General features: G+C 69.8%; 69 protein-coding genes. 23 read left to right on the plus strand and 46 right to left on the minus strand.

Annotation, left to right across the window (positions count from 1 at the left end; genetic code table 11):
* On the minus strand, positions 1-2479 hold a 2479-nt coding region (locus NCC78_RS00440), incomplete at its 3' end, for an ATP-binding protein (RefSeq protein ID WP_250791009.1).
* A 136-nt stretch (positions 2480-2615) separates the two neighbouring features.
* Here NCC78_RS00440 and NCC78_RS00445 point away from each other — a divergent pair.
* Both NCC78_RS00445 and NCC78_RS00450 read left to right on the plus strand, forming a co-directional pair.
* Positions 2616-2837: a hypothetical protein gene (locus NCC78_RS00445; protein WP_250791010.1), complete on the plus strand. Its 222-nt coding sequence runs from the start codon at positions 2616-2618 to the stop codon at positions 2835-2837.
* A 39-nt stretch (positions 2838-2876) separates the two neighbouring features.
* Positions 2877-3197 (plus strand): GYD domain-containing protein, encoded by a 321-nt coding sequence (locus NCC78_RS00450; protein ID WP_372495021.1) that lies wholly within the window; start codon positions 2877-2879, stop codon positions 3195-3197.
* A 115-nt stretch (positions 3198-3312) separates the two neighbouring features.
* Here NCC78_RS00450 and NCC78_RS00455 read toward each other — a convergent pair whose 3' ends face one another.
* Entirely contained in the window at positions 3313-4218 is a 906-nt protein-coding gene (locus NCC78_RS00455) for a hypothetical protein (RefSeq protein WP_250791011.1), read from the minus strand.
* Between the two features lie 137 nt (positions 4219-4355).
* Positions 4356-4592: a hypothetical protein gene (locus tag NCC78_RS00460; protein ID WP_250791012.1), complete on the minus strand. Its 237-nt coding sequence runs from the start codon at positions 4590-4592 to the stop codon at positions 4356-4358.
* Positions 4593-4957: 365 nt separating this feature from the next.
* On the opposite strand from NCC78_RS00460, the gene NCC78_RS00465 reads away from it, so the two are divergent.
* The gene (locus NCC78_RS00465) at positions 4958-8104 is read left to right on the plus strand and encodes an NACHT domain-containing protein (RefSeq protein WP_250791013.1); all 3147 of its coding nucleotides are present in this window, start codon (positions 4958-4960) and stop codon (positions 8102-8104) included.
* A 397-nt stretch (positions 8105-8501) separates the two neighbouring features.
* On the opposite strand, the gene NCC78_RS00470 is transcribed toward NCC78_RS00465, so the two are convergent.
* The 5 genes from NCC78_RS00470 to NCC78_RS00490 all read right to left on the minus strand — a co-directional run bounded on the left by NCC78_RS00470 (position 8502) and on the right by NCC78_RS00490 (position 12811).
* Positions 8502-10010, minus strand: a complete 1509-nt coding sequence (locus tag NCC78_RS00470) for a hypothetical protein (RefSeq protein ID WP_250791014.1) — start codon at positions 10008-10010, stop codon at positions 8502-8504.
* A 106-nt stretch (positions 10011-10116) separates the two neighbouring features.
* On the minus strand, positions 10117-11538 hold the full coding sequence (locus NCC78_RS00475; protein WP_250791015.1) for a hypothetical protein: 1422 nt from the start codon (positions 11536-11538) through the stop codon (positions 10117-10119).
* 202 nt (positions 11539-11740) lie between these two features.
* Positions 11741-12472, minus strand: a complete 732-nt coding sequence (locus NCC78_RS00480; protein ID WP_250791016.1) for a ComEA family DNA-binding protein — start codon at positions 12470-12472, stop codon at positions 11741-11743.
* A gap of 22 nt (positions 12473-12494) precedes the next feature.
* Positions 12495-12632 (minus strand): hypothetical protein, encoded by a 138-nt coding sequence (locus NCC78_RS00485; protein ID WP_250791018.1) that lies wholly within the window; start codon positions 12630-12632, stop codon positions 12495-12497.
* The gene (locus tag NCC78_RS00490; RefSeq protein WP_250791020.1) at positions 12629-12811 is read right to left on the minus strand and encodes a hypothetical protein; all 183 of its coding nucleotides are present in this window, start codon (positions 12809-12811) and stop codon (positions 12629-12631) included. The genes NCC78_RS00485 and NCC78_RS00490 overlap by 4 nt, the downstream gene beginning before the upstream one ends.
* Before the next feature lie 309 nt (positions 12812-13120).
* Between NCC78_RS00490 and NCC78_RS00495 the strand changes: the two genes are divergently transcribed.
* The 4 genes from NCC78_RS00495 to NCC78_RS00510 all read left to right on the plus strand — a co-directional run bounded on the left by NCC78_RS00495 (position 13121) and on the right by NCC78_RS00510 (position 18358).
* The gene (locus NCC78_RS00495) at positions 13121-15472 is read left to right on the plus strand and encodes a HelD family protein (RefSeq protein WP_250791021.1); all 2352 of its coding nucleotides are present in this window, start codon (positions 13121-13123) and stop codon (positions 15470-15472) included.
* Positions 15473-15603: 131 nt separating this feature from the next.
* On the plus strand, positions 15604-16572 hold the full coding sequence (locus NCC78_RS00500) for a DUF4268 domain-containing protein (RefSeq protein ID WP_250791023.1): 969 nt from the start codon (positions 15604-15606) through the stop codon (positions 16570-16572).
* An 18-nt stretch (positions 16573-16590) separates the two neighbouring features.
* Positions 16591-17640, plus strand: a complete 1050-nt coding sequence (locus tag NCC78_RS00505) for a PDDEXK family nuclease (RefSeq protein WP_250791025.1) — start codon at positions 16591-16593, stop codon at positions 17638-17640.
* 40 nt (positions 17641-17680) lie between these two features.
* Positions 17681-18358, plus strand: coding sequence for a DUF6308 family protein (locus NCC78_RS00510; RefSeq protein WP_250791028.1), 678 nt, complete (start codon positions 17681-17683; stop codon positions 18356-18358).
* A 50-nt stretch (positions 18359-18408) separates the two neighbouring features.
* Here the strand turns inward: NCC78_RS00510 and NCC78_RS00515 are convergent, their stop codons facing one another.
* The 6 genes from NCC78_RS00515 to NCC78_RS00540 form a co-directional block, all read right to left on the minus strand.
* Positions 18409-21528: a sacsin N-terminal ATP-binding-like domain-containing protein gene (locus NCC78_RS00515; protein WP_250791030.1), complete on the minus strand. Its 3120-nt coding sequence runs from the start codon at positions 21526-21528 to the stop codon at positions 18409-18411.
* The gene (locus tag NCC78_RS00520; protein WP_250791031.1) at positions 21518-24460 is read right to left on the minus strand and encodes an SNF2-related protein; all 2943 of its coding nucleotides are present in this window, start codon (positions 24458-24460) and stop codon (positions 21518-21520) included. The genes NCC78_RS00515 and NCC78_RS00520 overlap by 11 nt, the downstream gene beginning before the upstream one ends.
* Before the next feature lie 307 nt (positions 24461-24767).
* The gene (locus tag NCC78_RS00525; protein WP_250791032.1) at positions 24768-25175 is read right to left on the minus strand and encodes a GIY-YIG nuclease family protein; all 408 of its coding nucleotides are present in this window, start codon (positions 25173-25175) and stop codon (positions 24768-24770) included.
* Positions 25176-25185: 10 nt separating this feature from the next.
* Entirely contained in the window at positions 25186-25449 is a 264-nt protein-coding gene (locus NCC78_RS00530; RefSeq protein ID WP_250791034.1) for a hypothetical protein, read from the minus strand.
* Positions 25446-25709 (minus strand): DivIVA domain-containing protein, encoded by a 264-nt coding sequence (locus NCC78_RS00535; protein WP_250791036.1) that lies wholly within the window; start codon positions 25707-25709, stop codon positions 25446-25448. Before NCC78_RS00535 ends, NCC78_RS00530 begins: the two co-directional genes overlap by 4 nt.
* On the minus strand, positions 25706-25960 hold the full coding sequence (locus NCC78_RS00540; RefSeq protein ID WP_250791038.1) for a hypothetical protein: 255 nt from the start codon (positions 25958-25960) through the stop codon (positions 25706-25708). The genes NCC78_RS00535 and NCC78_RS00540 overlap by 4 nt, the downstream gene beginning before the upstream one ends.
* Positions 25961-26487: 527 nt before the next feature.
* On the opposite strand from NCC78_RS00540, the gene NCC78_RS00545 reads away from it, so the two are divergent.
* Together NCC78_RS00545 and NCC78_RS00550 are read left to right on the plus strand one after the other, a co-directional pair.
* Positions 26488-27831 carry an NsdA family TPR-like regulatory protein gene (locus NCC78_RS00545; protein ID WP_250791040.1) on the plus strand — a complete coding sequence of 448 codons (1344 nt, stop codon included), beginning with the start codon at positions 26488-26490 and terminating at the stop codon, positions 27829-27831.
* Positions 27828-28757 carry an aminoglycoside phosphotransferase family protein gene (locus tag NCC78_RS00550; protein WP_250791042.1) on the plus strand — a complete coding sequence of 310 codons (930 nt, stop codon included), beginning with the start codon at positions 27828-27830 and terminating at the stop codon, positions 28755-28757. The genes NCC78_RS00545 and NCC78_RS00550 overlap by 4 nt, the downstream gene beginning before the upstream one ends.
* A 21-nt stretch (positions 28758-28778) precedes the next feature.
* Here NCC78_RS00550 and NCC78_RS00555 read toward each other — a convergent pair whose 3' ends face one another.
* The 15 genes from NCC78_RS00555 to NCC78_RS00625 all read right to left on the minus strand — a co-directional run bounded on the left by NCC78_RS00555 (position 28779) and on the right by NCC78_RS00625 (position 53566).
* Complete coding sequence (locus NCC78_RS00555; RefSeq protein WP_250791044.1) at positions 28779-31550, minus strand: DEAD/DEAH box helicase; 2772 nt, start codon at positions 31548-31550, stop codon at positions 28779-28781.
* A complete protein-coding gene (gene brxD / locus NCC78_RS00560; RefSeq protein WP_250791046.1) occupies positions 31547-32872 on the minus strand; it encodes a BREX system ATP-binding protein BrxD in 1326 nt (441 codons plus the stop codon). Before brxD ends, NCC78_RS00555 begins: the two co-directional genes overlap by 4 nt.
* Entirely contained in the window at positions 32869-35796 is a 2928-nt protein-coding gene (gene pglZ / locus NCC78_RS00565) for a BREX-6 system phosphatase PglZ (RefSeq protein ID WP_250791048.1), read from the minus strand. Before pglZ ends, brxD begins: the two co-directional genes overlap by 4 nt.
* Positions 35793-40103 carry a BREX-6 system adenine-specific DNA-methyltransferase PglX gene (gene pglX, locus NCC78_RS00570; RefSeq protein WP_250791049.1) on the minus strand — a complete coding sequence of 1437 codons (4311 nt, stop codon included), beginning with the start codon at positions 40101-40103 and terminating at the stop codon, positions 35793-35795. Before pglX ends, pglZ begins: the two co-directional genes overlap by 4 nt.
* A gap of 16 nt (positions 40104-40119) precedes the next feature.
* Positions 40120-43752, minus strand: a complete 3633-nt coding sequence (brxC, locus tag NCC78_RS00575) for a BREX system P-loop protein BrxC (RefSeq protein ID WP_250791051.1) — start codon at positions 43750-43752, stop codon at positions 40120-40122.
* A complete protein-coding gene (locus NCC78_RS00580) occupies positions 43749-44387 on the minus strand; it encodes a DUF1788 domain-containing protein (RefSeq protein ID WP_250791053.1) in 639 nt (212 codons plus the stop codon). The genes brxC and NCC78_RS00580 overlap by 4 nt, the downstream gene beginning before the upstream one ends.
* Complete coding sequence (locus tag NCC78_RS00585) at positions 44384-45139, minus strand: hypothetical protein (protein ID WP_250791055.1); 756 nt, start codon at positions 45137-45139, stop codon at positions 44384-44386. Before NCC78_RS00585 ends, NCC78_RS00580 begins: the two co-directional genes overlap by 4 nt.
* A gap of 26 nt (positions 45140-45165) precedes the next feature.
* Entirely contained in the window at positions 45166-45774 is a 609-nt protein-coding gene (brxE, locus tag NCC78_RS00590) for a BREX-6 system BrxE protein (RefSeq protein ID WP_250791057.1), read from the minus strand.
* Positions 45771-45977 carry a helix-turn-helix domain-containing protein gene (locus NCC78_RS00595; protein WP_250791059.1) on the minus strand — a complete coding sequence of 69 codons (207 nt, stop codon included), beginning with the start codon at positions 45975-45977 and terminating at the stop codon, positions 45771-45773. The genes brxE and NCC78_RS00595 overlap by 4 nt, the downstream gene beginning before the upstream one ends.
* Entirely contained in the window at positions 45964-46533 is a 570-nt protein-coding gene (locus tag NCC78_RS00600; protein ID WP_250791061.1) for a hypothetical protein, read from the minus strand. Before NCC78_RS00600 ends, NCC78_RS00595 begins: the two co-directional genes overlap by 14 nt.
* A gap of 49 nt (positions 46534-46582) precedes the next feature.
* Positions 46583-47929, minus strand: a complete 1347-nt coding sequence (locus NCC78_RS00605) for an AAA domain-containing protein (RefSeq protein WP_250791063.1) — start codon at positions 47927-47929, stop codon at positions 46583-46585.
* Positions 47930-47934: 5 nt separating this feature from the next.
* Positions 47935-50271 (minus strand): GmrSD restriction endonuclease domain-containing protein, encoded by a 2337-nt coding sequence (locus NCC78_RS00610; RefSeq protein ID WP_250791065.1) that lies wholly within the window; start codon positions 50269-50271, stop codon positions 47935-47937.
* Positions 50272-50334: 63 nt separating this feature from the next.
* Entirely contained in the window at positions 50335-51849 is a 1515-nt protein-coding gene (locus NCC78_RS00615) for a hypothetical protein (protein ID WP_250791068.1), read from the minus strand.
* Positions 51846-52976 (minus strand): hypothetical protein, encoded by a 1131-nt coding sequence (locus NCC78_RS00620; protein WP_250791069.1) that lies wholly within the window; start codon positions 52974-52976, stop codon positions 51846-51848. Before NCC78_RS00620 ends, NCC78_RS00615 begins: the two co-directional genes overlap by 4 nt.
* Complete coding sequence (locus tag NCC78_RS00625) at positions 52973-53566, minus strand: hypothetical protein (RefSeq protein WP_250791070.1); 594 nt, start codon at positions 53564-53566, stop codon at positions 52973-52975. The genes NCC78_RS00620 and NCC78_RS00625 overlap by 4 nt, the downstream gene beginning before the upstream one ends.
* On the opposite strand from NCC78_RS00625, the gene NCC78_RS00630 reads away from it, so the two are divergent.
* From NCC78_RS00630 to NCC78_RS00640, 3 genes are read left to right on the plus strand one after another with little or no spacing between them, the layout of a single operon-like run.
* Complete coding sequence (locus tag NCC78_RS00630) at positions 53540-56338, plus strand: AAA family ATPase (RefSeq protein WP_250791071.1); 2799 nt, start codon at positions 53540-53542, stop codon at positions 56336-56338. The two genes, NCC78_RS00625 and NCC78_RS00630, sit on opposite strands and share 27 nt — an antisense overlap.
* Positions 56335-56751, plus strand: a complete 417-nt coding sequence (locus tag NCC78_RS00635) for a hypothetical protein (RefSeq protein ID WP_250791072.1) — start codon at positions 56335-56337, stop codon at positions 56749-56751. The genes NCC78_RS00630 and NCC78_RS00635 overlap by 4 nt, the downstream gene beginning before the upstream one ends.
* Entirely contained in the window at positions 56738-60739 is a 4002-nt protein-coding gene (locus tag NCC78_RS00640; RefSeq protein WP_250791073.1) for a PDDEXK-like endonuclease domain-containing protein, read from the plus strand. The genes NCC78_RS00635 and NCC78_RS00640 overlap by 14 nt, the downstream gene beginning before the upstream one ends.
* Before the next feature lie 100 nt (positions 60740-60839).
* Here NCC78_RS00640 and NCC78_RS00645 read toward each other — a convergent pair whose 3' ends face one another.
* Together NCC78_RS00645 and NCC78_RS00650 are read right to left on the minus strand one after the other, a co-directional pair.
* Positions 60840-61139 carry a helix-turn-helix domain-containing protein gene (locus tag NCC78_RS00645; protein WP_250791074.1) on the minus strand — a complete coding sequence of 100 codons (300 nt, stop codon included), beginning with the start codon at positions 61137-61139 and terminating at the stop codon, positions 60840-60842.
* Entirely contained in the window at positions 61136-61489 is a 354-nt protein-coding gene (locus tag NCC78_RS00650) for a type II toxin-antitoxin system RelE/ParE family toxin (protein ID WP_250791075.1), read from the minus strand. Before NCC78_RS00650 ends, NCC78_RS00645 begins: the two co-directional genes overlap by 4 nt.
* Positions 61490-61595: 106 nt before the next feature.
* On the opposite strand from NCC78_RS00650, the gene NCC78_RS00655 reads away from it, so the two are divergent.
* Complete coding sequence (locus NCC78_RS00655; RefSeq protein WP_250791076.1) at positions 61596-64670, plus strand: DEAD/DEAH box helicase; 3075 nt, start codon at positions 61596-61598, stop codon at positions 64668-64670.
* 150 nt (positions 64671-64820) lie between these two features.
* On the plus strand, positions 64821-65546 hold the full coding sequence (locus NCC78_RS00660) for a DivIVA domain-containing protein (RefSeq protein ID WP_250791077.1): 726 nt from the start codon (positions 64821-64823) through the stop codon (positions 65544-65546).
* 322 nt (positions 65547-65868) lie between these two features.
* Here NCC78_RS00660 and NCC78_RS00665 read toward each other — a convergent pair whose 3' ends face one another.
* Both NCC78_RS00665 and NCC78_RS00670 read right to left on the minus strand, forming a co-directional pair.
* Positions 65869-66807 (minus strand): replication-relaxation family protein, encoded by a 939-nt coding sequence (locus tag NCC78_RS00665; RefSeq protein WP_250791078.1) that lies wholly within the window; start codon positions 66805-66807, stop codon positions 65869-65871.
* Between the two features lie 465 nt (positions 66808-67272).
* Positions 67273-68130, minus strand: coding sequence for a DUF2637 domain-containing protein (locus tag NCC78_RS00670; protein WP_250791079.1), 858 nt, complete (start codon positions 68128-68130; stop codon positions 67273-67275).
* A gap of 700 nt (positions 68131-68830) precedes the next feature.
* On the opposite strand from NCC78_RS00670, the gene NCC78_RS00675 reads away from it, so the two are divergent.
* The 3 genes from NCC78_RS00675 to NCC78_RS00685 all read left to right on the plus strand — a co-directional run bounded on the left by NCC78_RS00675 (position 68831) and on the right by NCC78_RS00685 (position 72312).
* Positions 68831-70363, plus strand: a complete 1533-nt coding sequence (locus NCC78_RS00675) for a SagB family peptide dehydrogenase (protein ID WP_250791080.1) — start codon at positions 68831-68833, stop codon at positions 70361-70363.
* Between the two features lie 447 nt (positions 70364-70810).
* Positions 70811-71356, plus strand: a complete 546-nt coding sequence (locus NCC78_RS00680) for an RNA polymerase sigma factor (RefSeq protein ID WP_250791081.1) — start codon at positions 70811-70813, stop codon at positions 71354-71356.
* Positions 71353-72312 carry a CU044_5270 family protein gene (locus NCC78_RS00685; RefSeq protein ID WP_250791082.1) on the plus strand — a complete coding sequence of 320 codons (960 nt, stop codon included), beginning with the start codon at positions 71353-71355 and terminating at the stop codon, positions 72310-72312. The genes NCC78_RS00680 and NCC78_RS00685 overlap by 4 nt, the downstream gene beginning before the upstream one ends.
* Positions 72313-72451: 139 nt before the next feature.
* Here the strand turns inward: NCC78_RS00685 and NCC78_RS00690 are convergent, their stop codons facing one another.
* Entirely contained in the window at positions 72452-73771 is a 1320-nt protein-coding gene (locus NCC78_RS00690) for a hypothetical protein (protein WP_250791083.1), read from the minus strand.
* Between the two features lie 588 nt (positions 73772-74359).
* Here NCC78_RS00690 and NCC78_RS00695 point away from each other — a divergent pair.
* On the plus strand, positions 74360-74695 hold the full coding sequence (locus NCC78_RS00695; RefSeq protein WP_250791084.1) for a hypothetical protein: 336 nt from the start codon (positions 74360-74362) through the stop codon (positions 74693-74695).
* 304 nt (positions 74696-74999) lie between these two features.
* Here the strand turns inward: NCC78_RS00695 and NCC78_RS00700 are convergent, their stop codons facing one another.
* The 3 genes from NCC78_RS00700 to NCC78_RS00710 all read right to left on the minus strand — a co-directional run bounded on the left by NCC78_RS00700 (position 75000) and on the right by NCC78_RS00710 (position 78140).
* Positions 75000-75767: a sterol desaturase family protein gene (locus tag NCC78_RS00700; RefSeq protein WP_250791085.1), complete on the minus strand. Its 768-nt coding sequence runs from the start codon at positions 75765-75767 to the stop codon at positions 75000-75002.
* A gap of 270 nt (positions 75768-76037) precedes the next feature.
* Positions 76038-77363 (minus strand): AAA domain-containing protein, encoded by a 1326-nt coding sequence (locus tag NCC78_RS00705; RefSeq protein WP_250791086.1) that lies wholly within the window; start codon positions 77361-77363, stop codon positions 76038-76040.
* A gap of 219 nt (positions 77364-77582) precedes the next feature.
* Positions 77583-78140 carry a class IV adenylate cyclase gene (locus tag NCC78_RS00710; RefSeq protein ID WP_250791087.1) on the minus strand — a complete coding sequence of 186 codons (558 nt, stop codon included), beginning with the start codon at positions 78138-78140 and terminating at the stop codon, positions 77583-77585.
* Between the two features lie 308 nt (positions 78141-78448).
* Here NCC78_RS00710 and NCC78_RS00715 point away from each other — a divergent pair, with 308 nt between their 5' ends.
* Positions 78449-79624 (plus strand): alkaline phosphatase PhoX, encoded by a 1176-nt coding sequence (locus tag NCC78_RS00715; protein WP_250791088.1) that lies wholly within the window; start codon positions 78449-78451, stop codon positions 79622-79624.
* Positions 79625-79661: 37 nt separating this feature from the next.
* Here NCC78_RS00715 and NCC78_RS00720 read toward each other — a convergent pair whose 3' ends face one another.
* Positions 79662-80447: a PPOX class F420-dependent oxidoreductase gene (locus tag NCC78_RS00720; protein WP_250791089.1), complete on the minus strand. Its 786-nt coding sequence runs from the start codon at positions 80445-80447 to the stop codon at positions 79662-79664.
* Positions 80448-80749: 302 nt separating this feature from the next.
* Between NCC78_RS00720 and NCC78_RS00725 the strand changes: the two genes are divergently transcribed.
* On the plus strand, positions 80750-81244 hold the full coding sequence (locus NCC78_RS00725) for a hypothetical protein (RefSeq protein ID WP_250791090.1): 495 nt from the start codon (positions 80750-80752) through the stop codon (positions 81242-81244).
* A 53-nt stretch (positions 81245-81297) separates the two neighbouring features.
* On the opposite strand, the gene NCC78_RS00730 is transcribed toward NCC78_RS00725, so the two are convergent.
* Together NCC78_RS00730 and NCC78_RS00735 are read right to left on the minus strand one after the other, a co-directional pair.
* Positions 81298-83436: a hypothetical protein gene (locus NCC78_RS00730; RefSeq protein ID WP_250791091.1), complete on the minus strand. Its 2139-nt coding sequence runs from the start codon at positions 83434-83436 to the stop codon at positions 81298-81300.
* 336 nt (positions 83437-83772) lie between these two features.
* Positions 83773-84981: an aminoglycoside phosphotransferase family protein gene (locus NCC78_RS00735; RefSeq protein ID WP_250791092.1), complete on the minus strand. Its 1209-nt coding sequence runs from the start codon at positions 84979-84981 to the stop codon at positions 83773-83775.
* 86 nt (positions 84982-85067) lie between these two features.
* On the opposite strand from NCC78_RS00735, the gene NCC78_RS00740 reads away from it, so the two are divergent.
* The gene (locus NCC78_RS00740) at positions 85068-85730 is read left to right on the plus strand and encodes a hypothetical protein (protein ID WP_250791093.1); all 663 of its coding nucleotides are present in this window, start codon (positions 85068-85070) and stop codon (positions 85728-85730) included.
* 37 nt (positions 85731-85767) lie between these two features.
* Here the strand turns inward: NCC78_RS00740 and NCC78_RS00745 are convergent, their stop codons facing one another.
* From NCC78_RS00745 to NCC78_RS00760, 4 genes are all read right to left on the minus strand, one after another.
* Positions 85768-86067, minus strand: a complete 300-nt coding sequence (locus NCC78_RS00745; RefSeq protein WP_250791094.1) for a helix-turn-helix domain-containing protein — start codon at positions 86065-86067, stop codon at positions 85768-85770.
* A gap of 228 nt (positions 86068-86295) precedes the next feature.
* Entirely contained in the window at positions 86296-86667 is a 372-nt protein-coding gene (locus tag NCC78_RS00750; protein ID WP_250791101.1) for a YciI family protein, read from the minus strand.
* 66 nt (positions 86668-86733) lie between these two features.
* Positions 86734-87417, minus strand: coding sequence for a DUF998 domain-containing protein (locus tag NCC78_RS00755; RefSeq protein WP_250791095.1), 684 nt, complete (start codon positions 87415-87417; stop codon positions 86734-86736).
* 123 nt (positions 87418-87540) lie between these two features.
* Positions 87541-88815 carry an RNA polymerase sigma factor gene (locus NCC78_RS00760; protein ID WP_250791096.1) on the minus strand — a complete coding sequence of 425 codons (1275 nt, stop codon included), beginning with the start codon at positions 88813-88815 and terminating at the stop codon, positions 87541-87543.
* 73 nt (positions 88816-88888) lie between these two features.
* Here NCC78_RS00760 and NCC78_RS00765 point away from each other — a divergent pair, with 73 nt between their 5' ends.
* Positions 88889-89326, plus strand: coding sequence for a VOC family protein (locus tag NCC78_RS00765; RefSeq protein WP_250791097.1), 438 nt, complete (start codon positions 88889-88891; stop codon positions 89324-89326).
* A gap of 114 nt (positions 89327-89440) precedes the next feature.
* Here NCC78_RS00765 and NCC78_RS00770 read toward each other — a convergent pair whose 3' ends face one another.
* Positions 89441-89929: a WapI family immunity protein gene (locus NCC78_RS00770; RefSeq protein WP_250791098.1), complete on the minus strand. Its 489-nt coding sequence runs from the start codon at positions 89927-89929 to the stop codon at positions 89441-89443.
* Between the two features lie 186 nt (positions 89930-90115).
* Between NCC78_RS00770 and NCC78_RS00775 the strand changes: the two genes are divergently transcribed.
* On the plus strand, positions 90116-90673 hold the full coding sequence (locus NCC78_RS00775) for a hypothetical protein (protein WP_250791099.1): 558 nt from the start codon (positions 90116-90118) through the stop codon (positions 90671-90673).
* 22 nt (positions 90674-90695) lie between these two features.
* Here NCC78_RS00775 and NCC78_RS00780 read toward each other — a convergent pair.
* Positions 90696-90977, minus strand: a 282-nt coding sequence (locus NCC78_RS00780; protein ID WP_504919250.1) for a DUF3761 domain-containing protein, incomplete at its 5' end; no start/stop codon positions are given.

The raw sequence follows: 90977 nt of genomic DNA on the forward strand, positions 1-90977 counted from the left end.
AGGGTCGGGCGCCCATCCGGTCGGCGGCGGCTCGGGCCGCCTCGAAGCCCGTTACCGCGTCGTTCCAGCGCTGCTGCGCGGCGTCGACGGCGGCCAGCCAGTGGTCGACCGGGCCGCCGATGTCGCAGCCGAACATCGCGGCCATCCACTGGCCGCGATGGGGGTCCAGCGCCTCGCGCGCCTCGGCGCAGCGGCGTGGATCGCCGGTCGCGGCGGCGACCTGCGCGCGGAGCCGCAGCCACAGTGGCGACACCGGCCGGGGGTACGCCGTGCCGGCGGCCTCGATGCCGGCGGTCAGCCGTACGGTCGCCTCGTCGTCGCCGCGTTCCACGGCGGTGATCGCCCGGAGGAGCTCCAGGTAGGGGTGGCCGGTCGGGTCCAGCCCGTCGAGCAGCGCGCCGGCCTCGGCGAAGCGGCCCTGCAGGAGCAGCCACGACCAGCGCAGGTGGTGGCCCATGAACGCATGGTCGGAGTGTTCCCACTCGCCGAGGTCGGTGAGCTCGGCGAACAACTCGTCGGCTGCGGCGAAGTCGCCCCGAAAGGCGGCGATGATGCCGCCGTCGATGGCCGCTCCCATCCGGTGGCGGGCGATGTCGCTCTCCCGGCACCCGGTGACGAAGGCGTCGAGCTCGTGCAGGTAGCGCGGGTCGCCGAGTTCCAGCAGCGCAACCCAGCGCAGCGAGGTCGCCCACAGCTCGGTCTCCCGGTCGCCGCTGCGCCGGGCCACCTCGCGGATCTCGGCGGTGAGCGCGGCCCGTTCGGCGGCCGTGCCCAGCCCCCACGTGGTGTCGTGGCGGGCCCAGAGGCTGAAGCTGAGCGCCTCGTCGTCCTGACCGCGGCGGGCGAGCGTCTCGGAGGCGGTGATGAGGTCGGCGACGAGCGTGCTGACCGGCACGGCGTCGACGGGTTCGCCGAGAAGGCGGCGGTGCGCCTCGCGCAGCAACTCCTCCGTTTCGGCGGATCGCCCGGAGGTGGTCTGGTGGTGGCGGTGGACGCTGATCGCCACCCGGGCCAGCACCGCCGGCTCGTCGAGGTCGAGCGCCAGCGCGGCGGCCTGGGCGAGCAACTGGCGGGCTTCCTCGCGGTCGCCGCAGTAGTGCAGCAGATGGACGAGTTCCACCATGATCTTGGCCCGTTGCGCCTGGTCCTCGGAGACGTCCAGCGCGCGGCGCAGGTGGACCGTCGCCTCCTCCATCGCCAGCCGGCCGCCGGCCTCCCGGGCGGCGGCGACCAGCAGGTCCGCGGAGCGCGACGGGTCGAGGGCGCTGCCGGCGAGCCAGGCGTGGCGGGCCAGGTCGGCGGGGATCAGCCGCTCCGCGAGCGACGCCGATGGGTCGACCGCCCGGACGACCGCGGCGTGGCGGGCCCGACGGTCGTCGTCGGGGAGCCCGTCGTAGAGCGTCTCCCGGACCAGGTCGTGGACGAACGCGAACCGGCCGCCGCCGCGGGAGACCACCAGCCGGGCGGTCACCGCGTGGTCGAGGAGCCGGTCGACCTGCGCCGCGGGCGTGGCCGCGCACGCGGCGAGGACCAGTCGATGGAACTCCCGGCCCAGCACGGCGGCGACGGTGAGCGCCTCGACCACCGCCGCAGGCAACTGGTCGAGCCGCCGCCGCACCGCCTCCCGTACGCCGGGGGCGATGGTGGTGACGAGACCGTCGGTGCGCCACAGCCGGGCGGCCTGTTCGACGAAGAACGGATTGCCGCCGGTGCGCCGGTGCACCTCGTCGAGGAGTTCGGCGTCGGGTGCACGGCCGGCGGTGCGGGTCATCAGCGCGCCCACCTCGGCGCGCGACAGGCCGGTGAGCGTGACCATGGTCGCCTTCGCCACCAGCGGCATCAGCAGCGGACGCAGCGGATGGTCGTCCGACTCGGCCTCCGCGTCTCTGTAGGTGCCGAGCAGCAGCAGGCGTTCGAACCAGGTGTGCTGGGCGGCGAACTGCAACAGTCGCATCGAGGCGGGGTCGGCCCAGTGCAGGTCGTCGAGGACCACCACGACCGGACGGCGCTGCGAGACCGCGACCAGCGCGGTCGTCACCGCGTCGTAGATCGCGAAAGCCTCCTCGCCGCCGTCGCGGTCGCCGGCGCGGCCACCGCCGCCGCCGTCATCGTCGCCGCCGGCCGCGGGGTCCGTCGCAGGGCGGGTCGTCTCGCCGAGCAGGGTCGCGAGACCCGATTCGGCAGCCTCCCACGCCAGCGCCCAGTCGTCCGGCGAGCGCCGCAGCGCGCGCAGCACCTGCACCCACGGCCAGTAGCCGGGTGCGCTGTCGGAATCCCAGCAGGCCGCGCCGAGCACCAGCGCACCCCGCTGGCGGGCCTCCTCGGCCACCGCCGTCACGAGTGTCGTCTTGCCGATGCCCGGCTCACCGGTGACGAGGACCAGGCCGCCGTGGCTGGCGGTCGCCCGCTCCACCTCGGCGCGCAGCAGACCGGCGGGGTGGTCCCGCCCGATGAGCGTCTCGCCGTATCGCGGATCCATGACCCCCGGACCGTAGCGGAACCCTCCGACACCGTGCGACCGATCGACGTCGCGCGTACACCGGCTGACCCGGCGCGGCGGGCGGCGCCCCCGGCCCCGATGAATAGCCCCCCGGCGGACCGGGTACGCGCGGCGCATGGGTAGCCACAAGGAGAACAAGCACGATCCCGGCGGCGAGTCGGCGCGCGCGGGACGGCATTCCGGCAGCGGCGCTCCGGGCCGGCAGGGCTCGGAGGTCGAGCGCTCACCGAAGCGCCGGCATCTGCGGGCGGCGACCGGGACGTCCGGCACCGAACGCGACCACGGCCGGTCGAAGCTCGCGCACGGGGACCGCGTACACCGCCAGGGCGGCTCCTGAGCCTGCCCGCACCCGGACACCTGGGAGGAGATGGTCGACGTGGCGCGATTCCTGCTGATGTCGACGTATACCGTCGACGGGGTGAAGGGGCTGGTCGACGATGGTGGCACGAAACGCGCCGACGTCGTCCGCACGATGATCGAGGACGCCGGCGGGCGGATGGAGTCGATGTACTTCGGGTTCGGCGAGGACGACACGTACGTGTTGTGCGAGCTGCCGGACCACAAGACGGCGGCGGGGCTGGCGATCGCCATCCGGGCGAAGGGCGGGCTGGACGTGCGCGTCACGCCGGTGCTGACGCCGGCGGAGGTCGACGAGGCGACCCGGGTGAAGGCGGAGTACCAGCCACCGGGGGCGTGACCGGAGTCAGCGGCGGGGCTTGGCCCCCACCGCCATCACCTCGGAAGCTCGGTCGGCTCGGTGCCGGTCGAGCCGCCTCGCGAAGCGAAGCGGCTCGACCCACCACCGTGGACGGTTACGCCGTCGCGCAGACGGCGTACGACGTGTTGGACCAGTTGCCGGCGAACGCGTCCTCCTCGTACGCCCCGGCGGTGTCGAGCGTCGGGGCCGCCGCAGCGCCACCGTTGGGGCGGAAGTCGTCGACGACCACCTCACCGGTCGCCCCGTTCAGCTCGAAGCCGGCGCCGGTGAGCACCTTCCCGACCGGGCAGGACGCGGTGACACTGCGGAAGTCGACCGAGTTGTTGGCGCTCACCGCGCTGATGCGCACCAGGCCCGCCAGCGGGTTGGCGCAGATCGCGTACGCGGTCGCGTCCCAGTTGAGGGCGGTGGCGTCCGCCTCGTAGGCGCCGACGTTGACCGAGGTCGGCGCTGCGGCGGGTCCGCCGTTGGGGCGGAAGTCATCCACGACGGCCTCCCCGGTCACCCCGTTCAGCTCGTAGCCGGTGCCGGTCAGCACCTTGCCGGCGGGGCAGGCCGCGGTGATCGTGCGGAAGTTGTTGGAGTTGTTGACGCTGGTGGCGGAGATGCGCACCAGTCCCGCCACCGGGTTGGCGCAGATCGCGTACGCGGTCACCGACCAGATGCCGGCGAAGGCGTCCGCCTCGTAGGCGGTGACGGTGACGGCCGTCGGCACGACGGCGGGACCGCCGTTGGGGCGCAGGTCGTCGACGACCGCCTCGCCCAACGCCCCGTTCAGCTCGTAGCCGGTGCCGGTGAGCACCTTGCCGGCCGGGCAGACGGCGGTGACGGTGTGGAAGTCGTTGGAGTTCACGCCGCTGGTCGCCGAGACCCGCACCAGGCCGGGGACCGCGGCGGACGCCGGGCTCGCCGGGGCGACCACCGCGCCTGCGACCGCGAGACCGAGCACGAGTACGGACGCACGAGCGCCGAACCAGCGGGAATCCTTCAGATCACGCATGTTCTCTCCCGTCTCTGGCCCGGCGACGGTGACGGGCGTCCAGCCAGGAGGCGATCGACCGTCATCGGCGCCGAGGCCGAATCTGACAACGGATTCACGCTAGGTAGTCGCCCGACCAGGCAATATCTCCAACTTGACTACGTCGCGTAATCGACTCGACGCGGTAGCTGGTGCTGAACTGCGACTGGGCGGCGCTGGGGCTGCGACCGGATCCGGCGTCGGTCGGCCCGTCCACTGCGCGCCGGCTTGCCGACCCGGCCGCCGCGCGCCGACATTCCGACGCCGCGGTGCTGGCCGGAGCGCAGGTCGGCCAGCACGGCGGTGATCACCCGCTCCGCTTCGACCGCGGGCGGCACCTCCAGCCCAGCAGACACCGACCGCACCTCCCGACACGGCATCTCCGGGACCTGACTGGCAATTCTCGGCTGTCTCACGCCCGCTCGCGCTCTCGGCGCAGCGCCAGCGTGCCGTCAGGGGGGCCGGCCGCCGCGAGAATTGCCGGATCCGACGCTGGCCTGCGGAAACCGGCACTAGCGTTGGCGGGGAAGGGGAGCCAGGCGCCTCCGTCCGGTAGCCGACCATGTCGATCATGGGGGTGTCCATGCGCGGGCCGAGACGTGGTGCGGTCTGGGTCGCTGGGCTGTGGCTACGCCAGCGCCGGCGCAGGTGGCGCACCCGACGCGAACGCCGGATCGAGCGAAGCCGCCGCCGACGGACGGACCAGCGCCCCGATCACCGGATGGACTGGCGGCACCACCGCGGGCTGCGGTGGGCGATCATCGGCACCGCCTCGATACTCGTGGTGTGGATCATCTACTCGCTGTTCCTGATGGTCCTCAACACCGAGCCCGGTTTCCTCAGGATGTCCCAGTGGTGCGCGGGAGAGCCGCCGAGGTCGTACTACTGCGGGCAGGTGGAGGGCTTCGTCAAGGGCCCGCTGGTCCTGGCGCTGGGCCTCGCGGTCTTCCTCTTCTGGCGGTATCTCCGGGTCCGCCGCTGGTACGACCGCAATGCCCTGCGCAACCGCCGGATGGTGATACCCACCGCCGAACGCGACATCAGCCGCGTCGACGTCGTCGGTCGGGACGAACTGTGCGAACTGATGATCCAACGGCTGCGCGACGAGGGCAGCCGCCGTCCGCTGCTGCTGGTGGGCGGCATCGGCACCGGCAAGACGACCACGCTGGTCCGCCTGGCGGAGATGCTGATGGCCACCAACGTGGTACCGATCGGCATCGACCTGCGCACCGTCACGGATCCGGAGAAGCTGAACTTCCACCAGCTCGCCCAGGCCCAGTTCGAGCGCACCATCGACACCCAGCTGCACGCCGCGGGCGAGGCCGACAAGATGTGGCGGCGGCTCTGGCTGGAGAACCGCATCGTGGTGCTCGCCGACGGCCTGGAGGAGGTGCTCGCCGACACCGCCCAGCCCGCCGACCGGGACAGCCTGCTGAGGGAGGCCGTCCGGGGTGCGGTTCGCGAGCGTCTCCCCCTGGTGGTCGCGTCGCGCCCCGCCGATCCGCTGCGCGGGCTGGATGCGCTGCTGGTGCAACTGGAGCCGCTCGCCCAGGGCGCCGCCCTGGAGTATGTGCAGAGCCACAGCCGCCGCTCGGACGCGGGACAGCGGTCGGACCGCATCGTCGGGCTGGTCAGGGACGCCGACGTCGCCGACTCACCGTTCTACCTGCGGATCATCGGCCAGCTCCACGAGGTCGACCGCCTCGACCGGGTGGAGCCGGCGGGCCAGGACAGATCCGCGCTGCGGTGGAGCCTGCTGGAGGAGTGGTACGACGCCACCGTCGCCGGGGACCTGTACGAGGACTACGGCATGCCGCAGACCGAACGAGCCGACGCGATCGAGGTGCTCTCCGCGCTTGCCTGCATCGGGTTGCGCGACAACCAGCCGTCGGTGCGCACCACCGAACTTACCGGCGCCAACGGCAAGGAGGACGCCGGCCGCCAGTGGATCCTGGCCGAGCTCCGGGCCCGGCTGCACAAGCTCAGCGCCGACAACCCGCAGGACATCGGGCTCGCCGAGACCACCGGGGACGCGCTGAACATCGTGGTGAAGCGGCAGGACGGGGTGCGCTTCCAGAACGGGGTGATCCAGGCGTACCTCGGCTCGCGCTTCCTCACCGCCGCCCTGCGCGACGACGCCTTCCTCGAGCGCGCCTTCACCCGCCACCACGGGCCCGGACGGGAGCTGCTCTCGGCCCTCACTTTCTACAGCCGCAGCGGCGGGGTGTTCGAACGGCTGGACGGGCGGCGCAAGCCCCCCGCCCCTGAAGGAACGCTGCGCCGCCTCGGTGACGTCATCCGGCAGACCGCGGGACTCCGCACGGACGACGTCCAGGACGCGGAGGTCACCCGGAACCGGTCGATCACCCTGGTACGGCGGCTGTATGAGGCGGCAACCGAAACGCGGAACCGCACGCGGGCGCTGGAGATGTTCGCGGCCGCGCTGGAGATGGACGCCGCTACCGGGCACACGGTGCACCGGCAACTGGCCGACGCCATCCGGGATGCCTGGCCCCGCTACCAGGGGGACGGCTCGGTCACCGACCGCCCCCTCGAAGACGCCAAGATCGCCATCGTGCACCGGTACGGCGACGCCGCCCGGCAGCTCAGGGACCGGCCCCCGGAGGCCACCGGGCGCCGGAGGCAGCAGCCCGAGGCGCAGTACCGGCAGCTGTTCCAGATGATGGCTGACGAGTCCTCGTACCTGCCCCGGCTGAGCGCGGCCCGCGAGATCGCCAGCGGCGGCAACGCGGCCGTCCGCGCGCTGCGCGACCTGCTCGACGCGCCGGCCGAGGCGGCCGACGCCACGGGCCGGGAACGCCTGGAGGAGCTGCGGACCTGGATCGCGCCGCCGCTGTTCCTCTTCGCCGAGTGCGAGCACGCCCCCGACGAACCGGACTGGCTCGGCGTGGCCCGGGAGAGCATGCGGCGTTGGGTGCACCGCCTGGCCACCGACGCCTCGGACGGAGCCCGCGTCTACGAACTCACGCTCGCGCAGGGCTTCCGGCTGGCGGCCAACTGCCGCACGTACCCGGCGCACCGCAGCATCCTGATCGAGGAAGCCGAGAAGGCGTTGCGGCACTCCCGCTTCTGGTACTCGCACCTGGTGCTCATCCAGGCCCTCACCCTGCTGGCCCTGCCCCGGGATCCCGGTGAGACGTTGCGCGAGCGGGGTCACGGTTCGGACCCGCGCGGGCTGGTCAACTTCTGGACCTCGATCGCCGGGGGCGGGCACCGCGCCCCGCAACCCGGCAGCGGTACGGCCCACCCGCTCGTCCTCGAGGTAGCGGACCTGTGCGTCGAGGCGCTCCTCGACCGCCATCCGGAACGGCACTGCTGGGCGGACGAGCGGGAGATCGTCGGGCGGGTGGGGGCGGTCAGCCCTGACCCCGCCGTCCGCCGGCTCCAGAACTCCTGGCTGCCGCCGTCGCACGGCTGGGGGGTGCTGCAACCACGGGCCCAACGGCTGCTGGCCGACGTGATGCTGCTGCTCAACCTCGCCGACCGGGGAGAGGACAATTCGGAGCGGGCGCGTCGGCTCAGCCGGGCCAGCCGGGCCGAACTGCCCCCGTGCCTCACCATCGACCGCAGCGCCATGCGGGTCACCCTGAGCCGCCGCCAGGCCCACGACGTCCAACCGGGCTCCACCTGCATCGACGACTGCCCGTTCCGGCTGTGCCCGCTGCCGCCGAAGGGGGACGAGTTGCCGTACCAGATGGACGAGGTTTTCTGCGCCCACCAGATCGACCTCGTCGGGCGCTGGTTCCGGTCGCCGGGGCGGGCGGACTGGCAGGCGGTCAACCGGGAGGATCTGCGGACGTTCTGGCGGGAGATGTCCGAGCGGATGGCACCTGCCTGGCGGAAGTGAGCGGCGCTGCCAGGGGGCCGCTCGCCCGGGCTCGACCTGGGCCGACAGCGACGAGGCGCCAGCCGACGGGCTGATGTCGCGCGGCATCCTCCCGGCTCGTCTGGTGCCGCACGGGCTGACATCGACCGGAGCGGTCGCTGTCGAGCTGAATCGTCTGCGACATCACCGGTCGATGTTGCTCGTCGTCGCCGCCACCGACTAGCCAGCAGGCAGGACAGGGCCCGATAGTCGCGCTCGGTCGCTGCCGCTTCAGGCACGGCGGCACAACCCACAGGGAAACTCTGTACACGTTGCCGCCACGTATAGCGGATTTCCTTGTCAAGGTCCCGCGCAGGCCCAGGGCGAACCACGCCCTGGAGGCCGCCCATCCGCGGCGATGGTCGTCGGGTGCGCCGGTTCAGGCGTACGTCAGGGCGAGCCGGCGGTGCTCGGCGTCGTCGGTGCGCTCGGCCAGCGCGCGCAACTCCGACGATGCGGTGGCGGTGTTGCGTGCGCACCAGGCGTGCATCAGGACGGTGGCGGTGTCCGGCGGGCTCCCGGTGGCGGTGGCGACCACCACCTCCGCGGTCTCCTCGAGCAGTTGCTGGATGGTCGGCACGGTCACGCCCTGCTCACGCAGGTGCCCGGCGAGCAGACCGAGGCCCAAGGGGGTCAGTGCGGCGGCAGCGACGTTCTTCTCGATCGCGCCGAGCCTGGCCAACTGGTCAAGCAGGCGGTCCGTGTCGTTGTCGGCGGACTGGCGCCAGCCTCGCTCCTGCTCCTCGGTGCCGGGGTAGAACCCCAGTCCGTCGCAGGCCGCCTGGTAGGCGAGCTGCCGCAGCTCGTCGAGTTTCAGAGGTTCCGGCGCGATGAACAGCGCCATGGTCACGGCGAACCCGGCATCGTCGAACCGCCACCGCAGGACTGACTCGGCCCACCCACCGCCGCAGACCGCCTCGCCGAGGTCGAACAATGCGGTGAACGCCCGACGGGACAGCGCGAGCGGGTCCGCCAGCACCTTCGCCGCGCTCTTGACCGGCACCAGCCGCCCCTTCACCACCCGTACGACGCGGGCGGCCCGGGCCCAGGCGACCAGCACGGTGAGTACATACAGCTCGTCGCTGCTGCGCGTGGCGAAGACCCGGTCGCCGATCATCGGGTCGACGATGTCGCCGGTGTCGAGCACCGTGACGAGTTCCCGCGCGTCGGCCAGCCGCAGCCGGCCGGTGGTGGTCAGCGTCCGCCCATCACCGAGCCACTGCAGGAGTTCCCGCAGCCGGCGTACGACAACCGACTCGGCGGCCAGCCCGCGGAGCGTGTCGTCGTCGGGCACAGCCACCAGCGGTAGCGGCGGATGCCGGTCGGGATCCTCGCCGAGCAGGTGGTTGGCCATCACCTGGTTCAGCAGGTCCTTGTCGACGGCGACGCGACCGGCGTGCAGGTCGGCGATGAACCGCTCGGCGGCCACCTGATCGCCGGGGTCGATACCCTCGTCCAGCATCCGGGTGGTCCAGAACTTCGCGAGCCCGTACCGGCTCTGGTCCGCCATCGCGTCGGCGAACGGCGCGGCGAGCTTGTCCAGGGCGGCGTGCAGCAGTTGCCGGTCGGCGCAGCGCCGGTCGGCGAGGTCCTGGTCGAAGAGGAAGTCGACGAACGCGCCCACGGTCGGCACGACGGAGGCCCACTGGTCCGGCGGCAACGTCACCTTGCGGGGAAACCAGTCGAGCAGGGCCTCTTCGACATCCTCGGGCTGCCATCGTCCGAGCAGGCCGTCACCGTCGGACCAGCGGTGGTCGAGCAGCGCCTCGATGACGAACAGGTCGACCGGCCGGCGATGCCGTCGGGCCCAACGGTCGAACCGCCGCATCAGCCGCTGGCGGGCGGAGAAGAAGAGGTCGTCCGGTGCCGAGGTGTAGACCATCCGCATGACGGCCGACTCTACCGGCAGAGCCGCCGCGGCTGTCACCGCGGAAGGATCGCCATACCAGCGCCGGCAGACGGTATCCGCGGCGGCACTCGCCGACCTCGGCTGGCTAGCGGAGCAGGTGCCCGACGAGGCTGTCCGGGTCGCTAGCGCCGATCGCCGTCAGTGCCACCGCGAGCAACAGTCCGATGATGGTGGCAAGGCCGCCGAGCAGCAGCACCGCCCGTTCGAGGCCGGTGGTCGCCCGGATGAGCAGCGTCGAGAGCCGGCCCGGCTGCTGGGCGGCCGGTTCCACGGCAGGGGCACCCCGGTCGTCGAAGGCGGCGACCGCGCCGGCCAGCTCGGTGAGCAGCTCGGGCCGAGCCGGCCCGGCGAGCACCCCGAGGGTCAGCGTGAGCACCCGGGTCAACGGCTCCGGCAACTCCCGGGCCAGTGCCCGCTCGCTGAGCAAATGCGTCTGCATCGCTGCCGCGCTGGCCCGCAGCGACGTGGCGACCGGGTGCGGCGTGAAGCCGCGTCGCTGCCGGGCATCGACCCGTCGAGCCACTTCGGTCAGTCCCTCGGCGACCCCGCTGAGCCGCTGCCGGGTCGCCCCGAGAGGGTCGGGCAGGCCGTCGACGAGCCGTTCAGCCAGTTCGGGGCGGACCGGCGGCTCGGGTGCGAGCAGGCCGGCGATCGCCACCGCCGTCGTGCTCACTGCCTGTCGCCGCCGCAGCGCCCGCGCCGTCGCCCGGACGGCGAGCGCCGTCGGCAGGATGAAAAGCGCCATGTAACCGAGCCCGACGAGCGGGGAGATGTCCAGCCCCGGCGGGTCACTCGACTCCTCCGGCGGCAGCGCGGGCAGATTGGCGGTGGCGACGAAGAGCAACAGCCACGGGTAGCAGAAGGCCAGTACGGCGAGCCGCCCGGTCTGGGCATGCAGGTAGGCGTTGAACGCGATCCGGAGGCGTCCCTCGACGAGGGTGCCAGCGGGGAAGCTCAACCGGGGCAATGGGCCGCGGCGGTGTCGCTGCGGGTGGGCGAGGTATCCCAAACCGCGCACCCAGATGAGGACCGCGAAGGCCGCCCCGGCGAGCCCGGCGGAGACCGCAGCAGCATGCAGCCCCGCATCGAGGAGGCGGGTCTTCGAGGGCAGCGCGAGGGACAGCATCGCGGGAAGGGCCGCGCCGGCCATGAACCCCGTCCAGGGCACCATGGCGAGGTACCCGGCGTCGTGCCACATGCGCACCAGGTGCGTCGGCAGGGAGTGGCCGGCATGGCGGGCGCAAGCATGCCGCAGGGCCGCAGCCAGGCCACGGCGACGGGCCAGTACGAATGACCGGTCCCCGAGAACCCGGGCGTACACCAGGCGGAACGTGCCCGTCGCGTACGCCGCCGCGATCATCAGCCAGACGGCGATCAGCGGAAAGACCAGACCGACCATCGCCAGTACCTGAAGCACAACGCCCTTGATAGCAACCTGGCGCTCGTGCAGGTCCGCCGGTCCCGCCGGGCAGCCGCCCCGCAGCTCCGGGGCAGCTGCACCAGCCACCGTGGACGGTTACGCTGTCTCGCAGACCGCGTATGACGTGTTGTACCAGTTGCCGGCGAAGGCGTCCGCCTCGTACGCGCTCACGGTGACGGCCGTCGGGCCAATTCGTCGGCAACTTCGCTCAGGTAGGCGTAGACCTTGGCGGGTTCGAGGCCTCATCGAGTGCGCGGCTCGGTGGCGGCGGCTGGCCCGCGGACAGCCCCTACTGCGGTACGCAGGTCACCAGGGTTTTGAGGCGAGCGAACTCATGCGGCGCGAGGTTCGCGACGGCGGCGAACTCCTCCACGCTGCCGAACCCACGGCGCACCTGCCGTTCGGCCACCACCCGCTGCGCGCGCTCCGGATCAAAGTGAGCAAGAGCGGCGAGCTGTTCGAGCGTGGCCGCGTTGACATCCACGACCCCTGGGCGCGCGGCGACCGGCGGTTGCGGCGACGGCTGAGTGGGCGCGGACGCCACCGGGGCCGCGACACCGGAGTAGGCGCCGGGCTGCGGCAACACCTCGTCGACGGCGGGCGGAGCGGATGTGGGCAGGGAAGGCGGCCCTGCCTGAGCTGGCGGGTATGGGCTGCCGGGCGAATCGGGCGGCGGTGCCTGGGGCCGGGCGTACCAGGGAACGTGGCCGGCCCGCCAGCGCAGCCACGACGAGTTGATCAGGCAGCCGTGCAGGATGCTCGTCACCCACATCGCCATGAGCGCAACCGTTGCCACCGTACTCAGGATGCCCGTCTTGTCCGACTCGCCGATGGTGGCGAAGAGCGTCCAACCGACCACCAGGTAGACGATGCCAGCGATCCACCAGGCCGGGCGCCGGGAGCGCACCCCGATGTAGAGGAATCCGGCCCCGGCGAGGAACCCGCAGCCGGCGACGGGCAGCAGCAGCCAGAGGCTGTGCCGGATCCGCCAGCCGAGGCTCGCTCCCGGGCTCGGGGGCACCGGTGGAGGCTGCCATCCTCCGTCAGCCACGCTCGACATCTCGCTCCTCCTGCAGGCAGTGCATGCGCACCTTGGCGCTCGCGTCTCGACCGTTCAGCGGGCTCTGCGCCACCGTCACGGCGGCTACGGCCAGCGGTAGGAGGATCAGCGGGACGCTCACCGCGCCCCGTCGATCATGCCGCCCACCAGAACTTGATGATCTTCCACCAGGGCGGGCAGCGACACATCGCCGGGGCGGATCGCGCAGGTGGACGGAACGGCGGGTCCGGGCCAGCCACCCGGTCCGATCTTGGCCTTGCCGACGCTCCAACCGCTGAATCTGATCTTGTGGCCGGTCAACGGTCTCGGTAAGCTCGCCCGCCGCGACACCGCGAACGCCTCCAGCGCACCCCGTCGCCTGAAGACCTGCTGCCTGTGACCCATGCTGATCGTCCTCGTCCATGGACCCGACCGGTCGTCCGCAGCGCCGAAAGGTTGAGCGGGCAAACATGCGCTCGACCGAGCGACAGAACCCTTGACCGACCGTACGGTCAGGGGATCTTGAGCGCACCTGCTGAACCGGCCTGAACGTCCTCGGCTCTGCGCGACGAGGGTCGAGTTGTCGCAGGGAGGCGCTACGGTGCGCGCCAGGTCAGCGGGAGGTCCAGGATGGATGCGGTCTCGGCAGAGTTGAGTCGCGAGCAGAACTACTTCGACGCGGCTTGGGACCACCGGGAGCGCATGCGTACGACTCTGGGTCTCGCCGCAGGCGCTGCCGCCAACAGCGGCGCCGCCGCGAGGATCAGGCAGGACACCCAAGCACGGCTCGAACGCATAGGCGGATCGGACGAACCGGTCGCCTTCGGCCGGATGGATTACGAGGACGGCGAAGTCTTCTACATCGGCCATCACGCGATCTTTGATGACCACGCTGAGCTGCTCGTCATGAACTGGCAGGCGCCTGCCGCCGCCCGCTACTACGAGGCAAGTCACGCCGAGCCGTTCGGGCTGCGGCTCAAGCGCAATTTCGAGTGCTCGAGCAACACGATCAAGTCGTTCAGCGACACGGTGTTCGCCCAATTGGCCGCTGACGTCGCCGAGCTGGAGGCGCACGAGGAGGTCGACGACGCGCTCCTCGCAGACCTCAACAGCAACCGCACCGGCACGATGCAGGACATCGTCCGGACGATCCAGGCAGCGCAGTTCGATCTCATCCGCGCCCCGATCGACCAACTGATGGTCATCCAGGGCGGGCCGGGCACCGGGAAGACAGCAGTTGCGCTGCACCGAGTCTCGTGGCTGCTGTTCAACAATCAGGGCCGGCTCTCCGCCCAGGATGTGCTCATCATCGGGCCGAGCCCCACCTTCACGCGCTACACCCGCACGGTGCTGCCCAGCCTGGGTGATACGAGCATCGAGCAACGCGACATCAACCAGCTGCATCCACCGGTGAAACGCCATCGCCAAGAAGAACACGACGTCGTGAAGCTGAAGGGCGACGACAGGATGGCGGGGCTCGTGCGGCGGGCGCTCTACGCCCGGGTCGGGCCGCCCGAGGGACAGCACTGGGTCGAGGCGCAGATCGAGGGCCGCCCCGTACCGATCGCCGCCGAGGAGCTCAAACCGCTGATCATGCGGTGCCGTGCCAGCGCCGGCACATACTCCGAGCGCCGGCACCTGTTCCGGGACCTGCTGACCGACCTCGTCTCCCCCCGGGTCCGCGTGAACCCGCAACGACTGCGGACGGCACTCGATCCCGTCATGGACCGGCTCTGGCCGTCGTTCACCGCCGCATCGTTCCTGCGTGAGCTCTACGGCTCCCGCGACAGACTGATGGCGGCGGCAGGCGACGAATTCACGGCCCGGGAGGTGTCACTGTTGCACCGGCGGCCCGCCGATCGGCTCTCGGAAGAAACGTGGAGCGACGCCGACCTCGCGGTGCTCGACGAGGCCGAGCACCTGATCAACAGCGTGGAGGCCCGTTTCACGCACATCGTCGTCGACGAGGCCCAGGACCTCTCCCCCATGCAACTGCGAGCCATCGCCCGCCGCTCCGCCAACGGGTCCATGACCATCGTCGGAGACATCGCCCAGTCGACCGGCCACTGGGCGCGCGACGACTGGGACGAGCTCCTCGATCACCTACCCGCCGACCTTCCCCAGGTCCGCGAGGAACTGCGTTACGGCTACCGCGTACCTCGACAGGTCTTCGAACTTGCGGCCCAGCTCCTGCCCCTCGCCGCACCCACTGTGCAGGCACCGCAGATCGTGCGGGACGGTCCGGCCGAACCTCTCATCCACCGAATCGACGGGGACGACCGCGCGGCGGAGGCCGTCCGCGTCGCGATGGGGCACGCCGCCCACGGCCGCTCCGTAGCCATCATCTGCCCCACTTCCTGCCGCCCCGACACCGAACGAGAGCTGAAGGCCAAAGACGTGGCCTGGCGTGCCGCGTCCGCCGGTGAGCTCGGCCCAGGAATCAACCTGGTCGGTCCGCAGGAAGCCAAGGGCCTCGAGTTCGACGCGGTCGTCGTCATGGAGCCGGAAGACATCGTCGCCGAGGACGACCGGGGCCACCGCTTGCTGTACGTCGCACTGACCAGAACAACGAGGTATCTCGACATCGTCTGCGTCGGAGACCCGCTCGCGATGAACGACGACGACGGCGAATCGGGCGAACCGACGACGGACGGCGAATTCTTCGCTGCGGGAACCGGCGATGCGGAGGACGGGTCGGAGTTCGAACCGGACCCGTGGGGAGAAGTCCTCGACGAGTTGCTCGGTTCGAAGTCGGACACAGCCGACGGGTCAGTTGCGGAGGAGGTCAACGGCGGCCCGCACGTCGGTCCGCGCGCAGTGGTCGAGCCTTTCCACGCCCCGCCACCGCGAGGACACGTCTCTCAGCGGTTCGTCGACCTGGCGGCGGAGGAGGTGGTCGCACTACTCCGCGAAACTGTCGCGCCGAATTTATGGAAGTCCGTACTAGCCAGAGCGGGCGAGATCCTCGACGCAGAGGGCTGATCCACGGCCTCGTGAAGATCGGTCCAACCATCCGACCAGCGGGGGCGGCACGCGATGGGATTGACCGGCGGTTCGGGAACAGCCCCGGCCAAGGGCAGCGTCCGCCGACCAGGCCCGATACGGTCGGCGACATGACGACAGTGGACACGACAAACGGCCTACCCGCGTTGGGCAAGCTCGACAGCGTCGAGGTTCGCGACGTCTGGAAGCACGAGGCGCACACCTTCACGCCGTGGCTGCTCGCCAACGCCGAGGTCCTCGGTGAGGTGCTGGGAATGGACTTGGCACTCTCGGCCGCGGAGCACCCGGTGGGTGGCTTTTCGCTGGACCTCATCGGCATCGACGAGGCGACCAACGAGACGGTCATCATCGAGAACCAGCTGGAGAGAACGGACCACAACCATCTGGGCCAACTCCTCACCTACGCGGGCGGGACCGACCCGGTGAACGTGGTGTGGATCGCGACCAGCTTCCGGGAGGAGCATCGCGCGGCCCTGGACTGGTTGAACACCAGGACCGATGAGAACACCCGCTTCTTCGGCATCGAGATCAGCGCCGTACGGATCGGGCAGTCCGTTCCCGCACCGCTCATGCGCTTGGTCGTGCAGCCCAACGACTGGGGCAAGAGGGTAAGGGCGAGCACCCACGACGCCACGGCGAGCGGCCGCAACCAGGCCTACCAGTCGTTCTGGACGATGTTGCTGGCGGCTATCCAGCAGCGCCAGCTCCAGTGGACGACCTCAACCAAGGGGTACCCGCAGAACTGGTACTCGTTGCCGAGCGGTATGAGCGGGGTGTCCTACGCCTGCACGTTCAGTCGCTCCGGGTTGTCCAGCGAGATCTTCTTCCAGCACCCCGATCCGGCCGTAAATGACACTCGCTTCGCGGCGGCACAATCGAAGCTCGAACCGGCATACCCGGCGACCCTGTCCTTCGAACCACTGACCGGCAGGAAGGGGTGCCGCATCGCCGAATACCGAAAAGGCGACATCGTGAACACCGACGAGTGGAACGACTACGTCGAGTGGTTCATCGCTGCTCAGCTTCGCCTCCGCCAGGCGGTGGCCGCCGCTGGCGGTTTGCCCTCCCTCATTTCCTAGCCACGCCAAGGAAGACGCATGCCGCTGTACGAGATCCATGGGGACCGGCTACGCCGGCATGACGCCGCGCGGTTCGCGGCTCTCGGCATCTACGAGCGCAACGATCTGCAGCAGCTTCTCCGCGACGACATCGCTGTGCTCAGTCCAGATTTGCTCGTCATCGCCGAGGAATTCGGGAACTGGGAGGACTCCCGGCGTCGCATCGACCTACTCGCGGTGGACAAAGCCGGACACCTGGTGGTCATCGAGCTGAAGCGTACCGACGACGGTGGCCACATGGAGCTGCAAGCTCTGCGGTACGCCGCGATGGTGTCCGCGATGAGCTTCGACGAGGTTGTCGCCGCCTTTGAGGTGCACCTGTCGAAGGTACGACCGGATGCGGATGTCGACGCGCGGACCGAGCTCATCAGCTGGCTGGACCTGAGCGACAGCGACGACGCGCCCATCATCTCCTCCGACGTGCGGATCCTGCTCGTCTCGGCGGACTTCGGCCGGGAACTCACCACCGCGGTGCTGTGGCTGAACCGCTTCGAGGGCATGGACGTGCGTTGTGTCCGGCTGATCCCCTACGAGATCGACGGGCGGGTCCTACTGGACATCCAGCAGGTCATCCCGCTCCCCGAGGCCGCCGATTATCAGATCCGAGTGGGCCGGAAGGTCACCGAACAGGAGCGGCGCAGCACCGACGGCCGGGACTGGACGCGCTACCACATCATCGTCGACGGCCAGCTCCTGCCGGACGAGAACAAGCGCCGTACGGTGCGGCTGATGATCGAGAAGTTGGTAGATCGCGGGGTGACTGCCGCGGCCATCGGGAAGGTCCTCACTCCCGGGCGCTTCCGGCCACTCGAGGGAGAGCACCACAGTGACGAAGAGGTCCAGGCCGCGCTGGCTGAGCAGTACCCCGGGGTGGAGGTCAGCCGCTGGTTCACCGGTCAGGCGCTGGTCGAGGACGGCAGGACCTGGGTGGTCCGCAAAATGTGGGGACGCAACACCGAGCCAACCCTCTCTGCCCTGCGGGACGCATTCCCCGCGGCCGGAGTCAGCTTCCAGCGAGCAAACCCTTGATCCGGCTGCGGACAAGGGCGCAGGCAGGAGGAACCGCCAGATGACGCCAGAAGTTCCTCCAATTCAGGTCGCCGGTCGAATCATCGAAGATCCTCTCATCCCCTTCACCGCTTACTGTCAGCGGAACGGCGGCACCATCCGCAACTACGACTGGCTTGCCGGCTCGAGCTCGGTTCTGACGCCCCAGCTCATCAAGGCCACCAGGTCTCCATGGATGGGCAGCAGGATCAGTCGCACGCAGGAGCTGCACCTGCTCGACTTGAGCGAGACCGCCCCTTGGTCAGATGTCGCCGGCGATGCCCACCTGAAAGACGCTGAACCAGTAGAGGCTGAGGGTCTCTACGCCCGCGCTGTGCGTCTCTACCAACACTTCTACCACCCTCGCGTGAGGGGCATCGCCGTTGCCAAGGTGAGCAAGTCGCTGTACCTCATGCGTCCAGCGCTGTTCCCTATCCTCGACAGTCGCCTGCTTAACCTGTACCGGGAGTCAGCGGAGCAGGCGGCACGAGACCTGGGGTGGCTGCAGGGGCGCCAGGCCCCGCCACGGCGTGCCTACTGGGCGGCGTACCGGCTTGATGTGGTTCGGGCCAGGGACGGGCTCGCGATCCTTCGTGAGGTCGCTGGCCGGCACCAGGATCCGCTTGTTGTCGTGGCAGCGAGCCGCCTCACCGACGTGCGGATCATGGATATTCTTGCGTGGTCTTTAGACCAGCCCTGATTGCCGCAGGAGCCCTCACCCGTTAACAACTATCGACTGACGATTGCCTGCTACCCCCGCAGTGCGACGTCATCGGTCCGGATCATCTCCTGCAGGTCGAGCAGGTGCTTCTCCGTGTAGCCAATCGTCACAGGCTCGCCGCAGAGCTCGACCCGCAGGCTGTTGCCGAGCCCACCCTCCACACTCGTCCTCCATTGCTGGATCTGCGACAGAAGTTCCTCGGATCGGACCTCGCCGTAAAGGAATTTGCTGGCGCAGGTCGGACAGAGGCACAGCGTGTTTCCCGGGCGACCGATCCAAGCGGCAGCCGTGTGCGAGACAAGGTGAATAACTTCGAAGTAGGGCACCCCGTCTCGCTTTGGAAAAGTCGCGGTGCAGACCTGACAGCGGCCGGCGTACTGCTCGAGCAGGAACTGGCGGACGGCGGGATCCTTCCCGTCCCAGACCTTGCGCCCGATGACGCGGAACCGGTCCTGCGGCGTGGGCTCGTCCGCCAGGCCTTCCCGGATGTCGTCCCGGGTCCGCTGCCGACGGACCGCAGGGGCTACCACTCGCTCGCCGGCGGCCAGCCGGCCATCCTCCGACTCGCCGTGCTCTGCGGGCTTGTCGAACGCATCTTCCACAGCAGCGGCGTACGCCTCGGGACTGAGACCGGTGCCGGCCGTAGCCTCGCCGCCGTCCTGATCCTTGTGCTCGCGGCGTTGACGCCACTGGTTCAGTTCGGCGATCACATCCGGGTTGTCGGCTACGAAGCGCAGCGTCTCCACCGGAACGTTCAGTTCTGCGCTCACCTGCACGATCGCGGACGAGACCATGCCGAGCACGTCGGCAAGGGCCTGGCTGGATTCGAAGTCGTCAGGTAGATCGTCCAGCGAAAGCTTGGCCGGCTCCATAAACTCGCCCGCGCCCGTCGAGAGCCACGCGTGAGAGACGGCGAGTTCCAGGGCCTTGGACATCGTCTCGACGGACTTGCTGTTCGAGTAGTCCTGCCGGCCTGCGGACTCCAGGATTCCTCGCAGCCGGCTCGCGTACGGCAGCAGCAGCCGATTCCACACGTACGCCGATCGCCGGCGATCAGGATGAGTCACGGCAGCTTCGAGGCCAGCGAAGCGTAGGTTCGGGTCGAACCCGTGCAGTCCGCGGCTGTGGTCGCCCCAGTCGGCGCGGAGGACGACGTGCCCGAGTGGGTTAGGCGGCGACGACAGCACCCGGACCGCCTGCGCCACCCCGAGAACGCTGAGCTCCTGTTGGTAAGGCCGATAGCGCTCGTGCAGAAACCAGCAGTGCGGGCTTGGCAGGAAGTAGTGCTCCAGATCCTCCTCCGACCAGTAGGCGACGGCGGGAGACCGAAACGAAAAGGCCGAAGCATGTGCTGGACGGCACTGCAGGAACGGCGTGCCGCGTAGCACCTCGACCAAGGTGTCCCTGCGTCTCCTCGTCGCAGCCTGCATGGCGCGGAAGATCTTCGCTAGATCGTCGTCGTGCTGCTCGTCGGCGATGGCACTGGACGGATTGCCGTACTTCGGCACGACGTACTCGAGAACCTCGTCCACGGCGTCGGGCTCGGACAGGCCCAGTTCTTCGAGGAAGGCCCGCGCCTCTGAATTGGCAGCGACCTCCGCCCGCACCGTCGGGAAGCTCGACGACACCGGGCCGGGCAGGTACGCCTGGGGACGTCCGTCGGCATCGAATGGCACCACCTGTCGACCGTCGTTTAGCCGGATCAGCGGTAGCTCCCGCGCGGGTCCCGGCCGGTTCCACGGCGGCCGCGGCCTGCGCCACAGTGCGGGGCTCTGGGCGAGAAATCGGTACAGCTGAACGAGCCACGCGTCCTCAGCTGACTCCAGAAACGTCCTGTCGAGTTGGTCGACGAGCCACTCGGCGTCGAGCTCGTCGATGTCCACGACGTCGTGGAGGTAGTCCCACAGGTCGCGATTCCGCTCCCGGGTGAGCCGCACCGGCTGCCATTGCAGCGGCTCGCCCGTCCCCTCCAGCGCACCGAGTTGCTCCGGCGTCAACAACTCACGCAGCCCTGCGCTCCGCGCAAGACGCATCCGTGTGGCGGGAGCGTGTCCCAACGGTCCGGCGACCGGCAGAAGCGGTCGAGTCCGCACAGCCTCGAGAAGTGCGTCGAACAACGGCCGCAACAGGGAACCTTCGGGGAAATCCACCGCCGTGATGGGCAGGACGTCGAGCACGTCGATCCCAAGACGCCCCTTACGGCGCAGCTCCTCGAGAGCCTCGATCAGCAGGTGGCCGGCTTCCACGATGACTCGGGCGTTGTCCGGATCCCGCTCCGGGATGTTGTCCCGTGCCGGGGTCGTTCGCAGCGGCGCCTGCAACAGGAACCCCAGGCCGCTCGGCTTGTCGGTGGGGAAGTACACGACCAGTGGCGCGTGGGGGATGCGTTCGACGGGAGCATATGGCGCCCCACTCGTCCGCTTGAAGGCCATCTCGACTCGCCGGCCGGGGTGCCCGATGCTGTCCAAACTTCGGCGGAAGACCTCCCAGTACTGGTGGTTGATCACCCGATCGTTCTGCCAAGCCACCAGCTCCACGTCCGACGACAACTCGCCGCGCTCCAGCCGGGTGAAGGTGACCGCTCCGCTGCCTCCCACCACCGTGACCCGCCTGACGTGCTGAAGGAACAGCAGAGTCACCGGATCAAACCTCGTCAGACCGCTGCCGATCTCGGAGTACGCCCGCTCGCTCGGCACATCCTCACGGTCGAAGGGGAACTCGAACCGGGTAAGGCGTTCGGGCCGGTCCAGCGGGGCGGCGGTGGCCTCGGGGCGGACGTAGTGGCGGATGCGGAAATGCTCAGCGCCGGAGTGCACCACGGGCGCCAGGGTGTAGGCGTAGACAGACTTGAAGCCGATGCCGAATTTGCCGATGCTGGTCAGCTCGCTGGATTTGGTGGAGGCGTCAACCCCGCAGATACCCCGGACGTCCCGCTCGTTGAACGGGCGGCCGTCGTGCTCGACGACGAGTCGGTCCGGGTGCAGGGTGAACGTGACATGCGACGCCCGAGCATCCTCGGCGTTCTGAAGCAGCTCAAGGATGAAATGAGTGCGGTCGGCGTACAGCCGTTGCAGAAAGTCCAGGTGGCGGGTGCCCTCGCCGTACTCCCGGATGTTGTCCTCGCGGATGCGGGTGTAGTCACTCGGCATGGCTGATCGTCAGCACTCCCTCTGCGATCCGATGGCTGACGATGTCGACCCTGCGGCGTTCCTCCAGCTGCGCATGGCGCTGCTCGAACTTCCGGACGGCGCGGGCTCGTTGTCCCGTCAGCATCGTCCGGATTCGAGGCTCGGTCTCGCCGGTGAGGCGGTCGTCGATTCGCCGCAGGCCTCGCTGGTGGTGGGCTTCTAGGCTTCCGGTTCGGCGGGCCAGCAACACCTGGTTGAGGGCGTGAGCGTCCCTCGCGGCGTCTCGGCGGCGATGCTCGGCGTAACGGTCAAGTGCCGCTCCCGCCTCCCGGAGGTCGGCGGCGGGTCCGGCCTCCCCGGGCAGCGCGTTGGCGAGCAGCGCGAAGAGGCGGCGCTCCACGAGCCGGTTGGCCGTCAGCCGGGTTGCGTCCACGACGAACGACACGGTGCGGAACTCCGGCCGCACCGCGATCGTCTCCCAGGTGTCACAGGCAAAGACGTAGCGGCCTTCCGGCAGATCCGTATCGATGACGCGAAGCTGCGCGCGCAGCTGCTGGTCCTGAGCGGGGGCGAGGGCAGACACCGCGAGGCGAACGAGCGGATGGGTGGCGGTCAAGAAGGTGATCGACCGATCCCGGCTGGCTGCCTCGTCGGAGAAGGTCAGCCGCAGGCCGCTGTCCTTCCCGTTGAGCCAGTGGCGCAGCTGCTGGACGGGCCGGCCGCCGCCGAGCCTCGCCTCGTTCCGGCTGATGGCGTCGAGCAGTTCTGACCGAGCGGACTGAGGCAGTCGGAGCCGCAGCTCGTCCTCGGACAGCCGGTCCAGGTGCCCGGAGAGAGGGGGCCGTGTCAGGTACGCGCGGACCAGTTCCTCCAGCTGCTGTTCGGTGACCGCCCGGCCCTCTTCGACGAGGGCGTCGAGGTCCTGGGTGAGGCTGTCGTCCAAGCCAAGCAGGTCCTGGCTCGCGTCCTCGACGCCTCGGGTCTCGGCGACCAGCCGGACGGCGTTGTCGGCGAGCTGTCGAGCCCGCTCCTCCATCTGCTCGGGCGTCAGGTCCGGGCTGGTGGCGATGGCCGCCAGGTCCTGCGTCATCTCGCCGAGCACACCTTCGAGGTCACCGACGGTGTCCCGGAAGAGGTCCAGCCGGTCCCAGCAGCGGTAGAACACCCGCTCCTCGACGGTGTCGGGGGTCACGAAGTTGAGGATCAGCACCTTCGGGCTGCGCTGCCCAAACCGGTCGATGCGGCCGATGCGCTGCTCGATCCGCATCGGGTTCCAGGGGATGTCGTAGTTGACGAGCCGATCACAGAACTCGTAGTCGAGGCCCTCGCAGCCGACCTCGCTGGAGAGCAGGACGTCGATGGCCTCCGCATCTCCGCGGTCGAGGCGGAACCGGTCGCGCAAGCGCTGCCGGTCGGGCTCGGCCACTCGCCCGGTGACGACCCCGACGCGGACGCCGGCCGCCGTCAGGTGCTCGGCGAGGTAATCGAGGGTGCCGAGGAAGAACGAGAAGACCAGGAGCTTTCCGGGGCCATCCACCGCGCGGGCTTCGCGGACGGCCTGGAGGAGCCGCTGGAGTTTCGGATCGTCCGGCGGCAGTCGACGGGCCAGCTCACGGAGGTCCGGGTCCGTCGGAAGGGGAAGCCTCGGCGGAGCTTCGTCCGGATGGGCCTCGGGGGCGTCGGTCAGATCCGTGATGGCCGGCTCGCCGGCCGCCACGATGCGTCGAGCGAGGACGGGCAGGCAGCTCGACGCCTGACGCTCGAGAGTGTCGAGAATCAGGCGGACCACGACCGGGTTGTAGCGGGTGAGCAGCTGGTCGCGGCGGGCTTCCAGCAGGCGGTCGTAGAACTGGCGCTGCACCGGTGTGAACGGCACCGACACGGTGTGGGGCTCACGGATGGTGAACCCTCCGATGTCCCGTCGGCGGGTGCGGTTCACCAGTGGCGCGAGAGTGTTCAGCTCCTCGATCTCGCGCACGCAGCGGACCCGGTCGTCGGTGGTCAAGGTGGCTGCGTCCAGACGCCTGCGCACGTCGTCGTACCGGGGGTCGATCGCGATGGCCTGCCGGCCCCAGCTGGTGTACGCCGCGGTGTCCAGCGCCTTGAGCGCCTCCTTGGCGGCCTCGGGCGCACCGCTGCGCAGTGCCCGTACGGCGGCGTTGAGGTGTCGATTGGGCTCGACGACCTCGAAGAACGTCTGCCGATCGGGAAACAGGTCCGGGCGGAGGAGGTTGAGCAGGGTGAACAGGTCCCGGGCCTGCGTCTGCACCGGTGTGGCCGAGAGCAGGACGAGGGCAGTGCTGATCTCGCTCAAGTACTCGGCGAGCTCGTGCGAGTTCGTGCCCGGCGTACGCAGATGGTGTGCCTCGTCGGCGATCACCAGGTCGAAGGCGGGCGGCGGGTCCAGCTCGCGCAGGCCCTTGTCCTTCTTCCGCTTGGCACCTCCCTTCAGGTATGCCGTGCGGGCGAAGAGCTCGTAGTGCACGATCGCCCGCCGGTACTCCTCGGGCCAGGCACCGTCAAGGTGGGCCTCGTTGAGGCAGTAGCGCAGGCTCGCCGAGTCGAGCACCCGGAAGTCCTCGTCGAAGCGGCGCATCTCCTCGCGCCACTTAACCGTGAGCGCCTTGGGGCAGAGGACCAGCACGTGGTCCAGCGGCTGGCGGGCAGCCAACTCCTTCATGATCAAGCCAGCTTCGATGGTCTTACCGACGCCGACGTCGTCAGCGATGAGCAGCCGCGGCTCGTCGGCGCGGGCGAGGCGCAGGAGCGGCCGGAACTGAAACGGCACGTACTTGATCCGCGCTGCCCGCAGCGAATAGACGTGATCGGTGAGCGGGTGGCTGAGCCGGGCAGCGACCAGGCGGGCTCGGAACTCCTCGGGAGACAGGCCGCCAGTCGTTGCCTCCTGTTGCGCCGCCGCGAGCACCAGCTGGTCCTCCGCGTACTCGCGCATGCTTCCGGCCTCATGGAAGACGCGATAGCGGCCGAACCCATCGACGCTCTGAAGAATCTGGATGACCGGTCCGACTCGACTGGGGTCGGCTTGAACGGCAACGATGTCACCGACGTTGAATGCCACGCGCGCCCCTCGAACTCGCCCCACGCGACTGGCCCTCAACCGCAGCCTCGCCCGATGCGCAGAGCATAGGCACGCTTCGACAGTCTCGACGGACCCGCTCAGCCGTATGGAGATCGATCTGCGCCGAAGGTCGGAAGACGGAGCCGATCCGGCCTGGGGCAGTCGCCCACGCGCCGCTCCGCTATTCGCCACCCTCGGCGTCACGTGGCTTCGGCACCTGCCGGTTGAACCGCGGCTTGAAGGCGACGACGAGGGCTTCCTTCGCACCCTCCGGGTTGTCGGTCTCCTGCCAGCGGACCTCGCACCGACCCAGCCAGCCGGCGATGTCGGCAGCCGACGCCGCGTTGCCCGGGGTGTCGAGGAGCTGTCCGACCTGGTCGTGCAGCACCGACGAGTCGCGGTTGCCGTTCAGGTGCTGCCGGAGGCGATCCCGCATGCCCCGCCTGGTCCGGCCGACGTAGATGACCACCCCGCCGTCGAGGACCACGTGCACGCCAGGGGCGCGGGGAGCGTCGGCGACAGTCTCCATGGTGTGCGGCTGGGGAGCCGTGAAGCCGGCCAGCAGGTCGTCGTGCGCGGTGTCGGGCATCCCCGGGACGCTACCGCCGTGGACCCTCATCCGCGGCCCCGCACGGGCCGTCGTGGTCGTCGCGGCGTCGGCAGCGGCCGGCCCCGTCGAGCTTGGCGTCACACCAGATTCGGGTCCGCAGGAACTGGCGATCCTCCTCGCTGAGGGTGGTTTCGCCGAAGTCGATGGCGGTGACGTGACCGAGCGAGTCGCGTAGGGCTACGGCCAGGGTGATGGCCCCGTCGAGGTTGGTCAGGGTGGTGGGGAGGTGAATGATCCAGCGGGGTGCGGTCATCGCTGCCACCGGCTGTTCGATGAAGGTGAATCTGTGTGGCGACAGCCGGTGTACCGAGACTGCCACTGCCGCAGCGCCTGGCGGATGCGTTCGGCCTCGGTGTTCGCCGTGGTCAGCTCGCGATGCAGACGCTCGAGTTCGTCGGCCAGCCGGTTGACGTAGTCGTGCACCTGGGCGGGGTCGAGGCCGCGCCAGCGGGTGTCGAAAGAGGCGATGCGGGCGTGGTGCGGGTGCAAGCGCTCTCCGGTCACGTAGATCATTGCTGCCGCGTCTCCTGCTCGGCGATCAGCGCGCGGATCTGCCGATCGGTGAGGCCGCGTTGGTCGAGGATTCGACGGCTCCAGCGGTGCAGGCGGCAGGGGTGGGGTGCGCGGTCGTTGCGACACCGCAGGCCGTCGGGCCACTGCTCGGCGGCCTGCACGGTGAAGGGTTTGACGGCAAAGGTGATGTCTTCGGCGGTGACGTGGGGCGGCAGGGGTAGTTCGCCGAGGATCTCGTCGGTCGAGTCCATGTCCCTCCTTAATCGGTTGGTGGCGGCGCCGAGGCGGGCGGGGTCGGTCGGTACGACCGCGCGTCCGTACCGACCGGAGCCCAGCACCCGCCCCGGGCCTCCATCGCAGGGTTGTGGATCAGTCAGGCAGGCCGTATGACATGCGCGAGGTAGCCGGTATGCACCGTTCGTATGCGGTGGTCTACCGACTGCTGACGCTTTCCAGATGGGCCCGGGGGTTGCCTTACAAGGCAGGGTCTGGCGGACCGACACCGATTGGCATGACGCTGCGAGGATCGTCGATATACGTGGTGCGTATACCGCGAGCCCGCGAAACGGTTTGAATGGTTAGGCTCGACGGAGCGCAATGGACACAGCCACCCCCGCGAACGGCGAGGTTGCCGGTGACACCTACGAACTGCCCACGCTGTGGGGGACGCTTGGCCCGGGACAACGACAGCGGGCGCTGCGCGCCCTGCCAGGCCGCCGAACGCGACCGGCTAAGCGCGCCCCCGGTGGTGCCGGCGTCATTCTGGGAACACGAGCCGGTGCGGATCGCACTCGCGGAGCGGCACCTCGGGCGGGTGATCCGGGCGTACCGGCACCACCCGTACCACGGGCGGACGGCGTTGCCGCAGGCCGTGATAGCGGGATGGTTCAGCATCACGCAGGCGCAGCTGAGTCGTGTGGAAAAGGGGCCGCGACTGGTGCACCTTGATCGACTCACACACTGGGCGCGGCTCCTGCGCATCCCCGCCGAACGCCTGTGGTTCACGCTCCCCGATTCGGATCAGGAAGCAGCCAACGGCGCGACGCAAGGAGATCAGCTTGCTTTTCGCGGCTCGGAGGGACGATCCGCCCACGAACTTGGTCGGCAGGCTGACGAAGGGCGGCGTGCCTTGCTCGCCGGGATCGCGGCCGTCGCCGCCGGAGCGGGCCTGCTGGGCTGTGCTGACTCCACACGTCATCGGCGGATCGGTAGCGCCGACATCGTTCGCCTAAACGCCATCCTTGAGCTCTACCGATCAGTCGATTACGAGTGCGGCGGCGGACTCCTCTACCGAGAGGTCGACCGATTCGCCCACGCGGTGTTCGCGCTGCTCGACTCGTCACACTCGGAAGCGTTGACGCCGGGACTGGTCGCCTCCGTCGCCGCCGCGCGGCAGTTGGCTGGCTGGACTGCTCTCGACGCGGGTCGACACCCGGATGCCCAGCGCCACTTCATGGCCGCGGAGCGGGCGGCTCAGACGGCCGGCCAGGCTCTACTACTGGCTCGAATTCGCTACTGCCAGGCCCGGCAGTTGCAGCATCAGAAGCAGAATCGGGACGCGCTGGCCACACTGCAGCTTGCCCGCGCCCAGCTCGGGGCGGCGGGGACGCCGGGAGTGGCAGCCATGCTGTTCGGTGCGGAGGCCGCTTCGCTCGCCGCGCTCGGCAACCGGCCGGCCGCCCTGTCGGCGCTCGGCAGGGCGAGCGAGGAGTTCGACCGCATTATCGCGGACCGGGAACCGGAGTGGATGCGCTTCTACGACCGAGGCGAGTTGCTGGCGCAGTACGGCCGCGTCTACCGGGACTTCGCTCGGAATGACCGGAAGTACGCCGCCGAGGCGGTGCACTGGGTGGACGAAGCCGTGGCGGCACTCGGTCCGCAAAACGTCCGCAGCGCTCTGCTGAACAAGATCGGCCTGTGTAGTGCCCTGTTCCTCGCCGACGAGCCGCAACGGGCCTTGCCCGTGGGCGCCCATGTAGTCAAGCACGCCGGGAGACTCAGCTCCCGAAGGGTCATCGACCGCGTCCGGAACCTGCGGCGAGACCTCGCCCAGCACCACAGGAATCCTGAGGTCGCAGACTTCGCGCGCGTCGTCGCCACCATCGCGCCTACTGCCGCATGAGTGAGACGGGCCGCTTCACGCAAGCGGCGATGACGGCTGCCTTGCACCAGATCGCCGATGACCTGAGGGTGCCGGCAGACGACGCACATCTGCTGCGGCTGACCAACAATGCGGTCTTCGCTCTCCCTGCCGCGGGGATCGTCATCCGGATCGCCCGCTCACATCGGCTCCACGACCGCGTACCCAAAGTTGTTCAGCTCGCGCAGTGGTTCGCCCAGGTCGACGCCCCGACCATCCGACTCGCACCGGGCCTCGGGCGGCCGGTACAAGTAGGTGATCTGATGGCCTCAACCTGGCAGTACGTGCCGCCGACAGTGCCGGCACCAAGCGTTGAGGATCTTGGCCGGGCGCTGCGAGAGTTCCATGCCCTTGGCGCTCCGCCGTTTCCGCTGCCCTCGTGGGACCCGGTCGGAGACGCTCGCCGGCGACTCGCCGATGCGGAAGGGCTCGCCGAAAACGACCGCGACTACCTGCTCGACTGGTGCAACCGCCTCGAACCACGAGTCAGCTACCTCAGGCAGCATGCGGCAGGAGGACTTGTTCACGGCGATGCCCACGTAGGCAACCTGCTACGCGCACCATCGGGTCGTATCCTGCTCTGCGACTTCGATGCCACGTGTGTCGGCCCCTGGCAGGTCGACCTCGCCGCGGTCGCAGTCGGTGAAGTTCGCTTCGGTCGGGCCGGATCACACGGAGCGCTGGCAGCCGCATACGGCCACGACGTCACCACCGACCCGGACTGGCCACTACTACGTGACGCACGCGAGCTAAAGATGATCGCGGCTGCCGCACCGCTCCTAGCCAGCTCGGCGAACGTGGTGGGTGAATTTGCGACCCGACTCCTGTCAATCAGGAACAACAATCCTCACGCCCGGTGGACACCCTTCGCCGAGCTGACACAGCCAACGGCCATCGGCGGACGGTGAAACTCCTGCTCTTTGACAAGATTAGAAGCAGAATCCTGCTGCGGGGCGACGAGCTGCAGGACTGCGTGCAACCTCCTCGAAGCGCGAGTGCAAACGAAGCAGCACCTCGGCGTCGAGGGCGGCGTAGGTCACCTGGCTCTCGGTGAGAGGTCGCCGGGTCCAATCCCCGGCCTGCTCCCTCTTATCGAGCTCCACGCCGAGCTCACGCGCGCAGACGTCGCGAAGGCTGTGGCCACTAGCGGCGCGGCGGAGCCGGCGCGACACGTCGCGCGTATCCAGCACGGCATCCAGGGCGAAACCGTGCCGGCCGAGGACTTCGCGCTCGAATGAGGCGTAGTGGATCAGCTTCGTCGTCTCGGCGCTCGCGAACAACCGGCCGAGAGGCTCCAAATCGGGAAGCTCGAGCGCGTCGATGAGGTAGGTCGCTTCCCGACCCGCCACCTGAATCAGGCAGAGCGTGCGATTCGCGAGTGTGGTTTCGACGTCGAGGCCTACGACGGGTTCGGACACCAACGCGGCGACCGCTGCCTCGAGCTGCGGCTGCGTGCGCACCCAGAGCAGCGGTCGACCATTCTCTCGACGCAGGAGGGGCAGGTCCGCGAGGGTCCCCTCGAACTGGGCGATGCGCTCCGCGTCGCCACGGGTTAGCGTCCGAACGCCATCAGGCAAGCGAGCTAGACTGGTTTCGGTCCCCGAAAGCCACCGCCAGGCACCTCCGACGTCGAGCAGGTAGCCGGCGACTACCTCGCGCTCGACCCACGGCGGCATCAGCGGTTGGAACTTGCTGAGGCGATAGCTCGGGAGCGATTCGCCGACCTGTGACCAGAGGCGGTGGTTCTCCCAGAATTCGGGCTCCGCCAGCTTGGTGAGCGCATCCCGGAACCGGCGCCTATCAATATCCTCACCCCGCACCTTGATCAAGAAGTTGTCAGGGATGACCTTCCAATCTCCCCCGACCGCTTCGAGCGCGTATCGAAGCGTCGCATTGATGCGCCCTCCGGCGAAGGTCCACCAGCGAATCTCCCCCTCGTCGAACTCGATGCCTCCGCGCTGGGAGTCGATGATTTCGCGCATGGAATCGCGATGCTCGGCGAGCACCGCCCACGCCGCGTCGTCGAGGTAGGGAAAGCGCTCATCGCTCAGGAGCACCGACAGAATGCGCTGGCAGACGTCGAAGCCGAGGAACTGCGGAAGAAAGCCGCCCCACGTGGGCTGGCGTCCACGGGGGGCCGCTTCGACGACCACGCGGCGATCCTCGTGCCGCACTTGAAGGACGGCCCATGCGCGTCCCCCGAGCAGGAAGCTGCTGACGCCATCGACGAGTCGGTCGACGAAGGCCTGGTTCAACGAGCCGAGAGGCTGGCCGCCGGCGGTTTGTACCGTGTAGGTTTGCGGGCTTGAGAAGACCGCAAAGAGCTCCATGAAGTTCTTGCGCCCGAAACGGCGTTCCGCTTTCGGCCCGAGGACCAGCCGGCCCCCTACGAGCCGTAATGCGCCGTCGCGTACCATCCATTTCAGTAGACGATCATATTCGGCCCGGTGAATGCCCTGGAAGTCCGATACGCCCGCCAGGTGCTCCCAGGCGTCGTCGGCGGCGATCCCGTCACTCGCCAGCGCCATAGCAAGCAGCTGGTGGATAAGCACCGGCCAGCAGCGACGCTCTACCTCGACCGCTTCGACCCAGCCGGCCTTGGCCAGCTCGACCAAGGCGATGGCCTGCAGTACGCCCTCGGTCGTCTGACAGAAGAACGTGGTGTTGGCTGCTTGCCCCGCTCGCCGCCCCGTTCGCCCCATGCGCTGCAGGAACGAACTCACGGTGTCAGGCGCTTCCGCCTGCAGGACCCGATCGAGGTCGCCGACGTCGATGCCCAGCTCCAGGGTGGAGGTGCACACGATGCAGGCGTCGCTGCCGTGATGAAAGCGCTCCTCAGCGAGCTGGCGCTCTTCTCGAGACACTGCGCTGTGGTGGACGAACACGGCGGTGCCGTCGCGCCTCATGTACTCGGCGACCGCCTCCGTGGTGGAGCGGGACTGGCAGAAGAACAGGCTCTTCTGCCCCGTCGCGACGCGCGCCGCGTCACGGGAAAGCTCTGCGAGATTCCGGCGATGGGCAACCAGGACCTGCCGACGCCCCGGTTGCTTCGGAGGGCTGACCACGCGTCCCGGCCGATTCGATGTGCCCTGGAGCCATGTGAGAATCGCCTCTGGGTTGCCAACGGTCGCGGACAGCCCCACGCGCTGGACGTCATGCTTGGAGATGCGCGCCAGGCGTTCGAGCACGCTCATCAAGTGGGCGCCCCGGTCGGAACCTGCCAACGCGTGGACCTCATCGATGACCACGGTCCGCAGATCGGCGAAGAGCTTGTTCTCGTCCACACGCGGCGACACCAGCATCACTTCGAGCGATTCCGGCGTCGTCATCAGGAGCTCGGCAGGTTCCCTGAGAAACTGACGGCGGGGGTGGTCCGGCGTGTCGCCGTGCCATACGAAGCGCCGTAGGCCGACCATCTCGGTGTAGAGCCCGAGTCGGTCAGCCTGGTTGTTCAGCAGCGCCTTGATGGGCGCGACGTAGAGTGCGCCTACCCCTTCCGGCTCGTTCTCGACCATTTGTGAAAGGGTCGGGAACATCGACGCTTCGGTCTTGCCGCCGGCGGTGGGTGCCAAGATGACCGCGTTGTCGCCAGCAAGCAGCGCCTCGCCCGCCTCTTCCTGCACCGGACGCAGGCTCGACCAACCGAGCCGGGAAACGATCGCCTGTTGCAGGCGCGGTGCGAAGCGGGCAAAGACGCTCACCACACATCCTCGGTCGGCACCAACCCGTCCGCCTCGTCATCGAGGTCGACGAGGCGAGCACCGGAAAGGACATACTGCTCCTCGGTGCTGAGCTCCTTGGCCTGAAACCCGTGCTCAGACATGGGCTCGTAGTCCGCATGTTCCTCGACCAGGTCGAGCTGGGTGACGAACTCGCGCAGGAACTGGCGCGGCACCACGCCGACGTCACCCTTGAAGCCCGCGGTCACCTCCGCCACCAGCCGCTCCACGAAGGCCGTGCTGATCTTCTGGTCGAGGCGGCCACGGTCCGACGTGGGGAATAGCTCCCGAAGACGAAGGGCGACCGACCGAAGCCGATCGGCGTCGAAGGGGACGAGCTCGAGCTGGGCCTGTCGCAAGCTAGCGAAGCGGCCCTGCTTCAGGAAACGGATCCGGTCGTGAAGCGGCGCGAGGCCAGCGACGCCATGCCGCGTGTCGAAGAATTCCGGCGTGCCCGTGAAGACCCACGCCATGCCGGGATAGCTGCCCGCTGCGTCGGCAATCTGCCGAATCCCGTTCAGCGACTTGTGCCGCGAATCCGAACGCATGCGGAGGATGGTTTCGGCCTCGTCGATGACGATGATGAGCCCCGCGTAACCGGCAGCCTTCACGATCTCGAGCACTCCCCGCAGGTAGTCGAGGGCATCGCGGCTCTCAATGTCCCCCTTGATGCCGGCGGCCTTCTTGGCCGATGCGGCGACGTTGCCGCTGCCGCACAGCCAGGAGATGAGAGCTCCTGCCTCCGCGACTTCTCCCTTCTGCTTCAGCTCGAAGATGGTCTGAATGACGCGAACGAAGTCCTGGGGCGCTTGACCGCCCGTCATGGCCGCGAGGTCTTCGGCGAGGCGCTTCTGCACCTTGGCGTCGAAGGCTGGGTCCGAGTCGTCCTCTCCGGCCGCGACGAGGCTTTCCTCCACGCGGCCGATCCACCGGTCGAGGACGTCGCTCAGGGCTCCTCGTGAGCATGACGCGGTCCCGAGCTCCGTCAGCACCTTGCGATACACATCGTCGAAGCGGTGGAACTTTAGATCATTGTCGGAGACCACGACGAAGCTGGTCGCGAACCCCCGAGCCTGCGCATCCAGCAGCGCGAGGCGCGCCATGAAGGTTTTGCCGCAACCGTAGCCGCCGCGGAGGAACTTGACGGTGCCCTCGCCGCTCCTCGCGAAGTCGAGCTGTCGATGCAGTTCTCCGCGTTGCTTTTCGATGCCGACGGCGAACGCGTCGATACCCCGCTCGGGCACGAGGCCTTTGCGTAGCGACTCGAAGACGTGCTCGACGTCCTTCTGGGTCAGAATGCTCATCCGCTTCCCTCACGTACGTATCGCTTCACTCCGGCCACGACGGCGATGCGCACGTCGAAGGGGGCCTTCTGGGCATACGCCTCGAACTGGATGGCGAAGCGCCGCAGGCCACGCGGGCCGCCCAGCATCGCGGCGGCCTCGTTCTCCGTGACCGTGCCGTGCGCCGCCAAGTGCTCGAACACCTGCCGGACCCCCGACTCGGGGAACTGCTCGAGCCAGCTCGCACTGCTCGCCCCGACGCTCGCTGCTGGTGCGGGCGGTGGTGACGATGGCCCCCGCGTCGCCGTGACCGCGAAGCGCGCATCCGGTACGCACGGCACCACGTCCGCCACAGCGCTCGGGTGGTGGATCTCGATGAGCGCACGCGCGTCGACGGCTCCGGAGAGTCGGAAGAAGAGCTCGAAGCGTTCACCGACGGTCGCGACGACCATGCCGCCCGCGATCCGCGCCTTGCCGCGGGTCTGGCAAAGCTCGACCTGCACGCCCTCGGCGTCAGGGACGCGCAGCGCGAGCTCGACATCCCTTGGACTTCCGAAGTCCAACGACCGCTGCGCGAGGACCTCGACCTTGGCTTCGATGCAGTGCATCCCACCCACGCCCTCGCTGGCCTCGGCTTTTATGCCGTACTGCACACTGCTCCCGCCGGCCGCCGTGCGATGCAGCACGGTCAGCACCGGTATGACGCGCTCCTGCAAGCTGTTGCCGCCGTGGACAAAACTCATGGACCGCCGACCGGTATCGAAGACCGCCGTGGTCTCCGGGAACATCACGTGCCCGTTCACCCCCTCGTAGCGGAGGTCCGCCAGCGCGACCCTGACCTCTCCCGCGTGATCCGCCGCCACCGGCGAGAAGACATGCCTTCGTTTTGGATCGATGCGACGACCATGGGCCTGGGCGGATGCGGCACTGTCGTCCAGCAAGAGAAAGCCGTGGTCGCTGGTGAAGACGAAACGACGCACGCCCGCGTCTCGAAGCAGACGCCAAGCGGCGCGCAGCTTCTGCATGACGTGGTCGAACACGGCGGGGCCGACGCCTTTCTCGCCGGCGTTGTCGATCTCCTGGCTGTGGACGACGACCAGGCGTGCCTGGGCGACCGAGCGCTTGAGCGAGGTGCTGTCGCGGCTGACCACCTCTTCGAGGGTGAGCCATGGACACGTGCCACCGCCGACCCGGTCGTGGATGGCACGCTTGCGGGTTTCGGGGTCAGACACACGAAACTCGCCTGTCTGAAAGCCCTGAATCCCCCCGGTGTCGCTCGCCATTGAAACGCGCAGACGCCCGTTCTTTTCGACAGGCGCGAGCACGTTCATGCCCACCTCAGTCACGGTGGGGAGCTCGGCAAGCCGGGGTTTGAGCAGCACGGTGGTGGCCGGGGTGCCTTCCATCTGGCGGTAGAGCTCCTCGCCCATCTCGAACCGCAGGGCGTCGACGACGAAGTATGCGGTCGTTCCGGCTTCCTGGGTCAGCGGCTTGACCACCTCATCGAAGAGCGTCCGCTGCTGTTGCGAAGCGCCTGTGAGGAAGCCATGTGCCTTGCAGAGCGCATTGAATTCGCGCGCCCAGGCATCGGCCCACACGCGCCAGGCACGGCGCATCCCGTCGAGGCGCGTCCGCAGGGTCTCGAACTCGGGCAGCTGCGGGTAAAGCAAGGCCACCCGCCGTTGCTCGAGCTGCCGATGCGCTTGATCGGCGGCGGCGCCGCGCTGGACGTAGACGCTCACGGCGGCTTCCAGGCCGCTGCCAGCGCTGGTGCTGACCCCCAATCGCTCGCCCGCACGCGCGATGGCCTGACCGAGACGGGCCGCGTCGCGGACGAGCTGCCAGGCGGACTGTCTCGTGGGATCGTCTCGAAGCCAGAACGAGGCGCTTGTGGGCTTGGTGTCCACGCGCAGCTCGGCCCACTCGGCAGCGAGGTCATAGTTCGCGCGCTCGAGGGCTGCCAACGCAGCCTTGAGGACTTTGTCCTCTTCGAACCGGAACGTGTCGATCTTGCCGAGGTCTTCGGCCCGGGCCGCCTCGACCTCATCGGCGAGCAATGCCTCGGTCTCATCTGCCGTCCGCTGGTAAAAGCCCGCGTGGCGCTCCCGGAGGTGGGCCGCGACGGCGCGGCAGCTCTCGATGACCGGGCGCGGCAGGTCCGCGGCGTGGGCGAGATGTGTGTCAACGGGCGCGCGGTTCAGGTCGTCCACATACTCCACGCAGAGCGCCCAGCTTGCTGCGGCGAACGCTACATCCTCGGCGCGCGGTCGCGAGGGCGGAAGCGTGGTATCGCGCCAGTAGCCCGGGAGGCCGACCCACGCCGCGAGACGTTCCCAGAGGGCATCCTCGTCGTCGAGTTGGCGTATGCGTTCCGCGACGAATCCCCCGGTGAGCAGATCGTCGAAAACGGCCGTTGGTTTCATCGCCCGGAGCTGTGCTGCGGTGCCGCCTTCGGCGTCGTCCATCAGTGCACTCAGCCAAGCGTCGGCCCCCGCGAGCGTCATGTCGGGCTGCGCCTTGAACGAGGCGATCTGATCGGGGCGCACCCGTCCCGCGGCGGCCTCGGTAATGAGGGTGTCGAGCGCCTTCCGGTACCGCACGCCGGCCGCGTAGAGCTCGAAGAGCGGTGTGCTGCGCACGGTCTCCTCGGTGAAGCCCGGCAGGTGGATGACCAGCGGCACCTTCTCGGTTCCGGCAGCGACCCCGTCAAGCGCCATCATCAGCGACAGGTGGCTGCCTCGGAAGGCGTGGACCTCGTAGGGCAGCGCCCCGGAGCCACGCAGTGCCCTGAGGCGGTCGACGAACCCTCCGTAGTGCCCAGTCTGGTCAAGCCACACGACCACGCCCTGCCGGCGCACCCACGAGCGCAGGTCCGCCTCGAGGCTCGCGGACACAGGGCCGCCGAGCTCTGCGGTCGATGGCTGTGGTGCTGCTGCCGTCGTCACGTAACGTCTTCCTCGCTCTGCTCAGCGTCTCCGTAGGCGTCCTCGTCCTGAGCGTCCTTGTCATCGAATAGCTCGGCGGGCGGGACGAGATTGGCGAGGAAGCCCTGGCGCTCGCGCACCTTCTCGGGGTGCAGCCCTTCGAACGCCGCGCGGGCCTCGGGCTCATCGGGGGCGAGGATGCGCAGCTCGGCGCCCTGCTTCTCGGCCAGGCGCAGCTCCATCTCCCACAGCTCGCCCGGGTAGTCGGTCCACAGGCCGCGCTCGAGCACGAGCATCTCGGGGACAAGTTTTCGGCCCTTGCCGCGGCCCATGCGGCGCGTTGCCTCCTTCTCGATGGCGGCGAGGGCTTCTGCGGGGTGGTCGCGCAAGAAGGCGTCGCGGTGGGGGCCGTCACCGCCGTCGCCGAGGTCGCGGCCACCCGGGCGATACGGCGCCTCCCTAATCTTAAAATCGGGGCCGATCTCGTCCTGAAGCCGGAGTTCCCAGGCCCAGGCGCGCGCCGGGTGGTAGCGCCAGAAGCAGCCGTGGGCGACGCCAAGGCTCGGGTCCCCCTTGCACTTCTTGTCAACTCGTGTGGGCCAGTAATGCATAACCAGGTGGGCCCAGTCGTAGTCCTTGCGGCCGCTCGCGGTGGCGAGCTCCTTCCACCACTTCTTCGGGTCTTTCCACTGCGGCTCGAGGAGCGGCCACAGGGCGGCGGAGTTGATCATCACGCCGTCGTCGAGGTCAAGGATGTAGCGGGCGTCCTGCTCGCGGGAAGGACACTTGTTGTCGGTCGGCGGCGCGCCCCGGTCGGCGCACTGCTCGACGTCGGCGATGAATGCCTGCAGCTCGTCCCGGGCTCTGAGCAGCCAGCTAAGCTGCTTCTCAGCGGCCCGGGTGGCCTTCTTATCGGCGCCGTTGCAGGCGGCGCGTAGGTCGGCCAGTTCGCCGTCGAGGCGGGCGAACGTCGGCACCAGGTGGTCGGCGAGCAGCACCTGCATGGTTTGCTCGTTCATTCGGTGGATGTTCACCCAAGCCACGAAGGTCTTGCCTGACGACGAGAGCGGCCAGTGGATGGGCCGGTTCTCGTACATGCCCTTGTGGACGTCCTTGAAAAAGTCGAGGGCCAGCCAATCGCGCAGGCTTCCCTTTGTGCCGTTCGCCGGGCGGTGCTGGGTCCAGGCAGAGTGCAGCGGCGCGGCCGCGGGATGACCGAGGCCGTCGCGGCGATCCTCGGCGTCGAGCGTGGTGTCGAGGAAGAGGATGCCGTGCGGGAGCGCGTGCGAGAGGTTCGCGGTGGCCGGGTCGAGGATGCCTTCGGCGGCGCTGCCGGCAGGGCCGAAGCGGCCGAGAGCGACGCCAAGGGCGAAGCTCAAGTGGTCCGTGGGGGACTCGGGGTCGAGCTGCTCAACGTACTCGGGGAGCGGCGCGCCGTCGGGACGGTCGACGGCGGCCTGGGCCCAATGCTGTGCGTGGCGCCAGGGGGAGGGGCCGGGTCGACGGAACTCGACGGAGGGTTCGCGGATGCTCTCGCGTACCTTGAACGCGTTGACGACGTGCTTCCAGATGGTGTCGGCGTCTGGCACGGGGAACAAGCCAATCCTGTCGATATCCCCAGGCTGGACGTTCACCGTCGGATTCACATCATGGACGAAGACCGCCGTTGCAGTCTTATTCAGCAGAGCAACCGTTTGCCCGACGTCAGCGGGAAAGACGCTGGGCGAAGCGCAGTCGAAGACGCTCCGGTACATAGTCGCCCGAGCGCGGAAGTTGGTCCCGATTTTTGGAAGCGCAACCAGGGGTCGGAAGTAATACTCTGTCGCCTGAGGATAAGCTCCATAGGCCCGCTCAAGGGTGACACAGACCTCAAGGCCGTTGAAGCTCCAGTCGATGATGTCGCACACATCCTCGAGCCAGGCGCGGCCTGCGGCCCCCATCACATGAGGAACGAAATGCAGCTGGGCTGCCGACGGCGGTGAGCTGTCGATTGGACAAAGGAGGATCGCAGAGGGCTGGACCTCCCAGGGGCGGCGGATGAATCGAGCATTGTTCGACGTGCGCACTCCAACCCGGGACTCCATTTCTGACTTTAGCTTGGGGGTCGCCGTGTAGCGTTCGATGAAGTCTGACGTCCACCAGTATGCGAGTGGCCAGTCTTGAACTGCGCGTAGCGCGGCTGGGTCGAAGGTGCGCCGGCCCTCGTGGCAGAGGGCGGCCGCACGCTTGCGTTGGGTTCGCTCCGCGTCCCGCGACTTGTCCTCCCGTGGCGTCGGACAGAGTGCCTTCGATTCCTTGGTCGAGTTAGCCCGCGCAAACGTCGACACGGCGACACTCACAACCTCGTCCGGCACGTCCTCGAAGGCTCCGCGGTCGAAGTCGCCGAGCGCCCGCAACCCGTGCGTCCCCAGCAGATGCTCTCGCAGCCCGGAGTACTGCTTGATGAACATCCAGTTCCGCATCGTAAGCATCGCCGAAACGCCGCCGTTGCGCACAAGCTCCAGCCCACGCAGCAGGAACGCCGCAAACAGGTCGGCCTTGCCGAGCGGGTACGTCTTCTCGACATACTTCGCGTCCGCCATCTTGCTCGTGCCCTGGTACGGCGGGTTCGCCACCACCAGGTCGTAGGCCCCCTCACGCACCAGCCGCACGAAGCGCACGCCCGCCGCGAGCTGCTCACCGCGCAGCCGCAGACCGAGGTCATCGCCGCCGGTGTGCTTTGCCAGGAAGCTCTCCAGCAGGTCGAGCAGGGTGGCCTTGGCCTCGTCGCGACCGATGGCGACGCGCTCGGGCTGAGGCTTGAAGCCGCTGAACAGGTCACCCTGCTCGGCGATCACCCGCCCAAGCACCGCCTCGTGTCGCTCCAGGGCCTCATCGACCGCCGCGTCTACCTTGAGCAGGCTGCCAAGATGGTCGGCGCCGCGCAGGGCGTGGATCAGCTTGTCGGTTAGTCCGCCCGGGATGCCTGTCTCGCGCTCGACCTCCCGGCGCAGCTCGACTAGCGCCGGATCGTCGTCGGCCAAGCTCGCAAGGCGTAGGTTCGACGCGACCAGGTTCAGCCGCTCGGGCCGGGCGTCGGGGGTCACCTGCCGGGCCTTGAGCCACAGGGCCGCCGCCGCGATCTGCACCGCCCGCGGGTCCAGGTCGATGCCGTGCAGGTTGTGGGACAAGATGTGTTCGACAATGGCCCGGTCGGACCAGCGCTCCCCACCGGCCTCGCCCCGATGCCGGGCTTCCTCGCGGTAGAGCGCCACCAGCAGGTCGAGCGCCACGACCAGGAAGTGCCCCGAGCCGGCCGCAGGATCGAGCAGCTTCAGCTCGCGCACGGTCTCGGGCGCCTGCGCTACGGCGTCCTCGGGAATCGACTGCGGCACATAGTAGGCCCAGCGGCGCTCGGCCTCGGTGTGCAGCGGCATCAGGTCGGTAAGCACGACCTCGCGCGACGTGCGCTTGGCCCGCCACTCCACCCGCCGCTCCTCCAGACGGTCCAGCGTGCCGTCCGCTTGCACCTCGGACTTCCACCCGTGCTTCTGGCATATGGCCAGCCACATCGGCCCCAGGCTGTTCTGGAGCAGCCAGTCCACCATGTAGCGCTCGGTGAACATCTGCGTTTTACTGGCGATCTCGTGCGGTTCGACTTTGCCGCCGCCATTGAGCTTGTCGTCGAGCGCCTCGCGCTCGGGGTCGTTCCAGTATTGGTAGACCCACCCGAGCGTCATGTCGTCGGTCCAGCAGGTTTCGAGCGCCTCGGCGTTGAGGGCGTCGACGACATGCCGGAGCGTCGCCGCCGGGATCGAAACGAGGTCGGCCACACCCGCGGGCCCGTAGAGGCCGGGCAGCTCGGTGGCGAGATCCTCGAAGGTCAGGCGCAACAGAAAGGCATAGCCCTCGGTCTCATCGCCACGCACGAGCCCCGGCGCGAGCTGCCGGAAGTCCTTGTAGGCGCGGCTCTCCCAGCCACCGGTCACCACGGCGGGCGCACGAAGTGGTTCGCCCGAGCGGCCCGGCGCCTCCATGAGCCGCAGCAGCACCAGCCGGTTCAGCAGCGTGTAGGCGGCCTGCTTCTCAACCTCGCGGCGGAAATCCTCCGCTGACCGGCTGGACTTAGACCTGGCCTTGGTGGCGCCCTGTGCTCGCAGCTGCTCGGCCACCCACGCCTCCAGGCGGCCCCGCCGGGTGCGCGCAGCCTCGTCGAGTCCTGCGTCGCGGGCGTGCACCGAAAGCCGGTAGGCCATCTCGGTGGCGGCGTGGAGGTCCTCCAGCAAGCGAGCACGCAGGGAACGGATGGTTATCGAGAGCGCGCGCTTGGCGTCGGAAGTCATGGACATGGTCGTCGTCCTCCGGTCACAGCAGCCGCACGCGCGCACCGGCGCGGACCTGCTCAAGCAGGCGTTTCTTGATCTCGTCCACGAGCGCCTGCACGTCGGCCTCCGTCGCCACCTCTCGATTGCGGAGTTGCAGGTCGACCCGGGCAATGAGCGGCTTCTCGCCCTCGCTCAAGATCTCGTCGAGGAGGTCGTTCGCCTGGTCCTCGGCACGCCGAAGCTCGAGCACGAACGGGTCCTTCAGGGAGACGAGCGGTGGTGCGATTGCGTCGGAGGTAGTGTCGATCACCGCCAGCGCGAAGGGTCGGAGCACGCGGTGTGATTGCTCGCCTGTAAGGGTGCTGAAGCCGTCCCGCGTCTTTAGGTGGGCGCGGGCGGTCTCCGCCTGCTGCTCTTGCCACTGGAGCAGCCGCTGCCTCTCGGCGAGGTAGCAGTTGCGAATCTCGGCGAGGTCCTCATCAAGCGCACCGATGTCGCGCCAGGGCCGCTCGGCCTTGAGCTGAGCAGCGACGCGCTTCGCGGCTGCCTCGACCTTGGTGGACTCGACGCCGAGGTCTTTAAGCTGGGTCGCCTGATATGCGAGCACACCATGGGCGGCTGCGACGGCCCGGATGGCATCGGCCGCCAGCTCCGCGTCGTAGAGCTGCAGGAGCTGGACGCCGTCTTGCAGCGTGTCGAGGTGCTTCTTGACCAGCTTCACGGTCGGCTTGGTCTGCCGGCAGGTGCGGATGCATTGCTCGAGCGCCTCGCCGAGCTTGCCAAACACCGCGGGCCCCTCAGGCGATCCTGGGAGCTGGTTGAGCCGGCCCTGTACGCTGCGGAGCTTCTGCGCGAGCTGCGGGAAGTGCTGGGCGACCGCGTCGGCGATGGCGTGGTCTTCGCGATCCATGCGGTGCCTGAGGCGTTCTTCGAAGAACTTGCAGATGCGCGCACGCGCCTGGAAGCCGATGTCGTCTTCGCCGGCCGGGAAGATCGTTGCGCGTCGGAAGGAGCGGTCCTTGTCGAAGAGGTCGCGCACTCCCGCGTCACGAATGGCGGTGATTTCATTGCCGGCATCGGGCTGCAGACGCACCTTGCTGGCGCGGAGCAGGCCCGCGACACAGGCCTTCACGACGTTCGCCGTGTAGCCGTAAGGTGGACCGCCGAAGTGGGCAAGGAGTGTCGTCCCGCCGAGACCCCCCTCGGATTCGATGTGCTCCTGGATGCGGCGTGCCACGACGCCGCTGCACGAGGGGACGTAGCGTCCGGAGTCGAGCTCGAGGATGCCAAGGTCGCCTGTGAGGAACTTAGGTGATGGGCCCGAGAGCTCGGCCTCGACGAGCTGAAGCAGTTCGGAGGGCTGGACCTGCGTGGCTATGAAGTGCGGGAACAGGTCTGGCAGCACCCGGTTGGCCATCGCGTGGAGCGCTACGGCGAACGACGCGCCTTGCTCCTGGGGCGAGATGCTCCGACCTCGAAAGTACATCTTTCCGGCCATCCACGCCGCCGCGATGGCGTCCCGCGCGAGCTTCTCGAGGTCCTCCGCACGGTTCTCCTCCTGCTGGAGCAGGATCTTGCGGGCGGGATTCAAGGACTCGCGGCGCGGCTTGTACTTCTTCACCATGGCTCGCGAGCGGTAGAGCTCGCGCGTGTGGTGGTCCACGTTGTCGCTGTCGCCGCACAGCCAGACGAGGCGGTCGTGAAGGGCGCTCTCGCCGCTCTTCTTCACCCAAGTGCTCTCAGTGCGCTCGTCGTGGGCTAGGAAGCGGAAGTCGACACGGGCGGCAGCGTCGTCGCGTGGGTCGACGAGGTTGACGTCGTCCGCGCGGCGGCCGTCGGAGAACTGTCCCGCCCAAGGGAATGGCCGTCCTTGAAGCCGCGGGCGCTCCGGAGCGGCGAGGAGAAAGGTGAGCCTGTCCTGCACGATCTCGCTGATGGCTTCGCGCGGGACGCCGATGTCGCGGCGCTCACGCTCCCACTCTTCGCCGGCTGAGGACTGGACCTTGTAGCCGTGCTTTTCCGAGTACCCGAGGAGGTTCCTGCGGCGCAGCTCCTCGAGCGCCTCGGTCACGGCAGCCAGATGGTTGCCGCGGTCGACTCGGTCGTAGAGACACTGCGCCACGAGTTTCGCATCGGTGGCCTGGGTGTCCTGAATGAGCTCGAGCAGTGCCACCGCCTTGGCCGCGCGCACCATGAGCCCGTCCGCATCATCGCTGCACTGGCTCAGCACGCGGGCCATCGACGCTTGCACGTCGGAATCGAGCGCAGTGTGCTGAACTTCGTAGATCCGGTCGAGGGTCACGAGCGCGCCCACCGGCTGTTCGGCGAGCTTCTGGTCGCGGAACAGCTCACCGAGAAGCTGGAGCAGGCCGCGGATGGCCTGGTCATCGCCCTGGGCTCGGGCGGAGCGTGTGCGCAGTGCGCTAGTGATTTGCAGGATCAGGTCGATCTGCCCGGGGAGCATCGGGTAGACCTCGACGAACTCCTCGGGGGTCACCGACTCACAACCGTAGGCATACAGCTTGAGGTCGGGCCGGTGGCTCTCGAAGAGCGCGCGCAGCTGTCCCTCGGCGGCGGGTCGCTTCTGGAGGAGTCGCTTGTGGACGACATCCCGGATGTTCGTGACCCCCAGATGGACGCGGAGCTTTGGAGGGAAGCGGTCTTTCGCCCACACCAGGAAGGAGTCGTCCGCCTCCTCGTCGAGCTTCTGCTGCCCGAGCGCCAGCAGCCAGGCTTTGCCGCGGAGCGTCGAGCCGATGGCGGTCGCGAAGGCGCGCAGTCGGTCCACGCGGTCTTTGTTGGATAGTACGTATTGGGAGACTTCGTCGACAACGAGGAACAGCGTCGCGCGCGGGCGGCGGAACTGAAGCATGTCGCGAATGGCCGCGACGGCCTCCTCGGGCGACTCGGCGCGCGCATGGGTGCCGCCGCGGCTGGTGAACCAGCTCATAGGGTCGGTGTACCGGTTGGGATACATCACGCTCATGACGAGCGAGAAGTCCTCCTCGGCCAGCGCCTTGTCCTTAACGCCGGCCCATGGCGTGCCGAGCGTCTCCTGGGCCGTCTTCTCGAAGCGAGCCCACTCGCCGTCGCGCTCAAGGCGCAGCTCGAAGTCCGCCACGAGGGGCTCGGCGCTGCAGTAGCCGAGCCGGCGCTGGACCTGCCGAACGGTCGCGGCGTGGATGTGCTCGTTGTCGCGCGCGATGCCTCCGATGTCGAACACGACAGCCAGCGGATCGATCTTCTGGCGAAGAACACGCCATGCCTCGCGGAGCTCGGCCGACTTCGGCGACGTGTCCCGCTGAAGCCACGCCTCCGCGAGCGAGCCTCCGTCCGGCAATGCGACGCCATCGAGGGAGAGCCCGAGTAGCTTGGCGAAGCTCGACTTACCGGAGCCGTAGAAACCTGAGATCCAGGCGTTGGGGAGTTCGGGCCCACCTGCCTTGTCGAGCTCCGCGGCGATGTTCGTGAGCAGCCGGACGTACTGCTCGTGGATGCCGCTCGGCACACGACGATGGTTCGGGTGGTACTCGGGCCAGCCGCCGGTGATGATGTACTCGGAAACCTCGGCGGCGAGCTTGTCCGCGCCCTGCTCGTGGAAATACACGACCGGCGGGATATCCCGCGTGACGTCAGAGAGAAAGAGGTCGCGAATCAGCATGTCGTCCCTCATGGATAGATCCGAGGCCGGTAGTCGTTGTCCGGATTGAGAATGCCCATAAACGAGAGCCCCGTCGGACCTCGTCGTTCGCCCGGATAGAGCAGGACAACCGGCACATTTCGCGTCCTGCCGTCGAGGTGACGAAGAAGGGCTGATGATCGAATGAAGGGATACAGCGCCCCAGCGCGCCCGATGAGGGCCACCGTCCGGTCAATGGTGTCCTGGTGCTTGTCGGCGTACTCGCAGATCAGGCGGCTGCAGTCCGCCGCGATCCCGTCCGGCCCTTCGATGAGGGGCGAGAGCTTCGACTTCAGGTAGTTCAACCCGCGCTCCGGTTCGATGCCGGCCATGCGCTCTTCCATCTGCACGACGCGGTCGACCCACTCCAAGCCCTGCGCTCTGACACGCTCGAGAAGGAGCGTTTGGAGGCTGATCGAGATGACCATCCAGCCGTTCGCAACGATGTCTGTAGTCAAGCGCTGCACTTCGGCACGGAGCTTGAACTCATCGGGCGGGTCGTACTGCATGATCGCGAAGCGGTAGTTGCGCATTGTGCTGATGCGCGGGCCGTCCTCGTGGATGAGATCTCGGCGCAGCGCGGCGAACGCCTCTTGTAGGGAAGTCTGTTGGAACAGGGGAAGGCTCACAGTGCGGCTCCAGCCAGGCGGGACTCGTCACTGCGTAGGTTGACGTCGGCCCACATCCGCAGGTCGCGATGCCTCCAGCCGAAGTCGATGAGGTCGCCCTGCCGCATGAAAGCGAGCCCAGGGAGCCCGCGCAAGCGCTCCTCAAGGATGGAGCCCTCCAGGCCGACCGAACTCGTGTACGGGTTGTCGAGGAGACTTCCCTCAAACTCCGTCTCACGCAGCAAGTACATGAGGTATTCGAGCGCTTCATCGGGCACGCGCGGCAGACCAATGGGGCGAGGGTCGCGGTTCGTGGTGACCAAACCAGCCGAGTACGCCGCGGAGAGCAGCTTGCTGGCGAACTGGATGCGCATCGACATCGTCCAGCGGCCGGGCCTTTGCTGTCCGACCCAGGCGACGACGAGATCGCGAGTCACCTCGGGCCGGTGCCCAGAGCGACGCTCCACCAGATAGGCGCCCGTGAAGCGCCGATAGAGAGGGTCGGTGAGTTGCAGGTGCCAGTGGCAGATGGCTCTGCGTGTTTCCGGCGACATGTGTTGCCAGCTGTGGAGGGCGGCGAGCGCAGACGGAAACACACCGAATCGGGCACGCATGTTAGTGAGAAGCACCTCGACGCGCGCCAGACTCCGAGCGCCAAACCAGTACTCGTCGAAGGCCCGCTGGGCATTCACGTTGGTAGTCTCGTCGGCGTGAGTCCAGAAGGCGCGCGAGTCATCGAGCTCGAGGGCACACTTCGAGAGGCGCGTGTGCACCTCCGTCGCCTCTCGTTGGCGGCCCGTCATGATGCTCTCATGTAGTGGGGAAGCGGGTAGGTATCGGCCGCTGGGGCAAGCCCGGCGACGAGCTTCCGCACGCGTAGATCCAGAGCGATCGGAGGGCTCCCCTTAAGTCGCCGTCCGATCGGTGAAGCCGCCGCATCAGCCTCACCATGTCCCATGACCCAGTCCCAGAACTGATCCCGGCACCAGCCGTCACTGACAATCGTCAGGCCCGGTAGCGCCTCGTCCGGCGCGCGGCCCGAGCGCTTCAGATCCTGGAAGCGCTCGTCGATTCGCTCGTCCAGCTCGAAGCCCAGACTGAAGAGTGAGACGACTCGGTCTGGGTCGTGGTCCTGGCGCCGTAACTCCGCGTCCTTCCTGCAGGCAGCCTCTCTCGCCCCCTGAAGCACGGCCCAGCGCCACGTGCCGGGCAACAGCCGGCGGAACAGATCCTCGCCGCCGTACTCAGAAACCAGGTCGGAGCGCCACCAACCAAGCCGGCGTTCTTCCCCGGTCTCGCCGGCCCACGCCACCACGAGCTGCGAGGTAAGCGCCGTGTCAATGTCCGACATCGGATGTGGTGTTCGTTCGCTCCGGATCGGGACATCCTCGACATCGAACATGCTCATGGCGCGACCTTCTCGTTGTCCGACTCGGCCGCTCCACCAGCCTCGATCCAGGCGTCGACCTGCGAGAGCTTGAACTTCCACAACCGGCCCACCCGGTGCGCGGGGAGGGACTTTGACTCGATCCAGCGGTAGACCGTGTCCTTGGCGATGCCAAGGTGCTTCGCGACCTCTTCCACCGATACCCAGGGCTCATGCTCGTGCATTGTCCGGCTCCCACAGGTCGTAAGACGCGGCTCCCGCTCGCGCCCTCGTCGGACGCGGCAAGAAGGTATCACGATCATCAGGGAGCGTTGAAGCTCGGCCCAGATCGACGAGACTCTGCCAGACTCGGTCAGAACATCTTGGCCTCTCCGGACGTCGGCCAGGAATATCGCGGTCGCGACGGCTTCTCGCTGGCAGAAGAGCACCAGTCATCGCGATGCACACCCGGGGGGCCCAGTGCAGCAGCAGCTTGCGTGTGTGCGGCGTGACACCGTTCCAGTTGTTCGCCGGCCACCGCTCGACAGCACGCCGAATGTCGTTGATCAGCGAGTTCGTTTCCCGCCGTTCCCCGGTGATATCGAAGTCGAACACCTGCTGGACCCCGCCCCTGCGGCCCTTCTTGCTGACCGACACGGGGATGAAGGACTCGCTCGGGCGGCGCCCGGGCAGGAGCTTCCCGGTCTGGCCGTACTCGCCGACCTCGAAGTACTGCGCGGGTGGGCAGTAGAGCGAATTGATGATCAGGTTGCTTAGAACCGCGACGGAGGGGCTGGTCATATCAACCTTCGGTCGGGTGTTTCAGGCCGGCAGACGAGTCGGGCAGCGGTCAACGAGCCGGAACGCGGCGACGGGACAGGTGTGCCAGCACGGCTTGGTTCGCCTCCCAGCCGTCGGGGAACTTCACCGGCACATTGATATGGACCGGCTCGGTCGAAGGGTGAGCGTCGAGTAGCTCGGGAATCCCGGCACGAGCCACCACGACGCAGGCCTGGCGGTGCCGGGACGTCAGCACGCAGAGCCGCCCCGACTCCAGATGGAACGCGGTCGCATCGCGCCGCCCCGACAGCGGATGCAGCACGATCGTCACGTCGTACTCCCGACCCTGGAGCCGGTTGGCGGTATCGACGGTAATGGCCGCTCCGGCCTCGCCAAGCTGCGCGCGGATAGCCGCCACCTGGTCCCGGTGCGCGGCTCCGATAGCGATCCGCTCCGCGGTAACCGGCGCTCCCCCCGGTTCGCGCTCCGAGGCCGCGACCGCTCCCCGCTCCAACACCCGCCGCGCCAGGGCCGCACATGCCGCAGCCGCCTCCGCGTCAGTCCTTAGCGTGTGCCGGGCCGGCAGCTCATAGAGCGCCCACCCAGTCGCCGCCGCCGTCTCCACGGCCGCATCGACCGGCCCATGCCCGAACCCAGCCGTAGTGAACGACAGTGACCTCTCACCAGCGGTTGTGCCAGCCTGGAACCCGGTGAAGGGGTAGAACGCTTGGGCCACCACCGGTGCTGCCGAGGGAGGCAGTCGCCACGACACTGGCAGCCGGTGCACCGGCAGGTCGGGGTTGTGCCGCAGCAGCGCCGCCACCGCGGACTGCATCGGGTCCCAGGTCAGCCCGGTCCACCGCTCGGTGTCGACGATGGAGAACGGGTCGAGCTGACCGGGATCACCGACGAACAGGGCCTGCTCGAACCGGCCGGCCACGCGCAGCAGCGCGTCCGACCGCATCTGGTACGCCTCGTCGACGATCGCCCACGGCCAGCAGCCCTCGGACACCATGGCCCACTTCGCTGCCGTACCGATGATGACGGACGGACCACCGAGGTCCGCGACCTTGGCGGCGACCCGGACCGTGGCGTACTGCTTGATCCGCTCAGTCGCGGCGTAGTCGGTCGCGGAGAGCCGCCCGATGTGCAGCTCCGGCGCCTTCTGCGCCAGCCGGTCGATCAGATCGTCGACCTGCTCGTTGGTCTGCGCGATCACGATCAGCGGCTCGCCGGAGCGGGCCAGTTCGGCAGCGGCACGGACGACGAGGGTCGACTTGCCGGCCCCGGGAGGCGAGTCGACCACGACGCCGCGGTGCAGGCCGGAACGCAGGTCGGCCAGCACCTCGGTGATGACGCGCTCGGCCTGAACCGCCGGCGGGTCCACCGGCGCGTCGGGCAGGAGCAGGGTGGTCATGGTGCTCACCGCCGTGCCGCGGTGTCGAAGTCGAACTGCCGCAGTCGGTGCCGGGCGATGTCGAGCTCGTGGGGCGTGAAGAGCGACTCGTACTCGTCCTTGACCACCAGGGCCTCCACCGTGAGGTCGAGTCGCCCCCGCTCCCACAGCGCCGCGAACCCGTCGGACACCACCGGGCTGCCGAGCAGCTTCTTGGCGGTGGCGAGCCCACCGTGCTCCGCGACCATGCCAAGGAAGTAGGTGGCGTTGTAGCCAGCCTCGCGCCGCGCCGCCTCGTACACCCCGCGCATCGCCCGCTCGAAGTCCGCGACCGTCCCCTGACCGCCACCGGCCTGGGCCGGCAAAACCGGCGCATCCTCCGAACCGTTGGTCGTCTCGACGTCGGCGTCCAGCTCCTCGACGAGCGGCTCAGCGTCGGCGAGACCCGCCGCCTGCTCGTTGCGCCGGGCGACATAACCGCGCAGGGCGTCAACCGAGGTGAAGACCTCGTAGCCGAGCTCCTCCATCCGAGCCAGCTCCGGGTTGGCGTCCAGCTCCAGCACGACCGGGTTACCCAGCCCCGGCTGCAGGCCGTCCGGCCAGTACGCCTCCGCGACGCCCAGCAGACGACCGGTGGCGGGGTCGGCGATCTCACTGTCGAGGGCTGGCTCGGCGCAGCCCGCGGCGGTCAGCTCCTCGATGAGGGCCTTCACCTGCCCCGCGCGGACGTCGTCGACCTCCTCGGCGACCACGACCACCGGCCGCAGCGGCTCGGCGGCCTGCTTCGTGCCGTTCCGGAGGCCGGCGAGGAAGCCGTTAGCGGCGTTGGCCAGCAGCTCTCGGCGGGCGGCCAGGAAGTCCAGGTAGCAATCGGGACGCCAGAGCTGCGGATCGGTCGGGATCCACTGGGATTCGAGCGCGCCCGGGTGCTTCTGCTCGGTCTCGGCGAAGTAGTCCTCCGGCGGCCGCTTGCCGATCGCCAGGTTGGTCTGCTGGGTCAGGAACGAGAAATTGGCAACGGCGTTGACCTCGGACCGACCGTAGCCGTGCTTGTAGAGCAGCGCCTTGGGGAAGATGTGGTGCACCTGCAGCGAGGTGAGGTGGCCCAGCATCTCGCTCTTGAGTTCCAGGCCCGAGCCGAAGTCACGGGCGCCGAGCACCCGGGTGAGCAGGTAGAGCAGGGGGTAGAAGCGGGAGCCGCGGCCGAAGCCCTCGAAGTCCTGGCCGTCAATCACCAGGTTGCCGCCGCGCCAGCGGGTCAGGCTGGTGATCAGGCCGTCGATGCCGCTGCGGGCGACCGTGTCGTAGTCCTGGGTCAGGATCGTCTCAGTGGAGCCGGCGAAGCGTCCCCACAGGGCGGCGTGGATGTACCAGAAGAGCATCCGGTCGCGCTGGGTGGCGTCGGTGAACGTGCCGCCGTTGAGGTGCAGGAAGCGGGAGACCACCGGGAAGGCGTAGCGGCCCATCAGCACCCGGTCGTGGTCCAGGCCGAGCCGGCCGGAGATCACATCGAGGAAGCCGCTGATGTAGCGCTCGCTGGAGGTGAGCGCCTGTGCGAAGTCGCCCGAGCCGACTCCCTCCAGGGACTCGAACTGCGCCCGGCCCGTCGCTACCGCGTTGACGTTGCGCAGCAGCCAGTCAAGGTTGAACTGGAATCCGGCGGTCGACCAGGTGCCAAGGTGCTTGCGCATCGTCGAGCGGGCCTCGGGCCAGTCGGCGCAGATCTTCGCCAGTGCCAGGTCACCCTTGGAGAGCTTGGTGCCGCCCGAGTTGACCCGGTTGAAGATGTCGACGACGACCTCGACACCCTTGTCCGCGCCGGTGATCTTCTCCTGGTGGAACTCGCGCTCGAGGATGTTGCGCAGCCGGATGAGCCGCCCCATGTACGTCGCGAAGTGCGGCATGGTGTCCGGGTGCGCCGTCAGGTTGCCGATCTGCGGTTCGATGCCGTCGATGAAAAGCTCGGTGACGTCGACCCAGGTGGGGTCGTCCCTCATCTTCGCCGGCGCGTAGAACTCGAAGGTCTCCTCCTCGACGTTGAACCGCAGGCCGGTGAAGGCGGCCGGGTCACCCTCGAAGAACGCCGGCGGCTTGCCACGGACCACCCCGTAGAGGGAGGTGATCCGCTGCTGCCCGTCGAGGAGCAGCTGCTTCACGCCACCGCCGACGTGGTCGCTGCCCCGGACCGAGCCGTGGTCGGCTTCCGTCTCCCACACCAGCAGCCCGCCGACGGGGAAGCCGAGGTAGAGCGAGCGCATTAGGCCGCGTACCTGATCCCGGTTCCATACGTAGCCGCGCTGAAACTCGGGCAGCAGCACGGTGCCGGAATCAATCTGGTCGAGGATCGTGCCCAACTTGCTCATGTCAGCTCCCCCACGGATCTGAACGTTTGGTCATCGAGTGCTGGTGTGGCGGGCGGGAGTAGATCACGACCACTCCTCGCGGGCGTCCTCGGCGGTCGGTGCGCTGTCCTCGTACGGCGCCGGCGGGCCGCCGTGAGTCCACGGCGTCTCCTCCCGAGACGGGAAGGCTCCCGGCGGCATGAAGGAGTCACTGAGCGTGGTGTAGCAGATCCTCTTCCCCACCTCCGGCACAGTGCCGGGGGCCGGGGTGAGCGAGCGCCCCATCCCGCCGGTCAGCTCCAACACGACCCCGGTCGTCCCGTCGTCGCGCTGAGCCACCGACATCACCCGCGCTTTCTGCCCGTTGGGTTGCTCGGGCGAGAACAGCGTCGTGCCCGGTGTGACCAGCACCGGGTCGCCGGTGGTCACCGCGATCCACGGCCGCAGCGCGCGCCGCTTCCCGCTGTCGTCAATCCGCGTCGGGTGGGCGGCGGTCACCTCCCCAACGAACGCCTCACCGGTGAGCCGGTAGTCGGCCATCACCATCGGGTCGTCGTAGGCCCGCTGTACGTCGTACGAGGTCAGCGCCCGCTCCATGCGGTGCAGCTTCCGGGCCGCGACGACAGCTCCGTCACGGCGCGGCTGCGGGAACCCGCCCTCGTCGAGGTACGCGGTGAAGTTGGTGAAGGCGTCCCGGTCTTCCGCCCAGCGTTTGGGCACGTGCGCTCCGGCAGGCAGGTCCTGCAGCAGCGAGATGGCCTGCCACATCTGTCGCCAGGTCGGCTCGAGCTGCGAGCGCAGGATGTCCTCCAGCTCGTCGCGGCGCCGGGCCACCTGCGAGTCGGTGGCCACCGCCCGGTCGTAAGCGGCCATGGCCGGGGCCAGCACCTCGTTGTCGAAGGTCGGGTCGGTGGCCGGACCGGCCGGCGGCCAGGTCACCGGATCCTCGGCCGCGGCGGCCGCTTCGGCGCCGGTCATGCCCGGCGGGGGCGCAATCCAGGCCAGAAACGCGGCCAGCTGAGCGTCCTCGAGCGGGCTCTGCCCGGTGGCCCAGTGCATCGACAGCGCCTGCGTCATCGCCACCAGCGCCGACGAGCCCGGGTGCTCGGCGCGCTCGAAGAAATACGTGAGCCACCGCCCGAGCAGCGGGACCGACGGGTCGACCGGGTAGTCACCGTCGGTGCGGCGGAACCGGGTGGATCGGCCGAAGAGCCGGGTGAAGCCGACGCCGCCGGGGTTCGGCACGAGCAGCTGCGGCGCGTCGGCGTACCGGTGGCGTACGTCCTTGCCCTTGTTCGTCCGCACCTCTTCTATATCGCTGCGGAAGCTATCGATGTAACAGACGAGGATGTTCGCCAGCTCGGCGGCGAAGGCGAAGCGCTGGTCGCGGTTCCGGGGCTGCGGCACGATCAGCAGCGTCGCGTCGTCCGGGTCATCGCCCACCATCGCCGCGAGCGGCGCGTTGGCCTCGCCGGCCATGGTGAGCGGGATGAAGACGAGGGGCCGCTCGGCGAGGTGCACGTGGCGGACGGTGGTGATGCGCTGGGCGACGCCTTCGACGACGGCCTCGGCCCTTGCCAGGGTCGTCAGGGTGCTCATCCGGCTACCCCGCTCATCAGCTCAGCCCGCAACCGCGCGGCGGCGCGTAGCAGCTCGGCGGCTTCCTGCTGATCGTCGGCCGGGGCGAGCTGGTTGCGCGCGATGGCGAGTGCCGTTTCCACCCGCTCGATGCCGCCCATCTCGTCCCGCGCGGATTTGCCCAGCGCCGCCGTGCAGCCTCGGGCCTCGTGCCGGCAGAAGTACGCGAGCTCGCAGCTGGCCAGGCACTCCGGCGAGTACCGGGCCTCAACGGCTTCGAGGGCGGCGACCAGCGCGGCCGGCGAGCGGGTGGGCACCCCGTTGTCGTCGGGCGCGAAGTCGAAGCTGAGGGTGGCCGGCAGGTCAGCGAGCAGCGCGTCGATCCGGGTCATTCGGGACAGCTGCCGACGCAGCACGGCGAGCTGCTTGCGGACGTCGATCCGGACCGCCATCGGCTGGTTGGAGAAGTCGCGGGGGCAGACCAGCACGACGTCGTGCGAGACGATCTCCGGGTCGAACCCGGCCTCGCCGAGCAGCTCGCGCATGGCCAGCACGTAGACGGCCGCCTGGATCGCCGCGGACGCCACCTTGCCCGAGTCGGCCTGCCCGTCGATGACCGCGAACGACTTGATCTCCACGACGTGGAACTGCCCGTCGTGCTGAAAAGCGATCAGGTCCGGCTCCAGGTAAGCCTGCTGACCGGCGACCTCGAGCCGCAGCAGCGGGTGGTCGAAGAGCGTGCCGGCCCCCTCGGCCTGGGCGGCGGCCCGGGTGAGCAGGGCACGCGAGCGGGCGTACCGGAGATCCTGGCTCTCGCGGCCGGCGACCGACTCCAGGTCGTCGTACGAGACCTCGGGGATCTCGAGGTCGAGCCGCTCCCGCAGCAGCCGCAGCAGCTCGGCGCAGCCGTTGGCCTTCACCTGCGCCTCGAAGGCGTTGCCGCGGGTGATCGCGAACCGCGACTGGCCGAAGCGGGCCGGGTAGTCGACGTAGGCGGCCAGCCGCTGCTTGTCGACGCCGGCGCAGTCGAGCACTGCCCGGCGGGCGCAGCCCGGGTTGGTGGTCAGGGCGGCGATGGTCCGGGCGTTGTGCCGGCTGGCGGCGCCCCCACCGCGAATCGCGGCCAGGCGCTGGCCAACGTTGGTCATGCCGTCCCCCTGAGTACGCGCAGCTTGCTACCGAAGAGCTGCTCGGCCTCGTCCATCTGCCGGCGGGCACGCTCGGCCGCCGCTTCCCGCTGCGACTGGTCGGCCGCCACGTGCACGTCGAGTTCGGCCTGGGCGGCCTTGATGACGGTCGCTGCGTCTACCGCCCCGTGTGGTTCGGCTGCTCCCGGGATGGTGGTGCCGAACCGCCAGAGCAGCCGGGTAACGCCCGAATCTTCCTCAGGCATCCTGCTCGCCCGTTCCGCGACCTTGATGGCGGCTGTCAGAAAGTCGACACGTAGGCTCAGCGGCCCGATGATGCGCCGCTCGAGTGGCCAGGTGGAGATGGCGAGCAGGCCCCGAGCCGGGGCCAGGTGCTCGGCGGTGAGCGCGGAGCAGAGGTAGTACGGCCGGGAGTGCCGGGCCGTCCGGAAGGATCGCTCCTCGTCCCGACGCAGGTGGGTGAGCTTGCTCGCCGCGATCCCGGTGGCACTCGCGCCGTAGAACGCGGCGTGGACCTCGGCGATCAGCTTCGGCGCGGCCGGCACCGACAGCAGGGTGAGCGCGTGGTGGACCTGTTCGCGTATCGGCACCAGCGGCGCTTCCAGCTTCGCCGGCTCGGTGTTGACCTCGACCTCGTCGGCGAGCTCAGTCAGGGCCTGCTCCCATTTCCGTTCGGCGGTGCGCAGCTCAGCCCGCATCGCCTTGGCTCGGGCGGGGTCGCGGGCAATCACCGCCCGACGGACTGCTGCTCGCAGGTCTTCGATCCGGCGCTCGAGGTTCTCTATGGACTCGGCCACGGAAGGCATGGTACAAGTTCCAGTGTTTTCCAGCAATCCCCCGCGAGCGGGTTGTTTGTTGACGCAACAATACTTAGCGTCGTGCCTGGAAGGGAGACCCGTATGGCCCCGGACCAGTCCCTACTCGACCAGGTTTTTGACCGGTTGGCCGAGGACAACGTCGTCGACGACGTCGTGGATCTTGTGCTCGCCGCATACGTCGGGGACGACCAGCTCGCCGCCGTCCTCGCCGGAGAGCCAGTCGATCTGCCAGAGCGAGACCCCTCCACTCGGCCGCGTCCACAGCCGCTCTACCTGGAGTCCATCACCGTCGCGGGTTTCCGGGGCGTCGGTCCACAGCAGAGTCTCCGGTTGCAGCCGCACGCGGGCCTTACCCTCGTCGTCGGTCGAAACGGCTCCGGCAAGTCGAGCTATGCGGAGGCCATCGAGCTCGCCCTCACCGGTGACAGCGCGCGCTGGGCCGACCGCAACAGCGTTTTCAAAGACGGCTGGCGCAACCTGCACTGCGGCTCGCCCTGCGAGATCGAGGTCGTGCTCCGGGCCGAAGGAGCCGCGAAACCCATTCGAGTACGCCGTTCCTGGCGCGATGATTACACCGAGGCGCATCAAGGGGTCGGCCACGTCCTGGCAGATGACGGGAACCGCTACGCGGACACCGCGGAACTGGGGTGGCAGCAGCCCCTCGAGGCCTACCGTCCGTTCCTCACCGCGAGCGACCTCGCTCGGCTCGTCACCTCCACGCCCAGCGGGCTCTTCGACGCCATGGCCCCGATCCTCGGCATGGACCCGATCGTCGAGGCCGACAAACGGCTGATGCGAATGCGCAAGGATCTGAGTGACCAGGTCTCGGCCGTCAAGACGGCGCGCGAGGCGCTGCGTACCGCGCTCGTCGGCGTCGACGACCAGCGAGCGCAGGCGGCGGTCGCGCTCCTCGCGAAGCGGGCTCCCGACCTCGAAGCACTCGACCAGCTGCTCGCCGACGCCGGTAGCGACACCAACGACCCGGTCGCCGTCGCGGCCCGCCGCCTAGTCGCCGTCGCGCTGCCAGACGCGGCATACGCCACCGAGGTGGCCGATGAACTCACCGCAGCGGCGGCGCACGTCGCCGACCTTTCCGCCACCCGCGCCGGCACGGCCGAGCAGGCAGCACAGCTGCTCCGGATGGCGGTCACATTTCACGACGAACACGGCGACCGCCCGTGCCCCGTCTGCGGCACCGGCACCCTGAACGCCGCCTGGCGCACTCGCGCCGGCGACACGATCCATCAGATCCAGCGCGAAACCGTCGCTGTCGAGGAGGGGCACCGGCGGCTCCAGGAGGCGCAGGCCCGCGCCGCGCGCCTGCTCGACCTGGACCGGCGAATCAGTACCGACGACCTCGAGGCGTTGGCCAGCGCGCTCGACCAGCCCGATGTGGTGAAGCGGTTCCGCGCGAAAGCGGACGACCTGCGCTCCGCCGCAGCCCAGCTCTCCCCCGACCAGCTCGCCGCGCACCTCCGCGCCAGCTATCCGCCGCTGCTCGAGGCGTTCACCGAACTGCAGGACGAGACGAGCGCCTGGCTGCGGCAGCGCCACGACGCCTGGCGCGAGCATGCCGTCTCTCTGCAGGACTGGCTGAACCGGGCACGGATCGGCGTGCAGAACGACGCGAAGCTCAAGCGAGTCACCGCCGCCCGAGACTGGCTGAAGACCGCCATCGCCACGCTGCGAGACCAGCGGTTCGAACCCTTCGCCCAACGCTCGCAGGAAATCTGGGACGAGCTCCGCCAGGAGAGCAACGTCGAGCTAAGCGGGATGCGGCTCGACGGCACCAACACCCGCCGCAAAATCTCCTTCCCCGCCCGGGTCGACGGCACCACCACCTCCGCGATGGCCGTCATGAGCCAGGGCGAGCTCCAAGCCCTCGGCCTCTCGGTGTTCCTGCCCCGCGCCTGCGCCGACGACAGCCCGTTCCGGTTCCTCATCATCGACGACCCGGTCCAGAGCATGGACCCGTCGAAGGTCGACGGCCTGGCCCAGGTGCTCGCCAGCCTGGCCCAGACCCGGCAGGTCGTGGTCTTCACCCACGACAACCGGCTGCCCGAGGCGGTACGCCGGCTGCGCATCGAGGCCACCATCTGGGCGGTCACCCGACGCGACGAGTCGGTGGTGGAGATCCGCAAGAACAGCGACCCGATCGAGCGGTACCTCAACGACGCCACCTCGATCCTCAAGGCCGAGGAGCTGGCCGACAACGCCCGCTACCCCCTGGTGTCCGGCTTCTGCCGCTCGGCCCTGGAGGCGGCATGCCACGAGCGGATCCGGCGCGAGCGCATCGCCCGCGGCGAGCGCCACGGCGAGGTCGAAGAGCTCATCGAGAAGGCGCTGACGCTCAACCAGGTGACCGCACTGGCTCTCCTCGGCGACATGCACCAGGGCGGCAAGGTGCTCGGCAGAATCAACCAGTTCGGCAGGTGGGCCGGTGACGCGTTCCAGGCCTGCAAGCAGGGCGTACATGGACCGGGCACGTTCGATCTTGAGGTGCTGGTCCGGGATGCGCGTCGACTCGCGGAGAACCTCCGATGACCGCCGGCCCGCTGGTGACGATGCCGCAGAGTTGCCTGGACGCCGCAGATCAACTGCTGTCCAGCGTCGTACGAGGTACCCGCGGCGCCTGGCCGCGCGCCTGCGCCTGGCTGCTCCGGCTCGCCCTCGAGGCCGCCATGGACGACTACTGGCGGCGCTGCCACCCCGAGGTGTTGCCGATGCGCGCCCGCTCGCCGCAATTCCTGATCCTCGACCGCTACGCTGGCCGGCGCATCGCCGCACGGGCCGGATATACCTGGTCGGCGCTGTCCCGCGCCGGCCACCACCACTGCTACGAGCTCGGTCTCACGGCAGGGGAACTGCGCCGGCTGCGGGCGATGGTGGCGACAATCATCAGCGACCTCGCTGCCGAGCAGGTCGTGCGGCGACGGGGGGTCGATGAGGATGCTTGACGTGGAGCGCCTGCGCCGTGTGGCAGCGGCTGCGGACCGCTGGGCCAAGTCGCTGATCGACACCTCCGGCAACAACAGGCTGCTGTACTACCGGGATCTCAAGGCAGGGACCCTCGCCCTGGCCGCGGCCGACCCGACGGCGGTCATGCAGCTGCTCTCCGGCAAGCCGCAGACCCTCGGCCAGCTCTTTTCGTCTCAGGAATCGCGTGCGGACGCGCAGCGCCGCCTTCGGAATATCCGGGCCAAGATGCGGGAGCTGTCCGAGGAGCGCGGCCTCGACGCCGGCTACGTCGTCACCGGCATGGCCACCTGGCGTGAGCCGGACCGCACGCCCCGCGCACCGGTGATCATGCATCCGCTGCAGATCGACGCGACGAGCGCTACCGAGACCGACTTCCGGCTACGGGTCGAGGCCTCGCCCATCGTCAACCCGGTGCTGCTGTTCAAGCTGGCCCGCGACTATGGCGTAACCATCACCGAGGACGAGTTGCTGGCCGAGCTACCCGAGGCCGGCTTCGCGCCGGGCGCGCTGCTCAGCCGACTCAATCGGGCGGCATCGCGGGTACCGGAGTTCGTGGCTGCCTCGACGCAGGTCGTCGGCACCTTTCTCTACGAGAAGCTGCCGATGGTGCAGGACATCGAGAAGAACGGCGACCTACTGGCCGCCAGCGACGTCATCGCCGCGCTTGCTGGCGACGTCGCGGCCGGCACTTCGTTGGCCTCGCCGGTCTCGGTCACTGCCTCAACACCAGACACCGTCCCGCTCAGCGACGAATTCCTAGTGTTGGATGCCGACTCGTCGCAGAGTTACGCGATCAACGCGGTCGTCGCCGGCCAGCATCTCGTCATCAAGGGCCCGCCGGGCACCGGCAAGAGCCAGACGATCGCGAACATCATCGCCGCACTCGCCGCGCGCGGACGCACCACGCTCTTCGTCGCCGAGAAGCGGGCCGCCATTGACGCGGTGCTCAACCGCCTCACGTCCGTCGACCTGGACGACCTTGTCATCAACCTGCACGGCGGCGGAACCAGCCGACGCGAGCTTGCCCAGGCGCTGGGCAGCCGGTTGCAACGCATCGCGCAGGAGCGGCAGCCGCAGCTGCACGACCTCGGCCGGCAATTGCTCGCCCGGCGGGAGCAGCTCGTCGCCCACGACAACATGCTGCACCGGCGGCACGCGCCGTGGGACATGTCGGCGTACGAAATCCAGGAGCGGCTGATCATGCTCGGGGCCGGCGCCCGCACGGCGTTCCGTTGGCGGGCGCCGATGATCCAACGGCTGGACCCGGCCATGGCCGAGCAGCTCTGGCGGGCCGTGGGCGAGCTGGCGCGTCTTGGCGCCTTCGACGGCTCTATGCCGTCCAGCCCGTGGCAGGCCGCGACCGTCGAGGCGACGGCGGCAGTGCCGGAGGTCATGGCGGCGGCTGGGCAAGCGGCGTACGAGATCCTTCCCGAAGCTCAGCAGCTGCTACGCACGCTGACTGGTGAGTGCGGGTTGCGACCCCCGCAGACTCGGACGGCCTGGCGGGACCTGCTCGCCCTCGTCCATGACGTAACTGGGTCGCTGGACCGCTTCGCACCGGCGGTGTTCGCCGGTGATCTCGACCGCTGGATCGCCGCTACCGCCGACCGGCGCGGCCGGAAGTCGGCCACGGTGTCGCTCGGTTGGCTGGACCGGCGGGCGGCGTTGAAGGAGGTCCGCGCCCTGTGGGTCGGCCCAGACAAGCCCGCCCGGAAGGATCTGCACGCCGGGCTGCTCGCCGTGGCCGACCAACGGGACCGCTGGCAGCGGTGCTGCCAGAACGGCAGCCAGCCGCGCAGGGCCGAGTGCCTACCGGCGGCGCTTGCCAACGCGGATCACCTGGATCGGTCGCTGGCTGTGCTGGAAGCGGTTCTGCCCGCCACATTCACCGATGCTCCGGAACGGCTTCAGCAACAGCTTTCCGCCCTGGCCAGTGACCAGTTGGGGTTGCAGCGGGTGGCCCGGCACAACGAGCTGCGGACGGCACTGCTGGGGTGGAACCTGCACGCGCTGCTGGCCGAGCTGGCGGAGCGCCGGGCCGGTGCCGCCGAGGCCGAGCAGTTGCTGGAGTACGCCTGGCTGCACTCGATCCTCGATCACATCGCGCTCACCGATGCCCGCTACGCGGGGCTGAACGCCGAGCTACTGACGGCGGCGGTGACCGACTTTCAGCGGGCCGATCACCAGCACATCGAAGCGACTCCCGGTCGAATCCGCCGCGCCGCGGCGGCTCACCTGGTCGCCACGCTCGATGCCAACCCGGAGCAACAACAACTCGTCCGTAAGGAGGCCGTGAAGAAGGCCCGGCATTTGCCCGTACGGGAGCTGTTCCGGGCGGCGCCGGAGGTGCTGCTGGCCGTCAAGCCCTGCTGGGCGATGAGCCCGCTACTGGTGAGCCAGGTGCTACCGGCGCAGCGCCTCTTCGACGTCGTCATCTTTGACGAGGCGAGCCAGGTCGAGCCGGTCGACGGCATCACTTCGATCATGCGCGGCCGGCAGGTCGTGGTCGCCGGCGACGAGCACCAGCTGCCGCCGACCCGGTTCTTCGACAGCGGCGATGATGACTCCGCCGCTGACGAAGACGGCGAGAGCGCGCTGACCGACGACGTGGAGTCGCTGCTTCAGGCCTTCGCCACCGCGCTCCCGCTGTCGCAGAACAAGCACCTCGCCTGGCACTACCGCAGCCGGGACGAGCGACTGATTGCCTTCTCCAACCTGCACATCTACGCGCCGAACGGCAACGAGCTGGTCACCTTCCCGGGCGCCGCCACGGAGGGCTGCCTGACCCACGTCCTGGTCGACAACAACCCGGTCGGCTACGGCGCGGGCGACCGGGTGAGCGCCGAGGTGGACCGGGTGGTTGAGCTGATCCTGGAGCACTCGGAGAAGCGCCCGGACGAGTCGCTGGGCGTCATCACCATGGGCATCAAGCACGCCGAGCGGATCGAGGCTGCCCTTCGTCGTGCACTGATCGACCGGGGCGGCTTCGACGAGTTCTTCCAGGAGGGGAGCGAGGAGTCTTTCTTCGTCAAGAGCATTGAACGGGTGCAGGGTGACGAGCGGGACGCGATCATCCTGTCCGTTGGCTACGGCAAGGGCCCGGACGGCCGGATGCTCTACCGATTCGGGCCGATCAACAACAACGGTGGCCACCGGCGCCTCAACGTGGCGGTCACCCGGGCACGGCAGCGCGCCACGGTGGTCAGCTCGTTCAGCGCTCGCGACCTTGACCCGAACAAGCTCAACGCCCTTGGCGCCAAGCTGCTGCGCAGCTACCTGGAGTACGCCGAGAGCCAGGGCGAGCGGCTCTCCACCGTCGGCACCGCGCCCACGCTCAATCCCTTCGAAGCGGACGTGCGGGACTGGCTGACGGCAGCCGGAATTCCACTCGTCGCCCAGTACGGCGCCAGTGGCTACCGGATCGACTTCGCTGCCCAGCACCCCGATCGGCCCGGCGAGATGGTGTTGGCTATCGAGGCGGACGGGGCGACCTACCACTCGTCGCCGACTGCCCGCGACCGCGACCGGCTGCGACAGGAACACCTCGAACGGCTCGGCTGGCGCTTCCACCGCATCTGGTCCACCGCCTGGTTCCGAGACCGGGACCAGGAGGTCACGCGAGTGAGGGCCGCCTATGACGCAGCCGTCGCCGAGGCGAGCCGGCCGGCGGCGGTAAAGCGGCCGGTCGTGAAGCCGCGGTCGGAGAGCGTCCCTCGGTCGTCCACCGAACCAGTTCGCAGCATGCCGAAGCCCCTGCTCTATCCGGGTGCCCCCATCACCGAGTACAGCCGACGTCAACTCGCCACCTTGGTGGCGTGGATCAACAGCGACGGCTGCCTGCGTACCGAGGAGCAGATCATCACAGAGGCGATGCAGGAGCTGGGCTTCCGCCGGCGGGGCCAGCGCATCAATGCTGCCATCCGGCTCGCAATTCAGGATGCTCGGCCAACTGGGACGGCTCGGTAGCGCTGAGGAGCGACGCGGAGATGTGGTGAGGGGGACCTGGTCGACCTGCCTGCGCTTGGAGCGGCTTCCGCGACAGCCGCTGACGCCTCACCCAGAATGACTATGCCGCATCCGCGTTCGGCGCGAACCTGACATCCAGCTTCATATCAAGTGCTCGGGCGAGTCGTTCGAGAACGGGCAGCGTTGGCACCGTGCCGCCCGCTTCGAAGCGAGCAACGGCCGACTGCGTCATGCAGGCGGCCTGGGCGAGCTGAGTCTGGCTCCAGCCATTGCCCTCACGCAGCTCGCGCACCGTCTGACCCAGCTCAAAGGCAATCCGGGCAGCCTCGTAGGCCTCGACAGCGCCCGGCTCCGTCATTCGCCGCTCGCGCAGGTCGTTCCAATCAGTGCGATCACTCATCGCTCTGCCCCCTCATTCACGGTGTGCCGTTCAACCACGCAACGCTCGAGCGCCCTGCGCGCCCGCTCGACCTCTCGGTCCTCCCGCATCCGGGTCTTGCGGAACACGGTGAGCAGGATGATCCTCCAGTCGGAGGCTATCCAGTAGGTCACACGTACCGCGTCGCGCTCCAGGTAGAACCGCAGCTCCCGCAGCTTGCCATCGAGTTGCTTGGTGTGCGGTTCGCCTAGCAACACCCCTCGACTGGCAAGGAGATCGATGTAGAAGGCGGCTCTCGCGAAGTAGGCGCTCGGCAACCCCTCCAGCCATTCTCGAACTTCTGGTTCCAGCTCAACGCTACCCCAGGTCATAGCATCAATGCTATGACTTTGGGGTCTCGTCGGAGCGATCCATCACCCCGCGTGTCGTCTGGTTTCGGGGCAGCGTGGCACGGTGCGAACTGGTTAGCTCTCCGGCGTGACGGATCTTGAGCGGGGCATCTACGAGCACCTCATCACTCAGCAGCTCGCCGAGCGTCTCCAGCACGTCGACCCCGCCTTGATTCAGCACGAAAAGCTCAATCCGGCCGACGCTCACGACGTCCTCGCCCGGCACATCTCCACCCTGACCCGCCGGGCGCTGCTCGCCGTCCCCAGCGGCGACGACAAGCTCGCCCGCCAAGTCGAGGTGGCTAACCGAATCGCCGAAAGTATCGCCCTGATCGAGCCCCGCGCAGTCGGCGCCGATGACCAGGTCACCGACGCCAAGCACCTGCTCCACGCCATCGCCGCCCCGCCGACGTCGCCCGCCACCGCCACGTTCCCGGCCCGCCCCACCACCCCGCTCGCCACCGGCGCACTGTTGGTCAACGGCCGCCACCAGCCGCGGATCGGGCACGAGATCACCCACGAGATGGCCTCCGCCGACGAGGTGGACCTGCTCTGCGCGTTCATCAAATGGCACGGCCTACGCATCGTCGAGCCGGCCATCCGGGAGCTGGTCGGGCGCGGCGGCCGGCTGCGGGTGATCACCACGACGTATATGGGCGCGACTGATCAGCGGGCTGTGGACCGGCTCGCCGAGTTGGGCGCCGAGGTCAAGGTTTCCTACGAGACGAGGACCACCCGGTTGCACGCAAAGGCGTGGTTGTTCCGCCGGGGCAACGGCACCACCACCGCATACGTCGGTTCGTCGAACCTGTCGAAGACCGCGCTGGTCGACGGCGTGGAGTGGAACGTCCGCGTGTCCAACCTGGAGCAGCCGCCCGTCATCGACACCTTCTCCGCGACGTTCGAGGACTACTGGAACGACCCGGCGTTCGAGGCGTACGACCCGGCGAAGGACGGCGAGCGGCTGGGCCACGCACTGCGTGGGGAGCGCCCCGACGAGGCGCCGACCGAGATCGCGAACCTGGACGTCCGCCCATACGGCTATCAGCGGGAGATCCTGGCCGACCTGGACGCCGAGCGGGTGGTGCACGGCCGATGGCGGAACCTCGTGGTGATGGCGACCGGCACCGGCAAGACAGTGGTCGCCGCCCTGGATTACCGCCGGCTGCACCGTGCCGGCACGGTCGACTCACTGCTCTTCGTCGCTCACCAGGAGCAGATCCTGCGGCAGAGCCGCTCGACCTTCCGGCAGGTGATGGGGAACGGCAGCTTCGGCGAGACCCTGGTCGGCGGCGCCAAGCCGAACGAGTGGAAGCACGTCTTCGCCTCGATCCAGTCGCTGCACCGGCAGGAGATCGACCCAGACCGGTTCGACATGGTGATCGTCGACGAGTTCCATCATGCCGAAGCGCCGACGTACGCGCGGCTGCTGGAGCGGCTGAAGCCGCGCGTACTCCTGGGGCTGACGGCGACTCCCGACCGGGCCGACGGCGGCGACGTGCGGCGGTGGTTCGACGGCCACGCCGCCGTGGAGCTGCACCTGTGGGAGGCGCTGGAGCGGCAACTGTTGGCGCCGTTCCAGTATTTCGGGGTGCACGACGACGTGGACCTGTCGCACCTGCGGTGGAAGCGCGGGCAGGGGTACGACCCGGCGGAGTTGGACGGCCTGTACACCGGCAACCACGCGCGGGCGCGGATGGTGCTGCGGGCGGTACGGGACACCGTCGACGCCGACCGGATGAGGGCGCTCGGATTCTGCGTGAGCATTGGGCACGCCGAGTTCATGGCGGACTGGTTCACCAAGCACGGCGTACCGTCGGCGGCGGTGACCTCGCGGGCGGACCGCGCAGCGCGGGACGGGCTGCTGCGGGACTTCAAGGCCGGCAAGCTGCGCGTGCTATTCACGGTCGACCTGTTCAACGAGGGTATCGACCTGCCGATGGTCGACACGATCCTGATGCTGCGGCCCACCGAGAGCGCGACGATCTTCCTGCAGCAGCTCGGCCGTGGCCTGCGCTTGGACGACGACAAGCCGTGCCTGACGGTGCTGGACTTCATCGGCGGGCAGAATGCGAACTTCCGCTTCGACCTGCGCTGGCGGGCGCTGACCGGGGTGAGCCGGCGGGCCGTGGAGGCGGCCGTGCGGGATGACTTCCCGTCGCTGCCGAGTGGCTGCCACGTCGGGCTGGACCGTGTGGCGAAGGAGGTCGTGCTTGCCAACCTGCGCTCAGCGCTGCCGACGTCGAAGAACGGCCTGGTCGGCGAGCTGCGGCAGCTCGGCGACGGCAGCCTGGCGGAGTTCCTGGGGGAAACCGGCCTGGAGATCGAGGACGTCTACCGGTCGGCGAGCATCGGGGGCTGGGTCGGGCTGCGGCGCCTCGCGGGCATCGAGACCTCGACCGCCGGGCCGGACGACCGCGAGCTCGGCCGGGCCATCGGGCGGATGCTGCACATCGACGACGTGAACCGGCTGGACCTGCTGGCCCGGGTTGCAGCCGGTGAGCACCCGGGCGGCGGACGACTGCTGGACATGTTGCACTTCAGCCTCTGGGGGCCGTCGGTGTCGCTGACCGAGCGCGACGCCCGGCTGAAGCGGCTCTGGGCGGAGCCGGCGCGCTGCGCGGAGCTGCACCAGGTCGCCGAGGTGCTGCAAGACCGAATCCACCGGGTGACGGTGGCGCCGCCGTCGGGCCGCGTGCCGCTGCGGGTGCACGCCCGCTACAGCCGCAACGAGGCCTGCGCGGCCTTCGGGATGGCGAACCCGGGGTCACTGCGCGAGGGCGTGAAGTGGCTGCCCGACGAGAAGGCCGACCTCTTCTTCGTCACCCTGGTCAAGTCCGAGGCGCACTACTCCCCCACCACGATGTACGCCGACCGGGCCATCACCGACAGCCTGTTCCAGTGGGAGTCGCAGAGCACCACGTCGTCGGCCTCAATGACGGGGCAGCGCTACATCCACCACGCCGAGCGCGGGTCGACCGTGCACCTGTTCATCCGCGAGACCAAGGTCGCCGACCGCGACCTGGGCGCGCCGCCGTACCTGTACGCCGGGCCGATGACGTACCAGGAGCACAGCGGCGACCGGCCGATGCGGGTCACCTGGCGGCTGAACCATCCGCTCCCCGCCGACATGTACGCCGCCGCTCGGGCGATCGCCGCCTGATGTCGAAGCCAGCGGAAGCCGCCTGACCTGGCAGCCACGCCGGGCATAGTCCCTTGCGCCCGGGTGCAACGCTTCCGTCAGCAACCTTCGGGAAAGCAGGGCAGGTCCGTGGAGCTTCGCAGGAGCCGATCCTTCCGGGTTGGTGGCATCGTGTTGCTGGCGTTCGGCGTCTTCATGCTGCTGTGCGGCCGGACTGACAGTGCGTTCCGTGCGATCGGGACACTGATCATCGGCGTGTTGAGCCTGTTGATGGGCGGCATCCTCGCCTACTACGGGCTCCGGCCGTTCAGGTTCCACATCGGGACCGAGGGGCTGACCGTACGGCTGCCCGGAGTCGACCGGCTGGTGTCGTGGGCCGAGATCGGCACGATCGTCCTCGACCAGCCGCTGCCGGTTCTCACCGGCAGGAAGACGCCCTCCCCGGTGTTGTTGCTGGTGCCGGCCAGCGGGTCCACTCTCGATCGTCCGCTGACCCAACGAAGCCCCGTGGACGACCGTCCCTGCCTGGTCCTGCTCGAACTGCACGACGTCCGGGAATCGCCGGACGAGGTGGCTGCCGCCCTCGCCCGTTTCGGCGGCAGCCGCTTCACCGATCTTCGGCAGCTGATTCGGCAGCATTTCGACTCGCCGGACTTCACTGTGGTGCTGCGCGGATATGACCCGGCCAGGGTGAATCACCTCATCAGGCAGGGTCAGGAGGCGCTCGTCTCGGACGTGATGCTGAAGCGCTTCGGGGCGAAGGCAGAAATTGACCGGGATCGCGGAAGCCTTCCGGCCGCCATGCACGGGTACGACCGCGCGCAGGTCGACGCGTTCCTGGACGACCTCTCCGCGGCGCTGGCGCGGTGGGATGACGACAAGCGGGATGCCGGATAGCGTTCCCGTCGATCAGGTGGACCGGCACTACCCGAAGCGCGACGTCGTGTGCCGCTCATGGGATCTGTCACCGCAGGGTGGCTGGTGTGAGTGCAGGGGCGGTCGCCGGTTCTGTCGCCGGAGGCCGACCCTGACGGGTCCGTGAGAGCTGTTGAGGTACGCCGGGCGCTGCACTGGCGACCTACGGCGCGCGCCCCTGTCCCGCCCTCGGGGCCATACGACGCGCGGCGTTCGCTGCCCACGAGGTGGCGGGTGTGGGCGCGCGGGGCGGCGTATGGGCCACCTACACCGCGCGACGTGTCCCGTCTGCCCCGCCGCCCCATCAGGCCGTCCGCCCGCTCGGGCCGGGCTCGGCGAGGTTGGGAAACTCGGCGTCGTGGGCGGTGTCGGTGTAGGGCAGGTCAATGAGGCGGTGCCGGCCGGCGCCGAAGCCGGATAGCTGCCACACCTGCTCGGCGGGGCTGGCGCCGGTGGCGGCGCGCAGTTCGGCGGTGGTGGTGGCGATGATCGCCTGCGGACCGACCTCGGCGAGGCGGTGGTGCAGGTTCGCCTCCCGCCGGGCGGAGGGTAGATGGAACAGAACTGGCCACGCCCAGTTGCTGAGGCAGACCAGCCGTTCGTACTTGGCGATTTTCTCGGTGAGGATGTCGAGGCGTTCGCGGCCGGTGTCGTACTCGAGAAAGAACGGCACGGACCGTCCGTGCTCGGTCCACACCCCGGCGCCGTCGGGGCGGGGCAGTCCGGTCGGTCCGTGGACCATCATCTGCGGGTTGCCGCCTCGGCGGTAGAACACGCCGGGCTCGTGGAAGGCGGACGCGGGCTGCCACCGGTCCAGGGCCGTGTCGGGGTGGGTGCGGGCGTGGGTGGCGAGGTCGATGAAGAACTGGTTGCCGCCGAGCAGGTGCGGCAGGTCCGGCCGGGCGGTCAGGGACTGCTTTCGGCGGCGGGCCTGGTCCCGGCGTGGTCGTCCGAGTCCGCGTTGGGCGTGGACGTGGTCGTAGCCGAGCTGGTCCAGGACGTAGTGGTATGGGTAGGAGCCGCCGTAGGCCCGGTTGGGTCGGAACCGGTCTGTCGCCCGCAGGACGGTGAGGCGGCGTAGCCGGCGTTGGGCGAAGTCCAGGGACGGGAACAGGGCGGCGGCGATCTGGTCGGTGGTGAGGACTCCATGGTCGTAGAGCCAGCCGAGGAGGCGGTCGTCGCGGGCGGTGATGCTGGCCTGTAGACGCAGCAGCGGGTCCGCAGCCGGTAGCGGTTTACGCATGGGCTGCCCTTGGGGGGACACCCCACACATGAGGGTGTGTCTGGAGCCGGCCCGCACTCCTGAAAGGGGGCCTGACCTGGGCTGTGAGCGGGATCGGCGGGTCGGTTTGGGGGTCAGGATCAAGGCGGACGGTGCAACGGAGACCCACACCGACGTCGACACGGCCGGCCCCACCGGTTCCGCCTTGACAGTGGTTTGAAAGCCAGTGCGCCGCAGGTCGGTGACGACGCTGGTGGCGCGGGTGAGGGTCGCTGAGCTGGGTCAGCATGCTTATTGCTCCTTAAAGGATCCGAACAGGGAGATGGAGAGCAAGGTGTGCACTGGTCACCCTGCCGTGACGGGCGGGCCGGTGTTCGATCTGCCAGGTCGGGTCAGGTTTTGTCAGGAGACGGGCTTCCTGACAGACCCGTGTGCTGGTCTTACGGCGACGGCTATGGCTGACAGAGGTCGCAGATTGTGGTTCTGTCACGCGGCCTCCCGGTGTGACAGGTCCGGCGCGGGTGGGGTGCTCTCGCCGCGCAGGACGCGCACGAGTGCTGAGGCGGTGGCGTTGGACAGTTGGTGCCCGTCCGCGCGCAGCTGTCCGGCGAGGGCCTTGCGGGACAGGGGTGTTCCGTGGGCGTCGAGGGTGCGGGCGGCGGTCCGGGCGGCCGGGACCAGCGCGGTGATCCCCGGGCCTCGGTCCCGGACCGGCGTGTCCTCGGCCCGTCGGTCCGGGACCGCCGGGTCCTGGTCCGCCGGGGCGGGGACCGCGGCGGTGGAGTCCCGGACCGCTTCAGTGCTCGCGGGGACCGGCAGTGGCGGTGCGGGGACCGGCTCGCGGGTGTCCGGGACCGCGGCGTGCGCGACCAGCGGCGGTCCTGGGACGACCCGCGTGGGGCGGGCGGTGCGGTCGGGTGGGGCGGGGTCGGCGCGGCCGAGGGCGATCTTCACCATCGTCAGGAAGCCGAGCGCCGGCAGCGCGGCGGCGATCCAGCCGATCGCCGACGCTTCCGCCTCCACCACCTGGGCGGCGAGGGACAGGAACACCGCCACTGTCAGGACGGTCGCCGGGAAGGCGACGCTCTTGCCCAGGCGCCGGTTGCGGCGCAGTTCCAGACCGGCAGCGATCGAAGTCAACTCCAGCACGACCGCGTCGGCCCAGGCGAGCCAGCCCGGCTGGCCGTGTGCCGCCGCGACGTCATGCACGTGCCGGAAGGAGGCCGCGCCGGCCGCGCCGCCGATCAACAACATGATCAGCACCTGGATGTGGTTCTCCAGCCGCTGCCGTCCCGACCGCTGATCGGCGGGGACGTCGTGGGATCGCTGTTCAGTTGTCGCCAACGGCCCACCTCCCACGGTGAGGTAGCACGTGCGCAATCTTGACTACCGTCGTCGTACAGGGGCGGACCGACCTGGCAGTCGGCTTCATGTGATTGATGCTGGTTGATGTCAAGTTCGTGCTCCAGTTCAATGATGTTCAAGGTGCGGGCGATGTGGGGTGCAGTCCAGGTCCGCTCGGATCAGGGCCTGGGCAGGCGCGACCCTGCCGGGTGACGCCCGTCCGGGCGGAACCCCTCCTGTAATGCGCAGGGGCAGGCACCAGGGCAGCAGGCGTCGCCACAACCGGCACAGCAGGCTGCGGTCAACAGGCGGACACAGGGGGCGGACGGCCAAGCCGAGCCACAAGGGGTCAGGACTCTCGCCACCGGCAGCGCTCGACAAGCGCCATGGTGGTGCGGCGGCTCAACTCGCCGACGAACGATCCTTCATGTGGGGCCTCCTTCTCTCGACGGTCCCAGCACCGTCGGCGCGAACAAGAGCAGGCAACCCGACCCTGGGAGTGCCTGCCCGCCTCTTTCTGGCCGACCGCGCCAGCCGGCAGTGCGGGAACGTGCATCCAGTACGCCCCGGGAACACCGTCGAGTCAACCCCAATTTCGCGGATCGGCCACGGAGCCTTGACGTCGTCCGGTGGACGGCTGCCGCGCCCGGCACCGCGCTCGTTCGGGCATACACCGGGCGCCGGCGGGTATGCGCGGCGGATGCGCACCGGCGAGGTGACCCGGCTCTACCACCACCAGACGAACCAGTGTCGCGGCGGCCGGCCGCCGGGTGTCCCGGGGTTCGTCCCGATGGACCCGAGCAACCGTCCCCAGCCGTTCAAACGCCACCTCGGGGCGCCGGTGCACCCCCTCCCCCGCGACCTGCCGCCGACCGGAGCGCCGGCCGCGGTAACCCTGTCCGGACGGGTACCGCCGAGCGACCCGACCATCGACGGCGAACTCCTCGCCCGGCTGCTGTTCTACTCGGCCGGCGTCACCCGAACCGCCGGAGACAACCTCTGGTTCCGCGCCGCCCCCTCCGCCGGCAATCTTCACCCCCTCGAGATGTACGCGGTGGCCAGCGAGGTGGCCGGGCTCGACGCCGGGCTGTACCACTTCGCGCCGGAGGTGTTCGGCCTGGAGGCACTCGCGGCCGGGGACCACCGCCGGGCGCTGGCCGACGCCACCGCCGACCCGGACGTCGCGGCCAGCCCCCTCGCCCTCGTCGTCACCGGCCTACCGTGGCGAACCGCGTGGAAGTACGCCGAACGGGGCTGGCGGCACGTCTACTGGGACGCCGGGACAATGCTGGCGAATCTGATCGCCGTCGCCGAAGGCCACGGGCTACCCGTGCGGGTACGGCTGGGCTTCGTCGACGCCGCCGTGTCCCGCCTGCTCGGCGTCGACGGCGTGACGGAGTTCCCGGTCGCGGTGATCACCTGCGGCCGGCCCACCGCGACCACCGCCGAACCGGTCGAGCTACCTCCGCCGCGGTACCCGCCGACGCCGCTCTCCCCCGCGCCGGTCGACTTCCCGCTGGTCATCCGGGTGCAGCAGGCCGGTGAGCTCACCACGGGCGACGACGTGACCGGTTGGCGGGCGGCCGCCGTCGCGGGCCTGCCCCGCGCCACCGACACCGTCGATGCACCGGTTGCAGCCAGCAGCGAGCCGATCGAGTCGGTCATCCTGCGCCGTGGCTCCACCCGGCGCATGCGCCGCCAACTCGCCCCCGCCGAGCTGCTGCACTGGGCGATGGCGGCGGCGACCCGAGCGGTCCCCGCCGACGCAATCCCGACCGGAACCACCCTGCTCTCGCACGAGGTCGCGGTCCACGCGGTGCACGGCACGGAGCCGGGCCTGTACCAGCAGGTCGACGGCCCGCCACAGCTGCGCCGGCCGGCGCCGGAGCCCGAGGTACGAACGTTGAGCCAGGCGCTCTGCCTCGACCAGCCGCTCGGCGGCGACTCGGCGTACACCGACTTCGCCTGCGCCGATCTCGACCAAGTGCTCGACGGGTACGGCGAGCGCGGGTACCGGGTCGCCCAGTTCGAGGCCGGGGTGGCCGCCGGCCGCCTGCAACTGGCCGCCTTCACCCTCGGTCACGGCGGCACCGGCCTGACCTTCTGCGACCAGGACGTCTCGGATGCGTTTGGCACCCGTGCGGCCTGCATGCTCGCCATCGCCATCGGGCTACCCGCCTACCGGCCGAAGCCGGGCGGCCCGCCCGGCCGGCCCGGGCGGATCACCCGCTGACGGGACCCCGCTGGCGCTGGCTGTCCCGGTCCAGACGGTGGCAGGTGCTCCAAGGTGCCTGCACTACTCGTACACGGGGAGCTTGGTGCCTCCATCACCATGCTGCCCTCCGCCACTCGGCGCACGGGCGAGATCCTCCGCGAGCGGGAAGAGCCGGGGCGGTGCGCACCCGCGTGGCCGACGTCCATCAGCAAGAGCAGCAGGAGCAACAGGCTGAGTATGCGCGGGACCTCCGGTGCTCAGCCCGCGGGGCGGGTGGCCTCGCTCCTCACCGCAAACAGGCACCACATCGACGATTCGGGCGTCGCTCATGCTCCACCCGCCCAGCGCGAGAACCGCACGGGCTGAGCTCTGAGCACGCAAGGGAAGGAACGCGTCGGTAAGAATCGGCCCCTCGGGCGCACTACCTGGTGACGAGACACCTTCAAGGCGAAGGAGAAGGAGCCAGTGACGCATGCCGAACCAGATGAGCGGTTCACCGCCCTCTACCACGCGCACCACCGCCAGGTTTACGCGTACGCGGTGAGCCGGGCGGGACGCAAGCTCGCCGACGACGTGGTCGGGGACACCTTCCTGGTCGCCTGGCGCAGGTTGGCCGACGTACCTGCCCCACCGCTGCCGTGGCTGCTGGGCGTGGCCCGCAACGTGAGCCGCGAACGCTTCCGCGACGACATCCGCCACGCGAGCCTCGCCGCCGAGCTGCGCGCGTGGGTGGTGGAGGCGGACGCCGACATCGCCGACGGCGTCGCCGAACGTGCGGCGATGCTGGCCGCGCTCGCGGGCCTGGGCGAGGACGACCGGGAGACGCTGACGCTGACGGCCTGGCAGGGCCTGTCCGCCAAGGACGCCGCTCGCGTCGTCGGTTGCTCGACCGCAACCTTCTTCGTACGCCTACACCGGGCCCGCAAACGCCTGGAGCAGGCCATGTCCGACGTCGCCACGGTGGACCGCCACCGCCCCGTCCCCATTCCTGAGCAGGAGTACGCCCGATGAGTCACCGTGACAGCCTGTTGGCGTTGGCCGACGCCCGCCCGCGCAGCCTCGACCCGTCCGGCCCGCCCGCCGATCCCGCCCTGATCATGGCGCATTCCCGGCAGGAATCCGCCACCCGCCCCGCGCGGCGGCCCGTGCGCCGGCTCCTGCTCGCGGGTGCGCTGCCTGCCGTGGCGCTCGCCGCGACCGGCGCCATCCTGCTGAACAACACATCCGGACCGGGGACACCCGTGGTGCAGCCAACGGTGTCGTCGCCCGCCCCGGTCGACGTGCCCGCGGACGCCAGCCTGCTGCTGGTCGCCGCCGAACGCAGCGAATCCGCGCCCGCCACTGCGGGCCGCTACTGGGTGGTGCGGGCCGAGCATGGCGAAGGCGCCCGACGCTTGCAGGACGAGTTGTGGCTGGCCGCCGTGCCGGGCCTGCCCTCGGCCAGCTACGTCCGGTCCGCCGACGGTGGTTCGTGGGCCTCCCAGCCGATGCAGGGCCACACCGCGGACAACAACTTCCTGCTCGCCGGGTCGCCCAGGCCCGCGCGGGAACTGGCCGCACTGCCGACCGACCCCGCGAAGCTCAAGAAGAAGCTGCTCACCTGGTACGCCGACACCGGCGCCGCCGAGGGACGCGACGAGTTCCTGTTCTACTCCGGCGCCGCCATCGTCCTCGACCTGCCGGTCTCCCCGCAGGTGCGCGCGGCGGCGTACCGGATGCTCGCGGCGATGCCCGGGGTGACGTCGCTGGGCCGGGTGACCGACCGGCTGGGCCGGCCTGGTGTAGCCGTGGCGGTGACCCGCCAGGGCGACTTCGCCAAGGCGCAGACCCGCCTGATCGTCGACCCCGCGACCGGCCAGGCACTGGCCCAGGAGACCTGGGTCGCGGGCAGCCCGACGAGCTACACCGCGGTGATCAGCGGCCGGTGGTCCGACGACGGTCTGCCGGAGGCGTCCGCACTGCGGTAAGGCGTTCGGCACCACCAGGCGGTGCGGCCCGACCAGGCCGCACCGCCTTTTGCCACAATGCCGGTCTGCCGCCAACCACCTGAGGGCGAGGGGCTTGGGTCTCCCGTAGGGGATGACGCGGGTGAGGGGCATGGACGGGTCAGGCGTACACGGGGCGTCGGGTGCCGCCGTGGTCGGCGCACGGCCCGCCTCGTACGCCGGTCATGCTGACCAGGCCGTCCCCGCACTGCACCAGGTAGCCCTTGCCGTTCCAGAAGGTGGGCACGCAGTCGAACCAGTCGCAGACGTCCGCGGCCGGGTCATAGATGTAGGAGCCGCCGCAGTAGTTGTAGCCGTACGGGTTCTGCGGTGCGCCGCAGAGGTCCACCGGGGTCGGGCTCGGCGAGCCGGTGGACGGGCTCGGGCTGCCGCCACCGGTGCTGCTGGCCGACGGCCACCCGGAGGGTCTGGTCGGTGAGGCACCATCGGTCGTGCCCGGTCCAGGCGAGGTGACCGGCCCGGAACCTGGTCCCGGGGCCGTACCGGGGCCAGACCTGCCGGGCGCGGTGGTGGCGTCCCGCTGCGGACCAGCGGTGGGAGCGGTGGAGCTGAGCGGCGCGCCGACGGCGGTGGACGGCGAGGGTCCATCCGGGTCGGTCGAGGCCGCACCGGGGCGGCCGTCGAAGTCCATTCCGACCACCGGGCGGTCCGTCGCGGACCAGCGGACCGGGCCCACGACCCCCGCCAGGGCCACCAGCACCGCACCGACGGCGACCAGCGCCGGACGGGCGAGGCGGGCGGCGGGCGGGACCTCGGCGGGCCTGGCCGGTGTCGGTGCCGCCGGCCGGGTACGCCAGTGCGCCACCACCGCCTCGTCGAGCCGGTCCAAGAGCGCGTCCCGCTCCCCGACGGCCTCGGCGTACGCGACGGTGAGTCGCAGCCGGAAGGCGGACGCCGCCGTCGGCGGTACCCGTACTCCCCGGACCCTGCCCGGCCCGTGCTCGTGCAGCAGGGTGAACGGCTCCGCCGGATGGTGTGCCACCCCGGTGAGCTGTCGGTACGGCCACTCCCGGACCCCGAGGCGCCCGACGAGGATCAGCCGCCGGTCGGTGACCACCGCCATGCCGGCGTCGACCACCGCGACGCCCTTCGTCAACCCGCGTAACCGGACCGAGTCCCCGAGGGGAACGACGGCCAACTCCGGTGCGGGCAGGCCGGCGGTGTGCCGAGCCGTCACCTCGAGGAGTTCCGCGCCGGACTGCACGGTGGCCACGACCTCGTTCCGGTCGAGGGCCACCGGCAGCCCCACCGGCGTCTCCGCCCGCGGCTCCGATTCCTCGGCCCGCGCGCAGAACTCCCGTAGCTCCATGTCGCGTCGCCGCCACGCCTCGACGGCGGTCTCGTACGCCGTGCGCCGCCGCTCGTTCTCTCGATTGACCCACCGGGCCCGCCAGCCCACCGCCGTCCCGTCCGTCGCCACCGGGTCGCCTCTCATCGCGAAGGGGTTCCGCGTCCACCCGGTACAACCGCGCGCGGCGGCACAGGACACGTCGTAGCAGTCGACCGGTTCGGCTGGTTCCGTGGGTGTCGATTCATGGAGGTGGCGTCGAATCACCCGGTGCGGCGGCCCCACTGATCCACAGTGCCTGCTGGACGCGGGTGGCCGACGTCATCGTCGAGTACCCGTACCGGGTGGCGGGTGGGGCCGAACCGCCGATATCCACGGCTGTCCCCGACCGCCTCGCGGCGATACGGTGCACGCACCGCCTCGGGCCGCGCCCCGCCGACAGGTCGCGACGCCGCCTTACGCGTCCCCAACCGCACCACCGGATCGATCTCACGTCCGACGCCGGCGTAGTCGCCGGGAGAGAGGATCGAAGAGGATGCTCCCGACACCCCCCACCTCCTGACGAACGGCGAGAGCCACCCTCGCAGCTGCCTGCGCCGCCCCCGGGCTCGCGGCATTGTTCTCCACGGCCGTCGGCCAGCGGCGGCGGATCGTCGCCGCCGTGGTTGCGCTGGCTTCCCCGGCCACCTCGCCATCCAGGCCGGCATCCTGCACCACGTCGTGGCGGAACAGGTCCGCGGCCGCGGCGACTGGACCCGCCTCGTCCAGACCCTGCGATCGCAGGGGGTACGACCGCCGTGCGTGATCTCCGGCCACGAAGCCATCCCGATCGCCTACTACGCCAGGTGCCGGGCGCTAAAAGACCGGGGATACAACCACAACGCGAACACCGCGCAGCTGCGGCAGGCCGCGGCGACCGGACGCTTCGCCCTGCTGGTCAAGAACTCCGCCCCGCCCGACTGGGCCAAGGACTGGCACCGGATTCCGGTACGGGACCTCACCACCACTGGGTGGGAGGTGTACCTGCCGCAGCGCCCGCCGGCAACACCGAACTGAGACGGCTGCGCGGCGGGTGCGGGCTGCCGCGCCCGGCACCGCGCTCGTTCGGGCATACGCCGGGCGCCGGCGTTTATGCGCGGCGGATGCGCACCGGCAAGGTGACCCGGCTCTACCACCACCAGACGAACCACGGCTCGAGATCGGGCGGCTCCGATCTCCGGCCGCTCGGCGCCCTACCGGGCGGCCGGTGCCTGGCCTGACATGGGCCGGGCCACCATGGCCAGGACAAATCTCAGCGGAGGTCTGATCCGCCGCCAGCATGCCGTGTGCGTTCCAGGCGGCCATCGGATCGGCCCCTGGGTCAGGTCACCAGGGCGTACGGCTCGGGCTCGGTTGACAGGCGGCGCTGGTCGTAGTCGGGGGCGAGCGTGCCGAAGAGCCGGTCCCAAATCGACGTGTAGAAGCCGAGGTTGACCGACGGCTGGACGTGGTGCCCGGCGTGCAGACTCGGGGTGGCGACCCAGCGGAACACCCGGCTGCGCCGGGCCGCCAGCGGCAGCACCTCCACGCCGAGGTGCCCGAAGATCCCGAAGATGAGGTTCACCGCGGTGTAGGCGAGGATCGCCCAGACGGAGAATGCGTGTGTGGCGAGCGCGGCCAGCCAGAGCCCGCCGAATCCGCAGATCTCCAGCGGGTGCAGCGCGTACAGCGTGGCGGGCCGGGCGTCGACGAAGCGGTGGTGCAGCGCGTGGGCGAGCGGGAAGAGCTGGGGCCGGTGCGCGACAGCGTGGCCGGCGTACATCAACAGGTCCATCAGCAGGAGCAGCAGGACGAAATCCGTGAGGATCTGGAGGCCCGGATCCGCGTTCAGGTGGATGATGCCGGTCTTCCACAGCCCCCAGCCGGCGACCGTGATCAGGGAGTTCATCAGGATCGCCCCGCCGGCGAGCCAGGCCTGCAGGCGGCTGATCCGGCCGGGATCGGGCAGCAGCCGTACGACCGTCGGCAGCCGGAGCACGGCGTTGCCGACGCCGACAGCGATCAGAAAGAGGATCACGTTCTCGAGCAGAGCGAGCCCTACCACCTGGCCGACGTCAAGTCGCCACGCCCAGTCGAGCGCTGCATCCACGTTTTTCAGTATGCGCCGGTCCGGGACCTCGTGGCGACACCCGATTCGCGGATCGCGCAACGGGCAGGCGCGAACATCCATAGCCTGGCCGGTGGCAGCTGACCGTGACCGGCCGGAAGACCGGACGGCAGATGACCCACCCCGTGAGTTCAGGACGAGGAGAGCGCCTTCGTGGTTCCGATCACCGGCTCGGCGGGTGAACAGCCCTTTCCCACTTCGGTGCCCTGACATCACTGTTCCCCGACGGCCCAGAGACGCCACGCCGTCAGCTCATGTGACGAGGCCCGAGCTGGTGAGTCGCGCAAGCATCGACTGGTTGGCCTGCCAGCCGTCCGGAAACTTGACGGGAACGTCCAGGTGGACCGGCTCGGTCGACGGGTGCGCGTCGAGCAGCTCGGTGATCCCCGCCCGCGCCACCACGATGCAGGCGTGCCGGTGCCGGGACGTCAACACGCAGAGCCGCCCCGACTCCAGGTGGAACGCGGTCGCGTCCCGCCGCCCCGACAGCGGGTGCAGCACGATCGTCACGTCGTACTCGCGGCCCTGGAGCCGGTTGGCGGTGTCGACGGTGATGCCCGCTCCGGCCTCGCCGAGCTGCGCGCGAATGGCCGCGACCTGGTCGCGGTGCGCCGCCCCGACGGCGATCCGGTCGGCGGTGACCGGAGCACCGGCCGGCGCGTGCTCCGAGACCGCGACCGCTCCCCGCCGCAGCACCCGCAGCGCCAGGGCGGCGCACACCGAGGCCGCCTCCCCATCGGTACGCAGGGTGTGCCGCTCCGGCAGCTCGTAGAGCGCCCAGCCGGTGGCTGCGGCCAGCTCCACCGCCGCGTCGACCGGGTCCCCCGGCCCGGCCTCGGTGAACGCCAGTGCCCGGTCGTCGGGGCCGGTGCCGGCGCGGAACGCGGTGAACGGGTAGAACGCCTCCGCGACCACCGTCGCCGCCGACGCGGGCAGCCGCCACGACACCGGCAGGCGGTGCACCGGCAGCTGCGGGTTGTGCCGCAGCAGCACCGCCACCGCGGACTGCATCGGGTCCCAGGTCAAGCCCGTCCACCGCACCGTGTCGACGGTAGAGAACGGGTCGAGCTGCCCCGGGTCCCCCACGAACAGGGCCCGCTCGAACCTGCCGGCCACGCGCAACAGCGCGTCCGAACGCATCTGGTACGCCTCGTCGACGATCGCCCACGGCCAAGAGCCCTCGCTGACCATCCCCCACTTCGCGGCCGTACCGATGATGACCGCCGGACCACCGAGGTCGGCGACCTTGGCGGCGACCCGGACCGTCTCGTGGCCCTTCACCCGCGCGGACGGCTGGTAGTCGGCGGCGGAGAGCCGGCCGATCCGCAGCTCCGGCGCCTTTCGTGCCAGCCGGTCGATCAGGTCGTCGACCTGCTCGTTGGTCTGCGCGATGATGATCAGCGGCTCGCCGGCGGCCGCCAGTTCGACGGCGGCGCGCACCACCAGGGTCGACTTGCCGGCCCCGGGCGGCGAGTCGACCACCACCCCAAGGTGGTCACCGGAACGCAGGTCAGCGAGTACGGCGGTGATCACCCGTTGCGCTTCGACGGCGGGCGGCACCTCCAGCCCTGCCAGCATCGTCCCTACCTCCCGGTTGGCGGTTCTCGGGACATTACTTGCAGGACTCCCGGCAGCGGATTCGCGCCCCGCCCCGAGTAGCCGGCCTGCCGACTTGCGGGTGATCTCGGTGACTCGGCGGCTCGGCGGACTGCCTGACGTGGGTGAGTAGAGGCCGGACGAGGTCGCCGCAGTACTCTTCGCCCAGGTGCGGACGCTACTCGCCGACCCGACCGGTGGTCACACCCCGACGACCATCGCGGACCTGATCAGGGAGTCGTAGGTCTCGGTGCTCCGCTCCAACTCCACACCCAGCGACCGGGCGAATTGGTCCAGCTCCTGCTGCACCTGCTCCGCCGGCCGGTCACCGCCCACCATCGCCTCGATCTCGAAGAAGGCACCGAGACCGTCGACCTCGTCGAGACAGAGCAACATCGCGCCATGCCGGGCGGTACGGCGGGTCTTCGCGATCCGCACCGTCGGATAGAACCCCATGGCAAGGATCGCCGCATGCATCTCGTCCCGGCCGAGCACTTCGGTCTCGTGCTCCTGGCATGCCAGCTCGTTGTCGAGCGGCTTCTTGACGCAGAACAGGTGCCGGCCGTTCTCGGTCCGCAGCCGAGCGAACGCGGCTCCAGTCTTGCTCTGTCCATACGTCCAACCAGATGCGGCATAGGCCTGATCGTCTTGTCGGACCGCCTCCGAGAAGGCCACACCCCGCGCCGCGAGGGATCGAACCAACGCCGCCGGCTCGGCGACTCGATATTTGACTTCGATCTCGCGGATGCCGTTGGTCATCAGGTCTCCGTGGCCCTGTTGGTCGTGGACCGGGCCACTCAATCACAGAGCCGACGCATCAGGGCGGTGACACTCTGAGATCGGGCTGTCCCGGACAGACAAACCGGGGCACCAGCAGCTTCGTTCCCGGAACCACCTTGGCGGATCGGGCCGGACAAACCGTCGACAACCCGACACCTGTTGGCAAGCCCGCAAGGCGATCCATATGTTTCGATCAGCCCGATGCCAGCCTGATCCGAGCATGAGCGCCGGCGAGTCCGGCCCTGGTCAGCGCGGTCGGCCTGCCGTTACCACGAGAGGTGATCAGGATGGACCGTCGGTGGCTGCTCAGAACCGGGGTGGTGGCGACCGGAGCGGTCGCCTTCGGCGGCTCGCTGTGGCGCTCCGCCATGGCGGCTCCGGCGATGCCCGGCCCCAGCCCGTACGGCCCCCTGCGGGCCGCGGACGGCAACGGGCTGCGGCTGCCGGAGGGGTTCCGCAGCCGGATCGTCGCGCGGTCCGGTGTGAAGGTGCCCGGGACCTCCTACACGTGGCACTACAACCCTGACGGTGGCGCGACCTTCGCGACCTACACCGAGAACGGTTGGATCTACGTCTCCAACGCCGAGATCGAGGCACCCCGGGGTGGGGCCTCGGCCATCCGGTTCGCCGGGGACGGTCGGATCCTCGGCGCGTACTCCATCCTGACCGGCACCGACCGCAACTGCGCCGGCGGACCGACGGTGGTGGGCCGCCGGGACACATCAGCGCGATGGCTCTCGGGCGAGGAGGTTTCCCGCGGGCAGATCTGGGAGTGCGACCCCCGCGGGCAGCGGGCCGCCGTGGCGCGGCCGGCGATGGGCAAGTTCACGCACGAGGCGGCCGCGGTCGACCCCGTGCGCCAGGTCGTGTACCTGACCGAGGACCGGACAGACGGGTGCTTCTACCGGTTCCGGCCCACGACGTTCCCGGATCTGTCCACCGGGGTGCTCGAGGTCCTGTGTTCCTCCTCGACGACCACTGGTCCGGTGACCTGGAAGCGGGTGCCGGACCCGTCCGCCTCGGGCACGTCGACGCGTTACCAGGTCGCCGGGGTGCAGCGCTTCAACGGCGGCGAGGGCTGCTGGTACGAGGACGACGTCTGCTACTTCACCACCAAGGGCGACAACCGGGTGTGGGCGTACCGGGCGGCGACCAGTGAGCTCGGCCTGCTCTACGACGACGATTTGACGGTCTCCGGGACACCGCTGCGCGGCGTCGACAACATCACCATGTCGCACTCGAAGGACCTGTACGTGGCCGAGGACGGCGACAACATGGAGATCTGCGTGATCACGCCGGCGGGCGTCGTCGCGACCTTCCTGCAGCTCGAGGGGCACGCCGGGTCGGAGCTGACCGGGGTCGCCTTCAACCCCGCCGGTGACCGGCTGTACTTCTCCTCCCAGCGGGGCGTCAACGGCGCCGGCGGCGTCACCTTCGAGGTGTACGGCCCGTTCCGCCGCTGAACTGCGGCTCCCGACGGCGGGCCGGCCGCCCCGACGGCTACTGCTGATCAACTCCTGGCAAGAGTTCGAAGTGGACGGTCTGTCCGGTCCGCCGCCGCAGGACCCGGTGTGCCATCGGCACGAGCACCCCGTGCAACAGCGGATACTTGCGCCGCAACGCCCGCCGCGCGACGCCCTCCTCCGCCCCGTCCAGCCGCCGTGCGGTGGCACCGATCGCCGGACCGGTCACCCTGCCCCGAGCGGTCGACGCCGCCACGCTGACCGCCGGGTTGTTACGGGCCCGCCGGGTCTTCCACGCCCGCTCGAAGCTGCGCACGTACGCCCGCTCCCCCGCCACCGCGATGCTCACCGGCGTGGCCACCGGCGTGCCGTCGCGCCGGTACGTGGTGAGCGCGACCGTCTTCTGCCGGGCGAACTGCGCCAACTCCCGGTCGCCCGTCGGCTCGACCGCGCCGAGGACCCAGCCCAGCTCCCGCCACCGGATCACCAACGCCACCGCGGCCAGCACCGCCGACACCCCGACCACCACGGTCTGCCCGGCGCTTCCACCGAGGTGCCGGTCGACGACGTGCGCCACGGTGTGCGCGACACCGCCGACGAGGTACCCCGCGAGGGCCACCGCCAGCGCGTCCGCCCAGATGGCCGCGAGCATCAGGGTGGCCCCGATGCCGAGTTGGAAGGCACCCACGTCGTGCACGAAGTGCTGGTGAGGCGGGAAGCCGACCGCCGCGCTGAAGGACGCCGGCCGGAGCAGCGCCCACACCCCGACGACGATGGCCACCATGCCGAGCAGGACGGTGGCGGCTCGAACAATGCGTTTCATGCCCTTCAGACGCGACGCCGTCAGCTCCTGTGACGGCATTCGGGCACCCAGCTCGGCGGTGCGGCTCATTTCCTGCAGAGGAGCGGCCTGAAAGGTCGAGGGTCCATGCCTCGGCCGGCGTCGAAGGCTGGACCGGGCTACGTCGCCTCGCCGGCGTGGAGACGTCGAAACGGGCCGGACTGCCGGGAGTTGTGCGGCCGTCGGGTGGATGTTGCCGGCCCCTCGCGCTGCTTCACGGGTGCGACAGCGGCTGCGTGGGCGCGATGCTTGCGGATGAGGGCCAGGTGTCGGACAGTGGCCCCATGTCCTGGTTGCGCCGCCACCGCTATTCCGTGCCGGGTGTGTCGCCGAACAGTTCCCACCATGGCTGGGACGAGTACAACGGCTCCCGGCTGGCGGACCGCCCCGCGGTCGCCGCGGCGCTGGATCGGGCGCCACGACAGTTCGCCGACCTCGTCTTCTCCCCGGGCGACCCGGACATGGCGCTCAGCCGCGAGGAGTTCCTGGCGGGCATCACGGTGGGCACCGACGACGGGTTGTCGTGGACCGTGAGCCTCGCCGAGGAGATGAAGGCCGTGGTCGACACCGGGCCCGACGTCGCCGACGATGACATTCTTCTGGCGGCACTGGCCGAGCGACCCGAGGTGTCCGAGGCGCAGCACCCGGACCGGGAGGTTCTCGAGGTGATTCTCGCCAGTCCGCTCCGGGCCGATGAGGTGCTCGCCCTGGCGGTGGACGCTCTGTCGGCCGCGCATCGGCGGCTCGCCCAGCGTCTGCGCATCGAGCTACCCGGCTGACCACGCCGCCGCCGGCCGTGGAACCGCCCTCGGCGGTCCCACGGCCGGTGCTCTCAGGCGCTGTTGGGTGTGTGGATGGTGAACGGGATGCCCTCGTCCCGCAGGCACTGCAGGAGGTAGTCCTGGATGCCGAGGGAGTCACCGGGTGCGTAGGGCAGGAAGTGCCAGACGACGTCCGCGAACAGCCCGGACCGCCTGAGGTGGCCGTCCTTGCGGCACTGTTTCAACGTGTCTTCCCTGCTGTAGTTCGGCATACCGGTCTTGACCTCGTGGGCGACGTCAAGGCCGTCCGGCCGCTCCTCGATGTAGTCCGGGTGGCGCTTGCCCAGCGGGGTCTCGGTCACGGTGTCCGGGGGTCGGGCTCCGAACTTTCCTTCGGACCTCAGCAACGAGGCGAACCAGTTCTCGCCGGCGGTGGCACTGGGCAGCCACGGTGCGCCGGCACCGGCGCGGTGCAGCGGGTCCGAGAGTGCGTCCGCGAGCCGGGGAAGACTCGTCCGTGCCCCCTTCCCGAGGCGGATGATCACCGCGTCGGTGAGGCCGCCGTCGGTCAGCTTGCTGTAGTTGCCGAGCAGGATCAGCTTGATGGTCGCGGTCTTGACCGAGTCGGGAATCTTGTCGTACTTGGCGACGAACCGGATCACCGCATCGAGCCGGTGCAGGTACTTGAGCACGAACTTGGCGGCCTTGCCGGGGATGGCGACCGCGTCACCGGCGTACGGGATGAGGCCGATGATGCTCAGCCCGGCACCGACCCAGTCGCTGTGGATGACCCCGGCGATCGTGTCGCGGATGTCGGCGAGTCCACCAAGGACCCAGCCGACGACCGGGATGAAGCTCAGGCCGCCGGAGCAGAGGTAACCGGACAGCCACGCCATCGAGTCCCGGGGTGCGAAGTCGCCGGCGACCAGACCGAGCAGGAAATCACTGACGTACGTCCACTTGCTGACCTGCTCGTCGGGGATCGCCGGGTCGAGGCCCTGGTCCTCGATGTGGGCGAGTTCGTAGTCGTCGCGCAGGCCGTCGCCGTCGGTGTCGGCGGCGGCCGGGTTGATGAGGTACTGGTCGACCTCAGCTCCGTCGGAGAGGCCGTCGCCGTCGGTGTCCGGGTTGGCGGGGTCGCTGCCGTGCTCCTCCTCGAAGATGTCCGCCAGCCCGTCACCATCGACGTCGGTGAGGGTCGGGTTGGTCACGATCGGCGGGGCCTCGCCGGGCAGCGGTGGGGCTCGGGGCTGGTCGGCCACCAGCGGATTCGTGCCCCGGGCCACCTCGGCGCCGTCGCTGAGCCCGTCGCCGTCGGTGTCGGGATCGGTGGGGGATGTTCCGAGCCGCTGCTCGTCGAGGTTGGTGAGCCCGTCGCCGTCGACGTCCTCCGCGCCGTCGGCGACCGAGTCCTGGTCGGTGTCCGGCGTGTTGGGCCGGGTCCATCCGGCCAGCTCGGTGATCTCGAACTTGTCGGTCAGCTCGTCGCCGTCGGAGTCGACGAGCAACGGGCTGGCGCCGAACCGCAGCTCCACGACGTCCACCACGCCGTCGGAGTCGTGGTCGCCGTCGTAGGTGATGCCCAGCCGGGCCAGGACGTTGAAGCCGTTACGCCAGGCACTGCCTGCCTGGATCGTCGCGGGTTCCGGATTGGCCTTGCGGAGCATCTCGTCGGCCTGGGCCAGGTCTGTCTTCGCCGCCGCCAGGTCCGCGAACGCCTCGGTCAGCCCCGCCGGGGCGGGCGCGGGTGGTGGGCTGGCCCGGAACGGGCCGATGGTCGCCTCGGCGTCCTGGATCGCCGCGTCGGCCAGCAGCCGTACGCCGGTGAGGGTCTCCACCAGCGCCCTGACGTGCGCCTGTTCGGCCTCGCCGTTCGGCGGGCTGGCGCCGGTCATCCGGCTCTTGAGGAAGGACTCCAGGTGTTGGAGGTTGTCGTACGCGATCTCGCCGTTGGCGGCGCTGTCGAGCCGCGCGCCGTCGAAGTACCGGCTGCCGACATCCGCCAGCACCGGATCGATCCGGCTGTCACCGAGCCCGTCTCCCACGTACGGGCGCAACGCCTGGGTGGCCTCGGCGACGTAGACCTTCGCGTCCCGGGTGTACTGCGCGGCGGGGATCTTCGCGACCTCCACCTGCCACAGCGGCGTCTCGCCTGCCGACGCCTCTGCCCCGAACAGCGCTACCTGCGCCGCGACCGTGCTCGCGAGCACCGCAGCCAGAGTTCTTCGGCGTAACCGTGCCTTGGTTCCCACGGAACCTCCCGTCTGCCGTTGGAACGAACAGCGGGAAGCCTATTGATGGTCGTCGCTTTTCGATGCCCTTCGGCAGTCGAGATGCCACCTTCGCCACGGACGCTCCGGTTAGGAGTGACCTTCGGGGTGTCAGTAGTTCGGCCGAATCAGGCCAACCCGGAGCCATGCGGGGTAACCGGACCGGTCAGGTCCCGGCGCTGCGGCCCAACGGGGCCGGTGCCGGGCACCAGAGTCCGGCCACCCACCCTTACCAGGGTTGGACTGACGCACCGGTACTCGACGGGCGACGGGGCTCTAGGACGCGAGGCCGGCGCTCGGTTCAAGGGCCGGCCGGCGCTCCGCCTCAACCGCCCGCGCAAGGCAGGCATCCACATCCTCGGCGTGGTAGACCCGCTCGCTCGCCTCGATCCCGTCGAGGAACATCGCGTACACCGCCGCCATCCGCAGCGCCGCCACCGGCCGCAGCAGTTCGACGGCCCGCTCCGGGTCGCACCCGGGCACACTGTCCCGCCACCGCGCGCACCACTCCTCGGTCACCAACACAGCGGAGGCGTCGTCGAGCCCCTCGGCCAACCGCAGGACGTCGAACGCCGGGTGCCCGACGAACGCGTCCCCCCAGTCGATGATCACCCGTCGCTCCGCGGAAGCGCGGACGTTGCCGGGGTGCAGGTCCCCGTGCACCAGCGTCTCCGGCAGCCCGCACCCGCGTACCTCGTCCAGCCGCGCCTCCAGCCCCGCGAGCAGGGACCCCACCGACGAGGTGTCGTAGGGGGCCAGCCAGTCGCGGATCCAGCGGGCCAGGGCGTGGCCGCGCAGGTCCGGCACGCCCGCCGCCACCAGCTCCGTCACGTCGGGGACGGACCGCAGGTGCACCGCGTGCATGTCGGCCACCATGGGCAGCCGCTCGTCGACGCCCACCGCGTAGCGGTCCTCACCGGGCACGTGGTCGAGCAGCATCCGACCGTCGCCGTCGTCGGCGAGCAGCGTCGAGGTCCGCCCCGGCACCGCCCGGCCGAGCCAGCGCAGCACCGCGGCCTCGTGCCGGAAGAAGACCGGCACCTGCTTCAACCAGGCGGTCCCGGAGGACCCGTCGAGCCGCCAGATCGCCGACAGGTTCCAGGTGCGCTGCTGGGCGGCGGTCTCCGCCGGACGCCCGAGCCGCCGCAGTTCCGCCGTGGCCCAGGCCAGGCTGCGGGCCGGGCCGCCGGGCTCGGCGTAGGGGGCGCGCAGCGGGTCCGCCGCCAGCTCGACGTCCGTCGGGACGAGCGGCGTGGCGGGCGGCTCACTCACCTGTCCGAGGTACGTCACCGCGCCGCCGACCGCCCGCGGCGGGTCACCGGCGAGCAGGCGCAGGACGCTCACCTCGACGCCGTAGCGCCGTCGGGCCTCCTCCACCACGCAGCCGACCTCCTGCCACCAGGGCACGGGCACGTCGAACGGTGGCAGGGCGCCCAGCGGCGCGCCGGCGGAGTCGACCAGGACGAGGGTCACGGCACGGGACACGCCGGCACGCTACCGCCGGCGTACGAGCGGCGGCGAGCGGTTATCGGGCGGCAGCAGTGTCTCCCCCTGTGGCTATGGTCTGCCGCATGCGGACATCACGAGAAGCTGAGCCGGGGCCGGTCACCCCGGACGACGTCCTGCTGGCTGTGCGGGCGGCGGCCACCACCCTCACCCCGGCCCTCGACCGGGACTGGCACGTCCCCGCCGGCGCCCTGGACTGGACGTGCTGGGAGACGCTCGAGCACGTCGCCGACGACCTCTTCGCGTACGCCCTGCAACTCGGCCCGGAGCGACCACCGCTCGACACGCACGTGCCGGTGATCTGCGAACCTCGCCGGCCGGGCGGCCCGGCGTCCACCATCTTCGCCGAGCCGGCGGCGGGTCCGGCGGGTCTGCTCCAGGCACTCGAGGGCTGCGGCGGCCTGCTGGCGGCGATGGTCCGCGTCACCCCGCCGACGGTGCGCGCCCACCACGTCTTCGGCGTGGCGGACCCGGAGGGGTTCGCGGCGATGGGGGTGGTGGAGGTCCTGGTCCACCTGCACGACGTGGCCGCCGGCCTGGGCCTGCCGTGGGAGCCGGACGCCGGGCTCTGCGCCCGGGTGCGGCACCGGCTCTTCCCCGCCGCGCCGGCCGACACCGACCCGTGGCAGACGCTGCTCTGGGCGACCGGCCGGGGTGAGCTGCCGGGCCGCGCCGCGTTGACCCGCTGGCGCTGGGAGGGCGCACCGCGCAACCATCTCGCGGCTTAGCCCGGCGCTGGGGCAGCGGATGCCCGAGGCCGGGCGGTCAGGCGGCGTCCGCGTTCGGCGCGAACTTGACGTCCAGCTTCATATCGAGGGCTCGCGCGAGACGCTCCAGCACCGGCAGCGTCGGCACCGTTCCGCCCGCCTCGAAGCGCGCCACCGCCGACTGTGTCATGCCGGCGGCGCGCGCCAACTGACTCTGGCTCCAGCCGTTGCGCTCCCGCAGGTGACGGACCTCCTGGCCGAGCTCGAAGGCGATGCGCGTCGCCTCGTAGGCTTCGGCTGCCCCCGGCTCGGCCATCCGCCGGTCCCGCAGGTCGTTCCAGTCGATGCAATCACTCATCGCTCTGCCCCTCACCCCAGGCCATAGCATCGATGCTATGGCTTCGCGGCACTTCGGCCCGGCTTCCGCTCCTCGCGGGTCTCGTTCCGGATGTCGCCCGATCGGTGACGGACTGCCACGTGCCGCCGACCCCGTTTCCGGGACGGCGGCACGTCGACGGCCGGATCAGCCGATCTGCTGCGGCTCCAGCGCGCGGGCCTGCTCCAGCCACTGCCTGAAGAGCGTGGATCAGGCCGGCGGCATGATGTCGGACATCTCGGTGACCCGGCGGACGTCCACCTCCACCTCGCCGATGGTCTGGGCGAAGATGTCGGCGAACCGCTTGGCCCACTCCAGGGCCTCCTCCTTGTCGCGCACCTCCACCAGCGCGAACCCGGCGATCAGTTCCTTGGTCTCGGTGAACGGCCCGTCGGTGACGGTGGCCTTCCCACCGGTCACGGTGATCCTGGCCGCGTCCACGGTGCTGGGGCGCAGCCCCTCCGCGGCCAGCAGCACCCCGGCCTGCGTCACCTCCTGCATGAAGGTGCCGAACTTCGCCATGAACGCGGCGTCCGGGTTGAAGGCGCCGGGCAGGTTCTCGTCCAGCTTGTGCATGAGCATGAATCGCACTGGTCTTTCCTTTCGGGTGGGTGACTGTTTTCGTCGAGTGACAACTGGTGGATGAGGTCAGCGGGGAGCAGCGGCGATCAGCTTGGCGCAGACCGCGGTGAGCCAACCGAAGATGACGGCGGAGCCGAGCGCCATCCGGACGCTGATGGTGTCCTGGTCGGGCCAGCCCATCACCACGACCACGCCCACGGCGCAGGCCACCGAGAGCACCGCCCAGCCCCGCTCGGCCGAGGCGAACCAGCGGCGGGCGAAGACCAGGCAGGCGGCGGTGACCGACACGAACGCGAGCATCGCGCCCACGCCGTGGCCCACGCCGTGCCAGCTCAGCGTCTCCGCCGGGCCTTCCGGCGCGCCGGCCGGCCAGCCCATGCTGGGGTCGGCGACCAGCACCCCGGCGATGACCATGCCGGCGCCGTAGCCGGCGACCAGCGCCGGTCCCCAGGTGCCGGCCGGCTGGCCGCGCAGCGCCCGGCGCAGCCCGACCGCGCCGGCGAGGGCCAGCAGGCCGGCGAGCACGAAGTTGGCGATCTGGATCCAGCCGAGGTCGCCGAGGGCGAGCAGGCTGAGCGGCTGCCGGCTCAGGTCGAACCCGTCGCGGGTGAGCACCTGGGCCGCGGCCACCACCGCGAACACCGGGCCGGCGGCGACCCCGCCGGCCAGCAGCGCCCTGGTCGTCGCACGCGGGAAGCCGACCCCCGCCACCGCGGACCGTGCGCTCGCCGCGTTCGCCGTCGTCGTCATGTCGATCTCCTCGTCTCGCCCGGCCGGTCGCCGGTTCCGCGTGCCGGTCCGATCCGGCTTCTACTGACGCGTCGATCGGCCCGACGGGGATACGTGGCGGCCGAGGTTTTTTCCCAAGATTTTTTAGCGGGCCGGTGCGACGCCCCGGGCGCAGTCGGCGGCGCGGGCGCGCAGCAGCGCGCGTTCGCGTTCGTTGCCGGTGAGCTCGGCGGCGCGGGCGAACTCGGCGCGGGCCTCGTCGTAGCGGCCGAGCTTGGCCAGCAGGTCCCCGATCACGCTGGGCAACAGGTGGTAGGTGGCCAGCGCCGGCTCGTCGGCGAGGGCGCGCGCCAGCGCCAGGCCGGCGGCCGGGCCGTCGGCGAAGGAGACCGCGACGGCACGGTTGAGCTCCACGACCGGCGACGGCACGACCCGGGCCAGCTCCGCGTAGCCGGCGGCGATCCGCGCCCAGTCCGTCTCCTGCGGGGTACGCGCCCGCGCGTGGCAGGCCGCGATCTCCGCCTGGAGGGTGTACGGGCCGGGTTCGCCGCCCGCCGCCCGGGCCCGGTCCAGCGCGGCAAGGCCACGGCGGATCAGCAGCTGGTCCCAGCGCCCCCGGTCCTGCTCCATCAGCAGGATCGGCTCGCCGGAGTCGTCGACCCGGGCGGCGGTGCGCGACGCCTGGATCTCCAACAGCGCGGCCAGCCCGTGCACCTCGGGTTCGTCGGGCATCAGCCCCTGCAGGACCCGGGCGAGGCGCAGCGCGTCCGCGCAGAGCTGGGGGCACATCCAGTCGTCACCGGCGGTCGCCGAGTAGCCCTCGTTAAAGATCAGGTAGATGACCTCCAGCACGGAGGCGAGGCGTTCGGCGCGCTCGCCGACCCCGGGCACCTCGAACGGCACCTTCGCCTCGGCGAGGGTCTTCTTCGCCCGGGTGATCCGCTGCGCGACGGTGGTCTCCGCCACCAGGAACGCCCGGGCGATCTCCTCGGTCTTCAACCCGCCGAGCATGCGCAGGGTGAGCGCCGCCCGGGCCTGCGGCGAGAGCACCGGGTGGCAGGCGGTGAAGACCAGCCGCAGCAGGTCGTCGTCGATCCGCTCGTCGAACGCGGCGTCGAAGTCCGGGGTGAACTGCTCGTCGCCGAGGTCGTGGCCGAGTTCGGCGACCTTGCGCTCCAGCAACCGCCGGCGGCGCAGCCCGTCGATCGCCCGCCGCTTGCCGACCGCAGTCAACCACGCGCCCGGGTTGGCCGGTACGCCGGCGCGCGGCCACTGCTCCAGCGCCGCGACCAGGGCGTCCTGGGCCAGCTCCTCGGCCCAGCCGACGTCGCGGACCAGGCCGGCCAGGGCGGCGATCACCCGCCCGGATTCGATCCGCCACACCGCCTCCACCGTGCGGTGCACCTGTTCAGCCCCCATGACCGCCCATCAGAGCAGGTCGGACCCGCGCCGGGCAACGACCGGGGCCGGCAGGAGGCGGTAGGTTGCCGGGATGGAGCAGCGGATCAGCCTGGTCACCCTCGGGGTCACCGACGTGGCGCGGGCCCGGGCCTTCTACTCCCGACTCGGCTGGCGTGGCCAGGAAGTCGAGGAGACCGTCTTCTTCCAGGCCGGCGGGCTGGCGCTGGTGCTGTGGGGGCGGCAGAAGCTGGCCGACGACGCCGGCGTCGACGATGCGGGCGCGGGCGGCTTCGGCGGGATGACGCTGGCGCAGAACGTCCGGTCCCGGGCGGAGGTCGACGAGCTGATGGGCGCGGCGGCGGACGCCGGAGCCGCGGTGACCCGACCGGCCCGGGAGACCTTCTACGGCGGGTACGCGGGCTGCTTCGCCGACCCCGACGGTCACGTGTGGGAGATCGCCTGGAACCCGGGCTTCCCCCTCGCCGACGACGGCACGCTCACCGTCCCCGACTTCGACGCGCCGGGCTGAGCGCAGCACGGGTGGATGTGGACGGCGTCGCCGTCGACGTCGGTGGCGAGCGCTCTGCGGCGGGCTGCGGCGCAGCGCCCCCGGCACCCGGACTTGGGCCTGCCGCAGGGCCGGTCAGCAGGTGGCGCGGCGCGGGTACGCCTCAACCTCGCGCGCCCACTGCTCGGCGGCCACGCCGAGGGCGTCGGCGGAGACGGTGAGCGTCAGCGGGTAGACCGCGGTGAGCGGTCGCCGGGGCATCCACGGCGGCAGCGACTCGTGGGAGAACTCGACGGTCAGCACGAGCCGCCGGCGCCGCAGGACCCGGGTGCGGAAGGTCAGGTTCGGTTCGGTGAAGCGCACCACCGCCGAGGACGGCGCCGGGTCGCTGGTCGTCTCGGCCTGCTGCCGCAGCCACCCGGCCAGCCGGCCGGCCTCCTGCACGGTGAGGCAGGGGTCGTAGTGGGACCAGGCCTGGCCGTCGGCGGTGCGGGCGTCGGTCTCGATGAGCAGCCAGTCGTCCCAGCCCGTCAGCTCCTCCGGGTCGATCGGCGGCTCGACGCCCGGCTGGTAGCCCACGGGGCGGATCCTCACCCGGGCGCCGTCGTCGGAGCGGATCTCCATGGCCCCATCATCCATGATCGCCGACCGGCGGTGGGGCCGTCTGCGCAGGTCAGAGGCTGTTTGAGACACATCATGCGGCAGCGGCGGCACCGGCGGGACCCTGGCCCGGCACCAGGGTCACACCTCGGGGGCGGTTACGGGAAGCCCCGGATGGAGCACCATCGGTGACGCCGACAGGCTGAAGGGGTGACTGACACCGATTCGCGTACGTCTGTCTCGTTGGTGCCGGTGGCGTCCCTCGGCGCTCCGGTGCTCCTGCTCCTCTACGGCCTCCTGCGGCTGGTCGACGGCCTGGACGGTGACCACGGGCCGGGCTGGGCGTGGAACGTCGGACACACCTGCTTCCTCGGCGCGATCGTGCTCTTCGGCGCGCTGATGGTGGGGCTGCGGCGGGTGCTGCTCACCGCCGCGCCGCGGCAGCGGCTGCTCACCGAGGTCACGTTGGCCTCGGGGCTGGTCGGGGCCGGCTGCTTCGCCTTCGTGATCCTCGGCGACCTCTTCCCGGCGCTGGGCGACGCCGTGCCGCTGACCGACCCGGCGATGGCCCTCGGGCCGCTGCTGTTCCAGGTCGGCATCCTCACCCCGCTGGTGCGGGCGGGGATCGTCCGGCCGCGCCTGCTGCCGGCCTGGGTCGCGGTGCCGGTGCTGCTCGGCTTCGTCCTGATCGCCGTCGACCTCAACCTGCTGCCGCTCGCCGCCGCCCTGATCCTGGCCGGGCTGCTGCCCCTGCAACGCCTCCGCTGAGCGCCACGATCCGGATCCGGGTTCAGCTCCAGACGGTGCGGCGCACGCCCTGGTGCCGGGCACAGGCGTCCTGCCGCCCCCCGGTCAGGCTTACCGAGCCGTCGCGGCACTGCACCAGGTAGCCCCGCCCGGCCCAGAACTGCGGCGCGCAGTCGAACCAGTCGCAGATCTCCGCGACCGGCCTTCGGATCCGGGTGCCGCCGCAGAAGTCGTACCCCATCGGGTTGGCCGGGGCCCCGCAGAGCCGCTCGCGGACCGGCGACGGCGACGCCGGGTCGCGCCGCGGCTTCGGCGTCGCCGCGAT

This window comes from Micromonospora phytophila (assembly GCF_023656545.1).
Lineage (GTDB): Bacteria > Actinomycetota > Actinomycetes > Mycobacteriales > Micromonosporaceae > Micromonospora > Micromonospora phytophila.

Bases quoted from the DNA above. Each gene is read 5' to 3' on its own strand.
- NCC78_RS00640 (WP_250791073.1), top strand. From the start codon at position 56,738: ATGAGGATGCTTGACGTGGAGCGCCTGCGCCGTGTGGCAGCGGCTGCG.
- NCC78_RS00705 (WP_250791086.1), bottom strand. From the start codon at position 77,363: ATGCTGGCAGGGCTGGAGGTGCCGCCCGCCGTCGAAGCGCAACGGGTG.
- NCC78_RS00665 (WP_250791078.1), bottom strand. From the start codon at position 66,807: ATGCGTAAACCGCTACCGGCTGCGGACCCGCTGCTGCGTCTACAGGCC.
- NCC78_RS00540 (WP_250791038.1), bottom strand. From the start codon at position 25,960: ATGGACTCGACCGACGAGATCCTCGGCGAACTACCCCTGCCGCCCCAC.
- NCC78_RS00720 (WP_250791089.1), bottom strand. From the start codon at position 80,447: ATGAAACGCATTGTTCGAGCCGCCACCGTCCTGCTCGGCATGGTGGCC.
- NCC78_RS00550 (WP_250791042.1), top strand. From the start codon at position 27,828: ATGAGTGAGACGGGCCGCTTCACGCAAGCGGCGATGACGGCTGCCTTG.
- NCC78_RS00510 (WP_250791028.1), top strand. From the start codon at position 17,681: ATGACGCCAGAAGTTCCTCCAATTCAGGTCGCCGGTCGAATCATCGAA.
- NCC78_RS00765 (WP_250791097.1), top strand. From the start codon at position 88,889: ATGGAGCAGCGGATCAGCCTGGTCACCCTCGGGGTCACCGACGTGGCG.
- brxC (WP_250791051.1), bottom strand. From the start codon at position 43,752: ATGAGGGACGACATGCTGATTCGCGACCTCTTTCTCTCTGACGTCACG.
- NCC78_RS00605 (WP_250791063.1), bottom strand. From the start codon at position 47,929: ATGACCACCCTGCTCCTGCCCGACGCGCCGGTGGACCCGCCGGCGGTT.
- NCC78_RS00505 (WP_250791025.1), top strand. From the start codon at position 16,591: ATGCCGCTGTACGAGATCCATGGGGACCGGCTACGCCGGCATGACGCC.
- NCC78_RS00615 (WP_250791068.1), bottom strand. From the start codon at position 51,849: ATGAGCACCCTGACGACCCTGGCAAGGGCCGAGGCCGTCGTCGAAGGC.
- NCC78_RS00600 (WP_250791061.1), bottom strand. From the start codon at position 46,533: ATGACCAGCCCCTCCGTCGCGGTTCTAAGCAACCTGATCATCAATTCG.
- NCC78_RS00500 (WP_250791023.1), top strand. From the start codon at position 15,604: ATGACGACAGTGGACACGACAAACGGCCTACCCGCGTTGGGCAAGCTC.
- NCC78_RS00455 (WP_250791011.1), bottom strand. From the start codon at position 4,218: ATGCGTGATCTGAAGGATTCCCGCTGGTTCGGCGCTCGTGCGTCCGTA.
- NCC78_RS00470 (WP_250791014.1), bottom strand. From the start codon at position 10,010: ATGCGGATGGTCTACACCTCGGCACCGGACGACCTCTTCTTCTCCGCC.
- NCC78_RS00530 (WP_250791034.1), bottom strand. From the start codon at position 25,449: ATGACCGCACCCCGCTGGATCATTCACCTCCCCACCACCCTGACCAAC.
- NCC78_RS00620 (WP_250791069.1), bottom strand. From the start codon at position 52,976: ATGACCAACGTTGGCCAGCGCCTGGCCGCGATTCGCGGTGGGGGCGCC.
- pglX (WP_250791049.1), bottom strand. From the start codon at position 40,103: ATGTCCATGACTTCCGACGCCAAGCGCGCGCTCTCGATAACCATCCGT.
- NCC78_RS00760 (WP_250791096.1), bottom strand. From the start codon at position 88,815: ATGGGGGCTGAACAGGTGCACCGCACGGTGGAGGCGGTGTGGCGGATC.
- NCC78_RS00520 (WP_250791031.1), bottom strand. From the start codon at position 24,460: ATGCGCGAGTACGCGGAGGACCAGCTGGTGCTCGCGGCGGCGCAACAG.
- NCC78_RS00595 (WP_250791059.1), bottom strand. From the start codon at position 45,977: ATGCACGAGCATGAGCCCTGGGTATCGGTGGAAGAGGTCGCGAAGCAC.
- NCC78_RS00495 (WP_250791021.1), top strand. From the start codon at position 13,121: ATGGATGCGGTCTCGGCAGAGTTGAGTCGCGAGCAGAACTACTTCGAC.
- NCC78_RS00445 (WP_250791010.1), top strand. From the start codon at position 2,616: ATGGGTAGCCACAAGGAGAACAAGCACGATCCCGGCGGCGAGTCGGCG.
- brxD (WP_250791046.1), bottom strand. From the start codon at position 32,872: ATGAGCATTCTGACCCAGAAGGACGTCGAGCACGTCTTCGAGTCGCTA.
- NCC78_RS00525 (WP_250791032.1), bottom strand. From the start codon at position 25,175: ATGCCCGACACCGCGCACGACGACCTGCTGGCCGGCTTCACGGCTCCC.
- brxE (WP_250791057.1), bottom strand. From the start codon at position 45,774: ATGAGCATGTTCGATGTCGAGGATGTCCCGATCCGGAGCGAACGAACA.
- NCC78_RS00710 (WP_250791087.1), bottom strand. From the start codon at position 78,140: ATGACCAACGGCATCCGCGAGATCGAAGTCAAATATCGAGTCGCCGAG.
- NCC78_RS00685 (WP_250791082.1), top strand. From the start codon at position 71,353: ATGAGTCACCGTGACAGCCTGTTGGCGTTGGCCGACGCCCGCCCGCGC.
- NCC78_RS00740 (WP_250791093.1), top strand. From the start codon at position 85,068: ATGCGGACATCACGAGAAGCTGAGCCGGGGCCGGTCACCCCGGACGAC.
- NCC78_RS00755 (WP_250791095.1), bottom strand. From the start codon at position 87,417: ATGACGACGACGGCGAACGCGGCGAGCGCACGGTCCGCGGTGGCGGGG.
- NCC78_RS00465 (WP_250791013.1), top strand. From the start codon at position 4,958: ATGGACTGGCGGCACCACCGCGGGCTGCGGTGGGCGATCATCGGCACC.
- NCC78_RS00635 (WP_250791072.1), top strand. From the start codon at position 56,335: ATGACCGCCGGCCCGCTGGTGACGATGCCGCAGAGTTGCCTGGACGCC.
- NCC78_RS00535 (WP_250791036.1), bottom strand. From the start codon at position 25,709: ATGATCTACGTGACCGGAGAGCGCTTGCACCCGCACCACGCCCGCATC.
- NCC78_RS00770 (WP_250791098.1), bottom strand. From the start codon at position 89,929: ATGGAGATCCGCTCCGACGACGGCGCCCGGGTGAGGATCCGCCCCGTG.
- NCC78_RS00745 (WP_250791094.1), bottom strand. From the start codon at position 86,067: ATGAGTGATTGCATCGACTGGAACGACCTGCGGGACCGGCGGATGGCC.
- NCC78_RS00610 (WP_250791065.1), bottom strand. From the start codon at position 50,271: ATGAGCAAGTTGGGCACGATCCTCGACCAGATTGATTCCGGCACCGTG.
- NCC78_RS00725 (WP_250791090.1), top strand. From the start codon at position 80,750: ATGTCCTGGTTGCGCCGCCACCGCTATTCCGTGCCGGGTGTGTCGCCG.
- NCC78_RS00675 (WP_250791080.1), top strand. From the start codon at position 68,831: ATGCGCACCGGCGAGGTGACCCGGCTCTACCACCACCAGACGAACCAG.
- NCC78_RS00650 (WP_250791075.1), bottom strand. From the start codon at position 61,489: ATGACCTGGGGTAGCGTTGAGCTGGAACCAGAAGTTCGAGAATGGCTG.
- NCC78_RS00750 (WP_250791101.1), bottom strand. From the start codon at position 86,667: ATGCTCATGCACAAGCTGGACGAGAACCTGCCCGGCGCCTTCAACCCG.
- NCC78_RS00645 (WP_250791074.1), bottom strand. From the start codon at position 61,139: ATGAGTGATCGCACTGATTGGAACGACCTGCGCGAGCGGCGAATGACG.
- NCC78_RS00515 (WP_250791030.1), bottom strand. From the start codon at position 21,528: ATGCCGAGTGACTACACCCGCATCCGCGAGGACAACATCCGGGAGTAC.
- NCC78_RS00715 (WP_250791088.1), top strand. From the start codon at position 78,449: ATGGACCGTCGGTGGCTGCTCAGAACCGGGGTGGTGGCGACCGGAGCG.